Annotated in this window: 101 protein-coding genes, 1 tRNA gene, 2 pseudogenes and 1 riboswitch; of the genes and pseudogenes, 58 read left to right on the top strand and 46 right to left on the bottom strand. The window is 42.6% G+C overall.

Annotated features, from left to right (window positions below; genetic code table 11):
- From J3U75_RS07565 to J3U75_RS07545, 5 genes and pseudogenes are all read left to right on the top strand, one after another.
- Window positions 1-591 (top strand): annotated as a pseudogene (locus J3U75_RS07565) (hypothetical protein); the annotation flags it as partial.
- Window positions 592-741: 150 nt separating this feature from the next.
- Window positions 742-1,266, top strand: coding sequence for a hypothetical protein (locus tag J3U75_RS07560; RefSeq protein ID WP_267391326.1), 525 nt, complete (start codon window positions 742-744; stop codon window positions 1,264-1,266).
- Complete coding sequence (locus J3U75_RS07555) at window positions 1,259-1,663, top strand: hypothetical protein (RefSeq protein ID WP_267391325.1); 405 nt, start codon at window positions 1,259-1,261, stop codon at window positions 1,661-1,663. Before J3U75_RS07560 ends, J3U75_RS07555 begins: the two co-directional genes overlap by 8 nt.
- 19 nt (window positions 1,664-1,682) lie before the next feature.
- Window positions 1,683-2,144 carry a lysis system i-spanin subunit Rz gene (locus J3U75_RS07550; RefSeq protein ID WP_267391324.1) on the top strand — a complete coding sequence of 154 codons (462 nt, stop codon included), beginning with the start codon at window positions 1,683-1,685 and terminating at the stop codon, window positions 2,142-2,144.
- A gap of 54 nt (window positions 2,145-2,198) precedes the next feature.
- Window positions 2,199-2,681: a M15 family metallopeptidase gene (locus J3U75_RS07545; protein WP_267391323.1), complete on the top strand. Its 483-nt coding sequence runs from the start codon at window positions 2,199-2,201 to the stop codon at window positions 2,679-2,681.
- Window positions 2,682-2,742: 61 nt separating this feature from the next.
- Here the strand turns inward: J3U75_RS07545 and J3U75_RS07540 are convergent, their stop codons facing one another.
- Complete coding sequence (locus J3U75_RS07540) at window positions 2,743-3,108, bottom strand: helix-turn-helix domain-containing protein (RefSeq protein ID WP_267391322.1); 366 nt, start codon at window positions 3,106-3,108, stop codon at window positions 2,743-2,745.
- Window positions 3,109-3,230: 122 nt separating this feature from the next.
- Here J3U75_RS07540 and J3U75_RS07535 point away from each other — a divergent pair, with 122 nt between their 5' ends.
- From J3U75_RS07535 to J3U75_RS07460, 16 genes are all read left to right on the top strand, one after another.
- Window positions 3,231-3,431, top strand: a complete 201-nt coding sequence (locus tag J3U75_RS07535) for a helix-turn-helix transcriptional regulator (protein WP_267391321.1) — start codon at window positions 3,231-3,233, stop codon at window positions 3,429-3,431.
- A gap of 57 nt (window positions 3,432-3,488) precedes the next feature.
- The gene (locus tag J3U75_RS07530) at window positions 3,489-3,944 is read left to right on the top strand and encodes a phage regulatory CII family protein (RefSeq protein WP_267391320.1); all 456 of its coding nucleotides are present in this window, start codon (window positions 3,489-3,491) and stop codon (window positions 3,942-3,944) included.
- A 147-nt stretch (window positions 3,945-4,091) separates the two neighbouring features.
- Window positions 4,092-4,346, top strand: coding sequence for a hypothetical protein (locus J3U75_RS07525; RefSeq protein ID WP_267391319.1), 255 nt, complete (start codon window positions 4,092-4,094; stop codon window positions 4,344-4,346).
- 17 nt (window positions 4,347-4,363) lie between these two features.
- Window positions 4,364-5,008, top strand: a complete 645-nt coding sequence (locus tag J3U75_RS07520; protein ID WP_267391318.1) for a tyrosine-type recombinase/integrase — start codon at window positions 4,364-4,366, stop codon at window positions 5,006-5,008.
- On the top strand, window positions 5,005-5,598 hold the full coding sequence (locus J3U75_RS07515; RefSeq protein WP_267391316.1) for a hypothetical protein: 594 nt from the start codon (window positions 5,005-5,007) through the stop codon (window positions 5,596-5,598). The genes J3U75_RS07520 and J3U75_RS07515 overlap by 4 nt, the downstream gene beginning before the upstream one ends.
- Window positions 5,599-5,622: 24 nt before the next feature.
- On the top strand, window positions 5,623-6,324 hold the full coding sequence (locus J3U75_RS07510) for a hypothetical protein (protein WP_267391315.1): 702 nt from the start codon (window positions 5,623-5,625) through the stop codon (window positions 6,322-6,324).
- Between the two features lie 209 nt (window positions 6,325-6,533).
- Complete coding sequence (locus J3U75_RS07505) at window positions 6,534-6,911, top strand: hypothetical protein (RefSeq protein ID WP_267391314.1); 378 nt, start codon at window positions 6,534-6,536, stop codon at window positions 6,909-6,911.
- 1 nt (window position 6,912) lies between these two features.
- Entirely contained in the window at window positions 6,913-9,687 is a 2,775-nt protein-coding gene (locus tag J3U75_RS07500; protein WP_267391313.1) for a toprim domain-containing protein, read from the top strand.
- A 35-nt stretch (window positions 9,688-9,722) separates the two neighbouring features.
- Window positions 9,723-10,031 carry a hypothetical protein gene (locus tag J3U75_RS07495; RefSeq protein WP_267391312.1) on the top strand — a complete coding sequence of 103 codons (309 nt, stop codon included), beginning with the start codon at window positions 9,723-9,725 and terminating at the stop codon, window positions 10,029-10,031.
- Between the two features lie 10 nt (window positions 10,032-10,041).
- A complete protein-coding gene (locus tag J3U75_RS07490) occupies window positions 10,042-10,575 on the top strand; it encodes a hypothetical protein (protein ID WP_267391311.1) in 534 nt (177 codons plus the stop codon).
- Entirely contained in the window at window positions 10,575-10,934 is a 360-nt protein-coding gene (locus tag J3U75_RS07485) for a hypothetical protein (RefSeq protein WP_267391310.1), read from the top strand. Before J3U75_RS07490 ends, J3U75_RS07485 begins: the two co-directional genes overlap by 1 nt.
- 76 nt (window positions 10,935-11,010) lie before the next feature.
- Window positions 11,011-11,502 carry a hypothetical protein gene (locus tag J3U75_RS07480; protein ID WP_267391309.1) on the top strand — a complete coding sequence of 164 codons (492 nt, stop codon included), beginning with the start codon at window positions 11,011-11,013 and terminating at the stop codon, window positions 11,500-11,502.
- Window positions 11,503-11,611: 109 nt separating this feature from the next.
- On the top strand, window positions 11,612-11,989 hold the full coding sequence (locus J3U75_RS07475; RefSeq protein ID WP_267391308.1) for a hypothetical protein: 378 nt from the start codon (window positions 11,612-11,614) through the stop codon (window positions 11,987-11,989).
- Window positions 11,982-12,854, top strand: coding sequence for a hypothetical protein (locus tag J3U75_RS07470; protein ID WP_267391306.1), 873 nt, complete (start codon window positions 11,982-11,984; stop codon window positions 12,852-12,854). The genes J3U75_RS07475 and J3U75_RS07470 overlap by 8 nt, the downstream gene beginning before the upstream one ends.
- Window positions 12,855-13,027: 173 nt before the next feature.
- The gene (locus J3U75_RS07465; protein WP_267391304.1) at window positions 13,028-13,153 is read left to right on the top strand and encodes a Com family DNA-binding transcriptional regulator; all 126 of its coding nucleotides are present in this window, start codon (window positions 13,028-13,030) and stop codon (window positions 13,151-13,153) included.
- A gap of 14 nt (window positions 13,154-13,167) precedes the next feature.
- Window positions 13,168-14,025 carry a DNA adenine methylase gene (locus J3U75_RS07460; protein ID WP_267391303.1) on the top strand — a complete coding sequence of 286 codons (858 nt, stop codon included), beginning with the start codon at window positions 13,168-13,170 and terminating at the stop codon, window positions 14,023-14,025.
- 42 nt (window positions 14,026-14,067) lie between these two features.
- Here the strand turns inward: J3U75_RS07460 and J3U75_RS07455 are convergent, their stop codons facing one another.
- The gene (locus J3U75_RS07455; protein ID WP_267391302.1) at window positions 14,068-14,286 is read right to left on the bottom strand and encodes a hypothetical protein; all 219 of its coding nucleotides are present in this window, start codon (window positions 14,284-14,286) and stop codon (window positions 14,068-14,070) included.
- 642 nt (window positions 14,287-14,928) lie between these two features.
- Here J3U75_RS07455 and J3U75_RS07450 point away from each other — a divergent pair.
- The 3 genes and pseudogenes from J3U75_RS07450 to J3U75_RS11405 all read left to right on the top strand — a co-directional run.
- A complete protein-coding gene (locus J3U75_RS07450; protein ID WP_267391301.1) occupies window positions 14,929-15,930 on the top strand; it encodes a tyrosine-type recombinase/integrase in 1,002 nt (333 codons plus the stop codon).
- Window positions 15,931-16,309: 379 nt separating this feature from the next.
- Window positions 16,310-16,765 (top strand): hypothetical protein, encoded by a 456-nt coding sequence (locus J3U75_RS07445; RefSeq protein ID WP_267391300.1) that lies wholly within the window; start codon window positions 16,310-16,312, stop codon window positions 16,763-16,765.
- Window positions 16,766-17,779 (top strand): annotated as a pseudogene (locus tag J3U75_RS11405) (recombinase family protein); the annotation flags it as partial.
- 486 nt (window positions 17,780-18,265) lie between these two features.
- Here the strand turns inward: J3U75_RS11405 and J3U75_RS07440 are convergent.
- Window positions 18,266-18,341 (bottom strand) — tRNA-Glu (locus J3U75_RS07440).
- Window positions 18,342-18,900: 559 nt separating this feature from the next.
- Between J3U75_RS07440 and J3U75_RS07435 the strand changes: the two genes are divergently transcribed.
- A complete protein-coding gene (locus tag J3U75_RS07435) occupies window positions 18,901-19,131 on the top strand; it encodes a hypothetical protein (RefSeq protein ID WP_267391299.1) in 231 nt (76 codons plus the stop codon).
- A gap of 978 nt (window positions 19,132-20,109) precedes the next feature.
- On the opposite strand, the gene J3U75_RS07430 is transcribed toward J3U75_RS07435, so the two are convergent.
- From J3U75_RS07430 to J3U75_RS07405, 6 genes are all read right to left on the bottom strand, one after another.
- Window positions 20,110-20,409: a hypothetical protein gene (locus J3U75_RS07430; RefSeq protein ID WP_267391298.1), complete on the bottom strand. Its 300-nt coding sequence runs from the start codon at window positions 20,407-20,409 to the stop codon at window positions 20,110-20,112.
- 375 nt (window positions 20,410-20,784) lie between these two features.
- Window positions 20,785-22,371, bottom strand: a complete 1,587-nt coding sequence (locus J3U75_RS07425) for a hypothetical protein (RefSeq protein WP_267391296.1) — start codon at window positions 22,369-22,371, stop codon at window positions 20,785-20,787.
- 231 nt (window positions 22,372-22,602) lie between these two features.
- The gene (locus J3U75_RS07420) at window positions 22,603-23,187 is read right to left on the bottom strand and encodes a hypothetical protein (RefSeq protein WP_267391295.1); all 585 of its coding nucleotides are present in this window, start codon (window positions 23,185-23,187) and stop codon (window positions 22,603-22,605) included.
- 312 nt (window positions 23,188-23,499) lie between these two features.
- Entirely contained in the window at window positions 23,500-24,858 is a 1,359-nt protein-coding gene (locus J3U75_RS07415) for an ATP-binding protein (protein ID WP_267391294.1), read from the bottom strand.
- Window positions 24,855-25,517, bottom strand: coding sequence for a response regulator (locus tag J3U75_RS07410; RefSeq protein WP_267391293.1), 663 nt, complete (start codon window positions 25,515-25,517; stop codon window positions 24,855-24,857). Before J3U75_RS07410 ends, J3U75_RS07415 begins: the two co-directional genes overlap by 4 nt.
- A 5-nt stretch (window positions 25,518-25,522) precedes the next feature.
- A complete protein-coding gene (locus tag J3U75_RS07405) occupies window positions 25,523-26,221 on the bottom strand; it encodes a VIT1/CCC1 transporter family protein (protein WP_267391292.1) in 699 nt (232 codons plus the stop codon).
- Window positions 26,222-26,364: 143 nt separating this feature from the next.
- On the opposite strand from J3U75_RS07405, the gene J3U75_RS07400 reads away from it, so the two are divergent.
- Complete coding sequence (locus J3U75_RS07400; RefSeq protein WP_267391291.1) at window positions 26,365-27,981, top strand: phosphoethanolamine transferase; 1,617 nt, start codon at window positions 26,365-26,367, stop codon at window positions 27,979-27,981.
- A 28-nt stretch (window positions 27,982-28,009) separates the two neighbouring features.
- On the opposite strand, the gene J3U75_RS07395 is transcribed toward J3U75_RS07400, so the two are convergent.
- From J3U75_RS07395 to J3U75_RS07385, 3 genes are read right to left on the bottom strand one after another with little or no spacing between them, the layout of a single operon-like run.
- Entirely contained in the window at window positions 28,010-30,247 is a 2,238-nt protein-coding gene (locus J3U75_RS07395) for a DEAD/DEAH box helicase (protein WP_267391290.1), read from the bottom strand.
- Complete coding sequence (locus J3U75_RS07390) at window positions 30,247-31,560, bottom strand: ATP-binding protein (protein ID WP_267391288.1); 1,314 nt, start codon at window positions 31,558-31,560, stop codon at window positions 30,247-30,249. The genes J3U75_RS07395 and J3U75_RS07390 overlap by 1 nt, the downstream gene beginning before the upstream one ends.
- A gap of 7 nt (window positions 31,561-31,567) precedes the next feature.
- On the bottom strand, window positions 31,568-33,970 hold the full coding sequence (locus J3U75_RS07385) for a TerB N-terminal domain-containing protein (RefSeq protein WP_267391286.1): 2,403 nt from the start codon (window positions 33,968-33,970) through the stop codon (window positions 31,568-31,570).
- Window positions 33,971-34,381: 411 nt separating this feature from the next.
- Between J3U75_RS07385 and J3U75_RS07380 the strand changes: the two genes are divergently transcribed.
- Together J3U75_RS07380 and dcd are read left to right on the top strand one after the other, a co-directional pair.
- A complete protein-coding gene (locus J3U75_RS07380) occupies window positions 34,382-35,284 on the top strand; it encodes a recombination-associated protein RdgC (RefSeq protein ID WP_267391284.1) in 903 nt (300 codons plus the stop codon).
- A gap of 89 nt (window positions 35,285-35,373) precedes the next feature.
- Window positions 35,374-35,940 (top strand): dCTP deaminase, encoded by a 567-nt coding sequence (gene dcd, locus J3U75_RS07375; RefSeq protein WP_100139758.1) that lies wholly within the window; start codon window positions 35,374-35,376, stop codon window positions 35,938-35,940.
- 46 nt (window positions 35,941-35,986) lie between these two features.
- On the opposite strand, the gene J3U75_RS07370 is transcribed toward dcd, so the two are convergent.
- The 6 genes from J3U75_RS07370 to J3U75_RS07345 form a co-directional block, all read right to left on the bottom strand.
- Window positions 35,987-36,331, bottom strand: coding sequence for a DMT family protein (locus tag J3U75_RS07370; RefSeq protein WP_100139759.1), 345 nt, complete (start codon window positions 36,329-36,331; stop codon window positions 35,987-35,989).
- A gap of 333 nt (window positions 36,332-36,664) precedes the next feature.
- Window positions 36,665-37,771 carry a class I SAM-dependent methyltransferase gene (locus J3U75_RS07365; RefSeq protein ID WP_267391282.1) on the bottom strand — a complete coding sequence of 369 codons (1,107 nt, stop codon included), beginning with the start codon at window positions 37,769-37,771 and terminating at the stop codon, window positions 36,665-36,667.
- Between the two features lie 147 nt (window positions 37,772-37,918).
- Window positions 37,919-38,611, bottom strand: a complete 693-nt coding sequence (locus J3U75_RS07360) for a Bax inhibitor-1 family protein (protein ID WP_267391281.1) — start codon at window positions 38,609-38,611, stop codon at window positions 37,919-37,921.
- Between the two features lie 210 nt (window positions 38,612-38,821).
- Complete coding sequence (locus J3U75_RS07355) at window positions 38,822-39,436, bottom strand: 7-carboxy-7-deazaguanine synthase QueE (protein WP_267391280.1); 615 nt, start codon at window positions 39,434-39,436, stop codon at window positions 38,822-38,824.
- 2 nt (window positions 39,437-39,438) lie between these two features.
- Complete coding sequence (gene queD, locus J3U75_RS07350) at window positions 39,439-39,861, bottom strand: 6-carboxytetrahydropterin synthase QueD (RefSeq protein WP_267391279.1); 423 nt, start codon at window positions 39,859-39,861, stop codon at window positions 39,439-39,441.
- An 86-nt stretch (window positions 39,862-39,947) separates the two neighbouring features.
- Window positions 39,948-39,993: riboswitch (PreQ1 riboswitch) on the bottom strand.
- Window positions 39,994-40,108: 115 nt separating this feature from the next.
- A complete protein-coding gene (locus J3U75_RS07345) occupies window positions 40,109-41,773 on the bottom strand; it encodes an ABC1 kinase family protein (protein WP_267391278.1) in 1,665 nt (554 codons plus the stop codon).
- A 94-nt stretch (window positions 41,774-41,867) separates the two neighbouring features.
- Between J3U75_RS07345 and J3U75_RS07340 the strand changes: the two genes are divergently transcribed.
- Together J3U75_RS07340 and J3U75_RS07335 are read left to right on the top strand one after the other, a co-directional pair.
- Window positions 41,868-42,386 carry a C40 family peptidase gene (locus J3U75_RS07340; protein WP_367577800.1) on the top strand — a complete coding sequence of 173 codons (519 nt, stop codon included), beginning with the start codon at window positions 41,868-41,870 and terminating at the stop codon, window positions 42,384-42,386.
- Entirely contained in the window at window positions 42,386-42,604 is a 219-nt protein-coding gene (locus tag J3U75_RS07335) for a hypothetical protein (RefSeq protein ID WP_100139765.1), read from the top strand. The genes J3U75_RS07340 and J3U75_RS07335 overlap by 1 nt, the downstream gene beginning before the upstream one ends.
- A 260-nt stretch (window positions 42,605-42,864) precedes the next feature.
- Here the strand turns inward: J3U75_RS07335 and J3U75_RS07330 are convergent, their stop codons facing one another.
- The 3 genes from J3U75_RS07330 to J3U75_RS07320 all read right to left on the bottom strand — a co-directional run bounded on the left by J3U75_RS07330 (window position 42,865) and on the right by J3U75_RS07320 (window position 44,778).
- Window positions 42,865-43,389, bottom strand: coding sequence for a hypothetical protein (locus tag J3U75_RS07330; protein WP_267391277.1), 525 nt, complete (start codon window positions 43,387-43,389; stop codon window positions 42,865-42,867).
- A gap of 143 nt (window positions 43,390-43,532) precedes the next feature.
- Complete coding sequence (locus J3U75_RS07325; protein ID WP_267391276.1) at window positions 43,533-44,159, bottom strand: BON domain-containing protein; 627 nt, start codon at window positions 44,157-44,159, stop codon at window positions 43,533-43,535.
- Window positions 44,160-44,190: 31 nt separating this feature from the next.
- Window positions 44,191-44,778 carry a D-sedoheptulose-7-phosphate isomerase gene (locus tag J3U75_RS07320; RefSeq protein ID WP_267391275.1) on the bottom strand — a complete coding sequence of 196 codons (588 nt, stop codon included), beginning with the start codon at window positions 44,776-44,778 and terminating at the stop codon, window positions 44,191-44,193.
- A 239-nt stretch (window positions 44,779-45,017) separates the two neighbouring features.
- On the opposite strand from J3U75_RS07320, the gene rsmI reads away from it, so the two are divergent.
- Both rsmI and J3U75_RS07310 read left to right on the top strand, forming a co-directional pair.
- Window positions 45,018-45,902 carry a 16S rRNA (cytidine(1402)-2'-O)-methyltransferase gene (gene rsmI, locus J3U75_RS07315; RefSeq protein ID WP_267391274.1) on the top strand — a complete coding sequence of 295 codons (885 nt, stop codon included), beginning with the start codon at window positions 45,018-45,020 and terminating at the stop codon, window positions 45,900-45,902.
- 143 nt (window positions 45,903-46,045) lie between these two features.
- Complete coding sequence (locus J3U75_RS07310) at window positions 46,046-46,975, top strand: peptidoglycan DD-metalloendopeptidase family protein (RefSeq protein WP_100139770.1); 930 nt, start codon at window positions 46,046-46,048, stop codon at window positions 46,973-46,975.
- Window positions 46,976-47,303: 328 nt separating this feature from the next.
- On the opposite strand, the gene J3U75_RS07305 is transcribed toward J3U75_RS07310, so the two are convergent.
- Window positions 47,304-47,861, bottom strand: a complete 558-nt coding sequence (locus tag J3U75_RS07305; RefSeq protein WP_267391273.1) for a cysteine hydrolase family protein — start codon at window positions 47,859-47,861, stop codon at window positions 47,304-47,306.
- A gap of 105 nt (window positions 47,862-47,966) precedes the next feature.
- Here J3U75_RS07305 and J3U75_RS07300 point away from each other — a divergent pair, with 105 nt between their 5' ends.
- The gene (locus tag J3U75_RS07300) at window positions 47,967-48,359 is read left to right on the top strand and encodes an Lrp/AsnC family transcriptional regulator (RefSeq protein WP_180295864.1); all 393 of its coding nucleotides are present in this window, start codon (window positions 47,967-47,969) and stop codon (window positions 48,357-48,359) included.
- Between the two features lie 9 nt (window positions 48,360-48,368).
- Here the strand turns inward: J3U75_RS07300 and J3U75_RS07295 are convergent, their stop codons facing one another.
- Both J3U75_RS07295 and J3U75_RS07290 read right to left on the bottom strand, forming a co-directional pair.
- On the bottom strand, window positions 48,369-48,944 hold the full coding sequence (locus J3U75_RS07295) for a hypothetical protein (protein WP_267391271.1): 576 nt from the start codon (window positions 48,942-48,944) through the stop codon (window positions 48,369-48,371).
- 199 nt (window positions 48,945-49,143) lie between these two features.
- Window positions 49,144-49,779: a flavin prenyltransferase UbiX gene (locus J3U75_RS07290; protein ID WP_267391270.1), complete on the bottom strand. Its 636-nt coding sequence runs from the start codon at window positions 49,777-49,779 to the stop codon at window positions 49,144-49,146.
- 238 nt (window positions 49,780-50,017) lie between these two features.
- Between J3U75_RS07290 and J3U75_RS07285 the strand changes: the two genes are divergently transcribed.
- Entirely contained in the window at window positions 50,018-50,515 is a 498-nt protein-coding gene (locus J3U75_RS07285; RefSeq protein WP_267391269.1) for a hypothetical protein, read from the top strand.
- Window positions 50,516-50,602: 87 nt separating this feature from the next.
- On the opposite strand, the gene J3U75_RS07280 is transcribed toward J3U75_RS07285, so the two are convergent.
- On the bottom strand, window positions 50,603-51,766 hold the full coding sequence (locus J3U75_RS07280) for a polyamine ABC transporter substrate-binding protein (protein WP_267391268.1): 1,164 nt from the start codon (window positions 51,764-51,766) through the stop codon (window positions 50,603-50,605).
- A 55-nt stretch (window positions 51,767-51,821) separates the two neighbouring features.
- Window positions 51,822-52,091 carry a hypothetical protein gene (locus J3U75_RS07275; RefSeq protein ID WP_100152267.1) on the bottom strand — a complete coding sequence of 90 codons (270 nt, stop codon included), beginning with the start codon at window positions 52,089-52,091 and terminating at the stop codon, window positions 51,822-51,824.
- On the opposite strand from J3U75_RS07275, the gene alaS reads away from it, so the two are divergent.
- Both alaS and J3U75_RS07265 read left to right on the top strand, forming a co-directional pair.
- Window positions 52,090-54,717, top strand: coding sequence for an alanine--tRNA ligase (alaS, locus tag J3U75_RS07270; protein WP_267391267.1), 2,628 nt, complete (start codon window positions 52,090-52,092; stop codon window positions 54,715-54,717). The genes J3U75_RS07275 and alaS overlap by 2 nt on opposite strands.
- Before the next feature lie 86 nt (window positions 54,718-54,803).
- On the top strand, window positions 54,804-55,421 hold the full coding sequence (locus J3U75_RS07265) for an MlaC/ttg2D family ABC transporter substrate-binding protein (RefSeq protein WP_100139778.1): 618 nt from the start codon (window positions 54,804-54,806) through the stop codon (window positions 55,419-55,421).
- Between the two features lie 57 nt (window positions 55,422-55,478).
- Here the strand turns inward: J3U75_RS07265 and J3U75_RS07260 are convergent, their stop codons facing one another.
- From J3U75_RS07260 to miaA, 5 genes are all read right to left on the bottom strand, one after another.
- Window positions 55,479-55,730 (bottom strand): GlsB/YeaQ/YmgE family stress response membrane protein, encoded by a 252-nt coding sequence (locus tag J3U75_RS07260; RefSeq protein ID WP_100139779.1) that lies wholly within the window; start codon window positions 55,728-55,730, stop codon window positions 55,479-55,481.
- A gap of 292 nt (window positions 55,731-56,022) precedes the next feature.
- Window positions 56,023-56,229 (bottom strand): hypothetical protein, encoded by a 207-nt coding sequence (locus J3U75_RS07255; RefSeq protein ID WP_100139780.1) that lies wholly within the window; start codon window positions 56,227-56,229, stop codon window positions 56,023-56,025.
- Window positions 56,230-56,508: 279 nt separating this feature from the next.
- Window positions 56,509-57,759 carry a serine hydroxymethyltransferase gene (gene glyA, locus J3U75_RS07250; protein WP_267391266.1) on the bottom strand — a complete coding sequence of 417 codons (1,251 nt, stop codon included), beginning with the start codon at window positions 57,757-57,759 and terminating at the stop codon, window positions 56,509-56,511.
- A gap of 328 nt (window positions 57,760-58,087) precedes the next feature.
- Entirely contained in the window at window positions 58,088-59,605 is a 1,518-nt protein-coding gene (locus J3U75_RS07245; protein ID WP_267391265.1) for an acetyl-CoA hydrolase/transferase family protein, read from the bottom strand.
- Window positions 59,606-59,959: 354 nt separating this feature from the next.
- On the bottom strand, window positions 59,960-60,904 hold the full coding sequence (gene miaA, locus J3U75_RS07240; RefSeq protein WP_267391264.1) for a tRNA (adenosine(37)-N6)-dimethylallyltransferase MiaA: 945 nt from the start codon (window positions 60,902-60,904) through the stop codon (window positions 59,960-59,962).
- A gap of 495 nt (window positions 60,905-61,399) precedes the next feature.
- Here miaA and J3U75_RS07235 point away from each other — a divergent pair, with 495 nt between their 5' ends.
- From J3U75_RS07235 to J3U75_RS07215, 5 genes are all read left to right on the top strand, one after another.
- Window positions 61,400-62,290, top strand: coding sequence for an NAD(+) kinase (locus tag J3U75_RS07235; RefSeq protein WP_267391263.1), 891 nt, complete (start codon window positions 61,400-61,402; stop codon window positions 62,288-62,290).
- Between the two features lie 240 nt (window positions 62,291-62,530).
- Complete coding sequence (recN, locus tag J3U75_RS07230) at window positions 62,531-64,192, top strand: DNA repair protein RecN (protein WP_267391262.1); 1,662 nt, start codon at window positions 62,531-62,533, stop codon at window positions 64,190-64,192.
- Window positions 64,193-65,005: 813 nt separating this feature from the next.
- Window positions 65,006-65,245 (top strand): sulfurtransferase TusA family protein, encoded by a 240-nt coding sequence (locus J3U75_RS07225; protein WP_370387156.1) that lies wholly within the window; start codon window positions 65,006-65,008, stop codon window positions 65,243-65,245.
- Window positions 65,246-65,383: 138 nt separating this feature from the next.
- Window positions 65,384-66,418 carry a dihydroorotase gene (gene pyrC, locus J3U75_RS07220; RefSeq protein WP_267391261.1) on the top strand — a complete coding sequence of 345 codons (1,035 nt, stop codon included), beginning with the start codon at window positions 65,384-65,386 and terminating at the stop codon, window positions 66,416-66,418.
- A gap of 6 nt (window positions 66,419-66,424) precedes the next feature.
- Window positions 66,425-66,886, top strand: coding sequence for an acyl-CoA thioesterase (locus J3U75_RS07215; protein WP_267391260.1), 462 nt, complete (start codon window positions 66,425-66,427; stop codon window positions 66,884-66,886).
- 26 nt (window positions 66,887-66,912) lie between these two features.
- Here J3U75_RS07215 and J3U75_RS07210 read toward each other — a convergent pair whose 3' ends face one another.
- The gene (locus J3U75_RS07210) at window positions 66,913-67,134 is read right to left on the bottom strand and encodes a YdcH family protein (protein ID WP_100139789.1); all 222 of its coding nucleotides are present in this window, start codon (window positions 67,132-67,134) and stop codon (window positions 66,913-66,915) included.
- Window positions 67,135-67,278: 144 nt separating this feature from the next.
- On the opposite strand from J3U75_RS07210, the gene J3U75_RS07205 reads away from it, so the two are divergent.
- Window positions 67,279-67,869 (top strand): LemA family protein, encoded by a 591-nt coding sequence (locus J3U75_RS07205; protein WP_180295865.1) that lies wholly within the window; start codon window positions 67,279-67,281, stop codon window positions 67,867-67,869.
- An 836-nt stretch (window positions 67,870-68,705) separates the two neighbouring features.
- On the opposite strand, the gene J3U75_RS07200 is transcribed toward J3U75_RS07205, so the two are convergent.
- A complete protein-coding gene (locus J3U75_RS07200; protein ID WP_267391259.1) occupies window positions 68,706-69,299 on the bottom strand; it encodes a glutathione S-transferase family protein in 594 nt (197 codons plus the stop codon).
- A gap of 601 nt (window positions 69,300-69,900) precedes the next feature.
- Here J3U75_RS07200 and J3U75_RS07195 point away from each other — a divergent pair.
- The 3 genes from J3U75_RS07195 to J3U75_RS07185 all read left to right on the top strand — a co-directional run bounded on the left by J3U75_RS07195 (window position 69,901) and on the right by J3U75_RS07185 (window position 72,786).
- Complete coding sequence (locus J3U75_RS07195; RefSeq protein WP_267391258.1) at window positions 69,901-70,770, top strand: TPM domain-containing protein; 870 nt, start codon at window positions 69,901-69,903, stop codon at window positions 70,768-70,770.
- Between the two features lie 123 nt (window positions 70,771-70,893).
- Complete coding sequence (locus J3U75_RS11340; RefSeq protein WP_323811359.1) at window positions 70,894-71,823, top strand: DnaJ domain-containing protein; 930 nt, start codon at window positions 70,894-70,896, stop codon at window positions 71,821-71,823.
- 441 nt (window positions 71,824-72,264) lie between these two features.
- Window positions 72,265-72,786, top strand: a complete 522-nt coding sequence (locus tag J3U75_RS07185; RefSeq protein ID WP_267391257.1) for a TPM domain-containing protein — start codon at window positions 72,265-72,267, stop codon at window positions 72,784-72,786.
- Between the two features lie 438 nt (window positions 72,787-73,224).
- On the opposite strand, the gene J3U75_RS07180 is transcribed toward J3U75_RS07185, so the two are convergent.
- The 4 genes from J3U75_RS07180 to modA are packed head-to-tail and all read right to left on the bottom strand — an operon-like array spanning window position 73,225 to window position 76,257.
- A complete protein-coding gene (locus tag J3U75_RS07180) occupies window positions 73,225-74,094 on the bottom strand; it encodes a TOBE domain-containing protein (RefSeq protein ID WP_267391256.1) in 870 nt (289 codons plus the stop codon).
- Entirely contained in the window at window positions 74,012-74,701 is a 690-nt protein-coding gene (locus tag J3U75_RS07175; protein ID WP_267391255.1) for a sulfate/molybdate ABC transporter ATP-binding protein, read from the bottom strand. The genes J3U75_RS07180 and J3U75_RS07175 overlap by 83 nt, the downstream gene beginning before the upstream one ends.
- A 56-nt stretch (window positions 74,702-74,757) precedes the next feature.
- Window positions 74,758-75,438 (bottom strand): molybdate ABC transporter permease subunit, encoded by a 681-nt coding sequence (gene modB / locus J3U75_RS07170; protein WP_267391254.1) that lies wholly within the window; start codon window positions 75,436-75,438, stop codon window positions 74,758-74,760.
- Between the two features lie 51 nt (window positions 75,439-75,489).
- A complete protein-coding gene (modA, locus tag J3U75_RS07165; protein ID WP_267391253.1) occupies window positions 75,490-76,257 on the bottom strand; it encodes a molybdate ABC transporter substrate-binding protein in 768 nt (255 codons plus the stop codon).
- A 473-nt stretch (window positions 76,258-76,730) separates the two neighbouring features.
- Here modA and fdnG point away from each other — a divergent pair, with 473 nt between their 5' ends.
- The 7 genes from fdnG (at window position 76,731) to J3U75_RS07130 (ending at window position 85,673) form a co-directional block, all read left to right on the top strand.
- Complete coding sequence (gene fdnG / locus J3U75_RS07160) at window positions 76,731-79,838, top strand: formate dehydrogenase-N subunit alpha (RefSeq protein ID WP_267391251.1); 3,108 nt, start codon at window positions 76,731-76,733, stop codon at window positions 79,836-79,838.
- A 12-nt stretch (window positions 79,839-79,850) separates the two neighbouring features.
- Entirely contained in the window at window positions 79,851-80,765 is a 915-nt protein-coding gene (fdxH, locus tag J3U75_RS07155; protein ID WP_100139798.1) for a formate dehydrogenase subunit beta, read from the top strand.
- Window positions 80,765-81,427, top strand: coding sequence for a formate dehydrogenase subunit gamma (locus J3U75_RS07150; protein WP_100139799.1), 663 nt, complete (start codon window positions 80,765-80,767; stop codon window positions 81,425-81,427). Before fdxH ends, J3U75_RS07150 begins: the two co-directional genes overlap by 1 nt.
- A gap of 133 nt (window positions 81,428-81,560) precedes the next feature.
- Entirely contained in the window at window positions 81,561-82,373 is an 813-nt protein-coding gene (fdhD, locus tag J3U75_RS07145) for a formate dehydrogenase accessory sulfurtransferase FdhD (protein WP_267391250.1), read from the top strand.
- A gap of 89 nt (window positions 82,374-82,462) precedes the next feature.
- Window positions 82,463-83,788 carry a cation:dicarboxylate symporter family transporter gene (locus tag J3U75_RS07140; RefSeq protein WP_100139801.1) on the top strand — a complete coding sequence of 442 codons (1,326 nt, stop codon included), beginning with the start codon at window positions 82,463-82,465 and terminating at the stop codon, window positions 83,786-83,788.
- A gap of 253 nt (window positions 83,789-84,041) precedes the next feature.
- Window positions 84,042-84,971, top strand: a complete 930-nt coding sequence (locus J3U75_RS07135; protein ID WP_267391249.1) for a formate dehydrogenase accessory protein FdhE — start codon at window positions 84,042-84,044, stop codon at window positions 84,969-84,971.
- A gap of 141 nt (window positions 84,972-85,112) precedes the next feature.
- Window positions 85,113-85,673: a hypothetical protein gene (locus tag J3U75_RS07130; RefSeq protein ID WP_267391248.1), complete on the top strand. Its 561-nt coding sequence runs from the start codon at window positions 85,113-85,115 to the stop codon at window positions 85,671-85,673.
- Between the two features lie 489 nt (window positions 85,674-86,162).
- Here the strand turns inward: J3U75_RS07130 and glp are convergent, their stop codons facing one another.
- From glp to J3U75_RS07110, 4 genes are read right to left on the bottom strand one after another with little or no spacing between them, the layout of a single operon-like run.
- Entirely contained in the window at window positions 86,163-87,353 is a 1,191-nt protein-coding gene (gene glp, locus J3U75_RS07125) for a gephyrin-like molybdotransferase Glp (protein WP_267391247.1), read from the bottom strand.
- Between the two features lie 23 nt (window positions 87,354-87,376).
- Window positions 87,377-87,961: a molybdenum cofactor guanylyltransferase gene (gene mobA, locus J3U75_RS07120; protein WP_267391246.1), complete on the bottom strand. Its 585-nt coding sequence runs from the start codon at window positions 87,959-87,961 to the stop codon at window positions 87,377-87,379.
- Entirely contained in the window at window positions 87,952-88,413 is a 462-nt protein-coding gene (locus J3U75_RS07115; RefSeq protein ID WP_267391245.1) for a molybdenum cofactor biosynthesis protein MoaE, read from the bottom strand. Before J3U75_RS07115 ends, mobA begins: the two co-directional genes overlap by 10 nt.
- A 1-nt stretch (window position 88,414) precedes the next feature.
- Window positions 88,415-88,663, bottom strand: a complete 249-nt coding sequence (locus J3U75_RS07110; RefSeq protein ID WP_267391244.1) for a MoaD/ThiS family protein — start codon at window positions 88,661-88,663, stop codon at window positions 88,415-88,417.
- A gap of 185 nt (window positions 88,664-88,848) precedes the next feature.
- On the opposite strand from J3U75_RS07110, the gene moaA reads away from it, so the two are divergent.
- A complete protein-coding gene (moaA, locus tag J3U75_RS07105; RefSeq protein ID WP_267391243.1) occupies window positions 88,849-89,823 on the top strand; it encodes a GTP 3',8-cyclase MoaA in 975 nt (324 codons plus the stop codon).
- Window positions 89,824-89,878: 55 nt separating this feature from the next.
- Here the strand turns inward: moaA and J3U75_RS07100 are convergent, their stop codons facing one another.
- Window positions 89,879-91,522: a lactate permease LctP family transporter gene (locus J3U75_RS07100; protein WP_267391242.1), complete on the bottom strand. Its 1,644-nt coding sequence runs from the start codon at window positions 91,520-91,522 to the stop codon at window positions 89,879-89,881.
- Between the two features lie 650 nt (window positions 91,523-92,172).
- On the opposite strand from J3U75_RS07100, the gene J3U75_RS07095 reads away from it, so the two are divergent.
- The 5 genes from J3U75_RS07095 to J3U75_RS07075 all read left to right on the top strand — a co-directional run bounded on the left by J3U75_RS07095 (window position 92,173) and on the right by J3U75_RS07075 (window position 98,751).
- Entirely contained in the window at window positions 92,173-93,750 is a 1,578-nt protein-coding gene (locus tag J3U75_RS07095; RefSeq protein WP_267391241.1) for an inorganic phosphate transporter, read from the top strand.
- A gap of 176 nt (window positions 93,751-93,926) precedes the next feature.
- The gene (locus tag J3U75_RS07090; RefSeq protein WP_100139811.1) at window positions 93,927-95,063 is read left to right on the top strand and encodes a polyamine ABC transporter substrate-binding protein; all 1,137 of its coding nucleotides are present in this window, start codon (window positions 93,927-93,929) and stop codon (window positions 95,061-95,063) included.
- A gap of 417 nt (window positions 95,064-95,480) precedes the next feature.
- Window positions 95,481-96,233, top strand: coding sequence for a 5'/3'-nucleotidase SurE (gene surE, locus J3U75_RS07085; protein WP_267391240.1), 753 nt, complete (start codon window positions 95,481-95,483; stop codon window positions 96,231-96,233).
- Window positions 96,227-96,904 (top strand): protein-L-isoaspartate(D-aspartate) O-methyltransferase, encoded by a 678-nt coding sequence (locus J3U75_RS07080; RefSeq protein WP_323811358.1) that lies wholly within the window; start codon window positions 96,227-96,229, stop codon window positions 96,902-96,904. The genes surE and J3U75_RS07080 overlap by 7 nt, the downstream gene beginning before the upstream one ends.
- A gap of 806 nt (window positions 96,905-97,710) precedes the next feature.
- Complete coding sequence (locus J3U75_RS07075; RefSeq protein ID WP_267391239.1) at window positions 97,711-98,751, top strand: zinc-dependent alcohol dehydrogenase family protein; 1,041 nt, start codon at window positions 97,711-97,713, stop codon at window positions 98,749-98,751.
- An 88-nt stretch (window positions 98,752-98,839) separates the two neighbouring features.
- Here J3U75_RS07075 and J3U75_RS07070 read toward each other — a convergent pair whose 3' ends face one another.
- The 4 genes from J3U75_RS07070 to J3U75_RS07055 all read right to left on the bottom strand — a co-directional run bounded on the left by J3U75_RS07070 (window position 98,840) and on the right by J3U75_RS07055 (window position 103,164).
- Entirely contained in the window at window positions 98,840-99,847 is a 1,008-nt protein-coding gene (locus tag J3U75_RS07070; protein WP_267391237.1) for an aldo/keto reductase, read from the bottom strand.
- A gap of 194 nt (window positions 99,848-100,041) precedes the next feature.
- Window positions 100,042-101,013 carry a LysR family transcriptional regulator gene (locus J3U75_RS07065; protein ID WP_267391236.1) on the bottom strand — a complete coding sequence of 324 codons (972 nt, stop codon included), beginning with the start codon at window positions 101,011-101,013 and terminating at the stop codon, window positions 100,042-100,044.
- A 400-nt stretch (window positions 101,014-101,413) separates the two neighbouring features.
- A complete protein-coding gene (locus J3U75_RS07060) occupies window positions 101,414-102,214 on the bottom strand; it encodes an ABC transporter permease (RefSeq protein ID WP_267391235.1) in 801 nt (266 codons plus the stop codon).
- A complete protein-coding gene (locus J3U75_RS07055) occupies window positions 102,214-103,164 on the bottom strand; it encodes an ABC transporter ATP-binding protein (protein WP_267391234.1) in 951 nt (316 codons plus the stop codon). Before J3U75_RS07055 ends, J3U75_RS07060 begins: the two co-directional genes overlap by 1 nt.
- Window positions 103,165-104,092: the final 928 nt, after the last annotated feature.

Genomic DNA, 104,092 nt, shown 5'->3' with positions numbered 1-104,092 from the left:
TACTTTGTAGGAATGACAACCGCCGATTTAGACCCAGTTGTAAAAAACGGGCATTATTTAATTCCTCGTCTTTGTATTGAAGCCGACGAGCCTGAACATAAAAACGGCTTTATCCCTCAATGGATTGATGGCCAATGGGTATATATAGAAGATCATCGCGGGGAAGTTGTATACCTCAAGAAAACTGGCGAAAAGCAGACAATAACTGCGATAGGTAAATTATCAAAAGATGTAACTACCTGCGCCCCGTTGCCTTTTACTGAGTGGTCAGAAGAGGCTGGCGCATGGGTGGATGTGGCTAATGCTGATGAATTACGCCTGCAAGACAAAAAAGAAAAGGCAGGGGTTATCACCCGCAGCCAGCTTTTGACGGCAATTGAATTGCAGTATGGTAAAAATAAAGATGATTTGCTGGATATTGCAGAACGTGAATTAACTGGCGAACGTTTAATCAAGATACGAGCTGCAATTTCGGAGGCTCAGTTTTTCAGGCTGGATAATGAAGACATATGGTTGTTTTTTACTGAAACGCTTAGCATTGAACCTGATAAGTTATTTGAATTATGGGAAACAGCCGAAAAGCAGATTTGATTGGGTAGAAATAAATTCGCCATTTCTTTGCTTTTATTGAGATTTTACTAACCTGCCATCAAGGTAGGTTTTTTTATGACCAAAAACTACACTGGTTTTGCAATGACTTATGATTTTAAATGAATAATCATTCATAAAACTGGGAAAACGATGCGACGATGCTTTCTGATGCGCCGGCAAGTGGTCTATTTATTACATTGCATCCGCTTTTTTTACGGCGCCATATTATTTAATTTGGTTATAGTTGCGTTTTGTCACCATCAATCGGTACTGGCTCGTGTGGTCAGCTTGTCCGGTATATGGGGCAAATGTCTGATACTGGCAATGGCTGGTTCAGCATTACTATTGATGGTTGAAACATTGGCTATTTGGTTATGTGGTGCTATCAACAGTAAACGCATTAAGCATCTATACGAACATAACTGCTTCTTCTTGAGATATATGCAGACGGTTCGCTCACACATTAAAACTGCCTGTGCCTGGATTAACCGCCGCAGACAATGGTTCTATTTACCCCCTGCACTGGCCAGTTTGTTTGTCATTCCCATGTCTTACTGGCTGGGTATTACAGAGGACTCACCTATCCGCTGGTTTTATCTTGGTTTGTGTCTGGCCGGTATCGGATTTGCGATTATGGAAGGCTTAGTCTGTAACAATAAGGCACGGTATGCGTAATCATAAATATATTGTTGCGGCACTTGCGTACTTATTATTTGCCCCCCCTGCATTGGCTGCTGTTAAAGATACGTTGCACGATAGTCTTTCATCTTATGCTGCATGGGATTTGCTTTACAACATTATCGGGGCGGCTGGTGGTGGCATTGTGCTGGTTCTGATGCGTTTATTTGATGATAGTAATTACACACCAAAGCCATTCCGAAAACTGTGGCAGTCTGCAGCCATTGGTGGTTTCGGTGGGTTACTGACCTATTTGTTTGTTGCAGGTACGGACATCGTTTCGGTCAACAGTATGCAATTACTCGGGCTCAGCTGCGCAGTAGGTGTATCTGGAGGTAAAGGCGTTGAAATGTATATGCAGCGTGCAAAGAAAGAATTGGAACGTGATAAATAAATATTCATTAGCTGCTGTAATGCTATTCACTGTGCTGGGAGCATTTGTTTCCTGGTGGGCTACAGATAACTACTGGCATCAGAAATGGACAGCGCGAGAATTGGAAACGGCAAAAGCACAAGTTGCCCAGCAGCAGAGTATGCGCCGTATGGAAAAGGCGAGTTCTACGACTTTGGCCAAAATTGATCATTCGCAATATCAGGAGTTGCAAGATGCACAGAAAGATATCGCTGATTTACGTAATGCTGTTAGTTCCGGCACTCGCCGCCTGCAGCAATGTCAGCAACAGGCCAACCGAAAGGGAAATCAGTCTGGCCAGTCTACCCGCATGGGTGACAACGGGCAAACCGTCAACGCAGCAAGTACAGGGCAAACTGAACAGGATATTCTCGACCTCGGAGAGTATGCAGTAACCGCAATTAAGCAGCGTGACGCTTGTGTTGATGCTTATCAGCAAACTCAGCAAATACTTAATCATTAATTGATAACAGGTAGTCGAGTGTTCCGGCCGCCATTTTTCAGCGAAAGGAATAACATGACTTATGTTCTTGGTTCAGCGAGCAAAAAAAAACTCGAGGGCGTCCACCCAAATCTTGTGAAAGTGGTGAAACGTGCAATTGAGTTAACAAAGCAGGATTTTACTGTCTATGAAGGTGTGAGAGACAAAGCCAGACAAGCAAAACTGGTAAAGGCTGGTTCAAGTCAGACGATGAACAGTAATCATATTAAGAAGACAGACGGATACGGTTATGCAGTAGATTTGCTACCTTGGGCTGATTTTGATGGTAATGGTACTAAAGAAGTAGCATGGCATTGGCCGGCAATTTATCCTATTGCAGAGGCAATGCGAAGGGCTGCACAGGAGCTAAACATCCGTATTAGATGGGGCGGCAACTGGAGTGTTTGTCTGAATGATACATGCAAGACCCCTGAAGCGCTGGTAAGCGATTATGTTACGACACGGCGTAATGCCGGCAAAAAGGCATTTATTGATGGGCCACACTTCGAATTAATATAAGTAAATTACTGTAATTGCAAACCACGTTTTAACGTGGTTTGTTTGCATTTAAAAACAAAATTTACTGTATCCATTCTTTCATAAAGGTCAATAAAGCTTTTCGCTTTGATGAAGACAGCTGGTCAAACAACATCAGAAATTCCATTCTCTGTTCAGCGCGATTCATCTGATTATTAGGGTCATCTGTCAGGTTTATGACTACGGCGGGATACAAATCGCTGTCATACATTTCCCCTTCGCCTGTAGCAAGCCATTGAACATTAATATTTAATGCTTTTGCTATGCGTTCCATGGATTCTTCTGTGGGATCCGTTCTACCCAGCTCCCAGAGGCTTACACTGCTTTGTGTTAAACCTATTTCTTCTGCTAACCATTCCTGACTTTTGTGTCGTAATTTTCTGGCTGCTTTTATTCGTTGAGCAATCATTTTTCAAAATCAGTCTTTAAATTGATACTAGTATAACTTTTACAAGTATTACATGTTGACTTTTCTAATAACACTTACTTATACTTGTAAAACTTTTACAACTCATACAAGTATTACAAGTAATGGCTACAATCACATTGCGAGAAGCACGAGAACGTAAAAAATTGACTCAGCTAGAACTAGCGAATGCAATTGGCTGTTCACAGGTACATATTTCAGGGATTGAAACTGGTCGTACAAGCCCCTCGAAGGAATTGGCTAAAAAAATTGCAGTGCAATTAGACATTAACGTTATGGATCTTCTTTATCCAGACCCTGAGTAAATTAGTATTACAGGTTTAAAAGGGCATGAATAATGACAAAAGTGAGAAGCGTCACAAATGAACTCAATGCGAGAATTTTTCAGAAAGATACAGAAAACCGCACATTCTTATGGGGTTCGTAAAATTGCTGAACAATTGAATTTGCAGAGTGGCACTTTTTATAACAAGTTAAATACCGATGAAAGTTGTATTCATCATAAATTAACTTTGCAGGAATTTATCGATATTGTACGTATTACAAATGATAAAAGCATATTAATTAGTTTGTGTGGTTTGTTTAATTATTCTGCTTACGAGTTACCTAATACTACAGAATTGGCTGATGAAGCACTTCTGGACGTTATTAATAGTGTTCATATCAGCAGTGGTCAAACTCATCGGGCTATGGCTGAAGCTTTGGAGGATGGACGGATAACTCAGGAAGAATATGTGATGTTTAGTCGTCAAGTTTTCGGGCTTTTATCCGGAATTATGAGCTGGCAAGCACGAGTTCAGGCTATGGTTGACGGATGATACCTGATTTTCTGGCCAAACAAGGCATCACTACAGTTCGGGATAACCTTACACCTGAACAAACAGTGGCCCCTCCCATTGAACTCTTCGCACGGCTGTTAACGGAAGAATTTTTAGAAGTAGTCGAACATGGAGTATCAAAGCATCATGCAGCATCAAACGAGCGTAGCACTGAACAAATCGATGATTCTCGGGACAGTAGATGCATTAAGCGATATGCGGTTTCAGCGCGGAGAAAACGGCGAGTTAATGTTAAAAGTTGGCCAGAAACATTATCTCATACAAAGTAAATTAACTTTTCACTATCACGGTGCTGCCTGTCGTATTCAGATAAACCATTACAACGACCAATACATAAATTTTTCGCTAAAGGGACAGGATAGATTGTTACTAGTTGTTTAGCATTCAAGGAGACTTAAATGAATCATTATTTAACTGAAACTGAACAGGTTAAATTACTTAACGAAATAAAAAAATATTCAGATAAATTAGCACAGCGTGATTATTATATTGTATCAGCATTAATTCAGAGTGGAATGCGTATCAGTGAATTTTTGCACATCAGATTAGGTGATGTCATAACTGCGCTGGATACCAATTATCTCTACATTCCAAAAGAAAACAGAAAAGGCAAGAAGAAAGACCATTCGATATATCTGACCAAAACTCTCCGTATAGCTTTGATTAATTTACTGAGCTTGAGAGAGAGTGAAAATCCTGAGCATTTCCTGATTGCCGGTAGGCAGGATGAAGAAGCAATGTCTGCCCGCAATATCCAGAAACGAGTAAAAAGCTGGGCAGATATGGCGGGTTTGACATACCTGAATATTACACCTCATTTTTTTCGGCACACTCTTGCAATGAATATCTTACGTAAAAGTACGGCTAAGGAACCTCTGCGCATTGTTAAGGCTGCATTAGGGCACCGAAATATCAATACAACTTTAATCTATACAGAAGCCAGCCGTGAGGAAGTCTGCGCAGCACTGGATGAAACAGATTATAACCCGCCCAAGCGAGTAACCATTTCGACTCTAAGGGCAATACATAGGAGTAGATTGTGAACAATACCCAGATGCAATTATCGGATAACGTAACAGAACTTGAATCTAAAGATGATTTACATAACGAGGAGGATGAGGGGAAGTGCCTTTCGGTTAATTGTTTTTTAGCGGAAGTTCCAAATTTATCGAAACTGGATGAAAAAAAACAGGATATTCCTTTTAATAATAAAGTGTTTGAAGACTCGGTAAATTATACATTTTCTGTTGAAAAAATTATTCATTTGGCCACTCAATTGGAAAACCCTTCTATAAGCCTTAAAGCTTTTTTTTCAAAGAGTCCGGAAACAGTTGCGAAGGTTTTTGAGGATGTGGTTAATACCAATAAAATATCTAAATTAAATGATTTTAATAATGAGGAAACATGGCTGGAATGGCTTGATGACCAACAATTATATGGTTGGTTAATTCAAGTAACCATTCCCAAGATATTATTTTATTTAGATGACAAAGTATTTTGCTATACGTGGGACTACCCTGATTATAAATGGTTTTATGCTGAAACCTATGAGATGGCGATATCAAAAGCAAAAGAATGGATTATTGGGGAAACAAATAACAAGAGTAATAGCTGTCACCTGTATTCAAAATAAATTTAATTAGACCGAGGATAGAAAATGATAAGTCAAAATCAATATTCAACTGATTATTTAAATTACCGGCAAAAACTGTGGTTTCAACAGGCATCTGAGCGAGAGCAAAAAGCATTTATGCTGGCAGGCGACGTTGAAGCACGTCGGTCGAGAGATGGCCAATATGGTGCATTTATGAACAATGTTCGAATTGATGAAGTCTTATACCCGTCAAAAGCAGCTGCATATGAAGCTGCATACAATTTACAAGCAGAACTGCTTAAAGAAAATCTTCCATTGATAGATTTTGAAGAATTAGGCTTGTCGAGTATCAATAGAAGTTTGGGTACTGAATTAACCCAAAAAACTATTTTTGATATTCATCAAATTATTCACTTAGCAGCTAATTTGACAAATAAATCGCCCGGATTAAAAGAGTTTTTGCAGTTAAGTGGTGAAGAAGCAAAAAACATTTTTATTGATATAGCTTATCCAAAAGACTTAGCAACCTCATTTTTGAAAACATGGCCAAGTGAATTTAAGAGTTGGATTAACCAAAATGATGTTTTCGGTTTTTTAGTTAAAGCAGTAATGCCTAGACCCAAATGCCCTAAATATACATCTTACGGTGAGGCCAGATTTAGTTGGGAGGATCAACAAACCAAATGGTTTTACGGTGAGACCTACCAGATAGCATTTAATAAAGTTTTTATATGGGCAAAACACTTCTGGTGGTCAGAGGAATAATCATGAAGTGGGTTGTATGTTTGTTACTAGCTTTAATCATGATATCAGCCGGTAATTTAGACAATTGGCCAAACAAAATAAATCAAAAGCAGCAATCGGAGATTATAAATGAAAACACAGATTAGCCTAATTAAACAGTTTTTCTATCCTTTTTCAAAAGTGCTGAAGCGGCACAACCCTATTTATTATGCATAACAAAAGGAAGCTTAATGAAAATATCAGTGTCTACTATGAAAACACATTCACACAATGGCGATATTTATCGTTGTTTTGATAATGTTGTGGCGGTGCAGTCTGGTCTGGTTGTAGCGGTGCCGACAACTATTATTACCGGTAACCTGGTAGGTGTTAAATCCTATTGCCCGGTGAGCTGGGAAGAAATGTGGGCCATTTTAGATACTGAGCCTACTGGTGAAGCTAGGTTTGATAATGATTTATTTGCCCATGTACCGCAGATATTCATTGATTTAAATCTTGCCGAAGATGTTTTTTATACCGTTCAGTTACCAGAGTATAAGTCCACAGTATTTATACATCCTACTGGCATCAGGATTGGTATCAGTAATGATTTGATAGAAGAAGTTTAAGATGCATTCAGCTGCAATGACGCAATGGCTCGACCAGCTTAAAAGTATAGATATTCACCTGATAGCCGAAAAATTGGGCTTAAAGCGTGATGGCAGCAAAGGCAATTACAGCGCGCCTAATAGGCCGGATAAGCATTACAGTTTGAGCCTCCATCATCAGGGTAAATATGGACAGGGTTGGAAAGACCATACAACTGGAGATGGAGGAACCACTATAGATTTGGTGATATATGCAGGCTACGCTGATGACTTTCTCAGCGCGGCCACTTTACTGGGTAACTGGTTCGGGATGCCTAGACCAGCTCCAGAACAAAAAGCACCTCGCAGCCGAACTAAAACTGATTATATTGCTACGAAATGTAAGGTGGATCCATCTGCGGCTATCGATTATTTGGCCAGTCGCGGCATAGATATTGAAGTTATTGAAGCTGCTATAAAAAAATCAACTTTAGGATGGAATAATTACCACAGCCCAAACCTTGCTCCTGGTCAAGTTGGGTATGGAGGTGATGCTGTTGCCTTTATGATTTACAACAGTATCAACAATTGTGTGGCCATCGACTTACGTTATGTGGATGCTGAACAAAATGGCGGCGTTAAAACCCAATGCCAAGGTGAAAAAAACGGGTATTACTGGACCAGTGACCCTTACCGACTAAAAAGAGCTAAGGTGGTATATATAGTTGAATCTCCTATAAATGCTCTGTCAGTGGAAACTGCTTTTTCTGGCCAAACAAATATTGCAGCTTTGGCTATTAGAGGTGTTACCAATGTAAGCCACATTGATTGGACTTTCCTGCGGGGAAAAAAGGCCATTATTGCGCTGGATCATGCTGATAAATATAACCCGCATACTGGTAAAAGACCTGGTCAGGCTGCCGCCTATGAGCTGTATGACCAGCTTACTTCGACAGATGTGGCTGCACGAATGGTGGACATGGTCGAATGGGATGAAGGACAGGACATCAATGACAGATTACAGAATGAAGGTAAAACTGGGCTCCAGATTTTATTAAAACAAATTGATCCTTGGCTCATATGCGGTATGCCAAGTGTCAGCGCTAATGAGACTGAAAAAACAAAAGGACGGCGCAGAATTTTTCTGCCCACTCAGGACTGGACTGTATATTGGCGCTATCGGGTCATGGATGACTTTACACAATATGTAGATGAGTTCAAAGAAATTCAGGACGAAGAAGGTTTTGTCAGCCGTAGTGAAACTTTAGGCGATTTATGCGGTTTTCGCCTTGCTGCAATAAGTCGACTATCAATACAGGGTCATCTGGCTACTATCAATGGCAGTCTTGATGCACAGCCTGAGACTGTTTATGGCGTATCTGTACAAATTCCACGAGGCGGACCTCGCCTGCATCGTGAGGTTATACAGGGTGAAAAGATATATAACCTTGATTGGTGGAAACGGCTTGGACCCATTTGGAAACCAGCTCAATTTTCACGGATGCTTACTATTATGGAACGTAGTGCAGAGCTCGCTGCTAGAGACGTTGTCAACTTTGTCGGACTGGCATGGCGTGATGGCGAACTGGCGGCATTGGAAGGTAACGATTGTTTTTTTACAGAACCTGCTAAGCAATGTCTCTACCACAATATGACCTTCCCACGAGGAAATATAATTAATGCAAGACAAGTAATAACAGCGTACCAGGAAACATTTAAGCAGAATGCGGCATCCATCCCCTTAGTATGGGCATTAGGAGCACATTTAAAATGCGTACTTGGCTATTGGCCACATTTTCAGATGGATGCTGAAAAAGGCAGTGGTAAGTCCAAACTGTTGGAATCGTTGCAGTCTACGCTTGCTTTCCAAGTACTGTCTGGACAAATGTTGAAAACCGACCATCGCCGGCGAGCATCTGTTTCTTATACCAGTCATCCGGTCGGCTGGGATGAATATTCAAAATTGCCTAAATCCGCTTTAAATGATGTTGATGGCGTGCTGCAATCTACTTACCGTTTCGAATTTACACGCGTGGGTAGTGCTTTAACTCCGTATTTAATGTGTGCACCAGTATTGCTGGCAGGTGAAGAAGTAGATGTGGAAAGCCTGCAGTCCAAAATTTGCCGTTCAACATTATCAGTAAAAAAACAAGGGCCAGTTATTTCCCATGATTTACCACAATTTCCGGTATATGAATGGCTTCAATATTTGGCCAGTCTTGAACCAGGACAGATACGCACGACACATCGTGAATACCTTGCTTACTGTAGCAGCAGATCCAGTAGTGACAGTACAGATGCCACGGCTAGGCGAATGATGGAAAACTATGCCGCAATATTCACCGCATGGGCATATTTATGCGAATTTGCCGGCATAGCAGTCGAACAAGGTAATTTTCTAGAAGATGGATTGGCTGAAATGAACAGCCACCTTATGGATACCGATGGTACACGATTGCCATGGGTATGGATTATGGAAATTCTACTATCTGAGCTTGAAGCAAAACATTACGAACACCCATTCATTTGGGAACGAGTTTCTGGAGATTGGGCTCTATTATTAAGAGCCAATCATGTTATGGATCATATAAGTACAGCCACTCACCTTCGCGATAAATATAACCATTTGCCCATAAAAACAGGCCGCGTTTTCAAACGGCAACTAATGGCTAGCGGAGTAGTGATACCAGGCATGGAGGACGTAGAGCGAACTATCGGAGGGCGCAGAACAGCGCATTTAACCGCTATCTCATTAAATGCACTGGAAAAGCTTGGATTATATGCTACGCCATGGGAAACAAAAGAAATCAAAGTTTAATTTTCAACGCAGTATATGTTATTAAGGAGTAAGAAATGAGACAAAACAATAAAATTAAGTCTACGACTTATGATCCCAATAGGCATTGTAAGTCAAAGTTAAATTTGGATTTAAAAAATAATATTTTAATTTATCTTCCTTCAGGATTAAATGTTTACTTTAAATATTGTAATTCAACATACAAAGGCATTATAGAAAAAATTCATGATTTTAAGTCATGTTATGTAATTAACTTTACTAATGAATGTGAAGTTAATAAATCGGCTGTAATCCCCTTTGCAGATTGCTGGCCGTCAGAACATCAAAATTATAAAGAAATTTATACAGTAAATATGCTTAATTAAGGAGTAAGAAATGGTAGAAAATATAGTTAATCATGTAACATATAATCCCCCTAGACCAAAAATTACCAATGACATCAAATTTCGAATAGCACTAGAAATAGCTGAAAAATACCCTGAATTAAATAATGAATTAAGCAAAAATGATATAGCCACAGCTATTGTAAAAGTAATTGATAATAAAATTAAATTTGATGGCTATGAAATTGCAAGGAAGCTTGATTCTTTTGAAAATTGGGCAATAAGTACGAAAACCGTAAATATTTTGGAGCAATTTAGTAATCAGCTACAAGATGAGCAGATTCGCTTACAGGCTGAATGGGCCCAAAAAAATAATATCTTGCCTCCTTTTCCGGTTGGAACAAAAGTTAAATTTTCATTTTTGTTTATTTATCCCCCAATGGAAGGCACTATTATCCAAATATCTGATGAATATCCAGCATGTTATAAAGTCAATTTTCGGAGTGAATATTTATCTAATGGTGAGTATGTCAATGTGACAGTATTCTATGAAGATTGCTGGCTGTCTAACCAGGAGAGCCAATAATGAGTACTGAATTAATCACCACAGGTGTTCAAAAAATCATAGCATCATATGCTATGAACGAAATTATATTTGAAATTGATTTTGATCATCCTGAAGCAAAGAAAACTATCAAAGAGATGGCAATATATTTGTATCCCTCTTTTGATGATGAAACCCCGTTTAAAGACTGTCTGATTTTATGGCTACAAATGGCAAGCTTTTACAGTCATCAGTTTTATTGCGAAGAGTTTGGAGACCTACATAAATATTTTTTGAATACTGAGGGATTTTGTGCAATGGATGGTAGTAAGGGAATTTCCATCTACAGTTTTAATTATTTTCCATATAGTTATGACGATTTTGAGATAAAAATGTATTAAAAATTTTGAAAGCATTGGTTCACAATTTAAAACTGCATAAATAGGCCTGCTAAGCGGGATTTTTATAGGAAATAACATGTCAAATCTATGCATTGGTAATTTAAAAATACGCGGTACTGTAGCAAATATCATGAGGTTTCTTAATTGTGGGATATATGGATATCAGTTTAGGTTAATCGATAATCGGGAACTTTTAGTTACCGAGAGAAAAGTTGAGCCTTATATGATTGACTTACCTGAAGGTTTTCGATTTTTTGTACAACAGGGAAATATATTAAAAACCACAATTTATTTAGAACCAAAAAATATCTTTACTGAAATTCTAGAAAGTAAAGAAGACAATCAAGTAATTGTTTTAATGAAATTAGAGTGTTCATGGCAGTTCCCTACGTCTAATTTCCGTAATTTATCTGAAGATTATCAAATTGATTTTGCTTTTTATGGGTTTGAAAAAGGCGATTGTTTTAATCAAGATGTAGAGATAATAAAAGGATTAGTCATTAAAGATAATTCAATTACTTTTAAGGACTATAACTGGGAATGTATATCCCCCACTTTGGGTGGTTAACTTTTTCAACAAAAAAAACAAAGAAATATTATCACCGCGGTAGATAAGAGAATGTCTTATCGACATCCCTCTTTGAAAACTGCAAATTACCAGATAATGAGAGCCAATAATGTGTACTGAATTAATCACCACCGGTGTTCAAAAAATCAGAGCAACCTATGAGAATAATGAAATTGTATTTGAAATTGATTTCGATCATCCAGAAGCAAAGAAAACTATCAAAGAGATGTCTAGATATTGGGTTGGTTCTCCTGATGAAGATGCCCCTATTGAACACCATCTTGAATTTTGGCTACAAATAGCGGGCAGTACTAGTTATCGTATTTATTGCGAGAGATTACGGTTTTCAGATACATATTTATCGGTGGCTGATGGATTTTGCGATATGGATGGAAGATTTGGAATTAAAATAATTAGTTGGAATTATTTTATGCCCGAGCCCGAAGATTTCGAAGTTAGTATGGTGGATATTGATTACAATGTGTAATAAAAAATCTGTATCCCAGCAGCTTGCGGCTCAGCGAGCTGCTAAAAGAGCCAAAAAGGCAAAGCGCGCTACGAGTAAAAAAACTGCATTTCGAACCGTACAACAAATGCCGGTAAAGCAAAACCGATTACTCCTGGTTAAAGACCCAAGCCGACCAACGGAACAAGAGCTGATAAATTCACAAATCAAATTATATATGTATCTGTCGTTGCTCGTTAGTCAGCACGATTTACATTGTATACGTTACTTCACACTGATGTTGGCTACAGTGCGAGCAATGAACCTGATACAGCCGAATCCTCAGCGTATAGCATGGGCAGACAAGGCAGAGCAAGAAATGGAGAGTAGTATCAGTTGCCAGCAGAGACGTACTCATTTCAATGCACTGAAGGCATTAGTTGCCGATTTCGCAGAGTCATTGCCGCATACTAGCAAAACCTTTATCAGCGAATGTGATAATCATGCTATAGCAGTACTGTCACTTCATATCATTGGAGATATGTTGAAACTGCCGGATTGGGTGTTTAACTCATTTGGCAAGGTGTGTGCAGGACGTAAGGCATTGAAGACAATAGCGGCTGAATATCAGGTCACAGAAGCCACTTTGAAGGATGCCATACTAAGTATGGCTAATTCCCTGTACGTATTGTATTACTGCGCAGATTTTGGCCATATTGAAGAACCAGGTACCATTTCTGCTTTGCGTCGGCAAAGTAAAATTTTTATGCGATTTTTAAATGAAACTAAAAACACAGCGCGCGCACAAGTAAACAAAATCATAGCTTTTAACAAGCTTTTCGGAGTGACTCTAATTGATATGGATGTCATAGATAGATATGCAAGGAGGCAAACAGTAGCTATGTGAAGATACTAGTAATGAAAGCAAATTGCTTCTCTGTTGAAAATTCATTAAGTAAAATTCTTTTCAGCAATTAGTAAATTATTATAAAATATATATTCTCATATATTCTCCTTGAATTACTTAGATTTGATTGCTGTATATAGAACGCCCATGAGTGTCAAACTTTTGGGCGTTTTATGTTTTTTAAAATCTTACGTTGCCAGTCGTGTAACCGAAAACTTGCTGAAGTAGAAGGAATTTTCCGAATATTAATTAAATGTAATCGATGTAAAGTCGTTAACAACTTCAAAATAACAAATTAACTATTAAGAGTGCCATGAGTACCTCAGAGATAATCATGGCAAATAACTTTAACCAGGCTCCATTGCCTTTTGTTGGGCAAAAGCGTTTTTTTCTTAAGCACTTTATTTCTGTATTGCAGGAAGCTATCCCTGATAAAGGTTCTGGCTGGACCATTGTTGATGTTTTTGGTGGTTCAGGTTTATTGGCTCATCACGCTAAAAAGACAAGGCCTGCAGCAAGAGTGATATACAATGATTTTGACGGCTATACAGAGCGTTTAAAACATATTGATGATACTAATCAATTACGTCGAAAATTGGCAGAACTGACGGCCGATATCCCCCGATATCAGAGGCTGTCAGAATCTAAAAAAAATGAAGTAATAAACATAATTCGCTCTTTTAAGGGATTTATTGATATTAGAGTTCTAAATACATGGCTGATGTTTGGGACAAAACAGGAATCAAGTATCGAACGCATATTCCAGCAATGTATGTATAACTGTATCCGTACATCAGATTATCCAGACGTGAGAGGATATCTGAATGGTGTAGATATTGTTTCAGAATCTTTTAGTATATTGATGCCGAAATATGTTCATAATGCCAAAACATTATTTATTCTAGACCCACCCTATGTATCTACGATGCAAGGATCATACAAACAATCCGGTTATTTTGGGATGATTGAATTTTTGAAGTTAATGGAGCTGGTTCGACCACCGTTTATATTTTTTTCCAGCACACGCAGTGAATTCATTGAATATCTTAAATTCCTGATCGATGGCAAGTGTAACCATTATGAACGGTTCACCGATTATAAACGGATATCTATTTCAGCCAATATGAGCAAAAATGTAAGCTATGAAGATAATATGATTTATAAAATTTAAAAGCAAAAGCGACCAGAAGGCCGCTTTTAATTGAGTATAAATTCAATCATTTATAACTACATAGTAATATCCTAAAATTTCGTTATTTTTCTTGAAGCAATATAGCCCCCTATGACCGAATACAAAATGTGTAACATTACAAACACCGTAGTTATCTACGGTCCATGTATTACCTGACCATTCCAAACTATCCAGCTCATCAATAACTTCAGAGCCATAATCTTTGACAACAACGGAGCGAGGTAGAAGTTCTAATTCCATAATTTTTTCCTTATTTTTCTTGGTTTGTCTTAATTGACAACAACATGTTAACTCTTGAACTAACACAAGACGAGCAATGGCAGTGCTTTATCGTTAATTCGTAGCATGATTATTGCTTATATATTTATCTGAAACTTTCGTGAATATCTCTGTATCTGAGTTCGCTTTTCGTGCTAAAAGATTTATATGATTTAATCATATATCCTTTGGATAGCCTAAAAATTAAGCATTTTTCAAATATTTTGATAAAAAGATTAATAGTAGAAATTTTCTAAGCGTGGATTTGAGCTTAATTTTAAATATCATTCTGATTTTAAACTTATTTCCATCCACAAATGTATTTAATAATCCACAAATTTGCCTTTTTTCCACGTTTTCCCCACAAATATTTTTTTTTTAAATTTTCTGGATTAATAGTTATTTATTATTTATTTCAAAAAGATAAAAATAAAATAAGCTTAGAAAAACGAATTCTACAAATCCACGGAAAAACGGGCTGCCTAAAAAATAAGCCACAGAATTAATATAGAATAATATTGTTTCTGTGGATAGAAATTTGATATAACTATATGTTTTTTAATATTTATATTTATAGATGGTTTTAATCCACAACTTTGACTAGTTTTTGTTAGTGGTTCCTACATGAAACGAATATTTGAAGATTTTTTAATATACAAATCCAATAATGATGGGTTGGCAAATCGATCCATTAAGGCTTATCGCGACATACTTAAAAGGTATGAAGATTGGCTGAATGATAGAGAGCCGGCGGACATTTCAAATAATGAATTGCTATTCTTTACTGGCCCTTATTTACATAAAATAGGCTTGAAACCTGTTAGCCGCCGTCCTTATATAGCCTGCATTCGTGAATTTTATACCTGGTTGGCAAATATCAAAGGCGATATAAAAGAGAATCCAGCCCAAGAGATAAGGTATCCACTTACTGGCCGTCGCTTGCCGGTTTGGTTGCAGCTGCAAAACGCTGAAAAGCTGTTATGGCAACCTGACCTTTCCTCGTTTACGGGAATACGTGACAGCGCAATATTTGCAATTTTGATGGGATGCGGACTAAGAGCAGCTGGTATTGTTGCTTTGAATGAATCTAACCTAATAACCCAAGTTATAGACAAAGAACCTCGTCTTTCATTGCGTATTCTAGAAAAGGGAGATAAAGAACGTATTCTGCCGGTGCCTAAAGAGGCTGATCTGCTCCTCAGAATATATTTGGAACATCCTGAAATGCAGCATATAGACAGGGTATTGCCAAACGGTGACAGCGTCTTATTAGTTAGCGTTGGTAATAGGAAATGCCCTCAGCACGAATATATAGGTGAAAACAGACGGCTATCAGTTCGTGGAATAGAAAAAATTATTTTAAAACATGGCCTTTCTGCTGGCATTCCACGTGCACAATTACACCCTCATGCTATGCGCCATCTATATGGTACAGAACTGGCTGAAAGTGATATTAGAGATTCCGTCAGAATGCAGCTTATGGGCCATTCAGATCCCCGAAGTACACAAATATATACACATTTAGCATCCAGAAAGCTAACAAATGATGTTGACCGGAGCAACCCATTATCGAAATTAAGAACACCTGTATCAGAGCTAATCAGCGCATTAAAAGGAGGTAATTAAAGAGACTCCGCCTTCAATTTGATTCGTACAACTCTAAGTGTTTGAACCTGATCCCCGCCTGAGATTGACGCCTGGCTGTACAATCAGGACAGCGGCAAACTGCTAAAAAAAACAGCCAAACTCAACTTATGACAAAAGCATATATAAAAATCCATTGTTACATTCATATGTCATATATGATATTGAAGTATGTTATGTGGGACTTCGCATAAGAATAAAAAGCGAACTCGGGTAACTAAAAGACGGGAGTTCTATGAACAGTTTTAATACGGAAAAGCGAACTTGAATAGTGTAAAATGCACAACATTGAAGACCACTCATATGAGAGAAATTCATAACATAAAATAATGAGATTCATTATTATTAGGGTGATGGCATAATGCTCAAAAAAAGATATTGTCATATGCATTCAAATGGCGTGGGGGGTCGGCAAGCCTCTATCAACGCATCCACCCGGGGTGGTGGGTACCTACAGACTTACAGGTTTTCTGAATTCCGAAAATCCGATTTGCCTTCTAAAAAAGACCCTCGCCTCTTATCGCTAAGAGAGATAGGCTTGAATGCCACACTGCAAAAAATTGCAGCTACTATAGGGGTAGATAACTTTTTAAAAATGTGGGCTATTCTTGATAATGATGAAAGTACACATAGTGATAGCGGTGCTTTGAACCTCCATATTCGTAGCTTCAGTGCTTGGACGAGGTATGAAAGAAACCGGCTGATTAAATTCCTAGCGGGTCAGGGCTTGTCTAATAGAGAAATTGCTAAGGTCGTAGCAGATCAGTTTAATGAACGTTTAGACCTTTCGTATATATCCCGTTTAAGTAGAAAATAAATGCAAAAAGCAATAATTTATGCGCGTGTGAGTACCACGCGTCAAGCTGATGATGGTGTATCCATTGACGCTCAGATTGAGCAATGTGAACGCAAAGCGGCTGAATTAGGTGCAGCTGTTATCCAAATATTTCGCGATGATGGAATCACCGGAACAAGTGCTTTAAAACGGCATGCTTTTCAGAGAGCAATTAACTATTGTGCATATAATGATATTGATTATTTTATTGTTTGGTCAACTTCACGGTTTGCTAGAAACAAAATTGATGCTGCGAGTTATAAGCAAATACTAAAAGAGTCTGGTACTAGGCTTGTTTATGTATCAATGTCTATTAACAGTGATACAGATGAAGGCTGGTTTACTGATTCCCTAATGGAGATTATGGATGAGCATTATTCTAGACAAGTTAGTCGTGACACAAAGCGGTCAATGATGAAAAATGCTGGTGAGGGATTTTATAATGGTGGTCGAACACCATTGGGATATGTGGCTGTGAAGGTCGGTAAACGTCGAAAATTGGTTCCAGAACCTTCTGAAACTGGTTTAATTCAGGAAATATTCAGACGTTTTGCTAACGGGGAAAGTGCAGTTAGCATTTGCCGTGAATTAAATAATGCCGGTATATCTTATAGGGGTGTTGAATTTCAATCTGCCAGCCTTTCTAGGCTATTAAAAAATAAAGTTTATATTGGTCTAACTATTTTTAATCGCACAACCAAACGAAAATTAAATCCCGAATCGGAGTGGATTATCAGGGAAACCCATGAGGCAATTATTGATAAGCAGATATTTGATAAAGTCCAAACCCGGTTTACTCCACGTACCGTAACAACTGGTAGTCCTAATAGTACTTTCTTTTTCACTGGTATTTTACGGTGTGGCTCTTGTAAATCAGCACTAATAATAGAAACCGCCACCGGACGTAATCGCACTTATAGCTATTACAATTGTGGCCGTTTTAGAAAAGGATATACATGTAAATCGCGTCGCATACCCGCACGACAGTTTGATAAATATCTGCTTGAAATAGTTCTAGAAAAATTGTTAACACAAGATATGGTAACATCTTTTTTATCTGAAATGTATAAAGCTCATGTTGAAAAAAATTCTGAGAAAAAAGAACGATTGTCCTATGTGAAGAATCAATTAGTAGAAATTAAAAGAAAACGTGAAGCTTTATTCAACGCAATAGAAGAAGGTGCCTCAGAAACAAGTTCCTTGGTCAAACGGATATCAAATTATGATGCCAAAGAAAGCGCACTCTTAAAAGAAATTGAGAAAATATCTGTGGAACCGATGTATGTTGAGCCATCTAAAATCGAAATTGACTCAGCTGTTAAGGCACTTAGAGAAATTATTATTAATGTTAAAAATGTTAATAAAATTAGAATATTATTACAATCATTTATAGAAAGTATTGATGTCCTTGATAATGAAATAATTATTAACTATGTACCTGAACGTATTGTTAATGCGCAAACGGTTCATAGTGCGAACGGTTGGCACGCCTACAGGGATTCGAACCCCGGTTGCCGCCGTGAAAGGGCGGTGTCCTCGGCCACTAGACGATAGGCGCGTGCATAATAAGCGTGCGAATTATCCCTAAGTGGGCATAGATATGTCAAATTGTGTGAGTGAGTGGATTTTTGCTAAAATATCAACATAACAGTATATTTATCAAATAAAAATGTACTGAACTTTATTCAATTTACTTTAAGTGCATCTGTGGTTTTATTTAAAATTGGATATCAATAAAAATAGTATTTTTTAAGCAATGTCAAAATTAATTTGAATAAAAATATTCTTTATTTCTAAATCTAATCAAAACAGACTTAATTTACAGGTATTAAATTATTTTTATAAATTAAATAATTCAAAAGGGCAAAATAAAAATTTTACTTTGAAACAAGAAAATTAATTTATTTTCAATTTATCTGTTAGTAATGGAAATTACTTAATTATTGATGGTAATATTGTATTATGGTAATGGATTCAGGTTTCATTCATACCGTTATATAAGGGACTTAAACAAATTAATAAGTAAAGGTGATGATTTTGTCTGTTATTTGAATTACAGTAAGCCACAAATTCAATTAACAGGTTAAATATTATCTGGTGACAAAGGATTAAAGGTAATGAAAAACGGTTTTGCCTCTATTGTTCTGGCTATATTGTTATCTTGCTCTTTAAGCAATGTTTTTGCTTATAAACCTTCGCAGTTTGATAAAATAAGGCTTAAAGAAAATTGCAAAAATGAGCAGGAGTCACCTTTTAAAGATTTTGCCGGTACGCCCAGTTGTGACAAGCTGAAAAAAATTGAAATAGAGGAAAATCAGCCTACCTATCGGGTAAAGCAAGAAATGTAAGATTTGTTGTCTGCAAAGCTTTATGTTTTGGATAGTCTAAGGCGGAAATATAAATTCCATTAACTCTGATTTTCATGATGGCGCTGCTTCTTTGTTGCAAAATGCCGCGGCTGTGACCATTATTCGCAGCAATTTATTAGCTCTGAACAGAAAAAAATATCAGCTATGCGGTAATTAATTATCAGCTCGGTTGTTTGTAGTGAAAAAGCTCATGCTCTGCATGAAATAGCGCATACGCTGGGTAAGCTGTTGGCCGAACGCGATGCGCTTGGCAGTATGGCATTGGTGGATGTTAAGGAAATGCTCCAGTTCAATGGCTATCTCAGTGCGCTGGTTGATGGTTTGGTGTAGTGTATTGCTGAGAATAAGGGCAATGTGCTGGTATTGAAGCAGAATTAACGTTTGGTTGAGTAAAAACACCCCTTGGAATGCGTTTTTATTAGAAAGAATGTTTAGATAATAGTTTTGAAACGCTGTTTATACAAATGTGATTAATTTATAGAGTTATTAAAAAGTATAGTTCAAATTTATCCGTTATAATTTATTTCTATCAAAACGAATAATACTAAAAATTTGAAGAATTATCCTTTCAAGCTGAAATGATTTAGTTTCGGTTTAAGTGTATATTTGTCATTTTCTGTTAATATAGAACTTATTTTTTAACTCTGTGTATAGACATCAAAATAGAAATAATATTTTTATAAAAAAATTTAGTTATTATTTAAATATGTTATATGCCTAATTTTATAAACTATAAATTTGAAAAATATTTTTCAATTTATAACTTTTATTTTACTAAGAGCATAGTAATGTATTAATCTTTTGAAGCTTCCTCATAATCCATAGTAATTTTCATGTAGCATAAATACTTTGCTTTCTCAAAATTAAGCCTATTTTTTAATACTAAAGCATTATAATATTCATCATCTGGGTATTGTAATTTATTTAAAAGACTAGTTGTATAGGTAGTAAAATTTATCAATGCTCTATCACAAAGAAGATAAGGAAACATCTCCTCATTGAAAGGAAAATATTTTTTATAAGACAAAATTTGTCTTCTACTTCGCTATATGGTTTTGTTATGTAATCATTTATATCATACATTAGATATTGATTTATAGTCTTATAATCACCTTGCTTATAAGCATTTAAAATATTTTTTTCATCAATATCGATTTTATGAAACAAATCAACCGCAAATTGCTTTGCTTGTTGGGGTGTCATGCTTGAATAAAATTCTGGCTTTTTCTGTTCTATATCTGCATCTTTTTCTTGCAATTTTAATTTACTTTGATTTGATGGATTAGTATGATTTAAGTTATCTTATTCTGACCAAACAAACTTATTTAGCCCACATAATAAAAAAATTAATAAAAAAACTTTTTAAACATTTCTATCTAATGTATTTGGTATAAATAGCAAAAATTTTTATTATAATACATTATAATTAAATTTTTTAATATAATCTCACTAAAAATTTATATGGCTTACATCGCTATAAATTTTAATACTGCTTAATTATTAGTTATCATCTGTTTTACCTTTAAAAGTTTCTACAAATTTCTATTTTTCGATGCTTGGATTACTGGTTTTTACCTTTTGTTTAAATTTATGCTTCAGCTTTATATAGATTTGGCGCATTCAGTAGTTTGTTTAAGAAAGCATATGTATAAGGCGTTGTTGAATTTCTTCATCAGGTTCAATTTTGGCCAGTTTTTTTAAATTTATTAAGATTTCATTTGACCATTGTTGGCGCTCTAAAGCTTCTATGGCATTTAAGGCCATTATTCGGTTTCTGATTAATGGACTTTGTAAGCCTATTAATATTAATTCTTCAGCTAAACCAGGAAATCGGTCTAGTTCTTGCAATATGGTATCAAGCACATCGTGTACCGCATACTTACTGTCAGTAAATATTTTTAATGATGGACCAGTAGGAATGGTAGAAAAATCATTTTGTTCTTTGGCCAATTGTATTACTTGTTCTATTTTTTGTTTGTCTTCTGTTTGCATTAAGAATAGCCATTGATTGGTTTTATTTTTTTTTTGACGGTTGAAACGTATTTGCCATGAGTCATATCCTAGTTGTGAATAAATATACGCTGCATAATTAAATTTTAAATCGTTCTTATCTTGAAGATTTTTTTCTATTAGAGGTATCCAATGTTTTTGTTGAATAATTTGTTGTGCTTTTTCTGTGATTATTGTTTTGATGTTTCTATCCCAGTTTAAATTGCTGTCATCAAGCTCTGTGGTAATAAAGTCAAGGATGACGATGACAGAATGGAGAATTTTTATATCTGTTAAGGTATGTTTGGTTAAATGTTTGAGGTAATTTAAACATACTAATCCACTATCTTCATAATCATATATATCTTCTGCTGGGCCACCATTAATTAATGCTAGGATGATTTGGGCTGCGCTGCTCAGAAATGATGTATCCACATTGTTTTGTTCTAAAGCAATTTTTAATTCACCCGCTTTGGCACATGAGTAGGCGAGATATTCGTTCATAACTTTGTTTTTATATCCTTCTCTTAAGAGCCAGTCTTTAGTTTTTGCTGATGGGTTTTCAATCAGATACCTCACTACGTTGATGCGACCCCATCCATTTACTTTTTTGGCTAATGATAAAAGATTTTTTTCTATTTCTTCAGGATTTTTAAGGGTTTTAGTTAAGGCAACGGCAGAATATAAGGTAAATTCTTCATGCATGCCTAGTAAATGAAATAATTCAGTTTGTTCTATAGAATATGAGCCTAGTAGGGCTATGGAAAATTTAATGACTTCTCTGTCAGGACTATTAAGAGTCAGCCAGTAAAAAAATGAATAAAGCTTTTGTAAGTTAATATCTTCCTGAGGTAATTTTTTTAAAAGGCTATCAATTATGGTTAAAGTGGTTCCTTTTTTTACTAGTGAATACAGTTGGCTAATATCATGCTCATTGATCTGTTCAGACAAGGATTTAAGGAGAGACAATATTTTATTTAATTTTTTTTCATCTGCGCTATAAGAGCAATGATAAATGGTTGTTCCGTCCTGGGCTCCTGCTATCCATTTGATTTCATCTTCGTTTTGCGATTCATCTGGTAGTTTTTGTGCTTCCTCAGGCAGAGTATCTGCATCTTTATAGGGCAAGAGAATCTTATAAATACTTGGTAGTGATTTTTCCCAGACGATGGGGTATCCGTTAGCATCGTTAGCTATATGATTAAAGATATTAGTATATTTATTGTCCATTTTTTAATAGCTAGATAAAAAGAAATAATTTGTATATACTATATAGAGAAACAAAACAACAAGGTGTTGGCGCACCTTGTTGTATTACGTTTTTTTAAAAGTTGTTAAAAACGTAAATGATCAACGATATGAAATTATTAATTGAATTTATGAGTTTTGCTAATTCAACAATAATTTGTATAAACATTCTTCCTCCTTTCTTTGAAATAAATGTTAGTGGGATTGGGGCTGTTAATTATCATTAGCCCCCACTTGTTCAGCTCTTTCTTTAAATCGTTCGTAGAGCGTTTTTAAAGTTCCTTGGTTAAATTCGCCTTTTTCATTTAATTCTTTCATTACTTTGACAGGATTTCTCATCAAAATATAATGAAATGGACCGGTATGGCCTTCATAGTTTTTAATAAATCCGTATTCAACAAGTTTGAGCATTCTGCCTTTCCATGTGTCTTGTGCCCTTTGACCTGTAAAACCGGCTTCCTTGGCAAATAATTCTGGGTTATCAATTTTCATAAAACTGAAATCCGGTAATCTGGCCCATAAACAAAAATAAGTATGTCCTACTGGTTTTCCCTTAGTTAATACATCCAATATTTGCATGGTAATGGGTAATACTCTCGGAATAGTAGAATAGCCAATCATTTTCTTTCTATCCCAATAATCGTTGTTACTAAAAGATACTGGGTCAATTTCTACGAACTTTTCCTGTGCAATAGTTCTTGGAGTTTTTCTAAATTTTTTGTTGACAACTTTTTCTGTTTGATTTTTGTTTTCGCTATCCTCCTTCTTTTCAATTTTGGTTGGTTTTGTGCTGTCCATGGCCTTCCTTTCATGTTTCGAATTTAACATATATAACTAAAATATTTTTGAGAATTTTATTACTTGTGTTGCATGATATTTTGATTTAAAAATTTATGAAATGCAACAAAATTTTCAAAAATATTATTTGAAATGTATTATATGTTGCAAAATATTTAAATAAAATTCAAAAAAAACAAATAATTAAAATATTATATATGTACTATAGTTATCTATTATTCTTAGTAATATGTTCTTATTGGTTGGGAGAGGGGTATGGGGAGAGGGGATAAAGTTGAGAATGAAACTAATTTTTATGCTAAAGAGATATATTCATTTATTATATATTGTGACTAAGAATTTATTCTTAAATAATAGATTTTTATTAAGGATATTTATTTTCACCTTTAATCCATGCAATTGAGCCACTCCATCAACAATAGATAACCCTAGCCCGCTGCCGCTGCTTTCCTGTCCGGCCGGTCGGAAAAACCGTTCGCGCAGGCGTGGTAGGTTTTCGGGGGCGATGGCGTTGCAGGGGTTTGTGATGGTGATACTGTCGGCTGCTAGGGTGAGGTTGATGGTGCTGTGTTCGGGGCTGTAGCGGATCGCATTATCCAGTAAGTTGCGGATAAGTATGGTCAGCAGGGTCGGGTCGCCGGTCAGGGGTAGTATGTATGCTGTTTCGGACTGATACTGGCGCTGGATGCGACAATGGCGTTCGCGTGCTTGAAGACTGACGCTTTCAATGGCTTCATTAGTGATTTCTGTCCAGTTTACTGCGGTGGTATAAGGCGGGGCTGTGAGAGGGTCGAGGCGGGAAAGAGTGAGGAGCTGGTCGACCAGATGGGTGGTGCGGTCGATGCTGTGTTCGATGGTGCGTACGCGTTGCTGTTGGGCATCGCTGAGGCTGGTTAATGCCAATACTTCTGTTTGTACTTTGAGGGCAGCCAGCGGGCTGCGCAGTTCATGTGCGGCATCAGCAGTAAAACGCAGCTCACGGGCTCGGGTTTGTTCAATACGCTGGAGTAAGTCGTTCAGCGCGTTAATCATGGGTTGTATTTCGCTGGGAACGGCGCTGGTAATGGGCGTGACGCTATGCGGATCTCGCTGGTATAGAGTCTGGGTTAATTTTTGCAGAGGTTTGGTGCCTCGACGGACGCCCCATACTATGAGCCATAGCAGCAGAGGGATGGCAAGGATAGATACGGCCAATTGTGACCATACGGCGCGTAAGACGGTTTGCAGGCGTTCATGCATGCTGAAGGATACAGCTACTTGAAGTTGCTGCTGAGGGTTATTCAGGTAAAAGAGGCGCCATGCGTGACTTTGCCACCATTCCCCCTGATTGATGAAGCCTTGGTAGTTGTTGCGGTATGGGATGCTGTGACCGGTCTGGTCTGCGTTGATAAGCTGTCCTTTGTACCAGATGGCATAGCCGGATTCTTTGCTGTCGATGAGTCCTCGTTGTTTTTGTGGTATTTCCGGCAGGGTTGGGTAATGACTGGTATCAAGGTTGATGGGAGTATGCATCAGCCGCTGTGCGAGCTGGCTCATTTGAGTATCGCCGGCTTCGTCTATTTCATGCATGACGGCTGCTGCGCTAATAAAGGCAGTGACTAGCCACAAAATGGGCAGGGTGGCACCAAGATAGATAAGTAATCGCCGGCTGATGGCGGTGGTGGGCTTCATGGTGCCTCTCCGAGCTGATAGCCAAGACCGCGGCGGGTGCGGATGATGCTGGCACCGATTTTTTTGCGTAAATGATGTACGTGAACTTCTACGGCGTTGCTCTCAACTTCTTGCTCCCAGCTATAAAGTTTGTCTTCGATCTGAGCCCGCGTAAATACGCGCTGGGGGTGAGTAACGAGTAGTTGCAGCAGCAACCATTCGCGCTGGGTGAGATTTAGTGGCTGGCCATATAAGCTGGCGCTACAGCTGTTGAGACTAAGGATAAGCTGGCCAAAGCTGATTTGGGTCTGGCTGATGCCCTGACTGCGCCTTATCAAGGCGTGAAGGCGGGCAATGACCTCATCTAAGGCAAAGGGTTTGCATAGGTAATCATCTGCTCCGGCATTGAGACCAGCTAGCCGGTCTGGCAAGGCATCCCGTGCAGTAAGAATGAGTACGGGAGTATTGATTTCCTGTTCGCGCCAGTGTCTGAGTACGTCCATACCGTCTGTTTCGGCTAGACTTAAATCGAGTATAACGGCGTCGTATGGAGCAGCGCTCAGCGCTTGTTCACCCAGACGTCCGGAAGCAAAGATATCACAGGCCATGCCATGCTGGTGTAAGCCTGCATGCAGGCCATCTGCAATATCGCTGTCGTCTTCGAGTATCAGTATGCGCATGCTTTTTATATTGTTATGCCGATTATTCGACCGATCATGCTGGTAAAAGCGAGTGCCAGAGCACCGAGGATGATGATGCGGATGACTGCCGGTCGTTTGGGTGCCCCACCTAGATGGGCTGAGATGCAACCGAGGATGCCGAGACCGATTACGGTGGTGACAGCCAGTGTGCTCATTAGCCAAACGGTTGAGCTTAGTAGTGATAGTAATACGGGTAGTAGGGCGCCGCAAGCAAAAGAAAAGGCAGAAGCCATCGCTGCTTGCAAAGGGTTGGCTTTACTAACTTCGGTGATGCCGATTTCTTCGCGGGCGTGGGCTTCGAGGGCGTTGTGTTTGGTTAATGCTTCTGCTACTTGCTGTGCCAGTGTCTGATTTAAGCCGCGCTGCCTGTATATATCAGTAAGTTCTGCCAGCTCAATTTCGGGATAGCGAGTGAGAGAGTCGAGTTCTTTGCGTAAATCGGCAGCTTCAGTATCGCGCTGGCTGGATACGGAAACATATTCCCCGGCGGCCATGGAGACAGCACCGGATACAAGGGCAGCAATACCGGTAATGAGCAGGGTCTGGTGGTTTGGTTCAGCAGCGGCCAGACCCATCAACAGGCTGGCTGTAGAAATGAGGCCATCATTGGCACCGAGTACGCTGGCTCGCAGCCAGTTATTACGGTTGGAAAAATGTTTTTCTTCATGCCAGGATTGATTCATTTGTGGCTCCTGATATGTACAGGTTAATGCTTTTTGTTCTATACCGTATCACATCGCTATGGGGTGTGGGTACGGTTTACCTTAAGCTTCACTTAAGGCTGTTTTTTTACACTTGCCACTGTTTGGTTAACAGGGGCTAGCAAATGCAGTCTAAATGGGTTTTGAGCAGTAATCGAACGGTGTTATTGCTGAGTGTTTATATTTCTGTAGTTTTGAATTTCGGCTTCTGGAAATATCTGGTGCAGCATGTTAGTTTTAATCACAACATCATATTATGGTTAACTATACCCTTTTTTCTGCTGGCGGCGATGAATTTCTGTATGCAATTGCTGTTTTGGCCTTATTTGCATCGGGTGATGGTGCCTTTGTTGCTGCTACTAGGTTCGGCAGTAAGCTATGCGGTAATGATGCAGAATATTTATTTTGATGCGAATATGCTGCAAAATATTATTCAGACTAATGTTGGTGAGGCTGGAGCTTGGTTGACGCCACAATTTTGGATGTGGCTGGGGATAACGGGTTTGTTACCGGCACAGTGGTATTGCTGGGGGATAAAGATTGGCTATGCTCGTCCTTGGTTTCGTGAGCTAGGTGGGCGTTTGTTGGTGATGGGTGGTTCTCTGGCTATGGTGGCAGCGATTATTTTTCTGGCATATGGTAGCTATATTTCTTTTTTTCGTAATAATAAGGCTGTGAATCATCTGATTGTGCCAACAAATATTGTGGGTGCGGCATTGAAAACCGCTTATAACGCTTATGATGCGCACCAGCCGTTACAGAAAATTGGGCTGGATGCCCGTCATCAGCAACAGGGGCCGAAGCGGTTGCTTGTGGTGGTGATGGGAGAAACCACGCGTGCACAAAGCTGGGGCCTGAATGGTTATCAGCGCCAGACTACGCCGGAGCTGGCGGCGATGGGAGAGCAAGTAATTAATTTTCCGCAAGTCACTTCTTGTGGTACGGCAACGGCGATATCTTTACCATGCCTGTTTTCCAATATGCCACGTCAGCACTATAAAGCCAATTTGGCTAAACATCAGGAAGGTTTATTGGATGTTTTGCAGCGTGCGGGTGTGGATGTGCTGTGGCGTGATAATGATGGCGGTTGTAAAGGGGTGTGCGAGCGCGTCCGCCATGTGGATGTACGAGATTGGGCACCGAATCTGGAATGCAACGGTGATGGGTGTTTGGATGAGAGCCTGTTGCTTAATTTACGGGCTGCGATTGCTGATTTACCGGATGATGCCGTGCTCGTACTGCATACCATGGGTAGCCACGGACCAGCTTATTATCAGCGTTATCCAGATGCGTTTCGGCGGTTTACGCCTACCTGTGATACCAATCAGATTCAGCAGTGCAGTAATGAGGAATTGCGCAATACTTATGATAATACGGTACTGTATACGGATCATGTGCTGGCTGAATTGATTAAGCTGTTGCAGCAGGAAAAGGGACTGGCCAGTGCCATGTGGTATTTTTCTGACCACGGTGAATCTTTGGGCGAAAATGGAATGTATCTGCATGCCACACCATACGCAATCGCGCCGGCGGAACAGACCCACGTGCCGATGGTGTTTTGGGCTAATCAGGATTTTGCCCGTGTCAGCCATTTGGATATGGGCTGTCTGCGCCGGCATGCTCAGCAGCAGGCCTACTCACACGATAATATTTTTCACTCAGTGCTTGGATTGATGGATGTGCACACTAATGAATATCAGTCACAGCTTGATTTATTTGCAGAGTGCCGGTCGAAAGAGTAAATGATTCGGTTGAGTTGATAGTAAATGTTTAGGTTTGGTCGGTTTCGGGCTGGGTGGGGATAAATTGCTGTAGCCATTGGTGCGTTGCAGTGGTATCAAAGGCCTGACTGGCATAGCTCATTAATAGGAGGTTATCCGGCAAGTACGCATCATATTTTTCCAGTTTTCTTTCCGGTACCTGCTCGGCCAGTACCCACGCTTCATCCTGCTGGGCTTGTGCCAGATGTTGCAGGATAGTTTTTACTTGCTGAATGGAGGAATTTGGAATGGTAATGAAACCAGCATTTATGTCTGGCTCTAGTTTTTCACGTTTAAGCAAGGCAAAGAGGGTATTGACGATTTTATCGCCTTTCCATGGAAATAAATAAACTTTATTACCAAGCTGGATGAGGTTTTCTTTATGCAGTTTTAGAGCTTTGAATATTTGACAGCTTCCTGTAAATATTTTTTTTGTGGTGTCGTCGGTGAAGTCTGCTTTTCCCTGTCCTACCGGTATTCTGAAATCCTCTGCACATAATATTTTGTACATTTCTTCTCGAATCGCATCATGGATATTCAGACTGCTGCTTGCAAATCTGGGGGGATTTCCGGCTTTGGTGTGCCGAACCAGAATAACTTTGTCTTCAGTGTTGATATCAATGATTTGCCAGCGCTGTCCGGCGAAAATGATATTTTGATTTACGGTCAGGAATCCTAGCATCGGTATGGAACCAAGAATTTTATTTTCTGTTATCAAACGGTATTCTTCGGGAGTGTGAAAAACGCTGTAAAATGTATAGTGGTTGACGAGTTTTTCGCCATTCACGCCTAAGACCAGAATATTGTTGTGTGTTTGGGTAATCAATTGTTGTATACCCATGTGGCTGAGCAGGATTTTAAATTGATAGGTGGTAATGTTCTGAAATGGGCCTTCTTTACATAATATATGATACAGCTGTTCGGTTCTGACACCTCCCCATTGTGCCAGTGTGGCCAATATCTGGTGCAAAAGAGTGGAAAAATGTAGTAATTTGGGATTGGCTGGCTCAAACCATTTACTGCTGATTAGCAGGCGTACCATGGCCAGTGCCTGTATTAGCTCCAGATGTAATAAGTCCGTGATATCTGATTTTTTTGTGACTTCCCGTTCAGTGATCAGCATGCGTAATACAGCAGCATTACCACGCCTGCCGCTGCGTCCTACACGCTGGCGCAGACTAGATACGGAATGGGGACAACCTATCTGGATAACCGAATTGACTTTACCGATATCAATCCCCAGCTCCAATGTAGAGGTGCAGATAGCTGTGGTGGGCAGTTTGTCCTGCTGTAAACGTTTTTCTAGCGTTTCACGCAATGATTTGTCTAAAGAACCATGGTGAGGAAAGAATTCATTGGGCAAATTGTTTTGCTCACACATATCGCTGAGTCTAACAGCGACAGACTCAGTATTTGCGCGGGTGTTAGCAAATACCAGATGATTGCTGTTGCGGCATAAGCGGAACAGATCTTGGCACATCTGAGAAAGGGCAGAATAGGTGGGGCTTTTGTCAGGAAGGTCTTTTGTACGGGTGGCCTCTTGTGGTTCTATATAGGTTCTGAGCTGCAGTTTTATCAGGGAGCGGGCTTGTGTCTCGCGAATAATCTGGCATTGCAATCGCTGGTTGGGGCGTAGTGATGCAGGTACGCTTTCTATATTGCCTAACGTGGCACTAAGGGCGATGCGAGGAATTGTTGTTTGTAATTTGCCGAGCAAATGCTCAACACGAGTGAGCAAGGATAGTAATTGCTGCCCTCGCTCACGCCCGACAAAAGCATGGAATTCGTCGATAATGATATATTGCAGTGACTTAAATGCAGTGCGGAACCAGCCGGAATCATTTATAAGAAGTGCTTCCAGCGATTCAGGAGTCATCAGAATAATTCCGGATGGTGATTTTTTCAGTTTGTTTTTTTTGCTGGCAGGGATGTCGCCATGCCACGGTGTCAACTGCATTGATACTATTTCTGCCAAACTGTGCAGGCGTCGGTACTGGTCGTTGATCAGTGCTTTTAACGGACTAATACATAGAATACTGATGCTGTCTGTTATATTCATGCATTGGCTGCAGGCAGGTAAAAAAGCTGCTTCTGTCTTGCCTGCAGCAGTGGAGGCTGTGATTAAGACATCAGTCTTGGCGGCCAGAATGGGTGGAATGGCTAGTTGCTGGATTTCGCGCAGGCTCTGCCAGCCCTGCTGGTATATCCATTTTTTTACTTTATGATTAAGTAATTGATAGCTGTCCATTACAGTTTGAAATCAGTCAGTTCGTCATCTTCTTGTGCATCTTCTGTGTACTCCATATCGATATCAGAGTCTTTTTCTTCTTCCACTTCCACAGAATCAAGCAGTTGCTGCCATGAAATATCAGGGTTTTGTTCAATAACAGCCAGCATATCTAGAAATGCTTTGATGGTATTGCGCGGGGTACGGAAATAAGCGTCGCCGATGGTTTGGCTGCAATGCACCAAAAAAGTTTGCAATGATTCATCTGGTACTAGATAATTGCTGGTGTCGCCGTAGGCGTAAACATGGCGCAGGTTTTTTAGCAAAATGTACAGCTCTTCCGGTGTGAGGCTGGCCAGATGCAGGGCGGGGGAGGAGTAATCAATCACGCCGGCCTGTTTGGCAAAATTATTGTCAGCCAGCCGTGATTGCAATGCTTCATAGCTATACAAACCTTTGCGTGGATCTAGCAGGAATTCTGGTGTGCCACCTAATAAAAAGCCAATGTATTCCGCATTACCTTGCAAACAATCATTTAACATGCGCAATATTTGTTCATAATTGGATTTTCTGGCCTGTGAACTGTTGAGTTTATACAGATTGACCATTTCATCTAAATTGACCAGTAGTCCGCTGTAGCCAGCCTGCCGCACAAACAAGCTCATGATTTTCAAGGAGTCGTAAAAAGAAGCATCCGAAATAATAGTTCGGACACCCAGATCGTTACGAGCTTCTATTTTGCTATTGTATTCAGCGCGCAGCCACTTAATCGCACAGGCCTTTAGTTGCTCATCTTCCTGTTCACTGGCTTTCCAGTAGGCTTCGATAACTTTGGCAAAATCGTAGCCGCCGACCATTTCCGAAATGGCTGACAGTCTCTGGTGCAGAATTTTTTCCACACTGCTGTCTGTGCTATCAGCCTCTTTTTGCACCTGTGTGATAAATTTCTCTACTACACTGGTCAGAGCATTGCCATCAGGTTTATTGCGAGTAGCCATGTTTATCATGAGCTCAGAGTACAGATTTTTGGCCTGCCCATTGGTGGCATGGAGGCGCCGGTCAGGAGATAAATCGGCATGTACTGTGACAAATTTGTTCTCGAGCGCAATTGCCCGCACCACGCTCATAAAAAAAGTTTTTCCTGATCCATAATCACCAATAATCAGTCTGAATGCTGCTCCACCATCCTCGATGCGTTTGATATCTTGTATCATGGCTTTCAATTCATTCACGCGTCCGACCTGTATATGCTGTATGCCGATTTTAGGGGTAACGCCGGTTTTCAGTGATTGAATGATGGCATCTCTTTCTTTTGCTCTGATTCGCTTTTGCATCTTTATTTTATCCTTGTAGTTCAGCGACTATTTCAAAATCAATATAAATATCATCATCTTCCCCAATCAAAGGGGCTTCTACGCGTTCGTATGCCCAGTCATTGATGGTTTCGATGGCTCCGTCCGGCAATAAATCAAGCTCTTTACACAGTCCAATATATTCATTACGTGACCAATGTTCCTGCGTAATCAATTTATCGAACAATTGTTGGTGAGCATTATCAAGCATATGCTGGTTTTGAGGCACGGGTGGAGGAGGCTGGGGTTCATCGTCTTCATTGTCAGAGCTAAAAATAGAGCCCAGTAACGACTGCACATCGCTCGTCTGGCTTTCATGTAGTCTGAGCACAGCTGTGTCTAAAAGGGTATTTTCCGATTCAACTGCAGGTTTGGTCTGTTTCGAAATTGTTGTTGGCTGAGTGGCTACAGGCGGAGCAGTGGATACTGATAGATTATGGATATCGCTAGCTACTGTGGATTTGTCCAGACCCAAAGCAGTATAAAGTTTCTCAAGCTGTCTGATTTCCTTGTTTTCAATTACGCCATCAGCTATTGCAATGGAAATTAGCAAGTTACTAATTATTTTTTTCTGGTTTGAATCAAGTTTCTCGATTTTATCTTTTAAACCCTGCATTCCATAAGTATTATTTAGGCACCACAGTAGAAAAGCATGTAGATACTGTTTTTCTGCATCTTGCAAAGATTCATTCGAATCAATAAAACGTGCGAGAAGTTCTTTTTCTTTAGCATGAACCACCCCATCAATATTGGCTACAAGCACCCCCAGCCTTAGCAGCAGCTCGGTATTTCGGAACTCATTACTTGGCTGAAAACCAGTACCATTGTGTGCCCGATACAATACAATTAGTCCGTCAGGTTTGATTTTAATCTGCTGAACACGGCTGTCTGGCACAAGCACTAGTTTGAATCTGTTTGCTACCCGCTGCATCAGCTCATTTTCTTTTTTATTGATTGCTTTGTTTAAATCGGTATGAATATTTTTCCAGAAGTCCTGTACGGAGGTTACACCATTATGCTTGTTCAGAACCGTATCTACCCATTGCTTGAACTGATTCAGTACAGGGAAACCAGAAGCATTCAGTAATTCATCCGGCAGAAGCATTAAAGCAGCAAAATCGTCACGGGAAGAATTTTCTTTGGCTAAATAGCGGCTGAATTCACCAAGTAGTTCGGTGCAATGTTCTGCAATGGCGATTAAGTCTTTTAAGGGTTTTTTTAGAATACTGGGGTCAGGTAGATCAGTATTATTCCATTGATGCAGGCCACTGGAGCGATTTGCAGCGCGATATTCGATTTTTAAACTGGTTTTATTAGGGCAAACCAACATTCCATCGGCAAAATATTCCTTAAATTTGGCATAAAATAGCTGCTGAAATTCTTCTTTACAGCGTCGCGCAGCTGTTCTGAAATAATAATCGTCGGAATAGCGTACCCAGTCCAGAGCCAGACTGGCTTTTATTGGTTTCTCATTTTTTACCGTTACCGCCAGAATCAACTTGAAAAATAATTCATTGGAAAAATGAAATAATTCATTTTTCAGGTGATTAGTGACAGCAGGCCGCAAATAAATCATCAGGGCTAGTAAATTACCTGAATAATTATTAAAAGAGTGATTGCCGTTGTAAATTCGGCGTAAGCGCACTATTTCATGAAAAATATCGAGATATTCCTGATTATCAATGGATTGAATAGCATTTTTACAAGCCAGAATACGTCTTTCCAGACCGAAAAAATAAAGAAATATATAACCGATTGGCATGTTTGGATGTGTCCGTTCTGATGCCAGCCAGTCGAGATAAACTCCTCGGCATTGCTGAGACAGCCCCGAATAACTAGGCCAATAGCACAATGAAGCATCGGAATAAATTTCTTTGCAGTTATCCAGGTTGCTGGGCAGAAAAGCCGGCAGATTAGGGTCGATCAGACAATCTTCCGAACTGTAACCATCCAGTCCTTTCAGGCTTTGTCCATAGAAAATAAAGCCTTTAGATAATTTCCTATTATGAATAGAAACCGATTCTAATGCTCCTAGCCACCGGCCTTTTTTTGCACCAGCGGTAGTGGTTCGCGATTTGTCTTTGCCCGAGCTGATAACAAAAGTAGTAAGCTCATCATCTCTGTCTGGAGTAACGGTGTTTTTATGACCTTTAATCTGGGTCAGTAATTCTTCAATCACGGCACTGGCATCAGTCTGACTGGACTGTTGTACCGGCTGATTACTTTCTTCTGTCTGCATAGCACATTTGTTAGCAGCCGAAGATTTTCTGGCAGCAGAACGCTTATCTGAATGAGGTTTACGTGGTCGAGATACTGGGGGCGTGGAGTTATTTATATTGGATAGAAGCACAATCAAACTGATAACGACAACGATACAAGCTAAAAATGCCATTTTTAAAACGCCATCCCACTTTATAATTCAAAGGTTAAAAAATTACATCACCGCAACCATACCACCCAGATAAAATTAACCATAAAAGACAAATTTATAGAAAATATGCTTTTGATAGTACGACATGATTTATGCCTTCGCCAAGTTTATTGTTCTTATAATTTGGAAAAAAAATGGTTTAGGAAGTAAGTGTTGCATCTACACAAAACTTTAATTAAACATGAAAAATGTAAATTAATAATTGAAGCGCTACAGAATAATATTCGAACATTATTGACTGATATTTGCATCGCTTTGCTCTGGTTCACACCTTAAAAATTAATTACCTTATCAGCGTCCAGCTTCAGGACGCTGTGGTGCAAGCTGCCGTATAATCTCCTCTTTCTCAGTTGAATGTGAAAGACATAACGCATGTGGTTTAAGCAATTAACTATTTACCCGCTTAATAAAGAGAATTTACCGGCTCTGGAAACTTTGGCAGACAAACTCGCTCAAGCTGAATTCAAGCCATGTATGGGGCTGGACTGGGATAGCATCGGATTTGCCAGCCCAGTATCATTTAGCCCGGAAATGGTGTTTCCGGCACAGAACACCTTGCGTATAGCATTAAAAAAAGAAGAAAAAGTATTACCGGCTGCAGTGGTACGCGATATTTTGGAAGAAAAAATCAGTGAAATCCGGGAAGCAGAAGGGCGTAATGTTGGCCGCAAGGAAAAGATGGAACTAAAAGAAACCATCACAGATGATTTACTGCCGCGTGCCTTTACCAAAAGCAGCAAAACAGAAGCGTTAATTGATACGCAGCGTGGTCTGCTGCTGATTAATCAGGCCAACACCAATCGCGCAGAAATGCTGCTTACCAAATTGCGTGATGCATTGGGCGGTTTGGAAGCTAGGCTACCGCGAACCCAGCAATCGCCGGGCAGTCTGATGACAGAGTGGCTGCTGAATGGTGCTGCAGCCGGCCATTTTGAGCTCGATAGTGATTGTGAACTGAAAGGTCTGGGTGATGCTGCACCGGTGGTGCGCATCAGCCATCAGGATTTGACTGCCGAAGAAGTGGTTAATCTGGTGAAAAACGGTAAAGTCGTTACTCAGCTGGGGCTAAGCTGGCAGGATAGAGTGCGCTTTGTGCTCACACAGGATTTTACTCTGAAGCGCATCCAGTTTCTGGACGTGATTCAAGAAGAAGCAGCTGGTCAGGGTGATGATATACAGAGCATAACTTTTGCTTCACAAATTCTGATGGCTGAAGCTTTGGGCGATCTGCTGGCTGAGCTGGTTCATCATCTTGGTGGCTGGATGGCCGATTAAATGTATATGCAGGCGTAAATTGCCGCAATAGGCCTGCAACAGCAGCAAAGGCTTCGGTATAATGCGCTAAATTTATCAAGGGTATCGTCATGAGTATTAAATCAGACAAGTGGATCTGCCGCATGAGCGAAGAGCATGGCATGATTGAACCATTTGAACCGAACCAGATTAAACAGGTAAACGGTGAAAAAATCATATCCTATGGCACTTCAAGCTATGGCTACGATATCCGCTGTGCCCGTGAATTCAAGATTTTTACCAACATTAACAGCACCATTGTTGACCCGAAAAATTTTGATACGCGCAATTTTGTTACCGTTGAGGATGATTTCTGCATTATTCCGCCCAATTCATTTGCGCTGGCTCGTACAGTGGAATACTTCCGTATTCCGCGCAATGTGCTCACTGTGTGTCTGGGTAAATCCACTTATGCGCGTTGTGGCATCATCGTCAACGTTACGCCGTTTGAACCGGAGTGGGAAGGCTATGTCACTCTGGAGTTTTCCAATACCACGCCTCTGCCAGCTAAAATTTATGCCAACGAAGGTGTAGCGCAAGTGTTGTTTTTTGAAAGTGATGAAGAGTGCGCTACTTCTTATAAAGACCGTGCCGGCAAATATATGGGACAAACCGGCGTGACTTTGCCGAAGGCCTGATAGGCGAATTTAAAAAAAGGACGCAGATGCGTCCTTTTTTATTAAATTATCGTTTAAAAGCAAAATAAACTGCGCCAAGAATGAATGCAAAACTGATCAGGTAATTTAGGCGGAATTCATCTTTTAAATACAGTATTGCAAACAGTGTAAATACTACTAGTGTAACAACCTCTTGGATAATCTTTAGCTGAAAAGGTTTAATACCCCATTGTGCGCCAAGATGATTCGCGGGCACTGCTAGACAATATTCAAACAGTGCAATACCCCAGCTGATAAGAATAATTTGCCACAGCGGAAAAATGTTATTGCTTGGCTTAATGTGCCAGTACCATGCGGTTGTCATCACTAGATTGGAAGCAGTCAGCAGACCGATAACGATTAAATAATGCATAGTAGTGTAGGTGGATCATCCAAAACGATTTAAGACATTGACTGTAATATAATATGAATTTAGCTGATTTGCAGAAAAGAATAGCAATTTCACTCAGAGTAATCTCGATTGGAATAATGGATTAGTAACTTTCTGTTGCTGAGTAAAAAAGTAGCAGCTACCCAATTGCTGAGTTATCGGAATAGGTTTTATTCTGATTTAATGTGCAACTGGGTTTTTGCTAAGAGATTGGTATAAATAAAGCGGTTTATAAAAATAGATTAAAATCGAGAAATTAAAAACACTAAAATTTATGCTATTGAGTTAAATTTGTTTCTCGTTTTAGTTACAGTGTTATTGTGCTGATAACTGCCATAGGGAAGTAATTTCGCGGTTGCGTGCATTGGCTAGTGGAAGATGGTGCTGGTGAGCTTTTGGGTGTGTTGGTTGAATATCGGTTTTTTGTATCACTTTTAAGCCGGCTGATTGTATCCACTGCGGTAAGGCTTCTGTAAGTCGTAAACCCAGATGTTCGGCAATATCGGACATGATCAGCCATACCTGTCCATTCGAATTCAAGTGGTTGAGTGCCTGACTGAGAAAGGATTGCAGCATTTGGTGTGCCGGGTCGTAAAGGGCAGTTTCAATATCGCTGCTTGCTTTGGCAGGTAGCCATGGCGGGTTGCAAATAATGAGGTCGGCGCGGCCATCTGGAAATAGGCTGGTGTTTTGGATGTGAATCTGTCCAGTTAATCCGAGGCGTTGAATGTTGGCTTGTGCGCATGCTATGGCGCGTGGGTTGTTATCGGTGGCAGTTATATGAGCTATACCGCGCTGTGCCAGTATGGCAGCCAGAACACCACTGCCGGTACCGATATCCCATGCGCTGTGGCAGGGCTCAGGCAGGTGTGCTTCGGCTACTAGTTGTAAATATTCACCACGTACAGGTGAAAAAACGCCATAGGGAACATAGATTTTCTGCCCGTTGAGTGCGGGTATGCTGACGCCTGTTTTATGCCATTCATGTGCGCCAATGTAGCCGAGTAGCAAATGAAGGGGGAGAAGTAAGTTGGTGTGGTTGGGACTGCCATATACATCGGTGATTGCGCCTGCAACGTTAGGTGCACGATTATTGGATATTTGTCCGTCTGGTTGAATTTCTATAAGTAGCTGCTGAAACAGGCGGCTGTGTTGTGCCTGTTGCAGGCGGTGTTTGTGAAAATCGTTGTGCATGCGTGCTTTGCTATGTACACGTTTTTTGATTGCTGCCAGTAGCTGTTTGCCTTGGTGATAATCACCCCGCCAAAGCAGTGCGATATTCTGGCGCATCTGCTGCAAAGCTTGTTCTGCACTGATTTGGCTGATTGTCTGAATTTGGGTGGGTGCCGGATGGCGGCTGTCACCGCCCCACATGGCTTGCATGCTCTGACCATGTTCTGTCCAATGTATGGTTTGGTTCATGTTGATTCTGTGCTTAAAAGTCTATTATAAGAAAATGCTAGGTTAAATGGTGTGTTCTGAGAGGTTTAAACTTTGCTTTGCTGGGTAAAACAAAACTGCCTGAATCGATATGGGATTCAGGCAGTTTTTCATGTTATGTTGGTGATATCAGCGATTGTCCATTACGGCCAACAAAATTTGGATTAGGCTGGTAAAAATGTTGTAAATGGAAATAAACAGGGTTAGGGCTGCGCTGGTGGGGCTATCTTCACCGCCGGCAATGACGGCACGGATTTGCCACATGATAATAAGTGAGCTGAAGATAACAAAACCAGCTGCTATGGTTAATCCAAGTGCAGGTATGTTCATAAACATGTTGACAATCATGCCGATGATAAGAACGACTGCACCTACAGTCAGAAACTGGGCAATGCCATTCATGCTTGATTTAGAACGGTGTGCTATGGTGGCCATAGTGAAAAATACCCCCGCGGTCATCAGGGCAGCCATGCCAACGATTTGTCCGCCGATACTAGAGGCTAGAGCAAATTGTAATATGGGGCTAAGGAAAAATCCGAAGCCGAAGGTGAATACCATCAGTAAACCAATACCCAAGTTGTTGTAACGGTTTTTTTCTATGGCGAACATGAGGCCGTAGGCAAAGATGAAAAAGGCGACGACAGATAGCCAAGAATTGCTAAACAATGCATAGAAATTGACATATGTTCCAGCGTAAGCACCAGCTGCGCAAGGCAGGAATGAGAGACCAAGTAGAGCATAGGCTTTGCGCAGCACTACGGTTTGTGGGTTTTCACTAGCTTGTCCAAGCTGAGTGAAATCATAGCTGTTGCGTGGTTGCATGTGTGTAATTCTCCGTGATTTTGTGGGTAAATAATTTCTCAGGTTGATTATATTGTAACAATTGTTGGCATATATGCACAATGTGGTTGCATTGTAAGTAGTAAAGTTGAATTTTTTAATTTTGAAGTAAATTATCTTGTTTATGATATTGTGTTGGTTTGCTGAATTTCAATGTTTTTTGGGATATTTGATAAAAAATACGTTGAAGATTTAAGCTATATCGGCCAGTTTGTGTGACTGCAAGCTGAGCAGCCATTTATTGTCGTGACGATGTTGGTTGAGCTGACCTAATGCTTGCAAAGTGGTAAGCATGTTGAAGCGACCGTTTTGTTCGCAGGGTGAGAGGAAGTAATGTCTGGCCTGTATGTGTTGTTCGATTTTTAGGCAGAATGCTAGAAATTCGGGATGGTCTTCTACTACGATGCGTACTTCATCAGCCTGATTCTGAGCTGGAAACGGATAGTGCTGGCGGTAGTGAAATTTGGGACTTAGTGAGATGTAGTCTATTTGAGGGTCTATCTTTCCTAGTCCGTTGCTTTCTATGGCAAGGTAATAGCCTAATTGTTTGAGCTGCTGTAAGAGCAGGGGTAGTTTTTTGTTGATGGTGGGTTCACCGCCGGTGATGATAATGTTTTTGCTTTGATACTGTTGGACGGTGTTGAGGATTTGTTGCAAAGACATGCTTTGATAGTGCATGTAGTCGGTATCGCACCATGGGCATCTGAGATTGCAGGCTGCCAGACGGATGAAAATGGCGGGCATGCCAGTGTTGTAGCCTTCGCCTTGTAGTGATTCGAAAATTTCGACAATGTTGAATTGAGTCATGTCTAGTTTTGCTGATACTCGCAATAGGATGTGGGCGTTTCCCACAGGGTGATTTTGGATACGGGTAGTTTGTCGCAGAGCTGATTGAAGATGAAGCGGCTCATGCCTTCGGCAGTGGTGCGGCAGGGAAAGGCGAATACTTTGCGTTGCATCTGTTGTAGCAGGGCGGCTATTTTGCATTCGTTGCTATTGCTGGCGTCATACAGGTAGGCGTGATCAAGCTGGCTGATGATGCTTTGGTTGATGATGGTTTTAATGTCGGCAAAGTCCATTACCATTTCTTTGCTGGAGCCGTGTGGCCGGAGCTGGTCACTGATTTCGACTATCAGCCGGTAGGTGTGGCCATGGAGATTATGACATTTGCCTTTATGTCCATCTAGCATATGACAGGCATCGAATTGGAATTCTTTGGCGATTTTGTACATATTGCTTCTGCTTCAGCGGCTGTTTGAAAGACTAAAACCGTAATGAGCAGAAAATATGGCTGGATTCAGCTGAGACATGTGAATTGACGCTCCTAGTTTTTTTGCGTGGGATGGATTGCGAACCACGTGGTTATTCTGTTGTTAATAACACTATATGCAGATTGATGATGCTTTGCTTCTATATGAATATATATTTTAATGGAAACGGGTGGGGTTTAACAAGGGTAACTTTGGGGTGAGATGGGTGTCAGTGCCGGCCTGAGCGCCATATAGACCAGATGACCCACAGGCTGTTACTGAATGCGAGCAGATAGCCAATCAGGCCGAAAAAAGACAAGCCGAAGATTTTTGGACCGGCGTTGATGTTCATTACGATGGAAGAACCGATAATCAGTGCCGCGGTAACGATCCCCATGGTTAGCCGGTTGGCTACTTTGTCTAGCTGATTGTTGAATTTGTCGATATGCTGAATATTGATGCTGACGGGAAGTTGGCCATGCTGAATGCGCTTATTTAGTTGCAACAGGTTTTGAGGCAGGCTGTTTATGAGTTGTGAGAGTAGGTGCAGCTGCATTTTGCTGTGACGCCAGAATGTGCGGGTGTTGAAACGCTGGCGTAATACGTTGTGAATGGAGTTCTGGGCATGGCTAAGAAGTTCGAAATCACCGTCTATCTGTTTGATGACGCCATCAAGCGTAATTAAGCATTTGAATAAAATTACTAGGTCGGCCGGCAATGTGAGGCCGTGTTCGCGGATGATGTAGGTGATATCATTGATAATCTGGCTAATGCTGATATCGCCGCTGCTGAGCTGTTCATAGTTGAGCAGCATTTCGAATACGTCGCTGCCGAGCTGATTTTCGTTAAGTGGTTCGCCCTGTGCCCAGTTGGAGAGAATATATTGTAAAGCAAACTGGTCGCGTTCCAGCAGAGCTTGAATAAGGGAGATGATTTCCTGATGGCGCTGCTGGCTTAGGCGGCCGATAAGGCCAAAGTCTATTAGGGTGATACGGCCATCGTTTCGCACTAAGATGTTACCGGGGTGGGGGTCTGCATGAAACAGGCCGTGCTGTAATATCATGTCGAGTAAAATATCAACCAGTGCTGCAGCAAGCTTGCGTCGCTGTTCTTTGCTCCAGCTGCTGAGAGCAAGATTTTTAAGTAAAGTATCGTCAATATATTCTTGTACCAGTATTTGACGGTTAGAATACGCCGCATAAGTTTGCGGTATATGGATTTGCTGTTGGTGGTTGTAAAGACGGGCAAAATGTTGCATATTGCGACGTTCAGCAGTGAGATCTGTTTCTTTTTCAAGTGAGCGGGCAAAGTATTGCACCATTTGTACCGGATAGTAGCGTCTGGATTCAGGTATTTCTGATTCCAGTAGCTGAGCTATGTGGTTAAGAATACGCAGATCGGCTGCTACGGTGGATTCTATTCCCGGTCGTTTCACTTTGATGGCGACCTGCTCGCCGCTGCTGAGTGTGGCTCGGTGAACCTGTGCGATGGATGCGCTGCCGATGGGCTGAGCTGATATGTGGCTGAAGATGCTTTCCAGTGGCTGGTTGAGCTGAGCCTGAATGATGTTTTTGATTTCTATGATGGGAAGAGGATGGGTATTGTTTTGGAGTTGAGCAAATTCCTCCGTCCATTCTTCTCCGAAAACATCTGTACGGGTGGCGAGTATTTGTCCGAGTTTGATGAATGTGGGTCCCAGCTCTTCAAAGGCAAGGCGCACGCGCCGCGGTGTACTGAGATAGCCCTGCTGAGCCGATGGGTCGGTATGTTTGTACCGGCGTATCGGCAGTTTGATACGAACAAGAAATTCACCCAGACCGTGTTTGGCCAAAATGGTAAGAATTTCACGCATACGGGTCCAGTCGCTAATGCGGGATGAGCTGGGTGAAAACATATGATTATGTCCCGAACAAAGTCTGCTTACAGGATAGCAGAATTGTTTGATGAACAGATGGAATAATGTTGGCATGAAGTGGATAAAAAAATTAATGAAAACGGCAACTGTATGCCTATGCGCCGGTTTCATTTTGGTGCCGCCGGTGATGGCGGCGCCTGACGAGGGACTGGATAATGCTGCACTGGAGCGTCTGATTCGTGACAGAACAGCAGCACCAGCCGTGCGTACGGGTGATGATGCCAGTGACCTGATTATGAATGCGATGGGGTTGCTTGGAGTAGCCTATCACTTTGGTGGTAATTCACCTACCAGTGGGCTGGATTGCAGTGGATTTATGCAATATATTTTCCGCCGCAGTATGGGGGTGACGCTGCCGCGTAGCTCGCGCCAGATGGCTACGGTTGGTGAAGTGGTAAGCCGTGCTGCACTGCAACCGGGTGATCTGGTTTTTTTCAGCCCCGGCGGTGGTGGGATTTCGCACGTGGGTATGTATATTGGTAATGGTAGAATGATTCACGCGCCTCGTACGGGCAAGAATATCGAAATTACCAGTATTGAGCAGGGGTACTGGTCTAAAGCTTTTGTCACGGCGCGCAGGGTGAAACATTGATGAAACCTTTACCTCCGATGCCCAGATGGGTGGATGATGCCGGTAATGTGGTCTCTTGCACGGAAAAAATTAAAGTAATGCAGCAGAATATGCAAGAAATCTATGAGCTGGCACAGGAAGCCTTTGAAGATGGATTGCTGATGGGTTGTCAGGAAAAGCAGCTGCGTGCTTATCTGGCTGAATTGATGGCTACATTGGATAATCCCTATCAGAAATAAGTTTAGCTGTATCTGAACTTTGCTGGCAGCTAAATACAGGATTACGATTTATTCCGTTGTAGCGGCGTGTTTTGTGCAGCTTCAGTGTGCGGTAATTACATGGTAATGGGCGATGTAATGTATCATTACATATGTATGCTCTTGCCGATATTTTGCAGTAGCTGCTCAGGCAGGTGTCTGGATTGCATGTTTTCAATGTAAGCTGACAAACAACAATGCCCGTCTTAAGGACGGGCATTGTTGTTTATACCGGATTGTTATCAGAACAGGTTGTCTAATGGTTTGCCATTGGCACTGTTGTTGGATGATTTGGGTTTAGGTGCAGGAGCTGGTGCGGCTGGAGTTTCCGGATTGTTGTCTCTGTTGGTAGCAGCAGGTGCATTGGTGGGTACCAGTGGCTGTAATTCTTCGTTGTCCGCATTGGCTTTTGGCTTAGTGCTATTTTTTATAGGTGTGGCCGGAGTCTGCGGAGCTGAGGCGCTGTCATTGTTATCACTGTCAGAAGCAGTGGTGACAGTAGCATTGGGAATAAATACCGGTGATTGCGTGGTATTGTTGTTTCCGGGAGCACCATTGGGTGTAAGAATTTCAAAACTAGCCTGTGAGGCATAGCCGGCTGTATCTGGTGCATTGTTCAGCACCTGCCAAGCGTGAAAAACAAACCAGACAACAAAAATAGCCAGAATCAGAAACAGGCTGAGAAGGATTTTAGTGAAGGTGCTTAGGCCAGCTTTAACCGCGTTTTTTTTGTTTTTGCTTTCGGGTGCGGTGGGTTTTGTGCTCATGATGTGGTAATCCTTTAAGGGATATCGTCGGGTGTAAGGCAGTTATTATACGCAAAATTGTGTTTACGCTAATCAGATACTTTACTTTTTAGTTGCTGCAACCGGCCGTTTGTGAGCATTTGATTGCAGCAGCTGGGCGCTTATCAGGAACTGGCTGCTGTGGTAGTGGGGGTGTTTTCAAAGGTCTGATATAGGGTAACCACTTTTTGCACGCCAGAGGTGGTGCTGATGGCTGCGGTGACAGCCTGCTGTTCTGCTGGTGTCAGAATACCCATGACGTAGGTAACACCGTTAAAGGTAACAACCTTGACGTGATTTGGTGAAACGCCTTTGGTATTGAGCAGGTTGGAACGGACTTTTGATGTAATCCATGTGTCGTCCGTCACATGGCTCAATTTACGGTTCTGACTGGCGATGTCTATGTAGTTGTAAACTTTCTGTGCAGCAGGCTGAGCACGGGCTACGCGTTCCACAAGATTTTTGTCATTTTCGTTGGCTACTAGTCCGAGTAGCAGGATTTGCCGATTGTAGCTGATAACGGATAAGGTTGGCTGGAATTTGCTTTCCTGTGCTTGGCTGTTGAGATAGGAAATGGCGCCATCGTGAATGCGTACTTCCATTATTTTGTCATCGGTCTGAGCGCCGGTAGTGCGCCGATCGGTGACAGACAGGGTGCCAACGGCAGCTCCGCCTACCAGAACAGCCGGACATCCGGTGAGGGTGGTGGTCAGACACAGCCCCAATGCCAGGGCAGACAAGTATTTTTTCATGAGATACACCTGTAATTTGTATTGATGCTGTTTATAAACCACCGAGCAATAATTGGTCAATCTGTGCGCACAGGGCATGAATGGTAACCTGATGTGCTTCAAGTACGCGCAGGGGATGGTCTCCAGGGACGTTTAGCCACAGGTCATCATCGTGTAGCAAGGCGGCTACTTCGCCACCACTGCCGCCGGTAATGGCCAGTACACGCATATCGCGCTCATGGGCAGTTTTGATTGCACTGACGAGATTTAGGCTCTGGCCATCGGCTGAGAGTACGCATAGCATATCGTGCTGTTTGCCGAGCGCATGAATCTGTTTAGCAAAGACATCTTTGGGTTCGCTATCTGTCAGCGTGCTGATTACGGAAGGATTGGTACAGAGAGATAAGGCAGCCAGAGCCATGCGATCCTGTTGCAGGCGGGTAACCATATAAGCGGCCAGTGTGTTGGCCAGAGAAGCATAGGCGCCATTGCCGGCTATCAGCAGTTTGCCATCGCTCATCAGAGCCATGAGAATGCCCTGAGCCACTTCGGCAATGGGTTCTGCCAATAAATCAGCGCATTCGTTTAGTAGCTGGGCGCTATCGACAAAGTGTTGATGGGCGGAAATGGGTTCTGTCATATAAGTTTATGTGTCAATTAATATGAATTTGCGCTTTGTGTTTTGAGCCGATAAGGCAGCCGGATAATGTGCCCGTTGTTCGGTTAAATAGTATTTCTGGTGGTGGTAAGGTATTTCCGGTTGGTGCTTGAATACGAATGCAATGTGACATCGTGGTATAGTATTCATTTAAGGCTGAGTGCTGCCGGTATTCTGCCTTGACACTTAAATGATCACTTAACCAGATTACGGATTGATAAATGCAAGTCCATTACCAGAAAGCTGTTGCCAGCATTGTACCGCAAACCCTTTATGTAGTGGCTACTCCAATTGGTAATCTGGCTGATCTGAGCTTTCATGCTCTGGCTGTGTTGTCGCGAGCTGATTTGATTTGTGCCGAAGATACGCGGGTAACTCAGCAATTGCTGCGGGCTTATGGTATTTCGGGCAGGCTGATTAGTGTGCGTGAGCAGAATGAGCAAAGTATGGCGCAGCGGGTGATTGATGCACTGGCAGCAGGAGAAGTTGTGGCACAGGTTTCGGATGCCGGTACACCGGCGATTTGTGACCCCGGTGCCCGTTTAGTTACGCGGGTGCGAGAAGCTGGATTTACGGTATCACCTGTGACTGGTCCCAGTGCGGTGATGGCTGCTTTAAGCGTGGCTGGAGTGACGGAATCTGATTTTTATTTTGCAGGTTTTCTGCCGCCCAAAAGTGGCGAACGTCAGCAGCGTTTAAAGGAGTGGCAAAAAGCAGTTTGTCCGGTGGTGATGTTTGAAACTCCGCACCGGATTATGGATACGCTGGCACAGATGGCTGTGTTGTATCCTCTGCGTAGTATGCTTTTGGCGCGAGAAATTAGTAAAACTCATGAAACTTATATAACGGGTACGGTGGCGCATATCCAGACGGTTTTACAGACGGATGCTAATCAGAAACGTGGCGAGATGGTATTGGTGCTGCATCCGGCCGAAGTTGAAAAGCAGGCTGATTTGTCTGCTGAGGCAATCCGTGTGATGCAGATTTTGGTGCAGGAACTGCCTACCAAGCAAGCCGCCGCTTTGGCTGCGGAAATCAGTGGTGAGAGTAAAAAAGCACTGTATGACTGGGCAATTGCTGAGAAAAACAGCCTGAATAATACATAATTATTAGGACATGTTAAAATAGTTTAACCTTGATGCTATTTTACACAATGCTGGGCATTGTTTATGATAATGTCTGAATTGGCTGTTGCCGCCGCTATCGCGCGGCACCCCCTGAACATTGCAATGATTTAAGGTAAACCGTTATGTTGAAAAAAAACGTAATTCGTTCCAGCTGGTGTTTGCTGGTGCTGGCATTAGGTGCCTGTACTATTTTCAAACAACCGGCAGCACCGACAGAAACGGGCAGCAGTAACGCCGGTACTGCTGCTACCACTGCCGACAATCCTTATGGTGCCCCGCCGTATACACCACCGACAGACACGCCTCCGGCTTATACGCCCAATGCTGGCGCCACAGCCACAGGTTATGTAGGCAATTATTCACCAGTTGATATCAATGCTGCTACGCATACGGTACAGCGCGGTGACACGGTATACAATATTTCAAAACGTTATCAGATTACGCAGGATAATTTACGTGCCTGGAATAATCTGGCTGATAATAATATTCGTCTGGGGCAGGTGCTGCGGGTGAAGCCGGCTGGGTATGTTGCACCGGCCGGAAGCAAAAATACCACCACTACGGTAACGACGCCGGTAAGCACAGCGAATGTGACAACGACCACAAGTACGACCACGACGACTACACCATCTAGCTCTACTACTGTCTCAACAAGTAAAACCGTAAGCACTGGTGGTGTGCGCAGTGTAAGCGGTATTGAATGGCAGCGTCCGACTGCCGGTAATATTCTGCAAAGCTTCGGCGGCAGCAGTAAGGGAATCGATTACGGTGGCAATGCTGGCCAGCCAATTATGGCCGCCGCTTCCGGTAAGGTGGTGTATGCCGGTAATGGTTTGCGCGGCTATGGTAATCTGATTATTGTGCAGCATAATCAAACCTATCTGACTGCTTATGGCAATAACCAGAGTATTATGGTGAAAGAAGGCCAGCAGGTGAAACGTGGTCAGCAGATTGCCACGATGGGTAGCACCGATGCTAAGCGTACCCAGCTGCATTTTGAATTACGTGAGAATGGTCAGCCGCAGGACCCGAGCCGCTATATCCCAATGTAAGCAGTTAAGTCCAATCAGCAGATTGGCACTGAAGAGCATCTGTTTTCTGAATTTGGTAAACAGATGCTTTTTTATCTTTGTTAATTTGAAATTTTACATCTACTTTTTGCGAATAACTAATGGTATCCGTGGCTATTTGTGTATATTACAGTACCGGTATATTTGTTTTTAAAATTTCAGAATAATCACAATATATATTGACAGTTTTAATATAAAAACAATAGGTTGAAGGCTGATAACTGCCTTGTTGTCTGACAATTATGTGTCAAACAGACGGGCAGTTCTTTCTTTTTATTTGTGATGGCTGATAAAAAGCAACAGAAATGATTTAGGCATTGGATGGATTTAAGAACTGGCTGGCGAACTGGATGTCAGCAAAAAAACTTAAAGCCGCGATAAAGCTATGCTGTACATTTTTTGCCGGTATAGTCTCGCCATTCAGTTCGAGATCACGTGTGGCACAGCCGTCGGCAATTAGAATAGGTTGAAAATTAAGTTCTGCTGCCTGGCGGGTAGTGGAATCTATGCACATATGGGTCATCATTCCGCAGATAACTAATTGTTCTACTGCCTGTTTTTGTAGCTGCGTTAGTAGATCGGTTTGTACAAAGCTATTGGGGAAATTTTTGCGGATAATCCATTCTGTCTGGGTGGCGATGGGCAGTAGCTGTGGATGAAGCTCTACTCCATGGCTATCCGGCAGGAAAAAAGTTGCATTATTACGAATATTGATATGTTGAATATAGAATATTGGTAGCTGCAGCCGGCGAAACTGTTGGCGCAATCTGAGTATATTTTCCAATGCCATTTGTGGCTGATGCAATGCCATTTTTCCTTGGGGGAAATAATCATTTTGCACATCGATGATAAGGAGTGCTTGTTTCATATATGTTTTCATGTTTGTTGTGAGGCTTCTATTATCTGTAATTAGCATGCAATACTGAACGGGTATATGAAAGCAGTAGGCAGGATTTATTTTCAGGATGAAAATATGGATAAAAAAGACCGGGCAATTGTGGATTTGTTGAAAATCAATAGCCGGATGTCATGGAAAGAAGTTGGGGAAAAAGTATTTCTGAGTGGTCAGGCAGTGGGGCTAAGGGTACAGAGCCTGCTTGATAGAGGCGTGATTGAGCGGTTCACGGTGTCAGAATATTATGAGTCAGAACAGTTTATTACGATTTATATGAACGGCAGCCGGTTTGAGGAATTTGAAAATATGGTCAGTCGCTTTGCTGCGGTAGAGGCTCTGCACAAAATTACAGGGGACGGCTGTTATTTTATCCATACTCGTTTTGCTGCTGCAGAACTGGAGCAGTTTTTGCAGCAGGTGGCGTTGTATGCCCGATATAAAGTTAGTCACAATCTACGCAGAATTAAATGAGTGCAGGTTTTAAATCTGGTGGCAGGCAGCCAGTATGCTGTTTTCGCTCAGACAATGCATACGGGCAAAATCGATGCTGTTTTGTAGCAGTCCTTTATCTTCTTCACATTGTGCTTCTGTTTCGATAATCAACATCTGTTGCGGCCGGCCGGCATGCAAACTCATACGCATTTGTGCCTGAGTAAAGGGAAGGTTGTGCTTTTGTGCAAACATACGGGCGCGGCTATTGGCCGTTTTCAGCATGGGGATTAAGGTGATATCCAAGTGAAAAATGCGCACGCCCATTACCAGGATACGGGCAGCAAACCAGTCTGCTTCTTCACTGATAATGTCTGGTGTAGGTTGATCAGAACTGAGCCGCTGTGCGGCTATTAACATGGCTACCATCCGCAGTTGTGGAATCAGTGCTTCACTAAGCATATACGGGCTTTGAAATTGTGGCTGAAGCTGTAACAGGTCGCTTCGGTGCTGATTGCCATCTACAATCATATACCAGCGCTGAAGTTGTGGTACAGGTGCTTCAGTGTGCTGCATTCGTTTCTGCGGTAATACCGGCATTTTATTCTCCAATAGTTGTTGATTCATTGTTATTGCCTTAGTGTACGAGGCGTTTATGGTATAAAAAAACCGCCTCGGATTGGCCGGGCGGTTCACTTTGTTTTTGCTTATGTTTTTTTAAATAAACGCAAAAAGGCACCGCACCGAGGTGTGGTACCAATAATAAGCAAAAGAGAAAGTGTGTTTAGTTTTCATTTTTATACAGTAAAACATTCAATGAGTGGTGTCAATAATTATTTTCTTCGCCCCAACGCGCTATCAGCCGGTGCGGAATCTGCAACTGATCCAGAATTCGTGCTACTACAAAATCTACCATATCTGCTACGCTTTGCGGATGCTGATAGAAAGCCGATACCGGTGGTAGGATACAGACGCCTAGACGTGCGAGTTTAAGCATATTTTCCAGATGAATGGCTGAAAGCGGGGTTTCTCGCGGTACGATAATCAGTGGTCGCTGTTCTTTGATGCAAACATCGGCTGCGCGTTCGAGCAAATGATCTGAGGTACCGGCAGCAATGGCGGCAACACAGCCCATGCTTGCCGGACAGATGATCATGGCATCTGCGGGATTAGAACCGGAGGCGGGTGGAGCAAACCATTCATCACGGCCAAATGCGGTGAGTTGAGATGGGTCGACCCCGAATTCACTACATAAAGCTGCGGTACATTGCTTGGCGTTGGTAGGTAGATGCCAATTGATTTCCTGCTGTGCCACTATCTGTGCAGCTTGTGAGTACAATAACCAGACTTTGATATTTGCTTGCAAAAGGCACCCCAGTAGTCTTTTGGCATAAGGCATGCCTGAAGCGCCGGTTAAGGCGAGGGTGACGGTTTTTATGGATCGGGCTGCTGAAAAAATCATGATAAGACTGGTGTGTGGCAAGATATGGCTGTTATTATAGCCACTTTGCTTTCGATATTACATTTGTTATGCAGGTGTTTTATGCATTGGCAAAGATTAATCAATTAATCATTATGTTATGCCCATGAAGTTAATAAAACTGGGCAGATTCAGTAAACCTGCTGCCTGTTGGCGGGGAAAAATTATGTCTGGGTTCAGTTTGGCATAGAACCTCTAGGCATCCAGTGGAAAATCAAACATGTTGTGGAAGAATTTATTATGGTGGCCTTGTCTATGTGCCAGCATGTTGGTGGGGTGTGCTCAGGTCACACCTTATGCGCAAGAAGAGCGCGAATGTGATTCAGAGGCTATGGCCAAAGCTTTATTGCAGGCTGACCAGCCCATAGGCAGTAAAGGTTTTCGTTGTGCGGTAGTCACAAAAGATGTCACGGTGCTGAAACCGGAACGTAGTACTCCGCCGGAAGTGAGCCTAAATATCGACCGGCCGGCTATTGAAGTCAGCAAGTGTTTGCACGATAAGTTGCAGTCTCGCTTTAATCTTCCACGTGAATTTTATCGAATAAGCAGTTATCCGAATGGTAGCCAGACGCTGGCGCTGGTTAATCCATTTACCGGTAAAGAAGGATTGCAGATAGATGTGGTTAAAGCGGGTATGGCGCAGAGTACGGTTAATTTATATGCAAATGGTATGACGTTGTCGCAGGCATGGCGGAAATTCCCTGAGCTTTGTCGTTAGCCGTGGAAAATTTCTGCCTCGGCGGCCGGCAATACAAAACCCCTCAGAAATGAGGGGTTTTGTATTGAGCAAATAGTGGCTAATGGTTTATTTGCCTGCTTTGAGATTTTGCCATAAGCGCAATTCGTATTTCAGAGTATCGGATTTGGCCGGTAAAACGAGATAGCTGTTGGCCAGCACTTCATCTGATGGGAAGATGCTGCTGTCTTCGCGATATTCTTTTTTCATCAGTTGTTTTGCTGGCAGGCTGGCGGGTGCATAGGTGACATGGTTGCCATTGCGGGCAGCAATCTGGGGTTCGAGAACCCAGTTTAGATAGCGGTAAGCATTTTTCAAGTTGGCGGCATCTTTGGGAATGGCCAGAGTATCCACCCATAGAGATACGCCTTGTTCAGGAACTAAAACCTGAATATCTTTTTTACCGGTGGCTTCTAGCCGACGACGTTTGGCGATATTTAAATCGCCACCAAAGCCGATGGCCACGCAGACATCTCCTCGAGCTAGATCGTCGATGTAGCCTGAAGAAGAGTAGCGCAGCACGTTGCTGCGGTTGGCTTTGATGAGATTGGCAGCCATGTCTATATCGTCTTTGCTTTGGCTGTTGGGATCTTTACCTGCATAGTGCAGTGCCAGCGGAATCATTTCTACAGGGCTGTCCATGTAGCTGATGCCGCAGCTTTTCAGTTTGTCTGTATATTTCGGATTGAAAACCAGATCCCAGCTATTTTCTGGCATTGGGGTGTCACCCAGTGCGGCATTGACTTTCTCAATGTTGATGGCGATGGTATTCATACCCCAGTAATTGGGGACAGCATATTGGTTGCCCGGATCGACATCTTTTAATAAATCAAGTAATTTCGGGTTAATGTTTTTCCAGTTGGGTATCAGACTCTTGTCTAGCGGCTGATAAGCGCCAGCTTTAATCTGTCGGCCGACAAAGGAGTTGGACGGACCAACGATGTCGTAGCCAGACTGTCCGGTTAGGATTTTGCTTTCTAGTGTTTCGTCGCTGTCATAATAGTTGTAGGTAACTTTTATGCCGTATTTCTTTTCAAATTCACTGATGGTTTTTGGGTCCACATAATCAGACCAATTGTAGATTTTCAGTGTTTTAGTTTCGTTCAATGTGCCGGTGCTGCTGGCCGCTACGGCAGAAGCCGGCTTGGTGCCGCTATTTTCATGAGAACCGCTGCAGGCGGCCAGTATGCATAAAATCAAACTGGATAAACTCAGGCTGGCTGTGTTTTTCATGTTTGTCCTTTTCAAAGATGCGCCTGTTTTAGGCTGGCATGGTGATGGGGTATGATCACCTTGTAACTTCATATTCTGTGTGCTTAGGGCTAACTATACCGTAATCGGGTAGGGGTGTTGTCGGATTTGTCATTTTGGCATGGTTTTTAGCCAGTTCTGGTATGCTTATGCGTAAAACTGCGGTAAGATAAGCACATGATTTTAACAAGGGCGGTAGTTGGGATAGTTTATCCAGTGTCCTGTTTTTAATATCCATATTCAGGCAGTCTGTGTGTATACAGACTGCCTGAATACGATTAATCGCCCGTTCAACTGAAACTACCATGAAAACAGCAGATTTACGTTCTAATTTTCTTAAATTTTTTGCCAGTAAGGGGCATCAGGTGGTGCCGTCTTCTTCGCTGGTTCCACCTCAGGATGATAAAACCCTGTTGTTTACCAACGCAGGCATGAATCAGTTTAAAGATGTGTTTCTGGGTTTTGACAAGCGTCCGTACAGCCGCGCAACCACGGCACAGAAATGTGTACGCGCCGGAGGTAAGCACAACGATCTGGAAAATGTAGGCTACACTGCGCGTCATCATACGTTTTTTGAAATGCTAGGCAATTTCAGCTTTGGTGATTATTTCAAACATGATGCGCTACATTTTGCTTGGGAATTCCTGACGAGTAAGGATTGGCTTAATCTGCCAAAGGAAAAGCTGCTGGCTACCGTTTATGCAGATGATGATGAAGCCTATAATATTTGGTTGAATGAAATCGGCCTACCGGCAGAAAAAATTATTCGCATTGGCGACAATAAAGGTGCGCGCTATGCTTCGGATAATTTCTGGCAGATGGGTGATACTGGCCCTTGCGGTCCATGCTCAGAAATTTTTTACGACCATGGTGAACATATTTGGGGAGGCCCTCCGGGTAGCCCTGAGGAAGATGGTGACCGTTTTATCGAAATCTGGAACTGTGTGTTTATGCAGTATAACCGCGATGAAAACGGCAATATGAATCCGCTGCCAAAACCTTCGGTCGATACCGGTATGGGACTAGAGCGCGTGTCTGCGGTATTGCAGCAGGTGCACAGTAATTATGAAATCGATTTGTTTGTGCATTTACTGCATGCTGTAGCTCGTGTGGTTGGCGTGCCTTACAGTCAGGAAGTACCCAGCCTGAAGGTGATTGCCGACCATATCCGCTCTTGTGCCTTTTTGATTGCTGATGGTGTACTGCCGAGCAATGAAGGACGTGGCTATGTATTGCGGCGCATTATTCGCCGCGCGGTACGCCATGGCTACAAACTGGGCTGTAAACAGGCGTTTTTCCATTTGCTGGTAGCTGATCTGGTGCAGGAAATGGGTGCGTCTTATCCAGAACTGGTAGAAAAACAGGTACAAATCAGCGAGGTGCTGAAACAAGAAGAAAGCCGTTTTGCGCAGACGCTAGAAACGGGTATGGCCTTATTGGAAAATGCTTTGCAGGATGGTGGTAATACGCTTGCCGGTGAAGTGATTTTCAAGCTGTATGATACTTATGGATTCCCTTATGATTTAACTGCTGATATTGCCCGTGAACGCAATATTAGTCTGGACGAAGCAGGGTTTGAGCGCGAAATGGCTGCTCAGCGTGCGCGTGCGCGTGCGGCGCAGAATTTCAAAGCCAATACCCAGTTGGCTTATGATGGAGCAGATACTGAATTCACTGGTTATCATGAGCGTCAGAATGAAAGCACGATTTTGGCTTTGTATAAAGACGGTGAGGCAGTTGAACAGTTGCACGCAGGTGAAACTGGTGCCGTGGTGATTGATTTCACGCCATTTTATGCCGAATCTGGTGGTCAGACAGGTGATATGGGCTATATTTTTGCTGGTGAAAACCGTTTTCAAGTAGATGACACGCAGAAAATTAAGGCAAAAGTGTTTAGTCAGTTTGGAGAAATGGTTTCTGGCAGCCTGAAAGTCGGCGATGCGGTTACTGCTCAGGTAGATAGTGCTTTGCGTGAAGCAAGTATGCGTAACCACAGTGCGACTCATCTGATGCATCGTGCCCTGCGTGAAGTGCTGGGTATGCATGTTGAGCAGAAAGGCTCGCTAGTGAATGCAGAGCGTACACGCTTTGATTTCTCACATACGCAGCCGGTAACCAGCGCCCAATTGGCAGAAGTGGAACGCCGTGTAAATCAGGCTATTGTGGCCAATGTGCCGGTTTGTGCTCAGAATATGAGTTTTGATGATGCCATTGCCGCTGGTGCCATGGCGCTATTTGGTGAGAAATACGGCGATGAAGTGCGTGTATTGAGCATGGGTGAATTTTCCACCGAGCTGTGTGGTGGTACTCATGTGGCACGTACCGGTGATATCGGCCTGTTCAAGATAGTATCTGAGAGTGGTATTGCCGCCGGTGTACGTCGCATTGAGGCGGTAACCGGCTTGAATGCGCTACAGTATGTACAACAGCAGGAAGATTTGCTGAAAGCCGCAGTAGTGGAGGTGAAGGCTCAGACTGCTGAAGACCTAGTGCCTAAACTGCAAAGCATGCACAGCCAAATGAAACAGCTGGAAAAAGCACTGAGCGAAGCCAGAACAGAGCTAGCCAAACATGCGGGCAGTGCGCTGCTGGCACAGGCTCAGGCTGTGGGCACTGCGCGGCTAATACTGAACCAGATCGATGCTGACAGTAGTGCGTTGCGCGATATCGCTGCTGATTTGGTTTCACAAGGTGAGAATATTGTGGTGGTTTTGGCTGCTGTAAATGATGGTAAAATTGCCGTTACTGCAGGTGTATCGAAAGCCCTGAGTAAAACAGTTAAAGCAGGAGAGCTGGTTAATTATGTGGCTGCGCAGGTTGGTGGAAAAGGCGGTGGCCGTCCTGATTTGGCACAGGCAGGCGGCCATGATGTGGCAGCGTTGCCGAAGGCACTGGCCAGTGTAACTGACTGGTTAGCTGCTAAAGCAGTGTAGAGATATTTCGCAGATGAAAACAGCAAACGGTTTATGGAAGATAATTACATAAGCCGTTTTTTTGCTTACCAATAGGAGAATGAAAAATGCAGAGGTATGTTAAAGCTTGTCTGGCTGCGTGGATGCTGATGGTATCGGTGTGTACGTTTGCCGCAACGCAAGAACAGCTGGCGCAACAGCAATTGCAGCAGAATGTGGATGCGGTGTTGTCGGTAGCACGTGACAAAAGTCTGAATGAGCAGCAGCGAATCAGTCAGATTGAGCGCTATGCGGATCAGTATTTGGATTACGAGCGTATATCAGCTTTGGCAGTAGGGTTGCCGTGGCGGCAATTTACTGCGCAGCAGCGGCAGGATTTCAGCGCGGCTTTCAAGAATATGATTGTACGAATTTACGCACATTCTGCTTTGATGGGTGCCAGCAATGCAACGGTAAAAGTCCTGCCCAAAGTGGTGAATCAGGGTAATAACAAACTGGAAACCTTCACTGAGATTGTCAGTGCCAGTGATAAACATTATACCGTGGGTTATCAGATGTATTATTCCAATGGGGTATTTAAAATTTATAATTTTCGTGTGAACGGCACTAGCTTAGTGACGGTCTACCGTAATCAGTTTGATCAGTTAATTCAGCAGCAGGGTATTGATGCAACGATTGCTCAACTTCGGGAAAAGGGGCTGGGTAAGGTGCAGATGAAGAAGTAAAGATATATTTGTTGAAAAAACGGTGGCGAATATGTATTCGTCACCGTTTTTTTTATTCTATAATGGCCGGTTTTTAATTTTGCCGTAAATAAACAAAATAATACAGGCGAAGATAATCGAAGCGATTAAACCGGCTTTTTCTCCTGCATGATACCAGCCAAAAGCCTGACCAACATATCCAGCGAGTAAGGAACCACCAATACCCAGTAGTGTGGTAACAATCCAGCCAATTTGTTGTTTGCCTGGATAAATCAATTTGGCAATCACGCCAATGATGAAACCTACTACAATTGTCCAGATTAAGCCCATGTTGTACTCCCTGAAAATAAGGAAACTTTATCTTAATCCTTGAAACTTATGAGATGTTCGTTACTGATGTAAAATCACTAATTGAAATGCTTATTTTAAATAAATATGTGTTATCAGTATGTTATGTTTTGGGTAGTAAGGCGGTTTTTTGGTATGAGAATGAAATTTTAGTTTATGTTTGATGATGCATCGAAACAAGAAACGTGAGTGAATATCAAATGGCAAATATTGATGAGATGGACGAAAAAAAAGCATAACTGAAAAGTTATGCTTTTTGATTATTACTCACTATTTAGTGATTACCAGCATAGGTATTAACAGTGCGGTATGGAGTGTTTTCAGGAGTTGAATCAGAAACATGAGTATTCTGGCCATTTTGAGCAGTAGATTCTGCAAAATTGCGCACATCGGTAGTGTCATTCTGAGAATTAGCCAAAGCAAAACCAGCAGTCATTGTTAAAGATGCAGCCAATAAAGCAGTAGAAACTAATTTTTTCATTTTGTTTCCTTTCAAATTTTATTATCAAGATACCTTAAATCTTAAAAGCAAAGTGTAAACTTTGCTTTTGCAATGAGGCTATATTAATACTTTATTGGTATTTTGATAATATCTGATTAGTTAAAGCTGGTTTTCCTGTAAGGAAATCCATGTTGATGTTTATATCATTAGAAAACAGATTAAAACATCATTTTATCAATATTAAAGTAGCCTTATTTGAGTATAAATATTCTATAGTATCTAAGCAATAACTAGATATTAAGAATTTAATAATGTTGTTTATTTTCCATAAACGGGTAATCTATTGCAAATTTTCTGTACTTTTTCAGCCACCTCTAAAATTACCTGCTGATTATCTGCGTTGTCCAGTACGTCGGCAATCAAATGACCTAGCTCGCGGGTATCGGCTTCAGTAAAGCCGCGGGTAGTAATGGCGGCGGTACCTAGACGAATACCTGAGGTGACAAACGGTTTTTCTGGGTCGTTGGGAATGGCATTTTTGTTCACAGTGATGTGAGCCTGTCCCAACACTGCTTCGGCAGTTTTTCCGGTCAGTTTTTTCGGCTGTAAGTCCACCAGAAATACATGGCTTTCTGTGCGGCCGGATACGATGCGCAAACCACGTTCAATCAGGGTTTCTGCCAGTACCTTGGCATTGGCTTTAATCTGACGGGCATACTGTTTGAATTCTGGCTGCAAAGCTTCTTTAAATGCCACGGCTTTGGCGGCAATCACATGCATCAGTGGGCCGCCTTGCAGGCATGGGAAAATAGCAGAATTAAGCGCTTTGGCATGTTCTTCGCTGCGGCACATAATCACACCACCGCGTGGGCCGCGCAGGGTTTTATGGGTAGTGGTAGTGACAAAATCGGCAAACGGTACTGGATTTGGGTATTCTCCGCCGGCTACCAGACCAGCGTAGTGTGCCATATCCACAAACAGATAGGCGCCAACTTTATCGGCAATGGCACGGAAACGTGCCCAGTCGATTTCCAGTGCATAGGCAGAAGCGCCAGCGACAATCATTTTCGGTTTGTGCTCAAGAGCCAGTTGTTCTACTTGTGCGTAATTGAGGATTTCGTTTTCATCCAGGCCATAGGTAATGGCATTATATAAGCGTCCGGAAATGTTGACGCTGGCGCCATGAGTGAGGTGGCCGCCATGAGCCAGTGACATGCCCAGAATGGTGTCACCTGGTTGCAGCACACTGGCGTACACTGCCTGATTGGCTTGTGAACCGGAGTGTGGTTGCACATTAACATAGGTAGCGCCAAATAGTTGTTTGAGGCGGTCTATGGCCAGTTGTTCCACTTCGTCTACGTATTCACAACCGCCATAGTAGCGTTTGCCTGGATAGCCTTCGGCATATTTGTTGGTTAGCTGGCTGCCCTGAGCTTCCATTACAGCGCAGCTAACATAGTTTTCTGAGGCAATTAATTCCACATGATCTTGCTGGCGCTGGTCTTCGCGGGCAATGGCTGCGGCTAGCTGTGGGTCGGATTTTTCGATGGTTAACGCTTTGGAAAACATGGCGGTCTTTCCTTTTATGAAAGTAGAGAAATAAAGAGAGTGCTGTATGCAGCGAATGAGATTGAGTCGCGCTTATTTTAACTGATAGTGATGGCTGTGTGGCTGAATTTGATGCCTTGCCATGATGAAGGGAATTCATACAATGCGAATGTTTTGCAGTCAGGGTCAGACTGTGGGAAAAATTATTGTACAAAATGCTGTGCAGATGTAGTACTTAATACTGCCGAGTATAGGATACGAAACTATTAGTTGGCTGATGGTGCGTGTTGATTAAATAAACAAACAGCCCTGAATGATTCAGGGCTGTTTGGATACGGTATATGATGAATTACATTTTCATAGAACCGGTTTTTAGGAAATGTTCGTGCCAGCTTAAGGCTTCCGTCAGGATGTGTGGCGTATGAATACCTTTTGCGGTCTGCAATGCACGATCATAATAATCTTGCAACTGGTCGCGATAATCAGGATGTGCACATTTTTCGATAACCACTTTTGCACGCTGCCGTGGAGCCAGTCCACGTAGGTCGGCCAGACCTTGTTCGGTAACAATAATCTGTGTATCGTGCTCGGTGTGGTCAACATGCGATACCATCGGCACGATGCAGGAGATTTTGTCATCCTTAGCAGTAGATGGGGTAACGAAGAAGTTTAGGAAGCTGTTGCGAGCAAAGTCGCCGGAGCCGCCGATACCATTCATCATGCTGGTACCCATTACGTGCGTAGAGTTGATATTGCCGTAAATGTCCGCTTCAATCATGGAATTCATGGCAATAATGCCTAAGCGGCGTACCAGTTCAGGATGATTGGAAATTTCCTGCGGACGCAGAATAATGCGTTCACGGTAAAAATCAATATTGTCGGCAAAGTCTTTGAATGCTTTGGCAGACAGAGAGATGGCTGTAGCGGAGGCGGTGGCCATTTTACCTGCGCGCAGCAAGTCTAGCATGCCATCCTGTAATACTTCAGTATAGCCGAAAAGATTTTCAAACGGACCGGTTAACAGACCAGCCAATACAGCATTGGCCACATTACCTACGCCGGACTGAATTGGCAGCATTTCTTTCGGTAAGCGTCCCATTTTGATTTCCTGAGACAGGAAGTCTACGATGTATGCGGCAATCTGTTTGGATTTGTCATCGGGTTCGCTGAATACATTGTCGCGGTCTGGAGCATTGGATTCTACAATGGCTACCACTTTGTTTAGATCGACTTTCATGTATTTTTCACCGATGCGGTCGTCTGCACGGGTCATGTTGATTGGAGTGCGATGAGGCGGAATGGCATTGCTCACCGGGATGTCGTGCATGCCTTCCATCTGTACCGGCAGACCAGTATTCACTTCCAGAATCACTTTATCGGCCATATCCAGCCAAGTCTGGTTGTTACCAATGGCAGTAGACGGAATCAACAAACCATCTTCGGTGATGCCCAGCACTTCGATAATAGCCACGTGCATGTGACCCAGAAAGCCAAACCAAGCTTGCTGCGCAACATGTGATAAATGCATGTCGATGAAGTTGACATCACCGTTATTGATTTCCTGCCGCATGTGGCGGTCGGTATTAAAGGGCAGGCGCTGATTAATAGCATGTGCATCAGCCAGAACGCCATCACACTCAGGTGCTGTAGACGCACCAGTCCAGACATTGATTTTGTACGGCCGGCCGGCAGCGTGTTCTGCACGAGCAAAATCGGCAATTGCCTGCGGTAATACTTTAGGGTAGCTGGCTCCGGTAAATCCGCTCATGCCAACATTGGCATCATTTTGAATCAGGGTTGCAGCCTGAGCAGCAGACATCAGACGGGAATGAAGTGAGGTATAACGGATGCGATCCTGTACGGACATCGTGTTTTCTCCTTATTAAATCAAAAATGCCTGACCCTTGCCTGGCTAGAGTGAGGCGTGAAGGATAAATGTTGTCTTTGCCGTTTATCTCTTTCGGAATGAATGAGAAGACGTAATGACGCTATCAACGGTGTGCATTTTACTGTAAATAATTGTCTTATGCTGTTTTGTCTGTGCATGGGTAAGGGGCTGTGCTGTACACATAGATAAATAATTATAGATTAATAATCAGTAAGATTAATTAATTCAGTATGTTGTGAATATGTCTATTGAGGAAGCATGCAGATGTTTACATAAATTTTTACTATTATTGCTTAAATATTCATAGCTAGAATTTTTCTGAAATGGATGATTTCAGGAAAAGAATTGCTGCATCAGATGAGCTGTCTGCTCAAAGAGTCCGGCCGGATTAAATGGGTCAAGCATATGCTGCGGATTGAGCTTGCGTAGCCATGTGAGCTGGCGTTTGGCTAGCTGGCGAGTAGCCACGATACTGCGTTCTACGAAGGTGTCGTAATCAATGATACCATTCAGATAATCAAATGCTTGCCGGTAGCCGACACAACGCATGGAGGGTAGGTCTGAGTGCAGGTCTGGGTATTGCAGACGCAATGCTTGCACTTCTTCTACAAAACCCTGTGCCAGCATGGTATGGAAGCGGGTGCCAATCTGAACGCGAAGGTGAGCACGGTCGGCTGGCAGCAGTGCCAGTGTGCATACGTCTACAGATGGTTGCTGGTTTTGCTGATTGGCCAGATGGCTACTCATCGGGATACCGGTAATATGATAGATTTCCAGTGCCCGTTCTATGCGCTGGCTATCGCCGGCAGGCAGGCGTGCAGCCGTAATTGGGTCTACTTTCTGCAATAAAGTATATAAATAATCCATGCCATGCTGTTGTTTTAGTTTTTCCAGCTCGGCACGGATATGTGGATTGGCTTCAGGCAGGCTGCTGAGCCCCTGAGTAAGGGCGTGGTAATACATCATTGTGCCACCCACCAGTAAGGGAAGGTGGCCGCGGCTGTGTATCTCTTTAGCTAAGCGTACACAGTCACTCACAAATTGGGCAGCGCTATAGCATTCCAATGGGGAAATGATATCAATCAAATGATGCGGTACTGCCTGCTGTTCTGCGGGTGTGGGTTTGGCGGTGCCGATGTTCATGTCCCGATAAATCAAAGCTGAATCCAGACTGATGATTTCTACCGGAAATTGAGCAGCCAGATTCAGAGCTAAACTGGTTTTACCGGAAGCTGTGGGTCCCAGAAGCGCAAATACTTTAGGCAAAGATGTAACCATCGCAGTAACTCTGTTTTTAAACGATTATTGTAGCTTGAACTAGCTAAATCAGCGAATGATAGTTAAATGGCAGCAGATAACTGCTATTTATGTGGCGATATCTGAAGTTGGTGGGTATTCGAAGAAAATTGTTTGTTTTTAGTCCAAAGCTATGCTGTAAATTAGGCAATATTTGCAAAATCAATGCTAATTTTTCAACAGTTTGCAAATAAAAGTGAGCATTTTATAGTTTGTATTTGAAGACAAATGCTAGTCAGCACTTAGATCAGATTTGTGTACACGCTGTTGCCAAGGTAATAATCATTTATTTTAAAATTATCAGGATTTACAGCTGATTAGCCCTTGAGTGTGATGTTGCGCCTGATTCATAATAATTTTGCTGAAATTGGAGGATTACAATATGGAAGTATATTAATGTATTACCCTTTATAATAAGCCATAAAAACCAAGGCAGTTGAATTCTGGGTGAGCTACTTTGTTAGGAATATGCGATTCATGAATAGCCAGTTTAACCATATCGGGATTGTGACCCGGCCGCAAACACCGATGATGAGTGAAGTACTGAATGAACTTATTGCTTTTTTATGTGAAGCAGGGTTATCGGTGTATCTGGACGGCGAGGCACAAGCTGATAATCATATCAGTGCGGCTAATTTGCATTGCTATCAGATCATTACCAAATGTGAAATGGGAAGACGCTGTGATTTGGTAATGGTGTTGGGCGGTGATGGCACACTGCTCTCAGTGGCTCGCAAACTGGCTCCCTATCGTGTGCCACTGATTGGTATTCATCAGGGGCACTTAGGGTTTCTAACACAGGTACCGCGTGCTCAAATGGTTAGCGAACTAACCGGCATGCTGACGGGCAAATATCTGCCAGAAGAGCGTATTCTTCTGGAAACGACGGTAGTTCGAGAAGGCAGAGACGTTTACCATTCACTGGCACTAAACGATGTGGTACTTAGCCGTGGTGCGCTGGGGCAGATGATTGAATTTGAAGTATTCATTAATAAAGAATTTGTTTACACCCAGCGTTCGGATGGTCTGATTGTGTCCACACCAACGGGTTCTACAGCGTATGCACTTGCGGCCGGCGGACCAATTCTACAGCCCACGTTGCGTGCATTCAGTTTGGTGCCTATCTGCCCGCAATCGATGTCAAACCGCCCGATTGCTGTAAGTGATACCAGTGAAATCGAAGTGTTGATTACCAAAGGCGGGGATGCGCGTGCGCATTTTGATGGGCAGGCATTTTTTGATTTGCAGACAATGGATAAAATCCGTATTAGTCGCTACCGCAATTCACTACGTATCTTACATCCAGTGAATTATCAGTATTACCGTACTCTACGCCAGAAACTGCACTGGGGTGATCAGCTGGTATGAAATGTGGCTGATAGTTTCTAATACATCTACATCCTTATTTAATTACGTTAATTTTTGGCTTTAGCTAACGTGGCATGACAGATGGTAATGCTTTAAAAGTGTAAGGCATGTAGTAAAAATTAATAAAATCGAAATTTTTATAATTAATTTTAGTTTTTTCTAAAAAATACCTTGCACTTTTTTTAAAAAATACTAAAATCAGCCCTGAATCATGGATGCTTTCTTGAAGAAAGGCTGTTTATGCTGCTGGCGTTGTCTTTACGTGACTTTGTGATTGTGGATGAACTGAACCTGAGTTTTCAGAGTGGATTTACCGTTCTGACTGGGGAAACTGGTGCCGGCAAATCAATCACACTGGATGCGCTGGGGTTGTTACTGGGTGATAAAGCAGATTACGGCCAAATACGGCATGGTGCTAAAGAAGCGCAGTTATCAGCCCTGTTTGATGTAAGCGATGTCCCGCAGGCGCAGTCCTTACTACAGGAACAGGGCTTATTGGATGCACAGGAAACGCAGCTGAGTATCCGCCGTACCATTGATGTGAAAGGCAAAAGCCGCAGTTTTATCAATAATCAGGCTGTGACACTGGGACAACTGCGCCAAATTGGTGAATTACTGATCGATATCCATGGCCAGAATGCTCATCATTCGTTAAATAGTGAAGCTGCGCAGCGCGTTTTACTGGATGCCTTTGCTGGGGCGGATAAGGAAGTTGCACGTGTGCGAGAAGCCTACCAGCGCTGGCAGGAAGCCGAACGCGAGCTGGAAAAAGCTCAGACTCAAGCTGACAGCCTGAATATCGAACGCGAACGCCTACAATGGCGCCTGGATGAGCTCAGTGCTTTAAATGTGCAGGAAAATGAATGGGAAACGCTGAGTCAGAGCCATGATGCGCTGGTACATGCAGCCGATATTCTGCACACAGCTGCCAGCGTAGAAGAGATTCTCAATGGTGATGATGGCTTGCAAAGCCGTTTGTTTCACTGCCGCCAGCAACTGGCTGCATTGATTAAGGCTGCACCGGCTTTTGCCGATAGTGTGACTCTGCTGGAATCGGTAGAAGCCGAGCTGGGTGAAGTCAGTGCTTATCTGCGCGAAGCCAGTGCCAGTGTAGAAACTGACGAAAATCTGCTGGTACAGCAGGGACAGCGGATGCAGGAATTAATGAGCATGGCACGCAAATATCGGCTGGAGCCACCGCAATTGCCGGAAGAATTGGCCAGAGTGGAATCTGCATTAAATGAGCTGGAAGCAGCGGCTGATATTGAGGCTTTGCGGGCGAGAGTAGCAGAGCGTGAAAACGAATATATGCAGGTAGCCCAGCAATTATCTGCCCGCAGGCATCAGGCAGCAGCGAAATTGGCTAAACAAACTACAGCTCATATGCAGAATCTGGCCATGCAGGGTGCACGTTTTCATATTGAACTACTCAGTGCTTCTCCCTCTCTGCATGGTTTAGAACAGGTGCAATATCAGGTAGCCGCCAATCAGGGCACACCTTTACGTGCCATGAGTAAAGTGGCCTCTGGTGGTGAGCTGGCGCGCATCAGCCTGGCACTGCAAATGGTAACCAGCCAGTACAATGAAGTTCCTACACTGATTTTTGATGAAGTGGACACTGGTATCGGCGGTGCAGTGGCGGACGTTGTTGGCCATGCTTTGCGCAGTCTCGGGCAAAACCGTCAGATTCTGGCAGTTACCCATTTACCTCAAGTAGCTGCTTGTGGCCAGCAGCACTGGCAGGTGCGCAAGCACAGCAGTAAAGGTCAGACTATAAGTGAAATAAAGGTTCTGACTGCCGATAGCCGGATAGATGAGATTGCCAGAATGCTAGGCGGTGAAACCATTACTGATACCACGCGCAATCATGCTCGCGAGATGTTGGCGCTAGCACAAAAGTAATTTGGTTTGACTATATACAGCATCTGGCACCAAGAAGGTGGTGGCTATCGTACTTTGGTTTGGGAAGTTTTTTTGCTGATTTTGCCTACAGTAAACTACTATATTTTTATCATATAGTTTGAAATACCTTAACGAAAAATTTGCCGCCCGTATAAACAATTTTATCTATTAAGAAGTATTTGCAACTGTATATGACTTACTGAATCAACAATTAACGATGTGAATCAGCTAACATGCGAAAGAATTACGGATCAATTTGTTCACAAACCCCAATCAGTCAGCTTGATTGTACAGATACAATGCTAGAAAAGAGTTTGTATTATCCACGGTGGTAGGAGGTACAGCACCGTAAAACACCTATAAGCAGGGATGGTTTAGGCAGAGGTATTGTATAAGAAAGTATGTTTGCTAACGGTACAATATAAAATCAAACAATTATCCAGTAGGTTGTTTTTTTATCTCTAGTAATTTTCAGCTTAATCCAGCAATCCGATACTGTAGAAAACTGACAAATATCATTTATCAGATAACAGCTAAAATATGATAATGAGCTTCAGATATGATTCAACGAAATAGTGCTTTATTTAGGTATTAAATCTGATTTAATAAACAGAAAGAATATTTTTGAGAGTAAGTAGTTATTTATTCACAGCCTGTACATGTTAGGCAGAGAGGGCCATGGAAAATAATATCCAGATGATAAATAGCTGTACTTTGTCCTAATTAATATGTTGGGCTTCTGCCCAGAGACTATTGGGCAAATGCATGCACGTTGTATAATCATATTTTTCAATTATCTGTGATGAGCTGATGATGAGCGAACCACATAGTGATGAGACATTGGATGTTATCGGCCTGAATTGCCCGATGCCGATTCTGCGTGCCAAAAAAGCCTTGGCCGCGATGGAGGCTGGAAAGATATTAAAAGTGCTGGCAACCGATAAAAATGCGCCAGACGATTTTGCCGCTTTTTGCCGCCAGACAGGCCATCAGCTTCTACAAGTGCATAATGGCGAAGATGGTGTGATGCAGATGTGGGTGAAACACCGTTAGTTTTCGCGCTGCTGCGGATAAATAGCGGCATGAATACGATGTTTAGCCGTTCCATGCTGGCTACGGTGGTTTTACAATCTAAATAAGCCTAACTGTATTATTGAGCTGTAAAACAGTTTGTTAACGAAACGGATGCAGATGCAGACTCTTACTCTAACCAGACCAGACGATTGGCACCTTCATGTGCGTGATGGTGCAGCCTTAAACGCAGTGGTGCCTTTTAGTGCACGTCAAATGGGACGAGCGGTGATTATGCCTAATCTGAAGCCGCCGGTAACTACTGTTGCTGCTGCGCTGGCTTACCGTGAACGAATACTTGCCGCTGTACCGGCCGGCAACGGTTTTCAGCCACTGATGACTTTATATCTGACCGACCAGAGCACGCCAGCGCTGATTCGTGAGGCCAAAGCCGCCGGTATCATAGCGTGTAAATTATATCCAGCTGGTGCTACGACCAATTCGGCTGCCGGTGTCAGTGATTTATGGGCTCTGCTGCCTGTACTGGAAACCATGGCCGAAGTAGGCATGCCTTTACTGGTGCACGGCGAGGTAACCGATAGTGAAGTTGATATTTTTGACCGTGAAGCGGTGTTTATTGATGAATTGTTGCAGCCATTACTACAACGTCTGCCTGAACTGAAACTAGTATTTGAGCATATTACAACCATCCAAGCTGCTCAGCTGGTGGCGGCAGCAGGTAAGAATGTGGCTGCTACGGTAACGCCACAGCATCTGTTGTATAACCGTAATGCTCTGCTGGTAGGAGGCATGCAACCGCATCATTATTGTTTACCGGTACTGAAGCGTGAAAGTCATCGACAGGCATTGATACAGGCAGTATGTGGCCCACAATCTCATAAATTTTTTCTTGGCACAGACAGTGCGCCGCATGCGCAGACGCACAAAGAATGTGCCTGTGGCTGTGCCGGAATATTTAGTGCTTTTGCCGCTATTGAGTTGTATGCTGAAGCATTTGAGCAGGCCGGCGCACTGGATAAATTACAAGCTTTTGCATCGGAAAACGGACCAGCATTTTATGGTCTGCCACGCAATACAGATACCATTACACTGGTAAAAACCAATCGCTCGGTACCGGCATATTACCCGTATGGCCATGAGCGTTTGGTGCCACTACGTGCAAATAACACAATTAGCTGGACACTGGTGGAATAGGCGCTTATGCAGAAATTAGAGCAGACCCTGTCCGCTACAGTGCATCAGACTCAAATACGAGTACGCGGTTTTCATGTGGATGTATACCGGCATGTTAATAATGCACGATATCTGGAGTTTTTAGAGGAAGCGCGCTGGGAATATTTTGATACGGCTGGGCTGACGCCATTATTGGCTGAAGCGGGCTGCGGGATGGCAGTGATTAATATCAATATCAGCTATCGACATAGTGCTGTGTTTGGCGATGATTTGCTGATTGATACTGCTTTCAGTAGGGTGCATTCGCGCAAGGTCGAAATAAGCCAGTCTATCTTTCTGAAAGATACTGGCCAGACTGTTGTTCAGGCACTGGTAACGTTTGTGGCATTCGATCAGCAAAATAATAAGGCAGTTTCTTTTCCTGCTGCTATTTTGCAACGTTTCAAAACGCTAATGCTACATGATTGCATCCAAAAAAACCCTGCTTAAAGCAGGGTTTTTTCTGGACTGAATTATCAGGCTTTGCCGTCTGCTTCGCGCAGCATGGCATAAATTTCATCTTTAAGACGTAATTTTTCCCGTTTTAGTTCATCCAGATTTTCCAGCCCGCTGGTTACCGGATTGTTGGTCAGGCCGGTGATTTTATCATCAAGACGGTTGTGTTCTTCAAATACATTAGCAAAATGAGTGTTTTCCGCCTTTAATTTGCTAATTAGGTCACGATATTCAGGAAACATATAACATCCTTTACAGTTTGGTAAAAATGATTTTTATTATTTTGCATTCATTATAGCTTAAGGTATATAAGATTTCGCTAGTAATAGCAAAAAAAGTAACGATGGCATGTTAAACTGACACAATAACACATACGGGAGTTTACAATGTATAAACGCTTAATGGGATGTTTAAGCGCATTTATTCTGGCTCTGAGCCTGAGTGGCTGTGGTTATAATACCATGCAGTCTCAGGATGAGGCCGCCAATGCTGCATGGTCTGAAGTGCTGAACCAATATCAGCGGCGTGCCGATCTGGTGCCTAATTTGGTGAATACAGTTAAAGGCTATGCTAAGCATGAGCAGCAGGTGTTAACTGAGGTAACCAATGCGCGGTCGCGGGTGGGCAGTTTGAATATGACGAGCAGCGATGCGGATGATCCTGCAAAAATGCAGCAGTTTTCGCAAGCACAGGGTAATCTGAGTAATGCGCTTAGCCGCTTACTGGTTGTGACTGAAAACTATCCAAACCTGAAAGCGGATCAGAGCTTCCGTGATTTGCAGGCACAGCTGGAAGGTACTGAAAACCGCATCGCACTGGCTCGAAACCGTTATATCCAAACAGTGCAGGTGTATAACACGACCTTGCGTTCTTTCCCGAATAATGTGACGGCGAAAATTTTCGGAATGCATGTGCGGCCAAATTTTGTGCCGGAAAACGAAGCCGCTGTAAAACAGGCGCCTCAGGTAGAGTTTTAAAGCTCGAATAGAGGTACAAATTGTTTTACAAAGTGACAGCCGGTTCATGAGAACTGGCTGTTTGCTTTTGCTGAGAACATATAGAGTAGGACTTTTATGTGTAACAATAATAAGTATTAATTTTTTTTCTAATACTATTGGTTACTTCTCGCCGTATAGCCATTATCTGCCCTTCACCATAAGCTTTGGGACTATCAAGCGGAACACTATAAATCAAATCATTTAAACTATTAAGCTAGAATATTTATTATTGTCTTCTTCCGTATTGATGCCTAATTTAAAAATATAACTCTCTTTTTAATTCATTTATTATGGTTTTCAACATTAGAATCGTTATTTTTAACAATAATCTTTTTTAATGTAGATGATGCCTTTCACATGTCACTTTATATCTTTTGCTCAACTGCCTGAATAATGAGATAGTCGGACGTCTCAAACGGTGAATTATCTCTGGCATAATTACTAATAATGGAAGTATTGAAATATATATACTCAATATTTCGTTCAAAACTTGAGGATTTTATTAAAGGACTTAATGATAAAAATGCGATTTTAGAAATATTCAAATGGCATATAATGGTTTTCTAAAGTGATTATAATGGTTGCTTATTCATAAGAGCAGTAGAGGAAATGCGTGAAACCTTGCCTTGCGCATCAGACATACTTAGGGCGCATAAAGAATTTGTTAGAAGCCTAATTTATTTAAAACTTGAAGAGTATTCCGATAAAGCGTCTTTTAACTTGCTCAAGGCTTAACCAATCCAATTCAGTAAAGAGGGTACAGTTAAAAAAAACCGCCATGAAGCGGTTAATCAAAAAAGTAAAATAAATGAGAATTAATTATCATTTATTTTATGAGCTTTCAAAAACGCCGGTCTACTCGTCGCTTTTTGAAGATAGTTTTCAAGTTTTTTGTCCAACGTAATGCCAAATGCTTTTGCAAACATTAATCGATGAGATAAAAAGATATCTGCTAACGTAAAGGTATCACCAATGAGCCATGCATTTGTTTCTTTTAGTTCTATCCTAGACAAAACATCAATGGTTTGTTTTTTAAAGTAATTGATAAATTCTGGCCATTGCTGATCTTCAGGAGTAAACAGTATCTGTTTAGCAAGGCAAGAAAGTGGCGTTTCTAAGTCAGTAATCGAAAAACTGATTAAAGAATTGATGATAGCTTTTTCTTGTAAATTCGCAGGGTATAACGTATTTTGTTTTTTTTCACAAATATAAAGGCATATGGCCAACGTTTCACTTAATGAAAAGCTCCCTTCCGTTAAAAATGGCACTTTACCAAAAGGATGAGGTGATTTGACAACCGCATTATCTGTGTGTATTTCAACCCGGATTGCTTCATAAGGAAGACCTATTTCTTCCAAGGCCCAGATAACAGCCAAAGATCGTGCTCCAGGTGCAGTGTATATTTTCAAGCTTAGTCTCCTTTTAATAAATCAAATAATCGGTATTGCGTAAAAGTAAGTATTCATTTTTGGTTTAAGTGATCATTTCCTATTGCAACTCTAGATGATCACCTTATGTGATGACAGATTGTAAAGTAGTTGCTGGATAAAACAAAATCTTTATCTTCTAAGATTTCTTGCAATTTGAATTTACTAATTTAATGCTGATAAATAAAAGGTAGGATTCGGGTGGCAAGATATTAATATAATTCATTTAGGTTTTATCCTGCCCCCAAGACGATGCCTCGCAGTAGTGCTAAAAGAATAATTTTGGTGGTTTAGCGATTTGTCGAAATGTAGTTGTATAGATGCGATATTGGCCGGCTATTTTATCTGCTCTCAGTTTGTGCTTGCTGCTAAGTGTTAAATCTGTACCGATTTTAATTAAATCGTGCTAGCAGAGCCGAATTGATCTTTTGTCTAAAGCCTCTTAGCAAAGTGCTGCCGTGATGGCGGAAACGGCTTACTATCGGTTATGATTCAGATACATGGTCTAGATACAATTAGATTCTGATTCCGGTTTTACAGTCAGCGGAGACACTCTGCAGTACTGCTTCTAGGTAATGATGATATGAACACTATCCGCTTATCCATCCATAAACTGTTGGTATTTTTTCTAAGCTGCGTGCTTTGTATTATGGCTGCGCAAGCGGAAAATTTGGCGCCGATACCTGCTTTAACTGCGCCGGTGATGGACACTGCAAATATGTTGCAGCAGGATACGCGAGAGGATTTAAATGGACAGTTGCTGGATTTCAGTCGCCAGCATGGCAGTCAAATTGTGATTTTAACTGTCCCTACTATTGCACCGGAAACGCCGTTTGATTACGCCACCAGAGTGATGAATAACTGGCGGCCGGGACGCATGGGTGTTGATGATGGTGTATTACTGCTGCTGGTGCGTGATGAACATAAAACCTTTCTGGCCACTGGCCGCGGACTGGAAGGTGCTATTCCAGATGTGTATGCCAAGCGTATTCTGGATGATGTGCTGCGTCCGCAACTGCGTGCAAATAATACCGATGGTGGGGTACGACAAACGGTAGACATTCTGGAAAAACTGATTGATGGTGAGAAACTGCCGGCGGTATCACAGCAGCCTCCGCAAAAGCAAAGTTTCTCTGCCATGTTTATAGAAGCAATGATTTTGGTCTTTTTTGGGGGAGCATTTTTAAAGAATATTTTCGGCACTCGGCTAGGCAGTTTCATTTTAGCTTTACTGGTGCTGGCTCTGGGCTGGTATATTGGCTGGAACCTGATTCTGGCCGTTATTATTGCGCTTTTTTCCTATATCGTAACTTATGTTTTTGCCGGAAATGTATTTGTCAGTGACCATTATAATCCACATGATGATAATTTTTGGGGCGGTGGCGGGTCAGGCGGAGGCTTCAGCGGTGGAGGCGGTGGATATGGTGGAGGCGGTGCTTCTGGTAGCTGGTGAAAGTGGCACAGGATGATGCTGAACAGATCAAAATTCTGAAAAATTATCAGACTCCGCGTAAATTCATGTATAGTTATTTGTCTTACCTTACTATTTACTGATTTTATCTATCGGCTGGTCTACATGTCTAATCTCGGTGCAGGTATCTGTTTATTGCTGTTGTGGTTTTTACCTTTGCTCTTCGGTGCTGGTGGTGTGTTGCTGGATATTATACTGATTATCCTGATTTTGTTTTATTTATTTGCTGCCCACATTGTAGATGATGGTACTGAAGATTCCATTGCAACCGATAAAAATCTCTATGTAGCGGTAATGTTTGAAGTGGCCGGCCAGATATGTGCGTCTAAGGGACATGTCACGGATGAAGACCGTTCATCTGTTTATGCCTTGATTAAAAAGTTGCAGCTTAATGATGAATTGGCCGTTCTGGCGCGCTATGGCTTTAACATGGGGCAACTGAAAAACTATCCGCTTAGAGCTCGACTGGGGCAGTTGTACCGTATCTACCGAAATGAAAAACGCGCGTTGATGTTGTTTTGTAAACACATGCTTGAGCTGGCGCTGATTGATGGCAGGCTGCACAATAATGAACGGCGTATTTTAAATATCATTGCTGATGAGTTTCATATCCCTTACTCGCAGATGCTGATTTTTGCCAGCCAAACTGTGCATGGGCAAGAAAGTGAATATAAGCATTACTGGCAAACTAATGAGCAATGGAAGCAGCAGCGTCAGAGTAAGCGCCAAAAGGAACGACAGCAGCAATCGCGGCAGCAACAACAGCAGTACCGGCAACAGCAGCAGAGCAGTCGTCAACAGCATCAGACTGTTGAAGAACCGCTGGGCGGCGATCCGTATCAGGTGCTGGGTATCAATCCCCAAGCCAGTGTGCATGAAATCAAACAGGCTTACCGCCGCCTGATGAATAAATATCATCCGGATAAACTAGTAAAACAAAAATTGTCTGCAAAAGAAATGCAGCGGGCTACTGAGCATACTCAACGTATACAAGCTGCCTATGCTTACGTGAAACAGTTGCGTGGCTTTGTTTAGCTTAAATGATGCTTTGCTTTTGTGGATTGAAATTGAATAGCTAATCTGTTATTTGGAATTCCGAGATACAGTGTAAATAGGTTATTGAAAGCAAGAAATTTCCGATTCTGAAGAGGTTTTTTTTCTAGGGTGGCAACACCTATGAAAATTCATTTCTCAGCAGTGTAGTCCTGCCGGATCTTTGCTCTGAAGATAGTATGGATATTTTTTAAAAATATTTTGTATGGGCTGGTACCTGATTTTTAACGTGCTGAAAGAGGTATAAAGCTTGATTGTAAAAAAGCATTCAGCCGGCGCAGGGTAGACAGTTGAGCGTATTTTTTCTGTCTTCGGTGTAGAGATAAATATTTCTCAGAATTTGATTTTCCCTATCTCTGCGTCCACGAAATCAGCTTGAAGTGCTACCATACTGATTCTGAAACTGCGAAAAGAGCGGACAGGATGCGCACGGATAAACTGAGTATGCGAATGTTGCCCCGATTATGGCGTCACTGGACCCATCCGCGCCAGCGGGTGAGTAAGTATTTTCCTGAAGCAGTGCTGCAACAATTGACCACACACATTGCCAATTCTGAACAGCGCCATACCGGACAATTACGTTTTGTGATTGAATCGCGTATCAATACGGCCAGTTTGTGTCACCATACAACGCCTCGACAGCGCGCGCAGTATTGGTTCAACAATTTGGGTATTTGGGATACTTCTGCACGTTGTGGCGTTCTGGTGTACGTGCTGTTTGCTGACCGCGCTGTAGAAATTATCGCCGATCGTGGAATAGATGCCTGTGTTAGTGCTGCGCAATGGCAGGAAATATGCACGCACATACTTACGGCTTTTCATCAGCAGAATTATGTGGATGGTTTAAGCCGCGGACTGGAAGAACTAACAGATTTGCTGGTGCAGTATTTCCCGCGTACTCAGGCTGGAAGAAACGAACTGGCCGATGATGTGATTTTGCGTTGATACTTGCAGAATAACATGGGGGTTGAGTATCTGTAAGTATCCGCAGATTATATGCTATCAGGCTGGTTAGTTCTGTGCGAAAAGTAATTTCATCTCCGGAAGTGATCAGCGACATTAGAAACGATATTTTTATCCAATATTGCCACAATAGAAAAAACGCAATAATGGTAATTATTGATATTTATTATCAATAAACTTCTCTGAATTGATATAAATAATTTTTTTTGAATAAAATTTCAATGAAAATATAATTTACAGATAGGTTGGGTTTACAATAAGTTGCGGCTTTAAATGACAGATTGAAACAAAGAGCGCATGTATGGCCGCTGATAGCCTGTCTATCAGGCGTCACAACAGCCAGAATAAATTCATTGCTAAAATGGTTATTCTGGCTTCATTTTATTCATGATTACTTTGGGGTTTGAACCTAAAAAATGTTTAGCGTAAGCGTCCGAGAATAATGCTTGGCGCTTTAATTAGCAGCATGATTTCATCGCCGCTATCCAATTGCATCGTTTCAGCACTGTGCCGAGTAATACTGGCAGACAAGCTCAGCTCAGCACCTAAATCTACGGTCACAACACTATTCACGGCACCGGTGTCTATACGGCGTATGCGACCGCGAATTTGATTGCGAGCAGAAAGATTAAAATTGGGAGTAGGGCGAGCCAGTATGATGGCAGAGGCTTGAATCAGTGCCAGAGCATCTACACCTTCTGTAAGCTCCATTTGTTCACAGCTGTGGCGTGTGAGTATGGCCACCAGTTCCTGTCCGCTGCTCAAGCGTAAATGAACTTCATGATTCACTTTGCCTTCTATAACTCGGCTCACTGTTCCAGCTAGCTGATTGTCGGCACTTAAGTCCAAATTCATTCTTTGCCACAGGCCATAATGGCTATGGTCAGACTCGTTGTGCAGTTGCTGCATCAACTGTTGATGGCGTTGCTGCATGGTGTGGTAATACTGAAGGAAAGCTGCACCATAGGTAGTTAAAGCGCTTTTACCACCGCCCTGTCCACCAGTTTGGCGTACTACCAACGGCTGCGGTGCCAAATTATTTAGCGCGTCAATCGCGTCCCAAGCTGCCTTATAACTCATTGGTACTGCTTTGGCTGCCTGAGTAATGGAACCGAAACGCTGAATGTTTTCGAGCAAGATTATACGTTTGCTGTTTCCCATTCGTTGGCCGTTTATAGTGGGAATCAGCTCGGTATCCAGATTGAATTCATGCATGTCTATGGTCATTGGGAGCAGAATGTAGGCGACCATTATCCATGTGCCAAATAGCAGCGTCAAAAGCAGCGGCATCTGCCGGATCATGGGTAATCATGAGCATGGGTAAATTTAGCTTCTGCTGCCACGCCGCCAGTTCAGTGCGCATTTGTGCTCGCAATTGGGTATCCAAGGCGGAAAATGGTTCATCCAGCAAAATAGCATGCGGCCGCGCAATCAGTGCACGTGCCAGCGCAACACGCTGACGCTGGCCGCCTGATAAATGTGCCGGATACTGTTCTGCAACCATATCAAGTTGCATGGCGTTGAGCCAGTGTTCAACATCTGCCTGCCGGCTGCGTTTGCGCGGATTGAACAAACCATGCCGGATGCCGCAGGCGATGTTTTGGCGCACATTCAGATGAGGAAAAAGCGCATAATCCTGAAAAACATAAGCCAATCTGCGTTCTTGCGGACTCAGATTGAGTTGCTGCTCACTTTGATAAAGCGTTTTTCCGTTAACAATAATGTACCCCTGCTCAGGCGTCAGCAATCCGGCAATGGCTTTGAGCATTAGGCTTTTGCCACTACCCGAAGCCCCCATTATTATGGTACGTGGTGTCTGAGTGTGTAAGTTGATGTTTAGAGTAAACTGGCTGCCATCGGCACGATGAATGCTTTTCTGGAAATTGATATCTAACATAGCGTCATTGGAGTGAATCAAATATGACCAAGGCGGCTTCTTATAGGAACATAGCGTTATCTGATATTTGCTACTGGCACTTTGCCAGACAGCAGTCTGCTGGTTAACAACAATATCAGAATACATACCACCGATATAATCAGCACCAGCGTATTAGCGAGTTGATCATCACCAGCCTGTACTGCTTCATAAACCGCAATCGACAAGGTTTGCGTCTGTCCAGGAATGCTGCCTGCTACCATCAGCGTAGCGCCAAATTCTCCCATGCTGCGCGCAAAAGCGAGTAATACGCCGGCCAGAATACCGCGCCAAGCCAGCGGGAGAGTAATGCGCAGAAAAACGCCGACATTACTGATGCCTAATACACGACCCGCTTGCTCCAGCTGCGGGTCCAGACTATCGAAGGCAGCACGTGCCGGTTTAAAAACCAGCGGAAACGAAACCACCGTAGCAGCTACTACTGCGCCTTGCCACGTAAAAATCAGATTGATGTTTAAATATTGCTGTAAGAATTGGCCGATAAAACCATTTTTACCCAGTAAGACCAATAAATAATAGCCGAGCACCGTTGGCGGCATCACCATTGGCAGAGTGAGAAGGGTATCCAGCAATTCCCGTCCCCACACCGCTTTGCGCGCAAACAGATAGCCGATACCTACACCAAGAATCAGATTGAAAACTGTAGCCCACAGAGCAATTTTAAGCGACAGGGCAAGAGCAATCCACGCCGCAGCCATTCTTTCTCCTTGCAGGAAGATTTATCCACTTATGATAAAAGCATTATTTATTTAGCGCACACTCTGGAAACCATAGCGTTTTAGGATCTGTTGCCCTTTGGCCGAGCGAACGAATCCAATAAAACGATTGGCTGCAGCCGGCTCTTTAGTATTTATTGTGCGGGCAATCGGATAGCTGATTGCTTTAGTGGTGGGAATAGTAGCTGCTACTTGTACTTTATCCGGCATGATAGCCGCATCCGTGCCGAAAACAAAACCGGCCTCTGTTGACTGATTGGCTACATAGTCCAGCGCCTGCCGCACATTATTCACATTAACAATTTTCGGCTGTACCTTACTCCAAACTTTTGCCTGCTCCATCGCAGCCTGTGCATAACGGCCAGCTGGCGTATAAGCCGGATTGCCCAGTGCAATATGGTGGATACTAGCCTGTTGCAAGTCTTTCATATTGCGTATGTTTAAATTGCTGTTTTTAGGAGTAATCAGTACCAGAGTATTATTTACAAAATTAACTCGGTCTGCTGACCGTACCAGATTTTTGGCCTGTGCCTGATCCATAGTCTGCTGGTCTGCCGAAGCAAATACATCTACCGGAGCACCATTCTGAATCTGTTGCAGCAATGAACCGGACGCGCCAAAATTTAGTCGCACCTTATCTTGTGGATATTGTTGTTGGTACGCTTTGGCAATGTCATTAAATGCATTGGTCAGACTGGCGGCAGCGGAAACGGTGAGGTCGGCAGCCAGCGAAGTGGTGCTCAGTACGCACATACCAGCAGTAGTTATCAAAATACTAAGACGGGCAGAAAGAGAGCGCATAAATTATCCTTAATCAAAGAGAACTAATATTCCAGCAGGGTTAAAAATTATCTGATTATAAAGTAAAACTGTTTCGAAATATACCTGACTATATAACGAATACTAAATTGCAGGCTGGCTATGCTTAAAAGCTGGAATACGAAAAAAATTAGATGATTAATGAGTTCAAAGGCAAAATATTAATAATTAAGAGAAATAATTAATTAGCGTAATAATCTTGCAATTTTTTTCCAATTAATAATTGTATTGTTTAAATTAAAACAATCTTAGCAATACGTAAATAAATAATTTAAATGAAAATTATAATTATTTATTCAAATTAAAAAAAACAGATAAAACCACATAATAGTTTAAATAAGGTATTATAATGGCGTTAAATGTTAGAAATTATAAATTTCTCTATTATCAGCAAGCAGGACAGCATTCAGTTTCACTGCAAGATATAAAAAAAATTTAATTAGGAACCAACACACATGAACCTGACAAGACGCCAGTTTTTCAAGGTTACCGCAGCTGGTGCCGGCGCGACAGGATTAGCGGTAATGGGCATGGCACCGGCCACAGCCTTTGCCGAAGTCCGTCAATATAAACTTTTACGCGCAACCGAAACACGCAATAACTGTACTTATTGCTCCGTAGGCTGTGGTACGCTGTTGTACAGTCTGGGGGACGGAGCAAAAAACGCTAAAAAGAAAATATTTCATATAGAGGGCGATCCGGATCATCCAGTCAGCCGAGGTAGTCTTTGTCCTAAAGGCGCTTCCCTGATAGATTTTGTCAACAGTCCCAATCGGGTTTTGCATCCGCAAGTGCGTGAAGCAGGAACCAACGAATGGAAAGACATTAGCTGGGATGAAGCACTGGACCGCATCGCCCGCCTGATTAAAGACGAGCGTGATGCCAACCTGATTGCAAAAAATGCTGACGGCGTCACTGTAAACCGGCTAGAAACAATTGGTATGCTGTGTGCTTCAGCCAGCTCCAATGAAACCGGTATTCTGACCCAGAAATTCATGCGCTCGCTCGGGCTGGTAGGCACAGATTCTCAGGCACGTGTTTGTCATGGTCCTACTGTATCCGCACTGGCTGCTACATTTGGCCGCGGTGCGATGACCAATACTTGGACCGATATCCAGAATGCAGATTTTATTCTGGTAATGGGTGGCAATGCTGCCGAAGCGCATCCTGTTGGTTTCAAATGGGTAATCGAAGCTAAAAAACAAAAAGGCACCAAGCTTATCGTTTGTGACCCGCGTTTCAACCGTACCGCATCCGTAGCCGACCATTATCTGCCGATACGCTCCGGTACGGATATTGCTTTCTTGGGCGCAGTAATCAACTGGCTGATTAAGAATGATAAAGTGCAATGGGAATACGTTAAAAACTATACCAATGCTGCTTTTATTCTTGCTGATGATTATGGTTTTAACGAAGGACTATTTTCCGGCCATGCAGATTACACCAGTGCAGATGGACGTCCGACACCCGAAGCAGCGCCGAAAGGAGCCAAGGGCGGCGCTGTCTACAATAATGCTAGCTGGACTTATGAGCTGGACGAAAACGGCTTTGCCAAAACCGACCCAACCTTAGAAAACCCGCGTTGTGTGTGGCAGGTCATGAAACGCCATTATGCCCAATACACACCGGAAATGATGCACAAAATTACTGGCACACCAATAGAAGACTTTTTACTGGTTTGTCAGGCTCTGGGTGCCACTTCAGCTAAAAATAAAGCCGGTACGATTTTATATGCATTAGGCTGGACGCAGCATACCTATGGTTCGCAGAATATCCGTACCATGGCCATGATTCAGCTCATTCTTGGCAATATCGGTATGCCCGGTGGCGGTGTGAATGCTTTGCGCGGCCACTCCAATATTCAGGGACTGTCAGACCTTGGCTTGCTTTCCACCAGCTTGCCGGGCTATCTTAGTCTGCCAAATGAAAAGAAAAATCCTACTTTTGAAGACTACCTGAGCGTACAGACACCGAAAGCAATGCGCCCGGGGCAGCTCAATTACTGGAGCAATACGCCCAAATTCATGGTCAGCCTGCTCAAATGGTTTTTCGGTGACAAAGCCACCAAAGAAAACAATTGGGGCTACGATTGGCTACCAAAGTGGGACAAAATGTACGATGTCCTCCAAATGGCGGAAATGATGTACCAGGGGCAGATGCATGGTTTGCTGGTGCAAGGATTCAACGCCATGGGTTCTTTCCCAGATTCCAATCGTATCGTCAAAGCATTCTCCCGCCTCAAATGGATGGTGGTGATGGATCCACTGAATACGGAAACAGCCACATTCTGGGAAAATCACGGCGATGCGCATAATGTAGATTCCTCTTCCATTCTCACCACAGTATTCCGTCTGCCGGTACCGTGTTTTGCCGAAGAAAACGGCTCTATTGTTAATTCTTCACGCTGGTTGCAATGGCACTATGCCGGCGCAGAAGCACCGGAAGATGCTAGAGCTGATTTGGAGATTTTGGCCGAGTTACATCTGCGTATCAAAGCCTTGTATGAAAAAGAAGGCGGAAAAGTTTCCGAGCCGATTATCAATCTGAGCTGGCCGTACAAAGTAGCGCATTCGCCCACTCCGGAAGAAATGGCACAGGAATCCAATGGCTGGGCATTGGCCGATATCAAAGACGAACAAGGCAATATTATTGTGCCCAAAGGTGGGCAGCTAGATAGTTTTGCTCAATTACGCGATGATGGCAGCACTGCCTGTGCATGCTGGATTTTTGCCGGTTCATGGACCAAAAACGGAAACCAGATGGCTCGGCGAGACAATAGTAATGCCGGTTTGGGCAATACCCCCGGCTGGGCATGGGCGTGGCCGGCCAACCGCCGCATCCTGTATAACCGTGCTTCCTGCGACCCATCTGGCCGGGCGTGGGATCCCGAACGTAAACTGATTCACTGGGATGGCAGCAAATGGGTTGGTGCTGATGTAGCTGATTACAAAGCTGATCAGGCGCCGGATACGGATATGAATCCGTTTATCATGAATGAAGAAGGTGTAGGCCGTCTGTTTTGTACTAAAAAATTGGTGGATGGTCCATTCCCGACATTCTACGAACCCACGGAATCGCCAGTAGGTAAAAATTTACTGTATCCGAAAGTTCTCAATACTCCCGCTGTACGCCTGTTTGACAGCGTAAAAGAACGCATCGGAAACAAAGACGAGTTCCCATGTGTCGGTACCACCTATCGCCTTACTGAGCATTTCCAGTTTTGGACCAAGTCTGTGAAATTGCTGATGATTGCTCAGCCAGAACAGTTTGTGGAAATCAGCGAAGAGCTGGCAGCACAAAAGAAAATTGCCAAAGGTGATACCGTTAAAATCAGTACTAAACGCGGCTGGGTAGAAGCCAAAGCCGTTGTAACCAAACGTTTGCGCCCTCTGGACATCAACGGCCAGACCGTGCATCAGATTGGTATTCCCCTGCATGGTGGCTGGGTGAATGTTGGTGAGAAAAAACAATTTCTCATTAATACACTCACACCATTTGTCGGTGACTGCAACACTCAGACACCGGAATACAAAACCTTTTTGTGCAATATCGAAAAAGCGTGAGGGGAATAAATCATGGCTTTACAATCATTAGATATTAAACGGCGTTCGGCTACTAATCAGCTCACGCCGCTACCACAGGCTCGTAAACCAATTGAAATTGCCAAACTAATAGATGTTTCTACTTGCATCGGCTGCAAGGCTTGTCAGGCCGCATGTTCCGAATGGAATGATATTCGCGACGAAATTGGTACTAATCATGGCGTTTACGATAATCCTATCGATCTGAGCGCCGATAGTTGGACCGTTATGCGCTTTTCTGAAACCGAAGAAAACGGCAAGCTGGAATGGTTAATTCGTAAAGATGGTTGCATGCACTGTGCCGATCCTGGCTGTCTGAAAGCCTGTCCTTCTCCAGGTGCCATCATTCAATATGAGAATGGTATTGTGGATTTTCATCAGGAAAACTGTATTGGCTGTGGCTACTGTATTTCCGGCTGTCCTTTCAATATCCCGCGTATCTCTAAAAAAGACAACCGTGCCTACAAATGTACATTGTGCTCCGACCGTGTGGCCGTGGGGCAGGAACCGGCTTGTGTGAAAACTTGTCCTACTGGTGCCATACATTTTGGTAGCAAGGAAGACATGAAGTTTTTGGCTAGTGAACGCATCAAGGATTTAAAACAGCGTGGCTTTGAAAAGGCCGGACTTTACGACCCGCAGGGAGTAGGCGGTACCCATGTAATGTATGTTTTGCATCATGCCGATAAACCCAGCCTGTATCACGGTCTGCCGGATAATCCGCATATCAGTACCACAGTTAAGCTATGGAAAAGTATGCTTAAACCAATAGCCGCCTTTGGTATTGCCGCCGCCGCTTTTGCTGGCTGGCTACACTACATTACCATTGGTCCCAATCGTCCTGATGATGATGAACAGGAAGTTCTGAATCGTGATGGTGAAATCCTCGAAGACAAAGGCGACGCATAATGACCAAAAAATTATTAATTCAGCGCTATAAAAAATCCGAGCGTTTTAACCACTGGGTTGTAGCCGGCTGTTTCGTACTGCTGGCCGTATCCGGTCTTGGCTTTTTCTATCCCTCTTTTTTCTGGCTCACAGAAGTATTTGGCTCTCCGCAGCTGGCGCGCATCTTGCACCCGTTTATCGGCGTCATTATGTTTTTAGGATTTTTTATCCAGTTTTTCCGCTATGTGAAACATAATTTTTTCGAGCGCGACGATATCAAATGGATGCTGGGTATCAAGCACATCCTGCTGGGTAAGGAAATCGGTGATACCGGTAAATACAACGCCGGACAGAAATGCATGTTTTGGCTGATGACAATCAGCATGGCGCTGCTGTTTATCAGTGGTCTAATTGCGTGGCGGCAGTTTTTCTCCGGCTATTTTCCTATTTGGGTGGTGCGGATTGCCTTGCTGGTGCATTCGGCTTCTGCCATTTTGTTGATAGTTGGTATCATTATCCATGTGTATGCGGCTCTGTGGATAAAAGGCACCATTCCAGCTATGGTTGAAGGTGTAGTGACGCAGGAATGGGCGAAAAAACATCATCCGCGCTGGTATCGTGAAATGATGGCCAAAAAAGCCGCCAAAGCGCAGCAAACATCTACCACGCAAAGTAGCGAATAAAACGCGTGCCTTTATCAGCTAGCCTGTCTGGTGACATTATAAAGACAGGTAAATATTGATTCTCTAATCTGTCCTGAAGAATATTCAGGACAGTTTCTTAGCACTACTCCCTGCATATAGGGACCTAAATCCTATGATTCACACTCCCGCCGAAAGCCGTACTGTCTGGGTAGCTCAGGACGGAAAATGCAGCAGCATCTGTGACAATATCAGTGCTGAAATCCCAGTAGCACTGGTTTATAACGGTATATCCCACGTGGTACTGATGGCTACGCCGGATAACATTGCCGAGCTAGCTCTCGGATTCAGCTTTAGTGAAGGTATCATTGAAAGCAAGGAACAGATTTACGCCATTGAAATTAGCGAACATCAGCATGGTTTGGTAGCAGACATTGAGCTGGCCAGTGCAGCTTTTGCCCGCCTGAAAAACCGGCGCCGGCAAATGAGTGGACGTAGCGGCTGTGGCTTATGTGGTCTCGATAGCCTCGCAGCCATACAGCCGGCAATTACCCCTATAATGCGTTCAGTGAATCTCGAATTTAGCAAAATAGGCGCTGCTTTGACCGATTTTAACCATCACCAACGCCTGCGCGCGCAAACTGGTTCCGTTCATGGTGTGGCGTGGGCTGATGGTGATGGCACAATTGTAACCGCGCGTGAAGACATTGGCCGACACAATGCTTTGGACAAACTAATTGGCTGGGGGTTGCAAGCAAAAGTGGATTGGAAGCAGGGTTTTGTGGTATTGTCCAGTCGCGCTAGTTTTGAAATGGTAATGAAATCAGCAATTACCGGTATCGGGTGTATCGTGGCTGTATCTGCGCCCACCACCTATGCCATTGATTTAGCTCACAAGGCTAATATCACGCTGGTGGGTTTTGCGCGTCATCATCGCCAAGTAATTTATACCCACCCTCAATTTTTTTCATCCTTAACGCATACATAAAACTAAAAATAATAGGGTATACTCTATTGTTTTTGTTTCGCTTGTAAGACTGAATAAGAACTATATTACCAATTACTGTAAGGACGACTATGTTATCGATTATTAAACGATATAGCCGTAATTTGGCCTGGCAAATTCTCTTTGCCCTGATTATGGGGGTAGCAGTGGGATTGTATCTGCATACCTTTTCAGATCCGTCTCATCCATACTACAAAACCTATCAATCTTGGGTAGTCAACGTATTACAGCCCATGGGCGATATTTTTATCCGCCTAATTAAAATGATTGTTTTGCCGATTATCCTTAGTACCCTCACACTTGGTATTGCCGGACTGGGTAATTCCAAAAGTCTGGGTAGACTAGGTGGCAAAACCATTCTCTATTTCGAAATCATTACCACCATTGCCATTGGCGTGGGTCTGCTGTTTGGTAATTTGTTTCATCCTGGCAGTGGTATCGATATATCTAATCTGCAGCACAGCAACGTTACCCAGTATGTGCAGAAAAGTGAAGCCTTGGCTGAAAAGCCGCATGGCCTTGTTGTCATGATTCTGGACATGATTCCGCATAATATCTTTGATTCACTTAGCACCGGCGAAATCTTACCTGTAATCTTTTTCTGTGTATTCTTTGGTTTGGGATTGACCAAACTGCCGGATAATCAGCGTTTGTTTTTCTCTGATTTTCTGAAAGTCATTTCAGACGTGATGTTTAAAATCACCAATATGATTATGCGCTATGCGCCAATTGGTGTGTTTGGTCTCATGACAGTAACCATCAGCAAATTCGGTTTCGGCTCCCTGATACCGCTGATGAAGCTGATTCTGATTGTATATTTGGCCATGATTGTGTTTACGCTGGTGATACTGGGTGGTGTAGCCTATTTCTGCCGCTTTAATATTTTCACCATCATCAAAATTCTTAAAGATGAATTGATTGTGGCGTTCTCAACCTCCAGCTCTGAAACAGCGCTCCCCAAAATGATTGAGAAAATGGAAGCCTATGGTGCGCCGAAATCCATTACCAGCTTTGTTATCCCTACCGGCTATTCCTTTAACTTGGATGGTTCTACTCTGTATCAGAGTATTGCCGTAATTTTTCTGGCTCAGCTATACGGCATTTCCCTGTCTGTGACAGACCAGATTATGATTGTCATTACCCTGATGGTGGCCTCTAAAGGTATTGCTGGTGTACCGGGCGTATCCTTTCTGGTATTGTCTGCCACGCTGGCCACTACTTCCATACCATTGGAAGGTTTAGGCTTTATCCTTGGTATCGACCGTATTCTGGACATGGGTCGCACCGTTGTAAACGTAATCGGTAATGCACTGGCTTCACTGGTTATTTCGCGCTGGGAGCATGATTTCGATGATGAAAAAGCGCGTGCCTATGAAAAAACATTGGGCATCAAATAATTCACTTTGAGGCACTAAAAAGGTTCAGAGACATCTGAACCTTTTTTTATGTACCTTAGTGATTCAGACGAAACAGGTATATGCTGTACTGCAATATTTCTACTGGCGTTGTTTGGCCAATTAGATTCTAGACACAGTGGTAAAACCAGACAAAAAGCATGTTTTTAGTTAAACTTGGTTATTTTTATTCCTAATACTAGCTGTTTAACGTTAGCAATGGTTACGCAGCTATCATTCACATAAACAAAGATATATGAAAACACAAGCAACACCGGAAGCCATACAGGCTCAGCCATTCTTCCATATCCCGTTTTGGCAGCAACCCGCTGCTGATATTTTTAGCCAGCGTGCCTTGCGCCTAAACGAACTGGCCGCTGAAGACAGTAGCGATTGGCAGCCATATTTGCTGTTACTGGCAGAGATATGTACAGCTCAGCAGAGTTTACTAGAGCGTTATACAGAGGCAGACTGGGTATTGCCTGCCACTAATGAGGGAGATTTACCATTCACACCGGCTTTGCTGAGTGAGAATCGTGGCTTAGCCGACCAGCTGTTTACTGATTTATATGCTTTGCTCCACGAGCAGTTGTCACCTACGGCGGTACAAGTATGGCAGGAAATATTGCATCTTAGCAGCGAGGAGCGTATCCGGTTGTGCCAGCTGGCAATCAATCAGCAGCTAGGTCTAGCACAGCAGGATTATCAAATATGGTTGAACGCTGTTGTACAGGTTATCTATACATTGGTAGCAAGAAGCTTAGCAGCAGACACAGTAAAACCATACCCAGAACCTGGATTTTGTCCTTGCTGTGGTACCGATGCCGTTGGTGCTGTGATAATCGGTCATGGTGAACTTGAAGGTTTGCGCTATCTCTGTTGTGGCCTGTGTAATAGCCGCTGGCACAGTGTGCGCGCTCGCTGTAGCTTCTGTGATAATAGTCGTGATTTAGGTATACAGCGTATAGAGCAGGCTACAGAAGGTGTTCTGGCTGCAACTGAAGCAGAATGTTGCCCCAGCTGTAATGCTTACCGTAAACGTTATCGTCTGGCTAAACAGCAGTATGCTGATCCAATAGCAGATGATCTGGCTTCTTTGATATTGGATATGCTTCTGAGTGATGAAGGCTGGCAACGTGGCGGAGCCAATCCATTTTTACTGATGGGAAAGATACCTAAACATTAAAATTAATGATAAGCTATTTAATTATTTACCTTTATTGAAAATAATAGATTTAAACAGTCAATTTGGACGATCAATTTCAATAAGACATTTATTAGCCGGAACCGTACGTGAACATTTATCTGTATATAGAAATTAGATTAAATGACCAAATTTGAGAAATTTTTTTTTATGACCATCGGGCCATTTATCATCATGCTGGGGATGTCTTGTTTAGTACATTCCATAGTTGATAAACAAAAATTTTATATTTCACTACAAAATAAAGCTAAATATCTATTGAGTCTGAATTGTAAGCTTAAGAAATGTGTCACTGAAGGACAAATAATATATAGTTATTCAGAATATTCAACAAATAATAATAGTAAATCTCTTAGGGCACCTATTTATCATTATCGTTATTACTTTGAAGTTAATGGTAAAACTTATAATAATGATAATCTACGGATATTTAGCGAGGGCTATGCGCTCACTAGAGGCAGAATGCGATATATCCCTTCTAGTGAATGGGATTCGAATCAATATTCTACAGAAAAAATCATTTATGATCCTTATAATCCGAACATAAATTTACCTTTGGAGTATGCGAAAGTATTGCCGGATATACCTAATCCTTATGTTATATATGAAGATTTATTGTGTATTTTGCTTGGAATATATTTTACCGTAATTTGTTATAAGGATATAGGAATATTAAAACGATAGTGAAATTTAATCAGTGTTTTAATTGATTAAGTAACCATATTTTATTATTTTTTAAAGTATTTTAATAATATATAATCTGATATATTAGATCTTTATTTTATTGGATACATTAATACAAATATATATAGATGTGCTATGTTTTCAGCAAACGATAAGAAGTATTTTTAAAACTCTGCTACAAATGTAAAAATTGGACTAAAAGACTTTTAATTTTAGTAGTGCCAAATTCTAATTGTTTAGAAAGCTTTAATGCTTTTCATAACTTATGTATTGTTTGCTTTTAAAAAAGGGTCTGATAAACCTATAGATAAAGAATTTTTTTTATCATTCATAGGTCAGGCAAGAATAAAATTTCAAGTTATAAAAGTAAATGTTTGAATTTTGGTAGGCTAAATTCAATTTCAATCTGAATATAATTCAATTGTTTCGAAATTAAATTAAAAGCCTGTTTTTCTACAGGCTTTTGAAGTTTTCAGTAGAGTAAATAATTTATATGGGATGTACTGTCAGCCATTGCCCTTGATGAATATCAGTTTGCGGTGGAATATCGATTAAAACTTGAGCATTTACGCAACTAGATAGCATATGTGAGCCTTGTTTATCCAGAAGCTGAACTTCAGGACCATTTTGGGTAAAGCATAGGGTACCACGTAGAAACTCTCGTCTTTTCTGATGATTTGGAGCGATGCTGAAGGCTGCTTTAGCCTGATAGCATGCGGGTAGGGATTGCTGAATAGGGCGGCCGGCGGCGGTTTGTAGTGCTGGCAGTCCCATTAGTTTGTAGGTAACGAAGCTGGCCACCGGATTGCCAGGCAGGAGCATGACACGGCATAGGTCGATTGTGCCCCATCCAAAAGGTTTACCGGGTTTTATTGCCAGTTTCCAGTGCTCGATGGTGCCCAGCTGCTGTAAAGCTGGTTTAACCAGATCGCGGTCGCCAACTGAGGCGCCTCCGGAAATAATAATACTGTCGCTGTCGGCTGCTGCGCGGGCGAGAGTATCGGTAATGATGTCGAGCTTATCCGGCAAAATGCCGCCATCAATAACCTCGATAAATGCATACTGGCGCAAACAGGCTAGCAGCATTGGCCGGTTGCTGTCGTATATCTGATGCTGCTCGAGCTTGTAATTGCCGCTTACCAGTTCATCGCCGGTGGTGAATACGCTGACGCGTAGTTTGCGGTACACTGGCAGTTCACTGGCACCTTGTGAAGCTGCTAGCCCGATGGCCTGAGGGGTAAGCAAAGCACCTTCCGGTAGTAAAACAGTGCCCTGCTTTAGTTCTTCGCCTTGACGGCGTATGTTTTCACCAGTATTAACTGTATGGGTGCTGGTAAGAATGTTTCCATTGACGCTGGTTTTTTCTTGCATGATAACGGCGTCAGTTTGAAGCGGAATGCCGGCGCCGGTGTAGATGCGCATAGCCTGTCCGTGTTGCAAGGTCTGTTGCCGGCTGTCTCCAGCCGCAGCTGTGCCAATAAGCTGCCATTCTGTGCAGTCCAGTCCGCACACGGCGTAGCCGTCCATGGCACTGTTGTCGAAAGCTGGCGCATCGGCCGTGGCGATGAGCGTCTGTGCCAAAATGCGACCGGCAGCCTGATTCAGTGTTACAGTCTCGCTATCTACTACGCGGACGGTCTGTTGTAGCAGGGTTTCCTGTCCCTGATAAAAATCCATCATGATGTTGTTACTCCGCAGCGTAGTCAGGTAAACATGGCGCTGCTGTTGTAGTTGGTAAAAGGGTGGCTGTTGGCAAAGGTAACGATAGCATGGCGGTATGGTTGAATAATTGAGCGCATGCTGTGTGAGCCGTTGCTGTGCAGTTGTTGTTGAATAGCTGTTAAATGATGCCGGCGCATCTGGCAGACAATGGGATGCAGATTGCTATTGTCTGCGGCACAAACGATATCCAGCTCTGGCTGTTGATACAGTCTCTGAAACAGGCCGTTAATAATCTCAGCGTTTAGAAAGGGCAGGTCGCAAGGTACTATCTGCACATATTCGATGTGTGATGGTAAGGTTTGCGCAGCGCTGACTATTCCGGCCAGTGGTCCCATTTGCTGATAGTCAGGTATATCGGTACAGACGGGATATCCGTAGCGGCTCAACTTGTCGATATCGCGATTGGCACTAATGATGATGTGCTCGCTACAATGATGCAGCTGTTGTAGAACAAGCGTGAGCAGAGGTTGTCCGTTAAGTGGCAGTAGGGCTTTGTTGGCTCCGCCAACACGAGTACCGAGTCCGCCGGCCAGTATAATCAGGCCAAGCTGTGCATTTATTGCCATGATTGCTTACGCTGTTGGTCGCTGTGTTTCATTTCTACCCAATGCTGTTTACCATTGGCAAAACATTCTTTTTTCCAGAATGGTGCTTCGGTTTTAAGATAATCCATGATGAAGTGATTGGCCTGATAAGCATGTTCGCGATGGCCACTGGCGGTAAGGACAAGTACGATCTGAGCGCCTACGGGCAAGTTGCCGATGCGATGAATCACGCAAACATAAGGTAATGTCCAGCGTTGTGCCGCCTGAGTGATGATATTGCTGATTTCATTCTCTGTAGCTTCGGGCATGTGGGTGAGAAAAAGGTGGCTGAGAGGCTGCTGCGGATTGTCATTACCTCGCACTTTGCCAATGAAGCTGACAACAGCTCCGCAATCTGGTGCACTGGCTTCTGCCAGTGCCAGTTCGTGGCTGAGATTGAAATCTTCCGTCTGTATCAGAATCCTTGTCTGCATATCAGCCTCCGGTTACTGGTGGCAGCAGTGCGATGCTGTCTCCGTCCTGTAGGCTGGTATTGCCATGCCGGATAACGTTATTGACGGCAATTTTGTAGACATTCCCCTCAGCCAGTACCTGTTGCCAAGGTTTGCCGCGCTGACGTAGGTGGGAGAGAAGGGTATTAGTGTCGGTAAAGTTTAGAGGAAGCTGTTCCTGTGTCAGACCAAGCTCTTCGGCAAAGCGTGCCAGATAAATCACGGTAATCATGAAGCAAACATATAGCAATCAATAATGGTTTATTATGCCGTTTTTTTTCCTGCTGTGGCAGATGGCTGCTGTTGATGCAATTGTATTTATGCAGAAAAATAATATAAAATAGCTGTTTTTTCTCAAGTTTTCTAGAAATTTGCCATTACGGGAATAATATTCTTTATCAGGCACTTACTTTACTCATGCTGATTGACCGCTTCAACAGACGTATTGATTATCTGCGCATTTCGGTAACGGATAAATGCGATTTACGCTGTACTTATTGTATTCCGCAAGGATTTACAGAATTTGAAAAGCCAGCAAACTGGTTGTCGTTTGCGGAGATCGAGCGGGTGGCCGGAGCTTTTGCGCGCATGGGGGTGTCGCGGTTTCGGTTAACCGGCGGTGAGCCGTTGCTGCGAAAAAATTTGCCCGAACTGGTGGCGCGGCTGGCAGCATTGCCAGGGATAGAGGATTTGTCTTTAACCACCAATGGCACGCAGCTAAAGAAATATGCTTCTGAATTGCGCCAGGCAGGGCTCAATCGGCTGAATGTTAGCCTTGATTCCTTGCGACGAGAATGTGTGCAGGAGATATCCGGCAAGGATAGTTTTGATAAAGTAATAGACAGTTTGCAGGCGGCACGCGATGCCGGCTTTGAACGGATTAAAATCAATATGGTGCCGCTGCCCGGCGTTAATACTGCTGATATTGACGATATGGTGGCGTTCTGTATTGAAAACGGCTTTATTTTGCGCCTGATTGAGGTTATGCCAATGGGTATGAGCGGACGTAAACTGGAGTATTTCAATCTGCTCGAACTAATTGAAAATCTGCGGCCAAAATATCAATTGCATGAGAGCCAGCGTGTTTATGGTGGCGGGCCAGCTAAATATTGGGAAAGTGTTGATGGTCGTTTTACGCTAGGGTTAATTACACCACGCTCGCAGCATTTCTGTGCTTCCTGCAATCGGGTGCGGATGTCGGTTGATGGTACGTTGTATCTGTGTCTGGGTCAGGATCAAAGTATGGCTCTGAAGCCTTTGCTGGCTGCAAGCTGTAGCGATGAGCAATTAGAAGCAGCCATCCGGGATGCAGTGGATTTAAAACCGGAAAAGCATGAATTTAATGAGCAGCCGGATAAGATTGTGCGCATTATGGCCAAAACAGGTGGCTGATACTGAAGTTACGCCCTAAAAAAGCCCGCTGGTTTAGCGGGCTTTTTTGTGTCAATCAAAACAGAGTCAGTGTCCATGGAAGTAGATAGGTTTGCACCAATGTAAATATACCGGCAATCAGACAGAAAAACAGACTGTGACGCACAGTAAAGCGGAACAAATCAGATTCCTTGCCCGCCAGCCCCACTGCAGCACAGGCAATGGCAATAGATTGTGGGGATATCATTTTGCCAGTTACCCCACCAACAGAATTGGCTGCTACAGCCAATATAGGATCCATGCCTACCTGCAAGGCTGTATTGGCCTGTAGTGCACCAAACAGGGCATTTGCAGAAGTGTCGGAGCCGGTTAGGAAAACGCCTACCCAGCCGAGAAATGGTGAGAAAAATGGAAATGCTTTGCCAGTGTCAGCCAGTGCCAGAGCCAGTGTTGAGGATAGGCCTGAGTAGTTAACCACATAGGCAAAGGCCAATACCAGCCCGATTGAAAGCACTGGAAAACGCAGGTCGTACAGAGTGCTTTTGAATGTATCAATGGCAAGACGTGGTTTAATTTTCAGGATAAGCACGGAAATAATGGCGGCCAGCAGAATGGAGGTGCCAACAGCGCCAAGAATATTCAGCTTGAATTCAGCCGCTATCGGAGCGTTTTCAGCAACGATAGGAGCTGTTTTGATAACCAAATTATCCAGCATTGGCCAGTGAATCTTAATCTGACTGAATGAATTCAACCATGATTGCAGCGGTTTGATTGTCCATACGGCCACACACACAGTTAGGATAACAAACGGTGACCATGCCAGCATAATTTGTTTTTTACTATATTCTGTGGTTTTGCGCTCAGTACTGGACTGCTGCATGCCGTTAAAAGTGAATATTTGTTTGGGCTGCCATTTCTGTAAAAACAGAGTCAGGCACACCATACTAACAAGGGCTGAAGTTACATCAGGTAATTCGGGGCCAATGAAATTGGCGGTAATAAACTGTGTGCCGGCAAAGGATACGCCAGACACCAGCAGTGCCGGCCAAGTTTGGCGGATACCCCGCATGCCATCCATGATAAATATCAGATAAAACGGTATAACAACAGACATCATTGGCAGTTGGCGACCGGCCAGCTGGCCAATATGAAAGGGATCGATACCAGAAACCTGTCCACCGACCAGAATCGGAATACCCAGTGCCCCAAAAGCTACCGGAGCAGTATCTGCAATCAGGCATAAGCCAGCTGCAAACAAGGGTCTGAAACCCAACCCTACCAGCAGTGCCGCACTAATAGCAACCGGTGCTCCGAATCCAGCCGCACCTTCTAGAAAAGAGCCGAAGCAAAAACCGATGAGCAGCAGTTGTAGACGCTGATCTTCGGTGATAGAGAGAATCGAAGCGCGGATGATGTCAAAATGGCCGGTTTTAACGGTCAGGTTATACAGAAATACGGCTGTAATGATAATCCACGCTATTGGCCACAGGCCATAGAAGAAACCATATAATGCGGAAGATAATGCAAGTACCGGCGGCATTTTATAGGCTGCTACGGCCACGATAATTGCCAGAACCAAGGTAATGGCTCCGGCGATATGGCCTTTCATGCGCAAGACAGTAAGTGCCACGAAGAAAAATATTATGGGTAACAGGGCAGCCAGTAGGGTCAGGTAGACACTGTTGCCTAATGCCGAGTAGTTTTGTACCCATGTTTGCATGTGGTTTCTCCTCAATGTGTGAGTATGTTGGCTTAAAATTGATTGGTATATGCGGAATATTTGTGATTAGTGGTGATTTTTATGAATCAAATTAATGGTATTGTGGCCGTAATGCTGCTGTGACTGTTACTTTAAGAAATAAAAATGTTATCGTCAATGTTTGTGGTTTTATTTCAATAAATGTAATGATAAACGACTGACTGAATGTGGCTGTTGCGGCTAATAAATGTTTATCTGCATGAGCTAAATGTGTGATTGAGAAAGCCGGCTAGATAAGCTTGCGGCAGTAGCACAAGTATGTACGTCACTGAGAATTGGCTGACACTGTATCTGGTAGTAAACAGATTGACTCCGGTAAATCGTGGCAGATTATATAGACTGTCTGTATACTCAATGTAACAAAATAGCGAATGAATTCCATATGGTTGAGGCTAAGCAAAGCTGTGTCTTGCTGAGATTAGTATGTGATAAGTCGCTGCTTGAACAGCGAAAAAAAATAGGCTTTTAAGGAGAAAAACCAACAGCCGGCAAAATTATTGTGTCTGTCACAAAGTTGTCATGTTGGTCTTTTACAATAAGTCAGGATAGCACCTGCTAATAGGGAGAAAACTGTGTCTGCTTCGTCTACGACCTCGTCGTCTGGGGCAATTATGTCTGTATCTGGGAAAACGGGTAAAGTAAGTATTGTTTTGTTTCTGCTGATATTGCTTAGCGGATTAGCTTATGCTGCGGTGTGTATCTATCATGATCTGCAGGGTATTCCCCGGTCTTCATTGCTGGTCTATGCCTTATTAACAGTTGCTTTGCTGATTGCACTGGCATTTGAGTTTGTGAATGGGTTTCATGATACGGCCAATGCCGTAGCCAGCGTGATTTACACGCGCTCGCTCAGTCCTAATACTGCTGTAATCTGGTCTGGTGTGTTTAATTTTCTCGGGGTAATGCTATCTACCGGTGCTGTTGCTTATGGTGTGATTTCACTGCTGCCGGTTGAACTGATTCTACATATGGGCAGTGGCGTCGGATATGCAATGATATTTGCATTATTGTCCGCAGCAATTATCTGGAACCTTAGTACCTGGTGGCTGGGTTTGCCTGCATCCAGTTCGCATACGTTGATTGGTTCGATTATCGGTGTCGGAGTGGCCAATCAGCTAATGTCTGCTCATCTGGGTACCAGTGGCGTAAGCTGGAAACAGGTGATCAATGTGGGCGAATCCCTGCTTTTTTCTCCGCTGCTTGGTTTTGTGCTGGCTGGTCTGCTGCTGATTTTATCGAAAAAATTGCTGCGAATACCAGCCTTGTACCGTGCACCGGAAAATGACGCTCCGCCACCGTGGCCAATACGCCTATTGCTGATTTTTACCTGTACCACGGTAAGCTTTGCACATGGTTCGAACGATGGTCAGAAAGGCATGGGACTAATTATGCTGATTTTGATAGGAACCGTCCCAATGGCCTATGCATTGAATCATGCTGTGCCCAAAGAAGAATGGGTGAAGTTTTCGGCTAATTCGCTTTCTGCCCAGCAAACTATAGAAGGATTGCTGCCAGCGGGCTTGGTACTGCCGCAAAATGCAGATGCACGTGCTGAGATCACTGCTTTGGTAGAAGACAAGCAGGGTACGCCGCAGCAGCTGGCAGCGCTCGCGCAGCTGGTGCATATTGTGGCGCATGATGTCAGTAAAAGCGACAGCCTGCGTAATCTGCCGCCGGAGCAGGTAGGCAATATTCGCAATGATATGTATCTGGTGTCAGAATCGCTAACCTTGCTGCAAAAAAATAGCTTGCATCGCCAATATAATCTTAATTCGGCACAAATAGCGAGTTTGAAGGCTTATCATACGTCTATAGACCATGCTACCAAGTATATTCCGGTGTGGGTGAAGGTACTGGTGGCACTAGCGCTGGGACTAGGTACACTAGTGGGTTGGAAGAGAATTGTGGTAACAGTGGGCGAAAAAATCGGTAAAACTCATTTATCGTATGCACAGGGTGCTTCTGCCGAGCTGGTGACTGCTTCGCTGATTTTTGCTGCCGACCGTTTTGGCTTACCGGTCAGCACCACACATGTACTGACTTCGGGTATTGCCGGTACCATGGCTGCCAATAAAAGTGGATTGCAAAAGTCTACCATCCGCAATCTGGTTATGGCGTGGGTATTGACCCTACCTGTTTCCATACTGCTGGCCGGTGTATTATTTTGGTTTTTCCGTACGATTTTTTAGCATATCGGGCAAGTTTGTGTCCTTGCTGGCTGCATACACTGTAATAATTTGCCAAATACTCTTGCGTGGTGCTGTATTTCACAGTTTAATGTCGGTTTAGAGGTGGCTGTGCTGGTGCACGTCATATAGATACTTGCTTCCCTCATTACTGTGGGCATACAAATTGGAAATCGTGTATGAAAAAATCACTGGTATTGTCAGCCATCGTCAGTGTGCTGATTGCTGCCTGCTCGGATGCCGGTACAGCAAACAAAAATGCGGCCTCCACTAACGGAGTCATGAATCCAACAGATCAGCTCAATATCTACAACTGGTCGGATTACGTAGACCCTGATACCGTAAAAACTTTTGAAAAAGAAAATAAAATCAAAGTTCGTTACGACTATTATGACAGTAACGAAACACTAGAAGCTAAAATCCTGATTGGCCGTTCCGGCTATGATTTGGTAGTGCCGTCTATAGCCAATGTCGGCCGCGAAATCAAGGCGGGCGCCTATCAGCCGGTTAACAAAAGCCAGCTATCTTACTACAATAATATCGACCCTAATCTGTTAAAAATGATGGATAAGGTCGATCCAGGTAATAAATACGCAGTACCCTATTTCTGGGGTATGAATACCATTGGCATCAATAAGGTTTTGGTTGATAAAGCACTGGACGGCAAGCTGCCAGATAATCTGTGGGACTTGGTATTCAATCCTGCCTATACGCATAAACTCAAAAGCTGTGGTATTTCGCTGTTTGACAGCCCTACCGAGCTGTATCCTCTGGCTTTGCATTATCTGGGTAAAGACCCGAACAGTAGTGCTCCGGAGGATATCCGTGCAGCAACCAATTTGATTAAATCTGTGCGTAATGACATCAAGCGCTTTAGTTCTTCAGGCTATATAGATGATATGGCGCGCGGCGATCTGTGTGTAGCCACAGGCTATGGCGGCGACCTGAATATAGCCAAAAAACGAGCTGAGGATGCCAAAAGCGGTGTTCATTTAGAGGTACTGGCACCGAAAGAGGGGGTGGGTATTTGGATTGATTCATTTATGATTCCCAAAGATGCTCAGAATGTTGCCAATGCGCTTAAATACATCAATTACACTCTTGATCCTAAAGTGGCTGCCAAAAATGGTAATTATGTAACGTTTGCTCCGGCCAGCAAACCGGCACGGGCTCTGATGAATAGCGAAATCAGTAGTGATCCAAGTATATTCCCCACACAGGCAGTGCTGGATAAAAGTTTTGTGGTATCACCCAAATCTCAGGATGCAGTGCGTCTGGCTGTGCGCCTGTTTCAGCAGGTAAAAGCAGGTCAATAGCGGTTGATTGCTGAAATACAAATGCTCAATCCTTTCAGGGCCTGCATCGTATTTAGTAGTCTAAAAAAACGAACCGTTTCGGTTCGTTTTTTTATGTTATTACTTTTATACAGTCTCAATTAATAACAGTTAATCAATACATCCTGTCTGTTCATTTTTACAATGAATATCTGCATTGCATGCTTGCTTGTTGGCACAAAATCAGCATATATAGCTGTCAGAACAGGTGTAAACCCTTATAATTAGTGGCTGAGCTTAAAGCAGATAGGTTTCAGCAGAGATTCTGGCAGTTGCCTGCAGATGGCTTTCAGGTGTCTCCAGCCTTTTATTTCAATAATTGAAACAGGCTACCAGCAATTTCTATGGGCTTAAAGTAGCCCAGTTGTAGCAAGACAAAGATTTTTAACTGGGATAGGTATGAGAATTTTAATTTGTAATGATGATGGATATTTATCCGCAGGATTAGCTCTACTAGCGAAAGTGGCGGCAGAATTTGCCGAAGTCAGAGTCGTGGCACCGGAAAGCGACCAAAGTGGTGTAAGTAACTCATTTACCCTCAATCGTCCTCTGTCGATAAAAAAAGCTGCTAATGGCTTTTTTTATGTCAACGGCACGCCAACTGACTGTATTCACGTTGCGCTGCATACCATGTCCGATTTCAAACCAGATTTAGTGCTTTCTGGCATCAATCATGGTGCCAATATGGGCGATGATGTCTTGTATTCCGGTACCGTAGCTGCTGCTACCGAAGCATTTTTGATGGGTATACCGGCACTGGCCTTTTCGATTAATGACCGCAGTGGCCGCTACTGGGAGACTGCTGAAAAAGCGGTAGCTACTGTTTTAACCAAAATATGCGCACATCAGCCAGCCCAACCGTTGTTATGGAATATCAATATTCCGGCTGTTACTCCAGAGAGTGTTCAGGGCTATCGTGTGGCCAGACTCGGTCGCCGGCATCACGAACAATGTATTGTGCCTTTAGATAGTCCACGCGGCGAAACCATGTATTGGATTGGTGGTGTAGGACCTGCCGATACCAGCTGGCAGGATACGGATTTCAGCGACAATGAAGCCGGTTTCGTGACTATTACACCGCTTACCCTTGACTTAACTGATTATCAGCAAATGGGTGCAGTCAGCACTTTTTTGCAAGATGTACAGTGGTGACAGAAGTGGGACAGGGCGTGAGCTGGACAGGCTATGAATTCCGGCGGGCACGGATGGTAGAAAGACTGCGCCAAATGGGGATTACCCGCACGGAAGTGTTATCCGCTATGTCTGCTGTGCCGCGTCACGTTTTTGTTGAAGAAGCGCTGCGTTCGCATGCGTATGATGATATGTCGCTGCCGTTAGGGTTGGGACAGACCATTTCCCAGCCGTATACCGTGGCAGTGATGACGCAGTTGTTGTTTGCCAGACGCGCTATCAACCCGAGTCTGCGTATTCTTGAAATCGGGACTGGCTGCGGATATCAGACGGCTATTCTACAAGCACTGGGTTTACGCGAAATTTATTCTATTGAGCGGCTGCGTCCGCTACATGAGCGCGCCAAACAAAACCTGCGTGCAGTTCGTTTACTTGCCCATGCACGGCTGGTATGTGGAGATGGCTATCTGGGCTTGCCTCAGGAAGCACCTTTCGATTGCATTATTCTCACCGCTGCACCGAAAGAAGTCCCTTTGCCGCTGTTGCAGCAACTTTCTATTGGCGGGCGCATGGTGTTGCCACTGGATGAGGGCGGTGTGCAGTTTTTGTGGGTAATTGATAAAACAGCCGAAGGCTATCAGGAAACCTGTGTCCAACAGACTTTATTTGTGCCATTGGTGAATGATAAATAAATCTATCCTTGGAAAAATTAAGCTTGAAGTTAACAACTCTTCCGTGAGCCAAAGGCTGCTTACTGATATCAAGATTACATTTTTCGCAGATAGCAAAATACCATCTTTGTAAATTAACAGAAAATCAGCAAAACTACTGCCATCAAGATTAAGATCTGCGGTGATATCTCAATTTGGTGTTCAGCTACTTGGCAAATAATGTCCTCATGTCCATAGGCATAGCAGCCAAAAATAATCATATTTCTTATGCAGGCTGTATTGTCTAACTACGATGAAATGGCCGCAAATATTTGTAGTATCAACTGCGCCATCGGCAAACAAAGTGTCGAAATAATCTTTCTTCCTTCATAGCTGATAGGCAGCTTAGGCCTAAAACATTTGTAATAATAGCCTTTGCTAACTTTAACGCACTGATATTTCTGGTCATATATTCATTACTGGTTAGATTACAATGCTGACGCAAACATTCACACTGTTGCTGCGCTCATCTTTCAGATACTACAAATAAATGGACGGTACAACAGCCTGACCGCAGCAAAAACAATAGCACTACAATAGACTTTTTATATTTCCCAAACAACTTTAATTATTACCCTATTAATAAAATCCTGTAAAAACACAATTACTGGAAAAGCGATATGAACAAAATTTGCTCTGAAAATTGGTTTGTCAGTTAGGGCAGAGTTTGTATCATCTTTACCAGTGCCGGTGGGAGAAGTAAGATAATCAAAGCAGATGAATTATCCGCTATAAGCAATTTAATGAATCTGGAATCAACCGATTCAATAAGATAGGGATAGATAAAGATGAAAGTTGCCGTTTTTGTGGAACCCGGTAAAGTAGCCATACGAGAAATGGACAAACCAGTTATACAGCAGCCCACTGATGCCATTATTCGTATTGTTCGTGCCTGTGTTTGTGGTTCAGACTTATGGTGGTTTCGCGGTATCAGCCAGCGCGAGTCTGGTAGCACAGTGGGTCACGAAGCCATTGGTGTGGTGGATGAGGTTGGCGATGCCGTAACTTATATTCGAAAAGGTGATTTTGTTATCGTCCCTTTCACCCATGGCTGCGGCCATTGCGCTGCATGTGAGGCTGGTTTTGATGGTAACTGCCTGAACAAACAAGATGGTGGCAATGGCGGCTATCAAGGTGAATATCTGCGTTTCAGTAATGCTGACTGGGCTCTGGTAAAAATTCCTGGTCAGCCACAGGATTATTCAGACGCAGTGCTCAATTCGTTGCTAACACTGGCTGATGTGATGGCTACCGGCTATCATGCGGCTTCCAGTGCTGAAGTTAAAGCAGGGGATACTGTGGTGGTGATGGGAGATGGTGCCGTCGGCTTGTGTGGTGTAATAGCAGCCAAACTACGTGGAGCAAAACGCATTATTGCCATGAGTCGCCATCCGGACAGGGCATTGCTGGCACAGGAATTTGGTGCCACAGATATTGTGCCCGAACGCGGCGAAGCAGCTGTTGCAAAAGTTTTGTCCATGACGGCTGGAGCAGGCGCGGATGCGGTGCTGGAATGTGTAGGCAGTGAAGAATCTTTACAAACTGCTATCGCGGTTGCGCGGCCGGGAGCTATTGTAGGTTGTGTTGGCGTGCCGCATCAAAACGAAATCAAAACAGGTGATATTTTCTGGCGCAATATAGGGCTGCGTGGCGGTATCGCCAGCGTAACCACTTACGATAAGAATTTGTTGCTTCAAGCAGTGTTGGATGAAAAAATTCAGCCGGGAAAAGTATTTACCCAGCGTTTTGCTTTAAATGATATTCAGGCTGCATATGAAGCCATGGATCAGCGTAAGGCGATTAAGTCTTTGTTAGTTATTGATAATTAATTGATGATAAAAAATTCCCTGCCGGTAATTAACTATCTGGCAGGGAATATATTTTTTCAATAATGTTTTACATTGCTATGCTTTAAAATTAAAAGATACCTTTCATGCCTTCAGGGGTATAACGTTCGCCCTGAATGTTGATAGTATTTTTTAAATCATTTAAAGTCTGAACATCAGCTGCGTCCAGCTTTAACAGACTTGCCTGATTGTTTTCGTGCAGATATTTAGGGTTTTTGGTACCTGGAATTGGTACGATATGTTCCCATTGTGCCAGCAACCAGGCCAGTGCAATTTGTCCCATAGTGCAGTTGTATTTAACTGTCATTGGTTCGAGTGCCTGTAGAAGCCGTTTATTATGTTCCAGATTCTCATCCTGAAAGCGTGGGTTAGTGCGGCGGAAATCATTTTCAGACAATTCGTCTTTGTTTTGAATTTTACCAGTCAGGAAACCACGACCCAGTGGAGAGTAAGGCACCAAACCAATATTTGATTTTTTCAAAACTGGAAGGATGTCATCTTCAATTTCGCGTGTCCACAAAGAATATTCGGTTTGTACTACATCCACCGGATAAACAGCGCAGGCGCGCTGTAATACAGGCACAGATACTTCGCATAAACCAACATTGGCAATTTTGCCTTCTTTTACCAGATCAGCCAAAGTTTGCATGGTTTCTTCTATTACCGCATCTGGGTCAATACGGTGGATATAATAGAGGTCAATCTGCTCAATACCTAGTCGTGTCAAAGATTCATCACAGCATTTTCTGATATAGTCTGGATGGTTATTAATATTGCGGTTATATCCGGAAGTACTGTTTCTGTCTATACCGCACTTAGACGCGATTGTCAGCCCAGCGCGGGTTGAAGCCGGCAGGGTTTTTAATACTGAACCAATCAGCTTTTCATTAGCTCCGCGCCCATACATATCGGCTGTGTCAATTAGCGTAACGCCGCTGTCGATTACCTCATGCAACATTGAGCTTGCTTTAGCTGTATCAATGTCGCCATAGAATTCACTCAGCCCCATGGCACCATAGCCAATAGCTGAAACGGTTAAATGCTGGCCAAGTTTTCTTTGTGGTAGAGATTGAGTCATTATTGATTTTCCTATCAGTGAAATAATGCCAGAACTGTGTCTTTCAGGAATTTATCTTTTCGGCGCAGCTCTGAACAATGCTTAATTGCTGATACTGATAGTAATTAATCAAATCTGTTTAGAGAAATACAAAATTATTGATACAAAAAACATATCAATATGGTTGTAAATTTTTACTTATCACAAACATTAGCTTATGCTGATTCTTTAGGTAAATCTTGTTGTGTAAAGTATTCCGTGATGGCCAGAATAGTAGGATTATCCATAGCTGAAGTATGCCACAGAAGATGCATATCCATCGAAAGCATTTGTTCATATTTCGCAGTAAGTTTTTTATATACCACGCCTGCTACTTGAGCCTGTGCCATTGAATCAGGTAGTAGCAACATGGCTCTGCCCATAGCTATTTCCATAAGCATAGTCAAAAAATTTGGTAACTTTTCTTTTAGCAACAGTGGCTTGCTAAGTTGACTATTTACCTTTTGTAACTTATCGTACAAATTAGGATGCTGATAACGCTTACACCAATACAGCGGCAAATCCTGCACCATATTTAAATCAATTTCTTGCTCTACACTGGCAGGATGCTGCTCGGGCAAAGCCAAAACCAGTTTTTCCCGATGAACTAATAAACTTTTGGCTTGAAGGCTGGTGTTTTTATATTCAGAAATAATCACCATATCTATATTGCTTTTATTAAATTCAGCCATAAGTTCTTTGCAAGTATAATCTTGCTGTAACAAGTCGATATGTTGATTAAAGCGGCGGATAAATTCACTGAACAGTGGAATAAAATTAAAACCAAGAATCTTGGTAATACCCATTGTTACCTTACCAGCAGGCAAATTATGCACATAATTGACTGCCTGTGATAAACCTTCCAGCCAGCTTTTCGCTTTTTCCCTGAATTCTCTGCCTTGTTCGGTCAGCAACACATAACGGGTATTGCGCACCAGCAAAGTAGTTTGCAGTTTTTGTTCCAATTCCTTGATTTGCATAGATAGCGGCGGCTGACTAATGCCTAGGCGGCTGGCAGCTTTCCGGAAATTACCTTCTTCACACACTGCCAGAAAGTATTGCAGCTGCTTTATAGTTGGCAGATGCCGGCTGTAAAGAACTGAATTGTCTGGATGTAATTGTTCCTGAGGCGGTGGTGAATAAAGCATATTTTCCCCTGTTTAAAGTAATGAAAAAACAGCAATAGAGATAGTATAAATCAATTTAATTTCAAAAAAATATATGTATTCTGGTTGCGAAATGTTAATTTATTTATTTATTTTCATAATTTTGCCGGTATTTGCAATCTGTTGAAAAAAAATTCATTATGAGCAACTGATGATGCAGTATCTAAAAAAATGAAGCCAGTTACAAAGATCCAGACAGTGAAATTTTTACACTGAAGAATGGGTGTAATCAAACAGGTATAAGAGAAGTGGATACTGGTTTAATCTAATGGTCTATACCAACAGTACAGATGAATATCAAGAACAGGGTGTGAGTAAGTTTAGCTGAATTGGTAGGTTTGCAATGCCAATTCAGCTCGTGAACTTCTTTATTAGATTAAGTTTAATTGGCTAAAGATATATCCCGCCGTCTAAATATCATAACTGCTATAAGAAATAAGATGCAGGTATAGACAATATTGGCCGTAAAGGTAATATATAAATCTTTATCTACAGATTGAAAGTATGTGTTTTTGACTAATTCAATCAAATAATTATTTGCGTTTAGAGGGGATAATTTATAGATTAAACTATCTGGGGATAAATCAAAATAGCGTAAATTTATAATTTTCCACAGAATATCTGCAAAGAAATAATACATAAAACAGAAGGCGGTTATAAAGGCGGTACTGCTGGTGAAGGTTGAAAGTAGTAGTGCTAGAGAGGAGTAAAATATCGTTACGACTAATGAGAGTGCAATAAATAACACGATCGTTTTCAATATTGCATTGAATTCGGGCAGATGAGCTGTGGCCAATAGCTGTAATAATAAAACACCGATTGCACTTAATATCGGTAATACCGGCATAAGCAGAATAATGGAGCCTATTTTTGCTAGTAGTATTTTATATCGTTGGTAAGGGCGGGTAAGAATAAATTTGATTGTACCACGGGATATTTCTGTGCTCAGTGTATTAGATGCCATTAATATGGCAATATAATTTGAATAATAATAGCATATTGTCATCCCCCAAATAAATATCTTTTCTGATTTTTCAGGTGTAATAGCTGTATCTGATTTGCTGATGGCTAGATATATTCCGCCATAATAAAAGATATATACAAACAATAATATTAATGGCATAACAATTGTGTAGGTGGATTTACTAAGGTATTTACGCCATTCATTTAAAATTAACTTCATTATTTAATTCCTTTTTGATACTTTTGATTATCGTTATGAATGATGCTGAGGAATGATTCTTCCAGTGAGCTTTGGGTTAGTTTTATGCTCAGCAGGGGTATATTGTGTTCAATTAGTAGTTTGGCTATTTGTGCTCTTGGGTCTTCTTCAAATTGGTTAATCATGATTTCGAGACTGTTAAGCTGATTGTTTACCTGATAACCATGTTGCTGAAGTATTTCTTCAGCCTGTAATATGTTTCCTCCGACTTCTAGATGAATGATATTATTGGATTTCCCTAGAAAATCATGTATGGAGCCTGCATATATTTGTTTTCCTCGATTGATAATGAAAATATCGTTAACAATTTCCTGTAATTCGGAGAGGAGATGGCTGGAAATAATAATGCTGTTGCCGTCGCAGACAAAGTCTTTCATTAGGCTACGAAAATCTTTTATTCCCTCTGGATCAAGCCCATTCATGGGTTCGTCCAGAATAAGAACTTTAGGCTGATGAATGGTGGCATTGGCAACACCTAATCTTTGCCGCATGCCTAGGGAGAAGCCTTTTACTTTTTTCTTTTCTGCGCCTTTAAGTCCAGTATGAGCCAATGTTTGCATGATCTCTTCATTGGTGATGGCCCGGCGGCTCATATTGGCAAAAATTTGCAGATTTCTGAAACCAGACATGTAATTATAGAATTCCGGGTTTTCGATTATTGTGCCTAAATTGAATGCCGCTTTTTCAAAATCTTTCTGGATATCATAACCACAGATTTTGATTTCTCCGCTATTGGGAAACATTAGGCCGGTAAGCATTTTCAGCATGGTGGTTTTACCAGCGCCATTTGGGCCTATAAATCCCATGATGCGTCCGGGGGCAATTTTAAAGCTGATGTTTTCCAGAATATGCCGGCCTGAAATTTTTTTGGAAACTTGGTTTACTTCTATCAGATAATCAGTATTGCTCACGATAAGCCTTTCTTATTGTTTGTTTTGTTGTGAATCGATTTGATGCAAGAGTTTCAAGTTTTGCATATTTGTCTCCGATGAAAAGATATATGAATAATGATTTAAAAATATTTTTGAATAATAATGTATTATACAAAAATTAACAATTATATCTAATAAATATGCAGGGTAACTTTTATGTTTGTGCGCATTAGTTGATATGTATGAGTTTTTAGATTTTTGTGGTTTTTTGGGCTAGGATATTTAACAGATAACTTGTGAAATTGATTTAATCTACAGCTAAAAGGGTTTGATTTTTTTATTACGGATTAGACCTTGATAAGTAACCAAGTGTTTTATTCAGATTGATGATTTTACACTGAGGTATTGCGGCCACATTTTTTTAGAAATGAAAGTATGGCTACTAATATGTCATTATTTTTTATTAGTTCGTTTTAATCTTTTTTAAATCAATTGATTGGTTAAATTGGTATAAAAGTTGTTTTTAGATTTTTTTGAATATTTTTATATTAATAAATACATTGGTATATATTTTCTTGATTTTATACCCAGTATTTTAGGTACCTCTTTAAATTTTTGATATCGTTTATTTTTCAATAATGATTTAAAAACATTTTTATTAGGGCAACAAAGTTTATTTAAGGCTTATTAAAAGATTAGCAATTTTGTCTTTGTTGGTTCTAAAGTTCTTGGTTTATTAGGATTCTGAAAAATTTGGATTATATTGTTTTTTTACTAATTAGTATGAATACTGGAATGTAGCCCCAATTTGTGTTGAAGCTTGGCAAGCAGGATAGTGCTTGAGTGCTGGCTTGTTTGGATGATGCTGAAGTAGAAATTTTTAGCTCTAGAGAAGAATGCAAGTTGATCGCTACTGGGAATATATTTGTTGAATTCTTAACAAGATTGGCTAGTGTGAAAATTCTTG

This window comes from Snodgrassella sp. B3088 (genome assembly GCF_026535815.1).
GTDB lineage: Bacteria > Pseudomonadota > Gammaproteobacteria > Burkholderiales > Neisseriaceae > Snodgrassella > Snodgrassella alvi_E.
Note: the sequence above shows the minus strand (reverse complement) of the source record. Positions and strands in the feature narration are given on the sequence as shown.

What these genes read in the sequence shown, in the direction of transcription:
- J3U75_RS07560 (WP_267391326.1), top strand. Translation starts at nt 742, where the DNA reads ATGCGACGATGCTTTCTGATGCGCCGGCAAGTGGTCTATTTATTACAT.
- J3U75_RS07555 (WP_267391325.1), top strand. Translation starts at nt 1,259, where the DNA reads ATGCGTAATCATAAATATATTGTTGCGGCACTTGCGTACTTATTATTT.
- J3U75_RS07550 (WP_267391324.1), top strand. Translation starts at nt 1,683, where the DNA reads ATGCTATTCACTGTGCTGGGAGCATTTGTTTCCTGGTGGGCTACAGAT.
- J3U75_RS07545 (WP_267391323.1), top strand. Translation starts at nt 2,199, where the DNA reads ATGACTTATGTTCTTGGTTCAGCGAGCAAAAAAAAACTCGAGGGCGTC.
- J3U75_RS07540 (WP_267391322.1), bottom strand. Translation starts at nt 3,108, where the DNA reads ATGATTGCTCAACGAATAAAAGCAGCCAGAAAATTACGACACAAAAGT.
- J3U75_RS07535 (WP_267391321.1), top strand. Translation starts at nt 3,231, where the DNA reads ATGGCTACAATCACATTGCGAGAAGCACGAGAACGTAAAAAATTGACT.
- J3U75_RS07530 (WP_267391320.1), top strand. Translation starts at nt 3,489, where the DNA reads ATGAACTCAATGCGAGAATTTTTCAGAAAGATACAGAAAACCGCACAT.
- J3U75_RS07525 (WP_267391319.1), top strand. Translation starts at nt 4,092, where the DNA reads ATGCAGCATCAAACGAGCGTAGCACTGAACAAATCGATGATTCTCGGG.
- J3U75_RS07520 (WP_267391318.1), top strand. Translation starts at nt 4,364, where the DNA reads ATGAATCATTATTTAACTGAAACTGAACAGGTTAAATTACTTAACGAA.
- J3U75_RS07510 (WP_267391315.1), top strand. Translation starts at nt 5,623, where the DNA reads ATGATAAGTCAAAATCAATATTCAACTGATTATTTAAATTACCGGCAA.
- J3U75_RS07505 (WP_267391314.1), top strand. Translation starts at nt 6,534, where the DNA reads ATGAAAATATCAGTGTCTACTATGAAAACACATTCACACAATGGCGAT.
- J3U75_RS07500 (WP_267391313.1), top strand. Translation starts at nt 6,913, where the DNA reads ATGCATTCAGCTGCAATGACGCAATGGCTCGACCAGCTTAAAAGTATA.
- J3U75_RS07495 (WP_267391312.1), top strand. Translation starts at nt 9,723, where the DNA reads ATGAGACAAAACAATAAAATTAAGTCTACGACTTATGATCCCAATAGG.
- J3U75_RS07490 (WP_267391311.1), top strand. Translation starts at nt 10,042, where the DNA reads ATGGTAGAAAATATAGTTAATCATGTAACATATAATCCCCCTAGACCA.
- J3U75_RS07485 (WP_267391310.1), top strand. Translation starts at nt 10,575, where the DNA reads ATGAGTACTGAATTAATCACCACAGGTGTTCAAAAAATCATAGCATCA.
- J3U75_RS07480 (WP_267391309.1), top strand. Translation starts at nt 11,011, where the DNA reads ATGTCAAATCTATGCATTGGTAATTTAAAAATACGCGGTACTGTAGCA.
- J3U75_RS07475 (WP_267391308.1), top strand. Translation starts at nt 11,612, where the DNA reads ATGTGTACTGAATTAATCACCACCGGTGTTCAAAAAATCAGAGCAACC.
- J3U75_RS07470 (WP_267391306.1), top strand. Translation starts at nt 11,982, where the DNA reads ATGTGTAATAAAAAATCTGTATCCCAGCAGCTTGCGGCTCAGCGAGCT.
- J3U75_RS07465 (WP_267391304.1), top strand. Translation starts at nt 13,028, where the DNA reads ATGTTTTTTAAAATCTTACGTTGCCAGTCGTGTAACCGAAAACTTGCT.
- J3U75_RS07460 (WP_267391303.1), top strand. Translation starts at nt 13,168, where the DNA reads ATGAGTACCTCAGAGATAATCATGGCAAATAACTTTAACCAGGCTCCA.
- J3U75_RS07455 (WP_267391302.1), bottom strand. Translation starts at nt 14,286, where the DNA reads ATGGAATTAGAACTTCTACCTCGCTCCGTTGTTGTCAAAGATTATGGC.
- J3U75_RS07450 (WP_267391301.1), top strand. Translation starts at nt 14,929, where the DNA reads ATGAAACGAATATTTGAAGATTTTTTAATATACAAATCCAATAATGAT.
- J3U75_RS07445 (WP_267391300.1), top strand. Translation starts at nt 16,310, where the DNA reads ATGCTCAAAAAAAGATATTGTCATATGCATTCAAATGGCGTGGGGGGT.
- J3U75_RS07435 (WP_267391299.1), top strand. Translation starts at nt 18,901, where the DNA reads ATGAAAAACGGTTTTGCCTCTATTGTTCTGGCTATATTGTTATCTTGC.
- J3U75_RS07425 (WP_267391296.1), bottom strand. Translation starts at nt 22,371, where the DNA reads ATGGACAATAAATATACTAATATCTTTAATCATATAGCTAACGATGCT.
- J3U75_RS07420 (WP_267391295.1), bottom strand. Translation starts at nt 23,187, where the DNA reads ATGGACAGCACAAAACCAACCAAAATTGAAAAGAAGGAGGATAGCGAA.
- J3U75_RS07415 (WP_267391294.1), bottom strand. Translation starts at nt 24,858, where the DNA reads ATGAAGCCCACCACCGCCATCAGCCGGCGATTACTTATCTATCTTGGT.
- J3U75_RS07410 (WP_267391293.1), bottom strand. Translation starts at nt 25,517, where the DNA reads ATGCGCATACTGATACTCGAAGACGACAGCGATATTGCAGATGGCCTG.
- J3U75_RS07405 (WP_267391292.1), bottom strand. Translation starts at nt 26,221, where the DNA reads ATGAATCAATCCTGGCATGAAGAAAAACATTTTTCCAACCGTAATAAC.
- J3U75_RS07400 (WP_267391291.1), top strand. Translation starts at nt 26,365, where the DNA reads ATGCAGTCTAAATGGGTTTTGAGCAGTAATCGAACGGTGTTATTGCTG.
- J3U75_RS07395 (WP_267391290.1), bottom strand. Translation starts at nt 30,247, where the DNA reads ATGGACAGCTATCAATTACTTAATCATAAAGTAAAAAAATGGATATAC.
- J3U75_RS07390 (WP_267391288.1), bottom strand. Translation starts at nt 31,560, where the DNA reads ATGCAAAAGCGAATCAGAGCAAAAGAAAGAGATGCCATCATTCAATCA.
- J3U75_RS07385 (WP_267391286.1), bottom strand. Translation starts at nt 33,970, where the DNA reads ATGGCATTTTTAGCTTGTATCGTTGTCGTTATCAGTTTGATTGTGCTT.
- J3U75_RS07380 (WP_267391284.1), top strand. Translation starts at nt 34,382, where the DNA reads ATGTGGTTTAAGCAATTAACTATTTACCCGCTTAATAAAGAGAATTTA.
- dcd (WP_100139758.1), top strand. Translation starts at nt 35,374, where the DNA reads ATGAGTATTAAATCAGACAAGTGGATCTGCCGCATGAGCGAAGAGCAT.
- J3U75_RS07370 (WP_100139759.1), bottom strand. Translation starts at nt 36,331, where the DNA reads ATGCATTATTTAATCGTTATCGGTCTGCTGACTGCTTCCAATCTAGTG.
- J3U75_RS07365 (WP_267391282.1), bottom strand. Translation starts at nt 37,771, where the DNA reads ATGAACCAAACCATACATTGGACAGAACATGGTCAGAGCATGCAAGCC.
- J3U75_RS07360 (WP_267391281.1), bottom strand. Translation starts at nt 38,611, where the DNA reads ATGCAACCACGCAACAGCTATGATTTCACTCAGCTTGGACAAGCTAGT.
- J3U75_RS07355 (WP_267391280.1), bottom strand. Translation starts at nt 39,436, where the DNA reads ATGACTCAATTCAACATTGTCGAAATTTTCGAATCACTACAAGGCGAA.
- queD (WP_267391279.1), bottom strand. Translation starts at nt 39,861, where the DNA reads ATGTACAAAATCGCCAAAGAATTCCAATTCGATGCCTGTCATATGCTA.
- J3U75_RS07345 (WP_267391278.1), bottom strand. Translation starts at nt 41,773, where the DNA reads ATGTTTTCACCCAGCTCATCCCGCATTAGCGACTGGACCCGTATGCGT.
- J3U75_RS07340 (WP_367577800.1), top strand. Translation starts at nt 41,868, where the DNA reads ATGAAAACGGCAACTGTATGCCTATGCGCCGGTTTCATTTTGGTGCCG.
- J3U75_RS07335 (WP_100139765.1), top strand. Translation starts at nt 42,386, where the DNA reads ATGAAACCTTTACCTCCGATGCCCAGATGGGTGGATGATGCCGGTAAT.
- J3U75_RS07330 (WP_267391277.1), bottom strand. Translation starts at nt 43,389, where the DNA reads ATGAGCACAAAACCCACCGCACCCGAAAGCAAAAACAAAAAAAACGCG.
- J3U75_RS07325 (WP_267391276.1), bottom strand. Translation starts at nt 44,159, where the DNA reads ATGAAAAAATACTTGTCTGCCCTGGCATTGGGGCTGTGTCTGACCACC.
- J3U75_RS07320 (WP_267391275.1), bottom strand. Translation starts at nt 44,778, where the DNA reads ATGACAGAACCCATTTCCGCCCATCAACACTTTGTCGATAGCGCCCAG.
- rsmI (WP_267391274.1), top strand. Translation starts at nt 45,018, where the DNA reads ATGCAAGTCCATTACCAGAAAGCTGTTGCCAGCATTGTACCGCAAACC.
- J3U75_RS07310 (WP_100139770.1), top strand. Translation starts at nt 46,046, where the DNA reads ATGTTGAAAAAAAACGTAATTCGTTCCAGCTGGTGTTTGCTGGTGCTG.
- J3U75_RS07305 (WP_267391273.1), bottom strand. Translation starts at nt 47,861, where the DNA reads ATGAAACAAGCACTCCTTATCATCGATGTGCAAAATGATTATTTCCCC.
- J3U75_RS07300 (WP_180295864.1), top strand. Translation starts at nt 47,967, where the DNA reads ATGGATAAAAAAGACCGGGCAATTGTGGATTTGTTGAAAATCAATAGC.
- J3U75_RS07295 (WP_267391271.1), bottom strand. Translation starts at nt 48,944, where the DNA reads ATGAATCAACAACTATTGGAGAATAAAATGCCGGTATTACCGCAGAAA.
- J3U75_RS07290 (WP_267391270.1), bottom strand. Translation starts at nt 49,779, where the DNA reads ATGATTTTTTCAGCAGCCCGATCCATAAAAACCGTCACCCTCGCCTTA.
- J3U75_RS07285 (WP_267391269.1), top strand. Translation starts at nt 50,018, where the DNA reads ATGTTGTGGAAGAATTTATTATGGTGGCCTTGTCTATGTGCCAGCATG.
- J3U75_RS07280 (WP_267391268.1), bottom strand. Translation starts at nt 51,766, where the DNA reads ATGAAAAACACAGCCAGCCTGAGTTTATCCAGTTTGATTTTATGCATA.
- alaS (WP_267391267.1), top strand. Translation starts at nt 52,090, where the DNA reads ATGAAAACAGCAGATTTACGTTCTAATTTTCTTAAATTTTTTGCCAGT.
- J3U75_RS07275 (WP_100152267.1), bottom strand. Translation starts at nt 52,091, where the DNA reads ATGGTAGTTTCAGTTGAACGGGCGATTAATCGTATTCAGGCAGTCTGT.
- J3U75_RS07265 (WP_100139778.1), top strand. Translation starts at nt 54,804, where the DNA reads ATGCAGAGGTATGTTAAAGCTTGTCTGGCTGCGTGGATGCTGATGGTA.
- J3U75_RS07260 (WP_100139779.1), bottom strand. Translation starts at nt 55,730, where the DNA reads ATGGGCTTAATCTGGACAATTGTAGTAGGTTTCATCATTGGCGTGATT.
- J3U75_RS07255 (WP_100139780.1), bottom strand. Translation starts at nt 56,229, where the DNA reads ATGAAAAAATTAGTTTCTACTGCTTTATTGGCTGCATCTTTAACAATG.
- glyA (WP_267391266.1), bottom strand. Translation starts at nt 57,759, where the DNA reads ATGTTTTCCAAAGCGTTAACCATCGAAAAATCCGACCCACAGCTAGCC.
- J3U75_RS07245 (WP_267391265.1), bottom strand. Translation starts at nt 59,605, where the DNA reads ATGTCCGTACAGGATCGCATCCGTTATACCTCACTTCATTCCCGTCTG.
- miaA (WP_267391264.1), bottom strand. Translation starts at nt 60,904, where the DNA reads ATGGTTACATCTTTGCCTAAAGTATTTGCGCTTCTGGGACCCACAGCT.
- J3U75_RS07235 (WP_267391263.1), top strand. Translation starts at nt 61,400, where the DNA reads ATGAATAGCCAGTTTAACCATATCGGGATTGTGACCCGGCCGCAAACA.
- recN (WP_267391262.1), top strand. Translation starts at nt 62,531, where the DNA reads ATGCTGCTGGCGTTGTCTTTACGTGACTTTGTGATTGTGGATGAACTG.
- J3U75_RS07225 (WP_370387156.1), top strand. Translation starts at nt 65,006, where the DNA reads ATGAGCGAACCACATAGTGATGAGACATTGGATGTTATCGGCCTGAAT.
- pyrC (WP_267391261.1), top strand. Translation starts at nt 65,384, where the DNA reads ATGCAGACTCTTACTCTAACCAGACCAGACGATTGGCACCTTCATGTG.
- J3U75_RS07215 (WP_267391260.1), top strand. Translation starts at nt 66,425, where the DNA reads ATGCAGAAATTAGAGCAGACCCTGTCCGCTACAGTGCATCAGACTCAA.
- J3U75_RS07210 (WP_100139789.1), bottom strand. Translation starts at nt 67,134, where the DNA reads ATGTTTCCTGAATATCGTGACCTAATTAGCAAATTAAAGGCGGAAAAC.
- J3U75_RS07205 (WP_180295865.1), top strand. Translation starts at nt 67,279, where the DNA reads ATGTATAAACGCTTAATGGGATGTTTAAGCGCATTTATTCTGGCTCTG.
- J3U75_RS07195 (WP_267391258.1), top strand. Translation starts at nt 69,901, where the DNA reads ATGAACACTATCCGCTTATCCATCCATAAACTGTTGGTATTTTTTCTA.
- J3U75_RS11340 (WP_323811359.1), top strand. Translation starts at nt 70,894, where the DNA reads ATGTCTAATCTCGGTGCAGGTATCTGTTTATTGCTGTTGTGGTTTTTA.
- J3U75_RS07185 (WP_267391257.1), top strand. Translation starts at nt 72,265, where the DNA reads ATGCGCACGGATAAACTGAGTATGCGAATGTTGCCCCGATTATGGCGT.
- J3U75_RS07180 (WP_267391256.1), bottom strand. Translation starts at nt 74,094, where the DNA reads ATGCCGCTGCTTTTGACGCTGCTATTTGGCACATGGATAATGGTCGCC.
- J3U75_RS07175 (WP_267391255.1), bottom strand. Translation starts at nt 74,701, where the DNA reads ATGTTAGATATCAATTTCCAGAAAAGCATTCATCGTGCCGATGGCAGC.
- modB (WP_267391254.1), bottom strand. Translation starts at nt 75,438, where the DNA reads ATGGCTGCGGCGTGGATTGCTCTTGCCCTGTCGCTTAAAATTGCTCTG.
- modA (WP_267391253.1), bottom strand. Translation starts at nt 76,257, where the DNA reads ATGCGCTCTCTTTCTGCCCGTCTTAGTATTTTGATAACTACTGCTGGT.
- fdnG (WP_267391251.1), top strand. Translation starts at nt 76,731, where the DNA reads ATGAACCTGACAAGACGCCAGTTTTTCAAGGTTACCGCAGCTGGTGCC.
- fdxH (WP_100139798.1), top strand. Translation starts at nt 79,851, where the DNA reads ATGGCTTTACAATCATTAGATATTAAACGGCGTTCGGCTACTAATCAG.
- J3U75_RS07150 (WP_100139799.1), top strand. Translation starts at nt 80,765, where the DNA reads ATGACCAAAAAATTATTAATTCAGCGCTATAAAAAATCCGAGCGTTTT.
- fdhD (WP_267391250.1), top strand. Translation starts at nt 81,561, where the DNA reads ATGATTCACACTCCCGCCGAAAGCCGTACTGTCTGGGTAGCTCAGGAC.
- J3U75_RS07140 (WP_100139801.1), top strand. Translation starts at nt 82,463, where the DNA reads ATGTTATCGATTATTAAACGATATAGCCGTAATTTGGCCTGGCAAATT.
- J3U75_RS07135 (WP_267391249.1), top strand. Translation starts at nt 84,042, where the DNA reads ATGAAAACACAAGCAACACCGGAAGCCATACAGGCTCAGCCATTCTTC.
- J3U75_RS07130 (WP_267391248.1), top strand. Translation starts at nt 85,113, where the DNA reads ATGACCAAATTTGAGAAATTTTTTTTTATGACCATCGGGCCATTTATC.
- glp (WP_267391247.1), bottom strand. Translation starts at nt 87,353, where the DNA reads ATGATGGATTTTTATCAGGGACAGGAAACCCTGCTACAACAGACCGTC.
- mobA (WP_267391246.1), bottom strand. Translation starts at nt 87,961, where the DNA reads ATGGCAATAAATGCACAGCTTGGCCTGATTATACTGGCCGGCGGACTC.
- J3U75_RS07115 (WP_267391245.1), bottom strand. Translation starts at nt 88,413, where the DNA reads ATGCAGACAAGGATTCTGATACAGACGGAAGATTTCAATCTCAGCCAC.
- J3U75_RS07110 (WP_267391244.1), bottom strand. Translation starts at nt 88,663, where the DNA reads ATGATTACCGTGATTTATCTGGCACGCTTTGCCGAAGAGCTTGGTCTG.
- moaA (WP_267391243.1), top strand. Translation starts at nt 88,849, where the DNA reads ATGCTGATTGACCGCTTCAACAGACGTATTGATTATCTGCGCATTTCG.
- J3U75_RS07100 (WP_267391242.1), bottom strand. Translation starts at nt 91,522, where the DNA reads ATGCAAACATGGGTACAAAACTACTCGGCATTAGGCAACAGTGTCTAC.
- J3U75_RS07095 (WP_267391241.1), top strand. Translation starts at nt 92,173, where the DNA reads ATGTCTGTATCTGGGAAAACGGGTAAAGTAAGTATTGTTTTGTTTCTG.
- J3U75_RS07090 (WP_100139811.1), top strand. Translation starts at nt 93,927, where the DNA reads ATGAAAAAATCACTGGTATTGTCAGCCATCGTCAGTGTGCTGATTGCT.
- surE (WP_267391240.1), top strand. Translation starts at nt 95,481, where the DNA reads ATGAGAATTTTAATTTGTAATGATGATGGATATTTATCCGCAGGATTA.
- J3U75_RS07075 (WP_267391239.1), top strand. Translation starts at nt 97,711, where the DNA reads ATGAAAGTTGCCGTTTTTGTGGAACCCGGTAAAGTAGCCATACGAGAA.
- J3U75_RS07070 (WP_267391237.1), bottom strand. Translation starts at nt 99,847, where the DNA reads ATGACTCAATCTCTACCACAAAGAAAACTTGGCCAGCATTTAACCGTT.
- J3U75_RS07065 (WP_267391236.1), bottom strand. Translation starts at nt 101,013, where the DNA reads ATGCTTTATTCACCACCGCCTCAGGAACAATTACATCCAGACAATTCA.
- J3U75_RS07060 (WP_267391235.1), bottom strand. Translation starts at nt 102,214, where the DNA reads ATGAAGTTAATTTTAAATGAATGGCGTAAATACCTTAGTAAATCCACC.